Origin of the sequence: Serratia sp. NPDC078593 (genome assembly GCF_050268245.1) — a bacterium.
Classification (GTDB): Bacteria; Pseudomonadota; Gammaproteobacteria; order Enterobacterales; family Enterobacteriaceae; genus JBNNGK01.
Window position 1 is genome coordinate 1 of sequence record NZ_JBNNGK010000011.1, and the last position, 115,343, is coordinate 115,343.

99 protein-coding genes, 4 tRNA genes, 1 other RNA gene and 2 pseudogenes are annotated in these 115,343 nt (G+C 50.4%); 75 read left to right on the forward strand and 31 right to left on the reverse strand.

Features of this window, described 5'->3' with window-relative positions; translation table 11 throughout:
* The coding region (locus ACQKDS_RS13195) for a hypothetical protein (protein ID WP_399671590.1) at nt 1-71 on the forward strand (71 nt) is incomplete at its 5' end.
* Nucleotides 72-132: 61 nt separating this feature from the next.
* On the opposite strand, the pseudogene ACQKDS_RS13200 reads toward ACQKDS_RS13195, so the two are convergent.
* Both ACQKDS_RS13200 and ACQKDS_RS13205 read right to left on the reverse strand, forming a co-directional pair.
* A pseudogene (locus tag ACQKDS_RS13200) lies at nt 133-252 on the reverse strand (GDP-mannose pyrophosphatase NudK); the annotation flags it as partial.
* A gap of 997 nt (nt 253-1,249) precedes the next feature.
* Nucleotides 1,250-1,576: a putative quinol monooxygenase gene (locus ACQKDS_RS13205; protein WP_399671198.1), complete on the reverse strand. Its 327-nt coding sequence runs from the start codon at nt 1,574-1,576 to the stop codon at nt 1,250-1,252.
* A gap of 363 nt (nt 1,577-1,939) precedes the next feature.
* On the opposite strand from ACQKDS_RS13205, the gene epd reads away from it, so the two are divergent.
* From epd to ACQKDS_RS13235, 6 genes are all read left to right on the forward strand, one after another.
* Nucleotides 1,940-2,956 (forward strand): erythrose-4-phosphate dehydrogenase, encoded by a 1,017-nt coding sequence (gene epd / locus ACQKDS_RS13210; protein ID WP_399671200.1) that lies wholly within the window; start codon nt 1,940-1,942, stop codon nt 2,954-2,956.
* A gap of 74 nt (nt 2,957-3,030) precedes the next feature.
* Nucleotides 3,031-4,194 carry a phosphoglycerate kinase gene (gene pgk, locus ACQKDS_RS13215; protein WP_399671203.1) on the forward strand — a complete coding sequence of 388 codons (1,164 nt, stop codon included), beginning with the start codon at nt 3,031-3,033 and terminating at the stop codon, nt 4,192-4,194.
* Nucleotides 4,195-4,362: 168 nt separating this feature from the next.
* A complete protein-coding gene (gene fbaA / locus ACQKDS_RS13220; RefSeq protein ID WP_399671206.1) occupies nt 4,363-5,442 on the forward strand; it encodes a class II fructose-bisphosphate aldolase in 1,080 nt (359 codons plus the stop codon).
* 346 nt (nt 5,443-5,788) lie between these two features.
* Entirely contained in the window at nt 5,789-6,658 is an 870-nt protein-coding gene (gene mscS / locus ACQKDS_RS13225; RefSeq protein ID WP_399671208.1) for a small-conductance mechanosensitive channel MscS, read from the forward strand.
* Nucleotides 6,659-6,838: 180 nt separating this feature from the next.
* Nucleotides 6,839-7,456 (forward strand): arginine exporter ArgO, encoded by a 618-nt coding sequence (gene argO / locus ACQKDS_RS13230; protein ID WP_399671211.1) that lies wholly within the window; start codon nt 6,839-6,841, stop codon nt 7,454-7,456.
* Between the two features lie 117 nt (nt 7,457-7,573).
* Entirely contained in the window at nt 7,574-8,305 is a 732-nt protein-coding gene (locus ACQKDS_RS13235; RefSeq protein WP_399671214.1) for an oxidative stress defense protein, read from the forward strand.
* A gap of 51 nt (nt 8,306-8,356) precedes the next feature.
* Here ACQKDS_RS13235 and ACQKDS_RS13240 read toward each other — a convergent pair whose 3' ends face one another.
* The gene (locus tag ACQKDS_RS13240; protein ID WP_399671217.1) at nt 8,357-9,250 is read right to left on the reverse strand and encodes a LysR family transcriptional regulator ArgP; all 894 of its coding nucleotides are present in this window, start codon (nt 9,248-9,250) and stop codon (nt 8,357-8,359) included.
* Between the two features lie 127 nt (nt 9,251-9,377).
* Here ACQKDS_RS13240 and rpiA point away from each other — a divergent pair, with 127 nt between their 5' ends.
* Nucleotides 9,378-10,034 carry a ribose-5-phosphate isomerase RpiA gene (gene rpiA, locus ACQKDS_RS13245; RefSeq protein WP_399671220.1) on the forward strand — a complete coding sequence of 219 codons (657 nt, stop codon included), beginning with the start codon at nt 9,378-9,380 and terminating at the stop codon, nt 10,032-10,034.
* 345 nt (nt 10,035-10,379) lie between these two features.
* On the forward strand, nt 10,380-11,618 hold the full coding sequence (serA, locus tag ACQKDS_RS13250; RefSeq protein ID WP_399671223.1) for a phosphoglycerate dehydrogenase: 1,239 nt from the start codon (nt 10,380-10,382) through the stop codon (nt 11,616-11,618).
* Between the two features lie 199 nt (nt 11,619-11,817).
* Here the strand turns inward: serA and ACQKDS_RS13255 are convergent, their stop codons facing one another.
* From ACQKDS_RS13255 to zapA, 3 genes are all read right to left on the reverse strand, one after another.
* Entirely contained in the window at nt 11,818-12,426 is a 609-nt protein-coding gene (locus tag ACQKDS_RS13255) for a 5-formyltetrahydrofolate cyclo-ligase (RefSeq protein ID WP_399671592.1), read from the reverse strand.
* Nucleotides 12,427-12,473: 47 nt separating this feature from the next.
* Nucleotides 12,474-12,655, reverse strand: a non-coding RNA gene (gene ssrS, locus ACQKDS_RS13260) — 6S RNA.
* Nucleotides 12,656-12,696: 41 nt separating this feature from the next.
* Nucleotides 12,697-13,026 carry a cell division protein ZapA gene (gene zapA, locus ACQKDS_RS13265; protein ID WP_399671225.1) on the reverse strand — a complete coding sequence of 110 codons (330 nt, stop codon included), beginning with the start codon at nt 13,024-13,026 and terminating at the stop codon, nt 12,697-12,699.
* Nucleotides 13,027-13,333: 307 nt separating this feature from the next.
* Between zapA and ACQKDS_RS13270 the strand changes: the two genes are divergently transcribed.
* From ACQKDS_RS13270 to ACQKDS_RS13305, 8 genes and pseudogenes are all read left to right on the forward strand, one after another.
* Nucleotides 13,334-13,912 (forward strand): YecA family protein, encoded by a 579-nt coding sequence (locus tag ACQKDS_RS13270; protein WP_399671228.1) that lies wholly within the window; start codon nt 13,334-13,336, stop codon nt 13,910-13,912.
* Between the two features lie 67 nt (nt 13,913-13,979).
* Nucleotides 13,980-15,293, forward strand: a complete 1,314-nt coding sequence (gene pepP / locus ACQKDS_RS13275) for a Xaa-Pro aminopeptidase (protein ID WP_399671231.1) — start codon at nt 13,980-13,982, stop codon at nt 15,291-15,293.
* A gap of 1 nt (nt 15,294) precedes the next feature.
* The gene (gene ubiH, locus ACQKDS_RS13280; protein WP_399671234.1) at nt 15,295-16,473 is read left to right on the forward strand and encodes a 2-octaprenyl-6-methoxyphenyl hydroxylase; all 1,179 of its coding nucleotides are present in this window, start codon (nt 15,295-15,297) and stop codon (nt 16,471-16,473) included.
* Nucleotides 16,474-16,513: 40 nt separating this feature from the next.
* Nucleotides 16,514-17,716: an FAD-dependent 2-octaprenylphenol hydroxylase gene (ubiI, locus tag ACQKDS_RS13285; RefSeq protein WP_399671237.1), complete on the forward strand. Its 1,203-nt coding sequence runs from the start codon at nt 16,514-16,516 to the stop codon at nt 17,714-17,716.
* Nucleotides 17,717-18,220: 504 nt separating this feature from the next.
* Nucleotides 18,221-19,318, forward strand: coding sequence for a glycine cleavage system aminomethyltransferase GcvT (gene gcvT, locus ACQKDS_RS13290; RefSeq protein ID WP_399671240.1), 1,098 nt, complete (start codon nt 18,221-18,223; stop codon nt 19,316-19,318).
* 91 nt (nt 19,319-19,409) lie between these two features.
* Nucleotides 19,410-19,796, forward strand: coding sequence for a glycine cleavage system protein GcvH (gcvH, locus tag ACQKDS_RS13295; RefSeq protein ID WP_399671243.1), 387 nt, complete (start codon nt 19,410-19,412; stop codon nt 19,794-19,796).
* A gap of 93 nt (nt 19,797-19,889) precedes the next feature.
* Nucleotides 19,890-22,769: an aminomethyl-transferring glycine dehydrogenase gene (gcvP, locus tag ACQKDS_RS13300; protein ID WP_399671246.1), complete on the forward strand. Its 2,880-nt coding sequence runs from the start codon at nt 19,890-19,892 to the stop codon at nt 22,767-22,769.
* Between the two features lie 100 nt (nt 22,770-22,869).
* Nucleotides 22,870-23,007, forward strand: a pseudogene (locus ACQKDS_RS13305) (SDR family oxidoreductase); the annotation flags it as partial.
* A gap of 44 nt (nt 23,008-23,051) precedes the next feature.
* Here ACQKDS_RS13305 and ACQKDS_RS13310 read toward each other — a convergent pair.
* Entirely contained in the window at nt 23,052-23,660 is a 609-nt protein-coding gene (locus ACQKDS_RS13310; protein ID WP_399671248.1) for an HD family hydrolase, read from the reverse strand.
* Between the two features lie 196 nt (nt 23,661-23,856).
* On the opposite strand from ACQKDS_RS13310, the gene trhA reads away from it, so the two are divergent.
* Nucleotides 23,857-24,531, forward strand: coding sequence for a PAQR family membrane homeostasis protein TrhA (gene trhA / locus ACQKDS_RS13315; protein ID WP_399671251.1), 675 nt, complete (start codon nt 23,857-23,859; stop codon nt 24,529-24,531).
* A gap of 237 nt (nt 24,532-24,768) precedes the next feature.
* Here the strand turns inward: trhA and ygfZ are convergent, their stop codons facing one another.
* Nucleotides 24,769-25,761: a tRNA-modifying protein YgfZ gene (ygfZ, locus tag ACQKDS_RS13320; RefSeq protein WP_399671254.1), complete on the reverse strand. Its 993-nt coding sequence runs from the start codon at nt 25,759-25,761 to the stop codon at nt 24,769-24,771.
* Nucleotides 25,762-26,081: 320 nt separating this feature from the next.
* Here ygfZ and sdhE point away from each other — a divergent pair, with 320 nt between their 5' ends.
* Both sdhE and ACQKDS_RS13330 read left to right on the forward strand, forming a co-directional pair.
* A complete protein-coding gene (gene sdhE / locus ACQKDS_RS13325) occupies nt 26,082-26,348 on the forward strand; it encodes an FAD assembly factor SdhE (RefSeq protein WP_399671256.1) in 267 nt (88 codons plus the stop codon).
* Nucleotides 26,329-26,751 carry a protein YgfX gene (locus ACQKDS_RS13330; protein WP_399671259.1) on the forward strand — a complete coding sequence of 141 codons (423 nt, stop codon included), beginning with the start codon at nt 26,329-26,331 and terminating at the stop codon, nt 26,749-26,751. The genes sdhE and ACQKDS_RS13330 overlap by 20 nt, the downstream gene beginning before the upstream one ends.
* Before the next feature lie 98 nt (nt 26,752-26,849).
* On the opposite strand, the gene fldB is transcribed toward ACQKDS_RS13330, so the two are convergent.
* On the reverse strand, nt 26,850-27,368 hold the full coding sequence (gene fldB, locus ACQKDS_RS13335; RefSeq protein WP_399671262.1) for a flavodoxin FldB: 519 nt from the start codon (nt 27,366-27,368) through the stop codon (nt 26,850-26,852).
* Between the two features lie 106 nt (nt 27,369-27,474).
* Here fldB and xerD point away from each other — a divergent pair, with 106 nt between their 5' ends.
* The 29 genes from xerD to ACQKDS_RS13480 all read left to right on the forward strand — a co-directional run bounded on the left by xerD (nt 27,475) and on the right by ACQKDS_RS13480 (nt 59,363).
* Complete coding sequence (gene xerD / locus ACQKDS_RS13340) at nt 27,475-28,374, forward strand: site-specific tyrosine recombinase XerD (RefSeq protein WP_399671265.1); 900 nt, start codon at nt 27,475-27,477, stop codon at nt 28,372-28,374.
* 27 nt (nt 28,375-28,401) lie between these two features.
* Nucleotides 28,402-29,118 (forward strand): bifunctional protein-disulfide isomerase/oxidoreductase DsbC, encoded by a 717-nt coding sequence (dsbC, locus tag ACQKDS_RS13345; RefSeq protein WP_399671268.1) that lies wholly within the window; start codon nt 28,402-28,404, stop codon nt 29,116-29,118.
* A 6-nt stretch (nt 29,119-29,124) separates the two neighbouring features.
* A complete protein-coding gene (recJ, locus tag ACQKDS_RS13350) occupies nt 29,125-30,858 on the forward strand; it encodes a single-stranded-DNA-specific exonuclease RecJ (RefSeq protein WP_399671271.1) in 1,734 nt (577 codons plus the stop codon).
* Nucleotides 30,859-31,174: 316 nt separating this feature from the next.
* Nucleotides 31,175-32,273 (forward strand): peptide chain release factor 2 gene (prfB, locus tag ACQKDS_RS13355; RefSeq protein ID WP_399671274.1). Its coding sequence is split into 2 segments (ribosomal slippage): nt 31,175-31,249 and nt 31,251-32,273, totalling 1,098 coding nucleotides; the frame shifts between segments, so codons are not numbered across the junction.
* 9 nt (nt 32,274-32,282) lie between these two features.
* Entirely contained in the window at nt 32,283-33,800 is a 1,518-nt protein-coding gene (gene lysS / locus ACQKDS_RS13360) for a lysine--tRNA ligase (RefSeq protein WP_399671277.1), read from the forward strand.
* Between the two features lie 156 nt (nt 33,801-33,956).
* Nucleotides 33,957-34,030 (forward strand) — tRNA-Gly (locus tag ACQKDS_RS13365).
* A gap of 214 nt (nt 34,031-34,244) precedes the next feature.
* Nucleotides 34,245-35,003, forward strand: a complete 759-nt coding sequence (gene actS, locus ACQKDS_RS13370) for an amidase activator ActS (RefSeq protein WP_399671280.1) — start codon at nt 34,245-34,247, stop codon at nt 35,001-35,003.
* Between the two features lie 791 nt (nt 35,004-35,794).
* Nucleotides 35,795-35,992: a DUF4762 family protein gene (locus ACQKDS_RS13375; protein ID WP_399671283.1), complete on the forward strand. Its 198-nt coding sequence runs from the start codon at nt 35,795-35,797 to the stop codon at nt 35,990-35,992.
* Between the two features lie 203 nt (nt 35,993-36,195).
* Nucleotides 36,196-36,870: a DsbA family protein gene (locus tag ACQKDS_RS13380; protein ID WP_399671286.1), complete on the forward strand. Its 675-nt coding sequence runs from the start codon at nt 36,196-36,198 to the stop codon at nt 36,868-36,870.
* Nucleotides 36,870-37,817 carry an ABC transporter gene (locus ACQKDS_RS13385; RefSeq protein ID WP_399671288.1) on the forward strand — a complete coding sequence of 316 codons (948 nt, stop codon included), beginning with the start codon at nt 36,870-36,872 and terminating at the stop codon, nt 37,815-37,817. The genes ACQKDS_RS13380 and ACQKDS_RS13385 overlap by 1 nt, the downstream gene beginning before the upstream one ends.
* Nucleotides 37,818-37,840: 23 nt before the next feature.
* The gene (locus ACQKDS_RS13390; protein ID WP_399671291.1) at nt 37,841-39,991 is read left to right on the forward strand and encodes a peptidase domain-containing ABC transporter; all 2,151 of its coding nucleotides are present in this window, start codon (nt 37,841-37,843) and stop codon (nt 39,989-39,991) included.
* A gap of 10 nt (nt 39,992-40,001) precedes the next feature.
* On the forward strand, nt 40,002-41,165 hold the full coding sequence (locus tag ACQKDS_RS13395) for an efflux RND transporter periplasmic adaptor subunit (protein WP_399671293.1): 1,164 nt from the start codon (nt 40,002-40,004) through the stop codon (nt 41,163-41,165).
* A complete protein-coding gene (locus tag ACQKDS_RS13400; protein WP_399671296.1) occupies nt 41,158-43,113 on the forward strand; it encodes an ABC transporter permease in 1,956 nt (651 codons plus the stop codon). The genes ACQKDS_RS13395 and ACQKDS_RS13400 overlap by 8 nt, the downstream gene beginning before the upstream one ends.
* Entirely contained in the window at nt 43,110-44,510 is a 1,401-nt protein-coding gene (locus ACQKDS_RS13405) for an efflux transporter outer membrane subunit (RefSeq protein ID WP_399671299.1), read from the forward strand. Before ACQKDS_RS13400 ends, ACQKDS_RS13405 begins: the two co-directional genes overlap by 4 nt.
* Complete coding sequence (locus ACQKDS_RS13410; RefSeq protein WP_399671302.1) at nt 44,503-45,753, forward strand: beta-ketoacyl-[acyl-carrier-protein] synthase family protein; 1,251 nt, start codon at nt 44,503-44,505, stop codon at nt 45,751-45,753. Before ACQKDS_RS13405 ends, ACQKDS_RS13410 begins: the two co-directional genes overlap by 8 nt.
* 2 nt (nt 45,754-45,755) lie before the next feature.
* The gene (locus tag ACQKDS_RS13415; RefSeq protein ID WP_399671305.1) at nt 45,756-46,595 is read left to right on the forward strand and encodes a MaoC family dehydratase; all 840 of its coding nucleotides are present in this window, start codon (nt 45,756-45,758) and stop codon (nt 46,593-46,595) included.
* A 10-nt stretch (nt 46,596-46,605) separates the two neighbouring features.
* Complete coding sequence (locus ACQKDS_RS13420) at nt 46,606-46,851, forward strand: acyl carrier protein (RefSeq protein ID WP_399671308.1); 246 nt, start codon at nt 46,606-46,608, stop codon at nt 46,849-46,851.
* Nucleotides 46,852-46,857: 6 nt separating this feature from the next.
* Nucleotides 46,858-47,592, forward strand: a complete 735-nt coding sequence (locus ACQKDS_RS13425; RefSeq protein ID WP_399671311.1) for an SDR family oxidoreductase — start codon at nt 46,858-46,860, stop codon at nt 47,590-47,592.
* 625 nt (nt 47,593-48,217) lie between these two features.
* Nucleotides 48,218-48,766 (forward strand): tyrosine-type DNA invertase, encoded by a 549-nt coding sequence (locus tag ACQKDS_RS13430; protein ID WP_399671314.1) that lies wholly within the window; start codon nt 48,218-48,220, stop codon nt 48,764-48,766.
* 498 nt (nt 48,767-49,264) lie between these two features.
* Nucleotides 49,265-49,786, forward strand: coding sequence for a fimbrial protein (locus tag ACQKDS_RS13435; RefSeq protein WP_399671317.1), 522 nt, complete (start codon nt 49,265-49,267; stop codon nt 49,784-49,786).
* 103 nt (nt 49,787-49,889) lie between these two features.
* Nucleotides 49,890-50,564: a molecular chaperone gene (locus tag ACQKDS_RS13440; RefSeq protein WP_399671320.1), complete on the forward strand. Its 675-nt coding sequence runs from the start codon at nt 49,890-49,892 to the stop codon at nt 50,562-50,564.
* A 104-nt stretch (nt 50,565-50,668) separates the two neighbouring features.
* On the forward strand, nt 50,669-53,224 hold the full coding sequence (locus tag ACQKDS_RS13445; RefSeq protein ID WP_399671323.1) for a fimbria/pilus outer membrane usher protein: 2,556 nt from the start codon (nt 50,669-50,671) through the stop codon (nt 53,222-53,224).
* A gap of 10 nt (nt 53,225-53,234) precedes the next feature.
* Nucleotides 53,235-54,278 (forward strand): fimbrial protein, encoded by a 1,044-nt coding sequence (locus tag ACQKDS_RS13450; RefSeq protein ID WP_399671326.1) that lies wholly within the window; start codon nt 53,235-53,237, stop codon nt 54,276-54,278.
* A 63-nt stretch (nt 54,279-54,341) separates the two neighbouring features.
* Nucleotides 54,342-54,890: a fimbrial protein gene (locus tag ACQKDS_RS13455; protein ID WP_399671329.1), complete on the forward strand. Its 549-nt coding sequence runs from the start codon at nt 54,342-54,344 to the stop codon at nt 54,888-54,890.
* Nucleotides 54,891-55,279: 389 nt separating this feature from the next.
* The gene (locus tag ACQKDS_RS13460) at nt 55,280-55,984 is read left to right on the forward strand and encodes a LuxR C-terminal-related transcriptional regulator (RefSeq protein ID WP_399671332.1); all 705 of its coding nucleotides are present in this window, start codon (nt 55,280-55,282) and stop codon (nt 55,982-55,984) included.
* Between the two features lie 64 nt (nt 55,985-56,048).
* On the forward strand, nt 56,049-56,717 hold the full coding sequence (locus tag ACQKDS_RS13465; RefSeq protein WP_399671335.1) for a LuxR C-terminal-related transcriptional regulator: 669 nt from the start codon (nt 56,049-56,051) through the stop codon (nt 56,715-56,717).
* Between the two features lie 71 nt (nt 56,718-56,788).
* On the forward strand, nt 56,789-57,616 hold the full coding sequence (locus ACQKDS_RS13470) for a LuxR C-terminal-related transcriptional regulator (RefSeq protein ID WP_399671338.1): 828 nt from the start codon (nt 56,789-56,791) through the stop codon (nt 57,614-57,616).
* The gene (locus ACQKDS_RS13475; RefSeq protein ID WP_399671340.1) at nt 57,613-58,053 is read left to right on the forward strand and encodes a hypothetical protein; all 441 of its coding nucleotides are present in this window, start codon (nt 57,613-57,615) and stop codon (nt 58,051-58,053) included. The genes ACQKDS_RS13470 and ACQKDS_RS13475 overlap by 4 nt, the downstream gene beginning before the upstream one ends.
* On the forward strand, nt 58,050-59,363 hold the full coding sequence (locus tag ACQKDS_RS13480; protein WP_399671343.1) for an FKBP-type peptidyl-prolyl cis-trans isomerase N-terminal domain-containing protein: 1,314 nt from the start codon (nt 58,050-58,052) through the stop codon (nt 59,361-59,363). Before ACQKDS_RS13475 ends, ACQKDS_RS13480 begins: the two co-directional genes overlap by 4 nt.
* Nucleotides 59,364-59,427: 64 nt before the next feature.
* Here the strand turns inward: ACQKDS_RS13480 and ACQKDS_RS13485 are convergent, their stop codons facing one another.
* On the reverse strand, nt 59,428-59,979 hold the full coding sequence (locus tag ACQKDS_RS13485) for a tyrosine-type DNA invertase (RefSeq protein WP_399671346.1): 552 nt from the start codon (nt 59,977-59,979) through the stop codon (nt 59,428-59,430).
* A gap of 525 nt (nt 59,980-60,504) precedes the next feature.
* Here ACQKDS_RS13485 and ACQKDS_RS13490 point away from each other — a divergent pair.
* Nucleotides 60,505-62,157 carry a multidrug ABC transporter permease/ATP-binding protein gene (locus ACQKDS_RS13490; protein WP_399671349.1) on the forward strand — a complete coding sequence of 551 codons (1,653 nt, stop codon included), beginning with the start codon at nt 60,505-60,507 and terminating at the stop codon, nt 62,155-62,157.
* A gap of 359 nt (nt 62,158-62,516) precedes the next feature.
* Nucleotides 62,517-62,696, forward strand: a complete 180-nt coding sequence (locus ACQKDS_RS13495) for a hypothetical protein (protein ID WP_399671351.1) — start codon at nt 62,517-62,519, stop codon at nt 62,694-62,696.
* Here ACQKDS_RS13495 and ACQKDS_RS13500 read toward each other — a convergent pair.
* The 4 genes from ACQKDS_RS13500 to ACQKDS_RS13515 all read right to left on the reverse strand — a co-directional run bounded on the left by ACQKDS_RS13500 (nt 62,689) and on the right by ACQKDS_RS13515 (nt 67,855).
* Nucleotides 62,689-63,915, reverse strand: a complete 1,227-nt coding sequence (locus tag ACQKDS_RS13500; protein ID WP_399671353.1) for a CynX/NimT family MFS transporter — start codon at nt 63,913-63,915, stop codon at nt 62,689-62,691. The genes ACQKDS_RS13495 and ACQKDS_RS13500 overlap by 8 nt on opposite strands.
* A 372-nt stretch (nt 63,916-64,287) precedes the next feature.
* Complete coding sequence (locus ACQKDS_RS13505; protein WP_399671356.1) at nt 64,288-66,018, reverse strand: ABC transporter ATP-binding protein/permease; 1,731 nt, start codon at nt 66,016-66,018, stop codon at nt 64,288-64,290.
* 278 nt (nt 66,019-66,296) lie between these two features.
* The gene (locus ACQKDS_RS13510; RefSeq protein ID WP_399671359.1) at nt 66,297-66,947 is read right to left on the reverse strand and encodes a DsbA family protein; all 651 of its coding nucleotides are present in this window, start codon (nt 66,945-66,947) and stop codon (nt 66,297-66,299) included.
* Between the two features lie 23 nt (nt 66,948-66,970).
* A complete protein-coding gene (locus tag ACQKDS_RS13515; RefSeq protein ID WP_399671362.1) occupies nt 66,971-67,855 on the reverse strand; it encodes an MBL fold metallo-hydrolase in 885 nt (294 codons plus the stop codon).
* A gap of 107 nt (nt 67,856-67,962) precedes the next feature.
* Here ACQKDS_RS13515 and ACQKDS_RS13520 point away from each other — a divergent pair, with 107 nt between their 5' ends.
* On the forward strand, nt 67,963-68,880 hold the full coding sequence (locus ACQKDS_RS13520) for a LysR family transcriptional regulator (RefSeq protein WP_399671365.1): 918 nt from the start codon (nt 67,963-67,965) through the stop codon (nt 68,878-68,880).
* A 109-nt stretch (nt 68,881-68,989) separates the two neighbouring features.
* Here ACQKDS_RS13520 and ACQKDS_RS13525 read toward each other — a convergent pair whose 3' ends face one another.
* A complete protein-coding gene (locus tag ACQKDS_RS13525) occupies nt 68,990-69,940 on the reverse strand; it encodes a LysR family transcriptional regulator (protein ID WP_399671368.1) in 951 nt (316 codons plus the stop codon).
* Between the two features lie 132 nt (nt 69,941-70,072).
* Here ACQKDS_RS13525 and lysA point away from each other — a divergent pair, with 132 nt between their 5' ends.
* Nucleotides 70,073-71,329 (forward strand): diaminopimelate decarboxylase, encoded by a 1,257-nt coding sequence (gene lysA, locus ACQKDS_RS13530; protein ID WP_399671371.1) that lies wholly within the window; start codon nt 70,073-70,075, stop codon nt 71,327-71,329.
* Here lysA and ACQKDS_RS13535 read toward each other — a convergent pair.
* The gene (locus tag ACQKDS_RS13535; protein ID WP_399671374.1) at nt 71,326-72,342 is read right to left on the reverse strand and encodes a LacI family DNA-binding transcriptional regulator; all 1,017 of its coding nucleotides are present in this window, start codon (nt 72,340-72,342) and stop codon (nt 71,326-71,328) included. The two genes, lysA and ACQKDS_RS13535, sit on opposite strands and share 4 nt — an antisense overlap.
* Before the next feature lie 173 nt (nt 72,343-72,515).
* On the reverse strand, nt 72,516-73,535 hold the full coding sequence (gene galR / locus ACQKDS_RS13540) for an HTH-type transcriptional regulator GalR (RefSeq protein WP_399671377.1): 1,020 nt from the start codon (nt 73,533-73,535) through the stop codon (nt 72,516-72,518).
* A 527-nt stretch (nt 73,536-74,062) separates the two neighbouring features.
* On the opposite strand from galR, the gene aas reads away from it, so the two are divergent.
* Nucleotides 74,063-76,216 carry a bifunctional acyl-ACP--phospholipid O-acyltransferase/long-chain-fatty-acid--ACP ligase gene (gene aas / locus ACQKDS_RS13545; RefSeq protein WP_399671380.1) on the forward strand — a complete coding sequence of 718 codons (2,154 nt, stop codon included), beginning with the start codon at nt 74,063-74,065 and terminating at the stop codon, nt 76,214-76,216.
* Nucleotides 76,216-77,409, forward strand: coding sequence for a lysophospholipid transporter LplT (gene lplT, locus ACQKDS_RS13550; RefSeq protein ID WP_399671383.1), 1,194 nt, complete (start codon nt 76,216-76,218; stop codon nt 77,407-77,409). Before aas ends, lplT begins: the two co-directional genes overlap by 1 nt.
* 77 nt (nt 77,410-77,486) lie before the next feature.
* Here lplT and ACQKDS_RS13555 read toward each other — a convergent pair whose 3' ends face one another.
* The 5 genes from ACQKDS_RS13555 to mutH form a co-directional block, all read right to left on the reverse strand.
* Nucleotides 77,487-77,711, reverse strand: coding sequence for a hypothetical protein (locus tag ACQKDS_RS13555; RefSeq protein WP_399671385.1), 225 nt, complete (start codon nt 77,709-77,711; stop codon nt 77,487-77,489).
* Nucleotides 77,712-77,972: 261 nt separating this feature from the next.
* Entirely contained in the window at nt 77,973-79,013 is a 1,041-nt protein-coding gene (locus ACQKDS_RS13560) for an NADP(H)-dependent aldo-keto reductase (protein ID WP_399671388.1), read from the reverse strand.
* Between the two features lie 187 nt (nt 79,014-79,200).
* Complete coding sequence (locus tag ACQKDS_RS13565; protein ID WP_399671390.1) at nt 79,201-79,419, reverse strand: YgdI/YgdR family lipoprotein; 219 nt, start codon at nt 79,417-79,419, stop codon at nt 79,201-79,203.
* A 142-nt stretch (nt 79,420-79,561) separates the two neighbouring features.
* Entirely contained in the window at nt 79,562-80,278 is a 717-nt protein-coding gene (locus ACQKDS_RS13570; RefSeq protein WP_399671392.1) for a TerC family protein, read from the reverse strand.
* Nucleotides 80,279-80,371: 93 nt separating this feature from the next.
* Complete coding sequence (gene mutH / locus ACQKDS_RS13575; protein ID WP_399671393.1) at nt 80,372-81,058, reverse strand: DNA mismatch repair endonuclease MutH; 687 nt, start codon at nt 81,056-81,058, stop codon at nt 80,372-80,374.
* Between the two features lie 695 nt (nt 81,059-81,753).
* Between mutH and rppH the strand changes: the two genes are divergently transcribed.
* From rppH to recD, 12 genes are all read left to right on the forward strand, one after another.
* Entirely contained in the window at nt 81,754-82,281 is a 528-nt protein-coding gene (rppH, locus tag ACQKDS_RS13580) for an RNA pyrophosphohydrolase (protein ID WP_399671396.1), read from the forward strand.
* A 12-nt stretch (nt 82,282-82,293) separates the two neighbouring features.
* Nucleotides 82,294-84,540, forward strand: coding sequence for a phosphoenolpyruvate--protein phosphotransferase (gene ptsP, locus ACQKDS_RS13585; RefSeq protein WP_399671399.1), 2,247 nt, complete (start codon nt 82,294-82,296; stop codon nt 84,538-84,540).
* A 179-nt stretch (nt 84,541-84,719) separates the two neighbouring features.
* Nucleotides 84,720-85,592 (forward strand): prolipoprotein diacylglyceryl transferase, encoded by an 873-nt coding sequence (lgt, locus tag ACQKDS_RS13590; RefSeq protein ID WP_399671402.1) that lies wholly within the window; start codon nt 84,720-84,722, stop codon nt 85,590-85,592.
* Between the two features lie 6 nt (nt 85,593-85,598).
* Nucleotides 85,599-86,393, forward strand: coding sequence for a thymidylate synthase (thyA, locus tag ACQKDS_RS13595; RefSeq protein WP_399671404.1), 795 nt, complete (start codon nt 85,599-85,601; stop codon nt 86,391-86,393).
* A gap of 198 nt (nt 86,394-86,591) precedes the next feature.
* Nucleotides 86,592-87,092: a prepilin peptidase-dependent protein gene (locus ACQKDS_RS13600; protein ID WP_399671407.1), complete on the forward strand. Its 501-nt coding sequence runs from the start codon at nt 86,592-86,594 to the stop codon at nt 87,090-87,092.
* The gene (locus ACQKDS_RS13605; protein WP_399671410.1) at nt 87,086-87,661 is read left to right on the forward strand and encodes a prepilin peptidase-dependent protein; all 576 of its coding nucleotides are present in this window, start codon (nt 87,086-87,088) and stop codon (nt 87,659-87,661) included. Before ACQKDS_RS13600 ends, ACQKDS_RS13605 begins: the two co-directional genes overlap by 7 nt.
* Complete coding sequence (locus tag ACQKDS_RS13610; protein WP_399671413.1) at nt 87,658-88,104, forward strand: YgdB family protein; 447 nt, start codon at nt 87,658-87,660, stop codon at nt 88,102-88,104. Before ACQKDS_RS13605 ends, ACQKDS_RS13610 begins: the two co-directional genes overlap by 4 nt.
* Nucleotides 88,082-88,438 carry a prepilin-type N-terminal cleavage/methylation domain-containing protein gene (locus ACQKDS_RS13615; protein WP_399671416.1) on the forward strand — a complete coding sequence of 119 codons (357 nt, stop codon included), beginning with the start codon at nt 88,082-88,084 and terminating at the stop codon, nt 88,436-88,438. The genes ACQKDS_RS13610 and ACQKDS_RS13615 overlap by 23 nt, the downstream gene beginning before the upstream one ends.
* Nucleotides 88,439-88,587: 149 nt before the next feature.
* Nucleotides 88,588-91,959, forward strand: coding sequence for an exodeoxyribonuclease V subunit gamma (recC, locus tag ACQKDS_RS13620; RefSeq protein ID WP_399671419.1), 3,372 nt, complete (start codon nt 88,588-88,590; stop codon nt 91,957-91,959).
* Between the two features lie 202 nt (nt 91,960-92,161).
* Nucleotides 92,162-95,050, forward strand: a complete 2,889-nt coding sequence (ptrA, locus tag ACQKDS_RS13625; RefSeq protein ID WP_399671421.1) for a pitrilysin — start codon at nt 92,162-92,164, stop codon at nt 95,048-95,050.
* Entirely contained in the window at nt 95,047-98,598 is a 3,552-nt protein-coding gene (recB, locus tag ACQKDS_RS13630; protein WP_399671424.1) for an exodeoxyribonuclease V subunit beta, read from the forward strand. Before ptrA ends, recB begins: the two co-directional genes overlap by 4 nt.
* Entirely contained in the window at nt 98,595-100,457 is a 1,863-nt protein-coding gene (gene recD, locus ACQKDS_RS13635) for an exodeoxyribonuclease V subunit alpha (RefSeq protein ID WP_399671427.1), read from the forward strand. Before recB ends, recD begins: the two co-directional genes overlap by 4 nt.
* 25 nt (nt 100,458-100,482) lie before the next feature.
* Here recD and argA read toward each other — a convergent pair whose 3' ends face one another.
* Entirely contained in the window at nt 100,483-101,808 is a 1,326-nt protein-coding gene (argA, locus tag ACQKDS_RS13640) for an amino-acid N-acetyltransferase (protein ID WP_399671430.1), read from the reverse strand.
* A gap of 227 nt (nt 101,809-102,035) precedes the next feature.
* Between argA and amiC the strand changes: the two genes are divergently transcribed.
* Nucleotides 102,036-103,292 (forward strand): N-acetylmuramoyl-L-alanine amidase AmiC, encoded by a 1,257-nt coding sequence (gene amiC, locus ACQKDS_RS13645; protein WP_399671433.1) that lies wholly within the window; start codon nt 102,036-102,038, stop codon nt 103,290-103,292.
* A gap of 94 nt (nt 103,293-103,386) precedes the next feature.
* Here amiC and ACQKDS_RS13650 read toward each other — a convergent pair.
* From ACQKDS_RS13650 to ACQKDS_RS13660, 3 genes are all read right to left on the reverse strand, one after another.
* Nucleotides 103,387-103,463, reverse strand: a tRNA-Met gene (locus ACQKDS_RS13650).
* 52 nt (nt 103,464-103,515) lie between these two features.
* A tRNA-Met gene (locus ACQKDS_RS13655) sits at nt 103,516-103,592 on the reverse strand.
* Between the two features lie 62 nt (nt 103,593-103,654).
* Nucleotides 103,655-103,731, reverse strand: a tRNA-Met gene (locus tag ACQKDS_RS13660).
* 216 nt (nt 103,732-103,947) lie between these two features.
* Here ACQKDS_RS13660 and mltA point away from each other — a divergent pair.
* The gene (mltA, locus tag ACQKDS_RS13665) at nt 103,948-105,093 is read left to right on the forward strand and encodes a murein transglycosylase A (RefSeq protein ID WP_399671437.1); all 1,146 of its coding nucleotides are present in this window, start codon (nt 103,948-103,950) and stop codon (nt 105,091-105,093) included.
* A gap of 274 nt (nt 105,094-105,367) precedes the next feature.
* Nucleotides 105,368-106,177, forward strand: coding sequence for a tRNA cyclic N6-threonylcarbamoyladenosine(37) synthase TcdA (tcdA, locus tag ACQKDS_RS13670; RefSeq protein ID WP_399671440.1), 810 nt, complete (start codon nt 105,368-105,370; stop codon nt 106,175-106,177).
* On the opposite strand, the gene csdE is transcribed toward tcdA, so the two are convergent.
* Nucleotides 106,168-106,602 carry a cysteine desulfurase sulfur acceptor subunit CsdE gene (gene csdE / locus ACQKDS_RS13675; RefSeq protein WP_399671443.1) on the reverse strand — a complete coding sequence of 145 codons (435 nt, stop codon included), beginning with the start codon at nt 106,600-106,602 and terminating at the stop codon, nt 106,168-106,170. The genes tcdA and csdE overlap by 10 nt on opposite strands.
* Before the next feature lie 20 nt (nt 106,603-106,622).
* Nucleotides 106,623-107,831 (reverse strand): cysteine desulfurase CsdA, encoded by a 1,209-nt coding sequence (csdA, locus tag ACQKDS_RS13680; protein ID WP_399671446.1) that lies wholly within the window; start codon nt 107,829-107,831, stop codon nt 106,623-106,625.
* A 192-nt stretch (nt 107,832-108,023) separates the two neighbouring features.
* Between csdA and ACQKDS_RS13685 the strand changes: the two genes are divergently transcribed.
* From ACQKDS_RS13685 to rlmM, 4 genes are all read left to right on the forward strand, one after another.
* Entirely contained in the window at nt 108,024-108,248 is a 225-nt protein-coding gene (locus ACQKDS_RS13685) for a YgdI/YgdR family lipoprotein (RefSeq protein WP_399671449.1), read from the forward strand.
* Nucleotides 108,249-108,628: 380 nt separating this feature from the next.
* Nucleotides 108,629-109,543 carry a transcriptional regulator GcvA gene (locus ACQKDS_RS13690; protein ID WP_399671452.1) on the forward strand — a complete coding sequence of 305 codons (915 nt, stop codon included), beginning with the start codon at nt 108,629-108,631 and terminating at the stop codon, nt 109,541-109,543.
* A gap of 54 nt (nt 109,544-109,597) precedes the next feature.
* Nucleotides 109,598-109,993 carry a DUF423 domain-containing protein gene (locus ACQKDS_RS13695; protein WP_399671455.1) on the forward strand — a complete coding sequence of 132 codons (396 nt, stop codon included), beginning with the start codon at nt 109,598-109,600 and terminating at the stop codon, nt 109,991-109,993.
* Nucleotides 109,986-111,086: a 23S rRNA (cytidine(2498)-2'-O)-methyltransferase RlmM gene (gene rlmM, locus ACQKDS_RS13700; protein WP_399671459.1), complete on the forward strand. Its 1,101-nt coding sequence runs from the start codon at nt 109,986-109,988 to the stop codon at nt 111,084-111,086. The genes ACQKDS_RS13695 and rlmM overlap by 8 nt, the downstream gene beginning before the upstream one ends.
* Nucleotides 111,087-111,175: 89 nt before the next feature.
* On the opposite strand, the gene xni is transcribed toward rlmM, so the two are convergent.
* The 3 genes from xni to queF all read right to left on the reverse strand — a co-directional run bounded on the left by xni (nt 111,176) and on the right by queF (nt 114,415).
* On the reverse strand, nt 111,176-111,934 hold the full coding sequence (gene xni / locus ACQKDS_RS13705; RefSeq protein ID WP_399671462.1) for a flap endonuclease Xni: 759 nt from the start codon (nt 111,932-111,934) through the stop codon (nt 111,176-111,178).
* A gap of 51 nt (nt 111,935-111,985) precedes the next feature.
* Complete coding sequence (gene ppnN, locus ACQKDS_RS13710) at nt 111,986-113,350, reverse strand: nucleotide 5'-monophosphate nucleosidase PpnN (RefSeq protein WP_399671464.1); 1,365 nt, start codon at nt 113,348-113,350, stop codon at nt 111,986-111,988.
* A gap of 219 nt (nt 113,351-113,569) precedes the next feature.
* Nucleotides 113,570-114,415, reverse strand: a complete 846-nt coding sequence (gene queF / locus ACQKDS_RS13715; RefSeq protein ID WP_399671467.1) for an NADPH-dependent 7-cyano-7-deazaguanine reductase QueF — start codon at nt 114,413-114,415, stop codon at nt 113,570-113,572.
* A gap of 57 nt (nt 114,416-114,472) precedes the next feature.
* Here queF and syd point away from each other — a divergent pair, with 57 nt between their 5' ends.
* Complete coding sequence (syd, locus tag ACQKDS_RS13720) at nt 114,473-115,024, forward strand: SecY-interacting protein (RefSeq protein ID WP_399671470.1); 552 nt, start codon at nt 114,473-114,475, stop codon at nt 115,022-115,024.
* Nucleotides 115,025-115,343: the final 319 nt, after the last annotated feature.

Below are 115,343 nucleotides of genomic sequence, written 5' to 3' on the forward strand. Positions count from 1 at the left end.
AGCAGTTGTTCAGCGAGTTTGGCTTCACCGTCGACAACGTGGTGGCGAAAGCCAAAGCCCTGCTGAAATAAGGCGGGCAGCGCCGTAACTGGCGCGTTTATACCAGGGCCGAATACCGATTCGGCCCTGTTTTTACGGATGTAACTGCAAATACTGCAACAGCATGATGGTCTTGGCATCCTTGATGCGTCCATCGGCGATCATCGCTACCGCCTCGCTAAAGGGCAGCTCCACCAATTCAATATCTTCATTTTAAATATTCCACTCACTCTTTTTGCGCATCATGTCCAACCACGACAAACTTCGTAGTGGCGTGGTACGCCGCGCCTGTTTATATCGCTGGTGCTTAGTGGGGCGAACATGTTCGCCCCCTACGATGTGGCAAGGGGCTCAATTTGTTACCGCTCTGGCAACGTTCTCACCACTCAATTCGTAGTAGCGTGGTACGCCGCGCCTGTTTATATCGCTGGTGCTTAGTGGGGCGAACATGTTCGACCCCTACGCTGTGGCAAGATGCTCAATTTGTTACCGCTCTGGCAACGGTCTTACCGCTTAATTCGTAGTGGCGTGGCACGCCGCGCCCGTTCATGTCGCCGGTGTTTAGTGGGTCGAACATGTTCGACCCTGCGCGGTGGCAAGATGTTCAACTTGTCACCGTTCTGGCAACGGACTTAGCACTCAATTCGTAGTGGTGTGGCATGCCGCGCCCGTTCATATCGCCGGTGCTTATTGGGTCGAACATGTTCGACCCCTACGATGTGGCAAGATGTTCAACTTGTCACCGTTCTGGCAACGGACTTAGCACTCAATTCGTAGTGGTGTGGCATGCCGCGCTCGTTCATGTCGCCGGTGCTTAGTGGGTCGAACATGTTCGACCCTGCGCGGTGGCAAGATGTTCAACTTGTCACCGTTCTGGCAACGGACTTAGCACTCAATTCGTAGCGGCGTGGCATGCCGCGCTCGTTCATGTCGCAGGTGTTTAGTGGGTCGAACATGTTCGACCCTGCGCGGTGGCAAGATGTTCACTTGTCACCGTTCTGGCAACGGACTTAGCACTCAATTCGTAGCGGCGTGGCATGCCGCGCCTATAAATATCGGCGGGGGCGTTTACGACTCTGACAACTACCTAACGCAGAAGGAAAAGGAGTGCACGGCTGATTAAGGCAATAAGGGCAGGCTGGTATGACAAAATGACGCCCAATGTCGCTCAGGCTTAACTGAATAGCATTGGGCGAGATGACAAGAGGGCTTACTTGGATTTTTCTAATTGGGTCAGTTTTTGCACATTCAGACTTTCTAATTTCCCATCAAGCTCCTCGAGGAATCTATCGTGGTAATCCATCGCGACGTGCTTCTTCAGATCGTCTTCCGATGTCCAGCGCTCAATGAACATAAACGAAACTTTGCCGGGTTTTCCCAGCTCTTGGACGTTTATGGCTTGTGATTCATGAAAATCGTACTGAAGGCAACCCGGTTCTTGATGCGTCGGCGCGACCATGGCTCGGGCGGCTTTTCTCACCGCATCGATATGCTGAGGAAAAGGGGTCAGCGTGGCAACAATTTTAACTTCACTCATATTAGCTCCTTGTGTGGTACAGAGTGTGTACCAAAGATAGGGATCGGCGAACGGTGAAACGTGCGCTAGATCATGTTATTTCCGCAAAATACCGTCCAGTTAACAGCCTGACTGTCGGTACTATTCCTTTTCGAAAAACTTTGGTTTATGCTCGGCTGAAGCGTTTCAGTTAGCGTGTTGTTTAACTGAAATACCTGAGTGAGCGAGTGGTTGAAACCACAGAGTTGACGAATAATCTAACGCAGCGATTCACAGCAGGCAGTACGCTAAAGTACTCTATGCAGGTTAGCATGATAACCAGTCAGTGCCACCCCCCATCCGGTGAACAAATCCGGCAGGGACGGCCCTTTTTTAGGGAGTAGCATGACCATTCGCATAGCGATAAACGGCTTTGGCCGCATCGGCCGCAGCGTGTTGCGCGCACTGTATGAGTCGGGTAGACGAGCAGAAATTTCCGTCGTGGCGATCAACGAACTAGCGAATGCCGAAGGCATGGCGCACCTGTTGAAATACGATTCAAGCCACGGACGCTTTGCTTGGGATGTACGCCAAGAGAATGATGTGCTGAGCGTCGGTGACGATAAAATTCGGCTGCTGCATCAGCCGGTGCTGGAACAGTTGCCTTGGGGTGAACTGGGTGTCGATGTCCTGCTCGATTGCAGCGGCGTCTATGGCAGCCGGGAGGATGGCGAAGCGCATCGGGCAGCCGGGGCAAAGAAGGTGTTATTTGCTCACCCGGGCAGCAACGATTTGGATGCCACCATTGTGTTTGGTGTTAACGAGCATACATTACTGGCTGAGCATCGCATTGTGTCTAATGCTTCCTGCACCACCAACTGCATTATTCCGGTCATTAAATTGTTGGATGAAGCCTATAGTATCGAGTCAGGCACTGTCACGACCATTCACTCCTCAATGAACGATCAGCCGGTGATAGACGCCTATCACGCGGATTTACGCCGGACCCGCGCAGCGAGCCAGTCGATTATACCGGTCGACACCAAGCTGGCCGCAGGCATCACGCGTATATTTCCACAGTTTTGCGATCGTTTTGAAGCGATTTCCGTGCGTGTGCCGACCATCAACGTGACCGCCATTGATCTTAGCGTCAGTGTTAGCGCCCCGGTCAGGGTTGTAGAGGTCAACCAGTTGTTGCAAAAGGCCGCACAGGGTGCATTTCGTGGTATAGTTGACTATACGGAACTACCATTAGTCTCGATCGATTTTAACCATGACCCGCACAGTGCCATCGTCGACGGTACGCAGACGCGGGTTAGCGGACAACACCTGATTAAGACCTTGGTCTGGTGTGATAATGAATGGGGCTTTGCCAACAGGATGTTGGATACAACACGGGCAATGGCCGCATGCGGTTTCTAGCACGGCGGCATCACTGATGATGCGCCGCTCAGGCAACTTTATAGTTTATAAAGAATCAACTAAGAGGGTTCACCATGTCTGTAATTAAGATGTCCGATCTCGATCTGGCGGGAAAACGTGTTCTGATCCGTTCCGATCTGAACGTACCAGTGAAAGACGGTAAAGTGACTTCCGATGCGCGTATCCGTGCCTCCTTGCCGACTATCGAAGCTGCGCTGAAACAAGGCGCCCGCGTGATGGTAACGTCCCACTTAGGGCGTCCTACCGAAGGTGAGTATAACGAAGAGTTTTCTCTGCAACCGGTAGTAAATTATCTGAAAGATCATCTGAAAAATCCCGTGCGTCTGGCGAAAGATTACCTGGACGGTGTTGACGTTGCCGAAGGTGAACTGGTGGTGCTGGAGAACGTTCGCTTCAATAAAGGCGAGAAGAAAGACGACGAAACGTTATCCAAAAAATACGCGGCGCTGTGCGACGTGTATGTGATGGATGCCTTTGGTACTGCGCACCGTGCACAAGCGTCAACCCACGGCGTCGGCAAATTCGCCCCGGTTGCTTGCGCAGGTCCGTTGCTGTCTGGTGAGCTTGAAGCGCTTGGCAAAGCATTGAAAGAACCCGCCCGTCCGATGGTCGCTATCGTCGGTGGTTCAAAAGTTTCCACTAAACTGACCGTACTGGATTCCTTGTCCAAGATTGCCGATCAACTGATCGTTGGCGGTGGTATTGCTAATACCTTTGTTGCCGCACAAGGTAACAATGTGGGCCAGTCTCTGTACGAAGCCGATTTGATTCCAAACGCGCAAAAATTGCTGGAAACCTGCGATATCCCGGTTCCGACCGATGTACGTGTGGCAACCGAGTTCTCTGAAACCGCCACTGCGACGGTAAAACAGGCGAATGAAATCAAAGATAATGAGCAAATTCTGGATATGGGCGATGTCTCAGCCGAGCGTCTGGCCGTTATCCTGAAGAACGCCAAAACCATTCTGTGGAATGGCCCGGTTGGCGTATTCGAGTTCCCTAACTTCCGTAAGGGCACCGAAATTGTTGCGCGCGCCATTGCAGAAAGCGATGCTTTCTCTATCGCGGGCGGCGGCGACACCCTGGCAGCGATCGATATGTTCGGTATTGCTGACAAGATCTCCTACATTTCTACCGGCGGCGGTGCTTTCCTGGAGTTCGTTGAAGGGAAACAATTGCCAGCGGTTGTGATGCTGGAAGAGCGCGCTAAGCAGTAATTCAGACAACGGGAGACGCAAGTCGCCCGTTTGTTTTATTCCGCGCTGCTACGGTAGCGTGGGTAAAAACGATTCACATCCATCTATATCCGATAGATTTTACGTAGCGGCCATGCGGCAGCGTGAAAGATAAAGGGTATTACGGCAAACGAAACAGGACACCGTAACATGTCTAAAATTTTTGATTTCGTAAAACCGGGTGTCATCACTGGTGATGACGTTCAGAAAGTATTCGCAGTAGCGAAAGAGAACAACTTTGCGCTGCCCGCAGTAAACTGCGTGGGTACCGACTCCATCAATGCGGTGTTGGAAACAGCAGCGAAAGTGCGTTCACCTGTTATCGTTCAGTTCTCTAACGGCGGCGCTGCGTTTATCGCGGGCAAAGGCGTAAAAACTGATATTCCACAGGGTGCGGCGATTCTGGGCGCTATTTCCGGTGCACATCACGTTCACCAGATGGCTGAACATTACGGCGTGCCGGTTATTCTGCACACCGACCACTGCGCGAAAAAACTGCTGCCATGGATTGACGGCCTGCTGGACGCTGGCGAAAAACATTTCGCGGCAACCGGTAAACCGTTGTTCTCTTCGCACATGATCGATCTGTCTGAAGAGTCACTGGAAGAAAACATTGAAATCTGCGGCAAGTACCTGGCTCGCATGGCGAAAATGGGCATGACGCTGGAAATCGAACTGGGTTGCACCGGCGGTGAAGAAGATGGCGTAGACAACAGCCATATGGATGCTTCCGCGCTGTATACTCAGCCAGAAGATGTGGCGTACGCGTACGAAAAACTGAACGCGATCAGCCCACGTTTCACCATCGCAGCCTCTTTCGGTAACGTACACGGTGTGTACAAGCCAGGCAACGTGAAACTGACGCCGACTATCCTGCGCGACTCTCAGGACTACGTTTCTAAGAAATATAACCTGCCGCACAACAGCCTGAACTTCGTGTTCCACGGCGGTTCGGGTTCAAGCGATGCAGAGATCAAAGAATCCGTCAGCTACGGTGTGATCAAAATGAACATCGATACCGACACCCAGTGGGCAACATGGGAAGGTATTCTGAACTACTACAAAGAAAACGAAGGTTATCTGCAAAGCCAATTGGGCAACCCGAAAGGCGCAGATCAGCCGAACAAGAAATACTACGATCCACGTGTCTGGCTGCGTGCTGCGCAGACCAGCATGGTGACGCGTCTGGAGCAGGCATTTAAAGATCTGAACGCTATCGACGTGCTGTAATCTGGCTACCGGGTGCGGTTTACCACACCTGATGCTCGCTAATCAAAGGCTCCCGTTGTGGAGCCTTTGTTTTTGGGATAGGGATGTATTTCGCAAAGTTGTTTGTCAAAATTGGCATCACACTACATTGTTAGTTACCCTTAGCCGGGTTGTTTCCGCATTGGAGATATTCCCAAAATTATTCGGGCGGGTTCTAGGTAATAACTGAGCAAGTTTCCCAGGCATCGTTAACAATATGGCTGGGAGTCGATCGGGTTGCCAACAATGATCCCGCTCGGCGTATAAGGTGATATCCCAATGTATTTGCGATTTCTCCCGTAGGGAGTTTTTAAGGTAGGACGTTAGAATGGAAGAGCTCAACGTAGTAGAGGGCATCAATAGTGTTGGGAGTTGGTTGGAAAACAACCAAGACTTATTGATTCAATATGCGGTAAACATTGTTGCTGCTATCGTTATCTTTATTATTGGTTCGATCATTGCGCGTACGGTAGGCAATGCGCTGAATCGGGTAATGAAACTGCGTGGTATCGATGCCACCGTTGCCGATTTCCTTTCCGCAATGGCGCGTTACGGTATCCTGGCCTTCACCTTGATTGCGGTACTGGGCCGTATTGGGGTGCAAACTACGTCGGTGATTGCCGTATTGGGTGCGGCGGGTTTGGCCATTGGTCTGGCGTTGCAAGGTTCGTTGTCTAACTTTGCCGCTGGCGTGTTGTTGGTTGCTTTCCGTCCGATTCGTGCCGGTGAATATGTTGATCTGGGTGGGATTGCCGGTACCGTCGATCAGGTACAAATATTCTCTACCACGATGCGTACACCGGATAACAAGACCATTGTAGTGCCGAATGGCAAAATCATCGCAGGCAACATCATTAACTATTCGCGTGAGCCGAACCGCCGGGTCGATATTGTGGTGGGAGTGGCTTACGATGCAGATATCGATCTGGTGAAAAAGGTGCTGGGCGATGTGATTGCGGCAGATGAACGCATCATGCATGACAAGGGTGTGACGGTACGCCTGAATGAAATGGCGGCGTCTTCGCTCAACTTCGTGACCCGTTCCTGGACCACTAATGCACAATATTGGGACGTGTATTTCGATCTTATGGAAAACTTCAAGCGCCAACTGGACGCCAACGGTATTGGTATTCCGTATCCGCAGATGGATGTGCATCTGCGCCATGTTGGGAAAGCCTCGGCTACTCAGCCAGAATAACCCACCAGTCAGTAGCGGAAACAGGGGGCTTCGGCCCCCTGTTTCATTACCAGCGGTAGTAATAAAATTTACTAATACCCGATTAGAAATATCCATTTCCACTAATAATTCTTCCTTCGTATGATGCGCGTGTTGGGCTGGTCGTCTCGCCTTTAAGCACCCATTTTCCAAAGGAACGCCATGTTAGCCATATTTTTACAAGGGTTTGCCCTGAGCGCTGCGATGATCCTGCCGCTCGGGCCACAAAACGTATTTGTGATGAATCAGGGAATACGCCGACAATATCATTTGATGATCGCCTCGTTGTGCGCACTCAGTGATATCGCGTTAATTTGCGCCGGTATTTTTGGCGGAAGTGCACTGCTTAGCCGCTCATTATTATTGTTATCGCTGGTGACATGGGGCGGGGTTGCATTCCTGTTGTGGTACGGTTGGGGTGCATTTCGTACTGCATTCAGTCATTCGATAAAGTTAGCCAGCGTAGAAGAGATAAAACAAAGTCGTTGGCGAATCATGTTTACTATGTTGGCCGTGACTTGGCTTAATCCGCACGTGTATTTGGATACTTTTGTTGTACTCGGCAGTTTGGGAGGGCAATTGGCACCCGACGTGCGTTCGTGGTTCGCACTGGGCGCGGTTAGTGCTTCTTTGGTGTGGTTTTTTGCTTTGGCCCTGTTGGCTGGCTGGTTAGCTCCGTGGCTGAAAACCCAACTCGCTCAGCGCATCATTAACGGCTTAGTGGGCGGCGTAATGTGGTGTATTGCGATGCAACTGGCTTGGCAGGGCGTTAATTTATAAAATTACTACTAATCTGAATTTAAATAACTGTGGGATATGCTAGGTTTTATACCAAGAAACCGGCTGTTCTCGCAGGGAAGGCCGGTAATCAGAACAGCCTGTCATTAAGGAGACACTGTGAAGCTTAAAGCATTGGCTATGGCCGCAATGGTTGGATTAGGGACGCTACCTTTGGCGCTACATGCAGCGGAAGTACCAGAGGGGCCACACGTTGTTACGTCGGGGACTGCCAGCGTAGACGCCACGCCAGATATTGCAACGTTGGCGATTGAGGTCAGCGTGTCGTCCAAAGATGCCGCTCAGGCCAAAAAACAGGTTGATGAACGCGTCGCCCAGTATTTTGACTTCCTACAAAAAAGTGGCATTGAGAAAAAAGACATCAGTGCGGCTAATTTGCGCACTCAACCGGAATATGATTATCTGAAAACCGGTGAGTCGGTTCTGAAAGGTTACCGCGCGGTACGTCAGGTTCAGGTCACGCTGCGCCAGTTGGACAAATTGAACGGCTTGCTGGACGGTGCGTTAAAATCTGGCCTGAATGAGATTCGCGCTGTCGAGCTCGGCGTAGCGAATCCTGACGTTTACCGCCAGCAGGCGCGGCAGAAAGCCATCGAGAACGCCACCCAGCAGGCGGATTCATTGGCGCAAGGTTTCAAAGCTAAGCTAGGGCCGGTCTACAGTATTCGTTATCATGTTGCTAACTACCAGCCGATGCCAGTGGCACGCATGTACAAGGCGGCGAGTGCCGCACCAGAAAACGACGTTGCTCAAACTTACGAACAGCAAAGTATCCATTTTGACGATCAGGTGGATGTGGTGTTTGAATTGCAACGTAATACCGCGCAGTAATAGTACCAGATGCCTGACAAAAAGGTTCGCTACGGCGAACCTTTTCTGTTTTTAATCCTGCCGCAGAACTTGATGCCCATGGGCCAGCAGTGCATCGGTGACTTTGCGCATCATACGGCTTTCTGGCGCGAAGCGGTGCCAGAACAACATACGGCGTTGTAGCAGGCCAGGTGTCAGATCGACTAACTCGCCGGATGCCAATTCTTTCTCAATTTGCAGGTGGGGGATCATACAACAGGTTGTGCCTTGGCGTGCCAACTGCACGAAGGCTTCGGATGAGTTAACGATATGGCAGGGAACGCTGCCCGGCGATAAGTCGAAGTTTTGTTGCAGAAAGGCCTGATGCATATCGTCGAGATGATCGAACGCCACCGCAGGGGCTTTCAATAGTGCGGAACGTGTGACACCGCTTGGGAAATAACGCTCGGCAAAATCCGGCGAGGCGACGAACAGATAATCCAGTGCGCCCAATTGGTCCACTAGGCAGCTCGGCAACGGTTGCGGTTGAATACTTACTGCGCCAACAACCTCGCCACGGCGCAGGCGTTCTTGGGTGCGGGTTTCATCTTCTACCTGTAGATTTAGGCGGATCGGTGAATCGGCCAGCACCGGCTTGAGTGCTGGCAGTAACCATGTTGCCAGGCTATCGGCATTGACCGCCAACGAGAGCAGCAGCGGGGTATCAACGCCGGTATCATTACCTAGCCACTCTTCTTCCAGCAATTCGACCTGATGCAACAACGCCAGCAATCTCTGTCCTTGCTCAGTCGGGCGCGGCGGCACGGTACGTACCAATAACGGTTGGCCGAACAAGTTTTCCAACTGTTTGATGCGTTGAGATACCGCCGATTGTGTGATGCAGAGTTTTTGTGCCGCGCGCTCAAAGCCACGCTCACGGATCACCGCGTCCAGCGCTTGTAGCGTTCTATAGTCTGGGCGTTTCATCGGAGAGCTATCCCTTAAAGTCAGTTGATTTAGGCACTATGCCACAATTTGTGATCCTGCCAGAGTGCAAAACAGCGAATTACCTTATAATACGCACACGTTTTCGTACATAGGCAATGAAAATACCATGACGCAGGATGAACTGAAAAAAGCGGTAGGTTGGGCAGCGCTGGACTATGTTAAACCCGGCACTATTGTGGGGGTAGGAACCGGATCTACCGCCGCACACTTTATCGATGCGCTGGCTTCGATAAAAAATCAGATTGAAGGCGCAGTTTCCAGCTCCGATGCTTCTACCGCCAAGCTGAAAAGCTTGGGGATTCACGTGTTCGATAGCAACGAAGTTGATGAACTGGATATTTACGTTGATGGTGCCGATGAAATCAACGGTCAGATGCAGATGATCAAAGGCGGTGGCGCAGCACTGACCCGTGAGAAAGTGATCGCGGCTATTGCACGTAAGTTCATTTGTATAGCGGATGCCTCTAAGCAGGTCGATGTTCTGGGCAAATTCCCGCTACCGGTAGAGGTGATCCCAATGGCACGTTCTTACGTCGCTCGGGAGCTGGTGAAGCTGGGGGGTTTGCCGGAATACCGCCAGAATGTGGTTACGGACAATGGCAATGTCATCTTGGATGTGCATAACCTCACGATTATGGATGCCATCGCGCTAGAAAATAAGATTAACGCCATTGCTGGCGTGGTCACGGTTGGGTTGTTCGCTAACCGTGGTGCTGATGTGGCGTTGATCGGTACACCAAACGGCGTGAAGGTTGTCGAATAAATCAACCGCTATGATGCTTGGGCAGGATGCATATTTTTGCACTGGTGAGAGTCACACTGCCCATTCTTCAGACATATAATTTTTAGCAGAAAACATGTTTTATTTAATGCGCTAATTTTGGTGACATGTATCACACTTCGCTAGTTACGCCCCTTAAGCTTCTGTCAAATTCTTTCCCTTCGGTATTTTTCACCATAATCGACTCGCAACACTGAGGCTTGTGCTGGCGATCAGGCAATCGTTTGTATTGCCGCCCGCGTTATTTTTGTTATGTTGGTGAACGTGCTGTTCTATCACCTCGGATAACGCAGCCGCTTCTGAAGTCTGAACAATAGGGTCGGGTAAATGGCAAAAGTATCATTGGAGAAAGACAGGATTAAGTTCCTGTTAGTTGAAGGGGTTCATCAGAGCACGGTCGATAACCTGCGCGCTGCCGGTTATACCAACATTGAATACCATAAAGGTGCGTTAGACACCGAGTCACTGAAGGCGTCGATTCGCGATGCCCACTTCATCGGTATTCGCTCGCGCACACATTTGTCTGAGGACGTTTTCGCTGCGGCTGAAAAGCTGGTTGCGGTGGGATGTTTCTGTATCGGCACCAACCAAGTTGATTTAAAAGCGGCGACCAAACGCGGTATTCCGGTGTTTAACGCCCCATTCTCTAACACGCGATCCGTGGCCGAAATGGTGCTTGGCGAACTGTTGTTAATGCTACGCGGCATTCCTGCGGCTAATGCCAAAGCGCACCGCGGCGTGTGGAACAAGCTGGCGGTAGGTTCGTTTGAGGCGCGTGGTAAAAAGCTCGGTATTATCGGTTACGGCCATATCGGCACCCAACTGGGCATTCTGGCCGAAGGGCTCGGGATGAAAGTCTTCTTCTACGACATCGAAAACAAGCTGCCGCTAGGTAATGCGCAACAGGTGCGCCACTTGTCTGATTTGCTGAATATGAGCGATGTGGTGACGTTGCACGTGCCGGAAACGTTATCCACCAGAAATATGATGGGTAAAGAAGAGCTGGCGTTAATGAAACCAGGCTCGATTTTGATCAACGCCTCGCGCGGTACGGTCGTCGATATTCCGGCATTGTGTGACGCACTGGCCAGCGATCATTTGGCTGGCGCAGCGATTGACGTTTTCCCTGAAGAGCCTGCCACCAACAGCGATCCGTTTAATTCACCGCTGTGTGAATTTGATAACGTGATCTTGACGCCGCATATCGGCGGCTCGACGCAAGAAGCACAAGAAAATATCGGTGACGAAGTCGCAGGCAAGCTGGCGAAATATTCTGATAACGGTTCCACATTGTCTGCGGTTAACTTCCCGGAAGTGTCGTTGCCAGCACATGGCCCGAATTCAAGCCGTTTGTTGCACATTCACGAAAACCGCCCTGGCGTATTAACGCAGATTAACCAGATTTTCGCTGAAGAAGGCGTAAACATTGCCGCTCAGTATCTGCAAACGGGGCCGGAAATTGGTTATGTGGTGATCGACATCGAAGCGGAAACCGAGCGTGCCGACGCTGCACTGCAGCGAATGAAGGCCATTCAAGGCACCATTCGTGCACGTTTGTTGTTCTGAGATGAGGCCGAGAGTGAGCCAAAACGGCCGGGTTCTGGTGGCCTAGATGGCTGACAACATCGGCATCCGTTTGTTGTGTTGGGCGTAGCCTGCTGCGCCCGTCAATATAACCTTTCAGTTAACGGTTGGGCTGCACTGACGTATTCAGAAAAAATCACATCTGACTAGGCTTGCCAAACGGCGTTGGTTTAGCCTTTAACTATTCAGCTATCGGCCATGCCCAGACTTTAGACGGGGTGATGATTTCTGGCAGTGGAATATCCCACTGTTCTACCGGCAGTGTGTCAACCTGCTGACAATCATGCGCTAGCCCAATTGGATAAGTGCCACTGTGTCGCCAGTTTTGTAACGTGCGATCATAAAAACCGCCGCCCATACCGAGCCGCTGACCATGTTGGTCGAATGCCACCAACGGTGTCAATATCACGTCTAACTGATCGGGGGGCAAAACGTGACGCACGTCGAGTATTGGTTCACGAATATTGAACCGATTGTTCACCAGCAATGTGTCGGTAGCGTAACGTAGAAACAGCAAGTGACCGGCGCTAAACGGATGCAATACGGGGAGATAAACCTGTTTGTTCATCTGCCACAGACGTTCTATTAACGGTTGAGTATTGAGTTCACCGTCGAATGACAGGAATGCTGCCACACTGCTTGCCGCGTTAATCTTGGGGTGAGTGGCAATACGATCAGCAATCTGATTGGCAAAATCACGCTGTTGTTCAGCGGATAACGCGCGACGCTGTTGGCGGATTTGGTGACGAATGCGTTGCCGCTGTGCGGCAAACTGAGGCTGGAAAAGCATAGTTTGCATAGCGTGTTGAAATGGGTAACCCCATAAACCGCATGAAGGGAATCTCCGAGATGCCGTCGCAGGCTGTAACCCTTGAACCCATGGTTCAAGGTGAACGTGTTGTCACAATCTTTAGGCTTCTCGGCGAACGAGCATGCGCACCGATCGTGGATCATCACATTCTGTTGGTACTAAATATCGGCTCAGGGGACTGGCCCGCTGGCGAACATCTCAGAGAAATTTTTTACTCATTGCCGAAACCTGCGGTTTCAGCAACTTATGTTATTCGAATTGTGCATCCTGACGGTCAGCGATGCGACCTTGTTCAAGCAGTGCTTGTTCAATGGTCTGTTGCAGCATGCGAATACGTTGTTCCATATTGGCTGCATAATCACGAGTTTTCAAGCGTTCTTGAGCAAGTTCGTGACAAACATTCAACGCGGCGATGAAAACCAGCTGTTCTGTATTTGTGACTTTAGTGCGAACTTTTAGATCTTGCAACCGTTGATTAAGATCGTCTGCTGCCATGTTCAACGCATCTTGTTGCTCTGGCGGACAATTCACTCTTAATGAGCGGCCAAAAATTTGAATATCTACCGGTTGTGCAGACATGCCACCTTCCTGCCTCAATTTCGCGCCCGCTCCGGTCTGTCGAAGCGGGCGTCACTATATATACCCTAGTACCGAGATACAACCCCTTTTTCCAGTACCTGGTTGTAATCTACTGTGTGGCACGTTGCTCGTCAAAAAAGAGTGTTAAAACACGTACAAAACATCATGTTAAACTCAGACGGCGCGGTGTAAACCCACACACATACGGATTATAACTCGCCACTGCGGGGGCGTGCTTATCTGGTATAACCACGGACCTTGGTGGTAGCATAACACGAACTTATCCTGCCAACGATGACGAATACGCATGTCTATACAGAATACATTTCCAAGTTACCAATCTTTGACCGTGGCTCTCAATCAGCAAGCGGTGGCGTTAACCGCAGCTGAAATGCATGGGTTACTTAGCGGTTTGCTGTGTGGTGGCAACCGCGATGCCAGCTGGCAGACGCTGGTGCATGATCTGACCAACGAGGGCGTGGCATTCCCACAGGCGCTCAGCCAGCCGTTGCAGCAACTGTATGACATCACCCGTGAAACACTGGACGATGATGAGTTCATGTTCCAGTTGATGATGCCGGAAGGTGAAGCGGTAACGGTGTTTGAGCGTGCCGATGCGTTGGCCGGTTGGGTCAACCATTTCTTGCTTGGCCTAGGCATGATGCAACCGAAACTGGCGCAGGTGAAGGACGAAGTGGGCGAAGCGATTGACGATCTGCGCAACATTGCGCAACTGGGCTACGACGAAGACGAAGACCAGGAAGAACTGGAACAGTCGTTGGAAGAAGTGGTGGAGTACGTGCGTGTTGCTGCGATTTTATGCCACACAGAATTTAGCCGTCGTCAGCCAACCGCAGCAGAAAATAGCAAACCAACGTTACATTAAGCTAAGCCGCGAGATATCAGCGTATGGGTGGCCGTGAGCAACGGCGAACAGATTTCAGGAGAAGGACATGACTCAGCAGGAATACCACAATCGCCGTCAGGCATTGTTGGCTAAAATGGCGCCAGCTAGCGCGGCGATTATTTTCGCAGCGCCTGAAGCGACGCGCAGTGCAGATTCAGAATATCCTTACCGCCAGAACAGCGATTTTTGGTATCTGACGGGTTTTAACGAGCCGGAAGCGGTACTGATTCTGGTGAAAAGCGACGAAACGCATAACCACAGCGTCTTGTTCAACCGCGTACGCGATCTGACTGCGGAAATCTGGTTTGGTCGTCGCTTGGGGCAAGAGGCCGCGCCGGCCAAACTTGGTGTGGATCGTGCCTTACCGTTTGATGAGATCAACGACCAGTTGCATTTGTTGCTTAATGGACTGGACGTGGTGTACCACGCCCAAGGTGAATACGCTTACGCGGACGATATTTTCTTCGCGGCGTTGGACAGGTTGCGTAAAGGCTTCCGTCAAAACCTACAAGCGCCCACAACCGTCATCGATTGGCGTCCGTGGTTGCACGATATGCGTTTGTTCAAATCGCCAGAAGAAATTGCTGTTATGCGCCGCGCCGGTGAAATCAGCGCGCTGGCGCACACCCGCGCGATGGAAAAATGCCGTCCGGGCATGTTCGAATACCAGTTAGAAGCAGAAATTCATCACGAATTTGCTCGTTTAGGCGCACGGTATCCTTCCTATAACACCATCGTTGGCAGCGGCGAGAATGGTTGCATCCTGCATTACACGGAAAATGAAAGCGAAATGCGCGATGGCGATTTGGTATTGATCGATGCGGGTTGTGAGTATCGTGGTTATGCCGGGGATATTACCCGTACTTTCCCAGTCAATGGTAAGTTTAGTCAGCCGCAGCGTGCGGTATATGACATTGTTCTTGCCTCATTGAACAAAGCGCTGGAGATGTTCAAGCCGGGAATCAGCATTCGCGATGTGAATGAAGAAGTGGTGCGTATTATGGTTAATGGCTTGGTTGAGCTGGGCGTGATGACCGGTGAAGTAGAGCAATTAATTGCTGAACAGGCGCACCGCCAGTTCTTTATGCACGGCCTGAGCCATTGGTTAGGGCTGGATGTGCATGACGTTGGCCATTATGGTTCGCCAAGCCGCGATCGCGTGCTGGAGCCGGGGATGGTACTGACGGTTGAGCCGGGCTTGTATATCGCACCGGATGCCGACGTGCCGCCAGAATACCGCGGTATTGGTATTCGTATTGAAGACGATATTTTGATCACCGCTGACGGTAATGAAAACTTCACCGCCAGTGTGGTGAAAGACGCCGATGCGATCGAAGCGCTGATGGCGGCGGCAAGATAACATGAGCGTAATCATTGTCGGCGGAGGTATGGCTGGTGCGACGTTGGCGTTAGCTATTTCGTCGCTGACTCAAGGAAGGGTTAAGATCGATCTGGTTGAGGCAACTTGCCCGGTGGATCGTTCGCATCCGGGCTTTGACTCGCGGGCAATCGCCCTGGCACAGGGCACCTGTCAGCAATTGACGCGTATCGGCGTCTGGCCTGCGCTACGTGATTGCGCTACGGCAATCACGCATGTACATGTCAGCGACCGCGGTCACGCGGGTTTTGTCAATCTATATGCACAGGACTATCACGTCGAAGCGCTTGGTCAGGTGATTGAGTTACATGATGCTGGTCAGCGATTATTTGCTTTGTTGAACAAGGCGGCGGGCGTGACGGTGCATTGCCCCGCTAAAGTGGTCAACGTACAGCGGAGCGTTGAGCGTGCCGACGTGCAGTTGGATAATGGCCAGCGTCTAAGCGGCCAATTGCTGGTAGCGGCGGACGGTTCGCGTTCAGCGTTGGCACAGGCTTGCCAAGTACAATGGCAGCAGCAGGATTATTCTCAGTTTGCCACTATCGCCAATGTCACTACTGAGCGAGCGCCAGAAGGTCGTGCCTTTGAGCGATTTACCCAACACGGCCCGCTTGCGTTGTTACCCATGTCACAGGGCCGCAGTTCGCTGGTGTGGTGCCATGCGCGAGAAGATCGCGACAAAGTCGATAGCTGGTGCGACGCGCGTTTTCTCAGTGAGTTACAGCAGGCGTTTGGCTGGCGATTAGGCCGCATAGTGAAAGTAGGGCAACGTCATAGTTATCCGCTCAGTTTGTTGACCGCTAACCAGCATGTTACGCATCGGCTGGCGCTGGTGGGGAATGCGGCACAAACGCTGCACCCGATTGCCGGCCAAGGCTTTAATTTAGGCTTGCGCGATGTGATGTCGCTTGCGGAGCAACTTGCCGAAGCGGCGCTGAGCGGTGACGACTTGGGTGCTTATCCGTTACTGAGCCGTTACCAACAACGACGGCAGCAAGACCAACAGGCGACGATCCGTGTAACCGATGGTCTGATCAAACTGTTTGCCAACCGTTATGAACCACTGCTGGTGGGGCGTAATCTCGGTCTGATGGCAATGGAACAGTTGCCGCCGGTGCGTGATGCCTTTGCTAAACGTACGTTAGGATGGGTTGAGCGCTAACCGTAGTGATATTTAACGCGTTTTTAAGGAACTAAGCAGCATGCAATCATTTGATGTGGTTATTGCCGGTGGCGGGATGGTCGGATTGGCGCTAGCCTGCGGCTTGCAGGGCAGTGGTCTGCGTGTCGCGGTGCTCGAGCACCGCCAGCCAGAAATATTGCCACCGCCGCCACAGCCCGCGCTGCGCGTTTCAGCGATCAACACAGCCAGTGAACGTTTGCTACGGCATCTTGGCGTGTGGGATGACATTGTGCACCTGCGGGCGAGTGCCTACAACGCGATGGAAGTGTGGGATCGCGACAGCTTCGGCAAAATCGGTTTCCGTGGTGACGAATGTGGTTACAGCCATTTGGGGCATATCATTGAAAATGATGTGATCCAGCAGGCATTGTGGCAAAAAGCCGCTGGGTTGTCTGACATCACATTGATAACTCCTTCAGCGCTCAAACAGGTAGCTTGGGGAGAAAACGACGCCTTTATAACTCTTGATGATGGCCGAATGTTGAGCGCGCGTTTGGTGGTCGCGGCTGATGGGGCGAATTCGTGGCTGCGTCAGCATGCTGATATTCCGTTGACCTTCTGGGACTACCGCCATAGCGCACTGGTTGCCACTATTCGCACGGAAGAGCCACATTTGGCCACCGCGCGGCAGGTTTTTCATGGCGACGGTATTTTGGCGTTTCTTCCGTTTAGCGATCCGCACTTATGTTCGATTGTTTGGTCGGTCGCGCCGAATGAGGCGGAACGCCTGAAACAGCTCACGCCGGAACAGTTTAACCGTGAGCTAGGCATGACCTTTGATATGCGTCTTGGCGCGTGTTCATTAGAAAGTGAACGGCTAACGTTCCCGCTTATTGGCCGTTACGCGCGTAACTTTGCCGGGCATCGGCTGGCGTTGGTGGGCGATGCGGCACACACCGTGCATCCGTTAGCGGGGCAGGGGGTTAATCTGGGCTTTATGGACGCAGCTGAATTAATTGCTGAACTGAAGCGTTTGCAACGCCAAGGCAAAGATATCGGTCAGCATCTCTATTTGCGCCGCTATGAACGTCGACGTAAACACGGGGCTGCGGTGATGCTGGCCAGTATGCAGGGGTTCCGCGAGCTGTTTGATGGCAACAATCCGGCCAAGAAACTACTGCGTGACGTTGGCTTAAGGTTGGCAGACAGTTTGCCGGGTGTGAAACCAAAACTGGTACGGCAGGCCATGGGGCTGAACGATTTGCCGGCGTGGTTAGCGTAATCGCTGTTTTGATTTTCCCCTGTTGGCCTATTCGGCTCTTCATCCACGCTGCTGTGTTTTGATCCGCAAAACGCAGCAGTACCATCACTTTTCCTTATATTACCTTTCATTTGAAATAATCTAATTTCACGTCATTTTTTGCATTAGTTTTTCTAATTCGTGGTGCATTAGTCGAAAGTCATATTTCCGCCTGTCTGGGCGTATTTGTTATATAACATCGGTATTTTACCGTTTTAATTGTTAATTTTGTGCCTTGAGGCGCATTTTTTTAGTGAAAAACTCTGCACACTGACGCGGCATTTTTGCGCCCTTATATCGTTTCGCGCCTATTTTAACTTATGGTTAATCAGGCCGTTCGGTGGTAAGTTCGAGTGAAAGGTATCGTTTGCGTCGCGAGAGTTGTCAGCATTTTTCGGCACGTTCAGCGCGATGTTTAATACCCGAAGTTATTTGAGAGCCGCGACGGTGGCTTGAATGATTTCGGGGATATTGCGGAGAGATAAAATGGCAAAGCAAACCCCACTGTACGACCAGCACGTGGCGTGCGGCGCGCGCATGGTCGACTTTCATGGCTGGATGATGCCATTACACTATGGCTCCCAGATTGATGAACACCATGTAGTGCGTCAGGATGCGGGTATGTTCGATGTTTCTCACATGACTATCGTTGATCTCCATGGTGCCCGTACTCGTGAGTTTTTACGTTATCTATTGGCCAACGATGTTGCCAAACTGACTCAACCCGGCAAAGCGTTGTACACCGGCATGCTGAATGCCTCTGGTGGTGTGATTGACGATCTGATCGTGTATTTCCTCACAGAAGATTATTTCCGCTTGGTGGTGAACTCCGCTACCCGCGACAAAGATCTGGCATGGATCGAACAGCACGCCGCGCCGTACAGCGTTGAACAGGTGGTGCGTGACGATCTGGCTCTGATTGCCGTGCAAGGTCCGCAAGCTAAAGCGCGCGCTGCGACCGTGTTTAGCGCTGAGCAGAAACAAGCTGTTGAAGGTATGAAGCCATTTTTTGGCGTGCAAGCGGGTGAACTGTTTATTGCCACCACCGGGTATACCGGCGAGGCTGGCTATGAAATTGCGCTGCCGAAAGAGCAGGTTGCCGATATTTGGCAACAACTGCTGGCCGCGGGCGTTAAACCGGCCGGGTTGGGTGCGCGTGACACGCTGCGTTTGGAAGCTGGTATGAATTTATACGGGCAAGAGATGGATGAAGGCGTTTCGCCACTGGCGGCGAATATGGGCTGGACCATTGCCTGGGAACCGCAGGATCGTCAGTTTATTGGCCGTGACGCACTGGAACAGCAACGTGAACAGGGCACCGAACAACTGGTCGGCTTGATCATGACTGAAAAAGGCGTATTACGTAATGAGCTGCCGGTTCATTTTACGGACGCAGCCGGTCAGACGCACGAAGGGCACATCACCAGCGGTTCGTTTTCTCCAACGCTCGGTTTTAGCATTGCGTTAGCGCGCGTGCCGATGGGGATTGGTGAACGCGCCATCGTGCAGATCCGTAACCGTGAAATGCCGGTCAGCGTCACCAAGCCAGGCTTTGTAAGATCCGGTAAGTCACTAATTAATTAATATTATCGATTAAATTCCCAATGAATTTCGCGTTGCTGCCGACAACGCTGCGGAGTGAAAGACGGCGGGAAAATTTAAGGAGTAGCGGGCGATGAGCAATGTACCAACAGAGTTGAAATACGCAACCTCTCATGAATGGGTGCGCGATGAAGGTAATGGTGAATACGTGGTAGGGATCACCGAACATGCCCAGGAACTGTTGGGTGATATGGTATTTGTCGATTTGCCGGAAGTCGGCTCCATTGTCGGCGCGGGTGACGACTGCGCGGTCGCGGAGTCAGTGAAAGCCGCATCTGATATTTATGCGCCCATCAGCGGTGAAATTCTGGCGGTCAATGATGCATTGGATAGTTCACCGGAGTTGGTAAACAGTGAGCCATACGGCGAAGGCTGGCTGTTCCGTATAAAAGCCTCCGATGCGACTGAACTTGGCAAGCTACTGGATGCCGCCGGTTATCAGGCATCGATAGACGAGTAAGTACCTCCGCGCCTCAGACCTGTCGGCTGGGGCGTTTTTAGTGATAGATCGCGCTATATCCCGTACCACCTCAGCATTCAGGAATGTGTAGCAATGACTCAGACACTCAGCCAACTTGAACACAGCGAAGCGTTCATCGAACGCCACATCGGCTCTTCTGCGCAACAACAGCAGGCGATGCTGGAAGCGGTGGGCGCCAGCTCGCTCAGCGCGCTGATCCAACAGATTGTGCCTGCCGATATCCAACTGCCGGGGCCACCGCCGGTCGGTGACGCAGCCACTGAACATCAGGCATTAGCCGAATTGAAGGCGATTGCCGGTCAGAATCAACGTTACAAATCCTATATTGGCATGGGGTATAGCTCGGTACTGACACCGCCGGTGATCCTGCGCAATATGCTGGAAAACCCAGGTTGGTACACCGCTTATACGCCTTATCAGCCGGAGGTATCGCAAGGGCGTCTTGAAGCGTTACTCAACTTCCAAACCGTTACGCTGGATCTGACGGGGCTCGATCTGGCTTCCGCTTCGTTATTGGATGAAGCGACCGCCGCCGCTGAAGCGATGGCGCTGGCTAAGCGTGCCAGTAAATTAAAAGACGCTAATCGTTTCTTTGTGGCTGACGATGTACATCCGCAAACGCTGGACGTGGTGCGTACCCGTGCCGAAACCTTCAATTTTGAAGTGATTGTCGATAAGGCCGAGAAAGTCCTTGAGTTGGAAGGCGTGTTTGGCGTGCTGTTGCAACAGATTGGCACCACCGGCGAGCTGCATGATTACAGCCAACTGCTGGCTGAACTGAAATCACGCAAGATCATTACCAGTGTGGCTGCCGACATGATGGCATTGGTACTGCTAACGGCGCCGGGCAAACAGGGCGCTGACGTCGTGTTTGGTTCTGCGCAACGCTTTGGCGTGCCAATGGGCTACGGCGGCCCGCATGCGGCATTTTTTGCTTGTCGTGATGAATTTAAACGTTCCATGCCGGGGCGCATTATCGGCGTTTCCCGCGATGCGGCCGGTAACACCGCCCTGCGTATGGCGATGCAGACTCGCGAGCAACACATCCGCCGCGAAAAGGCCAATTCGAACATTTGTACCTCGCAGGTTCTGCTGGCTAACATCGCCAGCCTGTACGCGGTGTACCACGGGCCACAAGGTCTGCAACGTATTGCCGGGCGTATTCATCGTCTGACAGATATTCTGGCCGCAGGTTTGCAACAGGCGGGTTTATCGCTTCGTCATAGCACTTGGTTCGATACTTTGACCGTTGAAGTCAAAGATAAAGCGGCGGTACTGGATCGCGCCCTAAGTTTTGGCCTGAACCTGCGCACGGATATTCATGGCGCAGTGGGTATCACATTGGACGAAGCCACTTCGCGCGAAGATGTGCAAACGCTGTTTGCCGTATTGGCCGGTGACGATCACGGGTTGGACATTGACGCGTTGGACGCAATGGTGAACCAAGCGAGTGCGTCGATCCCTGCGGCAATGCTGCGCCAGGATCCGATTCTGACCCATCCGGTGTTTAACAGTTACCACAGTGAAACCGAAATGATGCGCTATATGCATCGTTTAGAGCGAAAGGATCTGGCGTTGAATCAGGCGATGATCCCGCTGGGTTCCTGTACCATGAAACTGAACGCGGCGGCAGAGATGATCCCGATCACCTGGCCTGAGTTCTCTGATATGCATCCGTTCTGCCCGGCGGAACAGGCTGCCGGCTATCAGCAAATGATCGGTCAGCTTTCACAATGGTTGGTGCAACTGACCGGGTACGATGCGGTGTGTATGCAGCCAAATTCAGGGGCGCAAGGCGAATACGCAGGTCTGTTGGCGATTCGTCGCTATCATGAAAGCCGTAATGAAGCAGGGCGCCACGTGTGTCTGATCCCAAGTTCGGCACACGGCACTAACCCGGCATCGGCTCAAATGGCGGGTATGAGTGTGGTGGTGGTGGCCTGCGATAAGAATGGCAACATCGATTTGCACGATCTTCGCGTAAAAGCAGAACAGGCTGGCGAAGAGCTGTCCTGCATTATGGTGACTTATCCGTCTACCCACGGCGTGTATGAAGAAACCATTCGTGAAGTGTGTCAGATCGTTCATCAATTCGGCGGTCAGGTTTACCTTGATGGCGCGAACATGAATGCGCAGGTCGGCATCACTACGCCGGGTTACATTGGCGCAGATGTGTCGCACCTTAATCTACATAAAACCTTCTGTATTCCGCACGGCGGCGGTGGCCCTGGCATGGGGCCTATCGGCGTGAAAGCGCATTTGGCGCCGTTTGTTCCTGGCCACAGCGTGGTGCAAATTGACGGCGTGACCACGCAGCAAGGCGCTGTTTCTGCGGCACCTTTTGGCAGTGCGTCGATTCTGCCAATCAGTTGGATGTATATCCGCATGATGGGTGCCGAAGGGCTGAAACAAGCCAGCCAAGTGGCGATTTTAAACGCTAACTACATCGCAACGCGCCTGAAAGATGCGTATCCCGTTTTGTATACCGGCCGCGATCATCGTGTGGCGCACGAATGTATTCTGGACATTCGTCCTCTGAAAGAGGAAACCGGTATTAGCGAAATGGATATTGCCAAGCGTTTGATTGATTATGGCTTCCATGCGCCAACCATGTCTTTCCCGGTCGCGGGTACGCTGATGGTGGAACCAACCGAATCGGAAAGCAAAGTAGAACTGGATCGTTTCATTGATGCGATGCTGGCGATCCGTGCGGAAATTGACCGTGTTAAACAGGGTGAATGGCCGCTAGACGATAACCCGCTGGTTAATGCGCCACACATACAGGCGGAGTTGGTCAGCGATTGGCAGCATGCGTATAGTCGTGAGCTGGCGGTATTCCCATCGGCGGCGGTACGTGAGAATAAATATTGGCCGACCGTGAAGCGTCTTGACGATGTTTACGGCGACCGTAATCTGTTCTGCTCCTGCGTACCGATGAGCGAATACCAATAACGCGTTCGGCACGGTAGGTTATCAAGGGACACTGCAACTGCCGTGTCCCTTTGTTATTTTTGACGTTGTATGCCAGATGAACGCGTGTTCTTCATGAGGAATGAATAGGGTAAAGAGTCAATTGCCGATGCAACGCGGTGGCCAGCCTGAAGAGGTCGCGCAGGCGATAGCTTGGTTGCTGTCTGAAGCGGCGTCTTACGTGACTGGCAGTATTATCGATGCTGCCGGTGGGCGTTAACGGCAGAGGGATCTTATCGCCGGGCAGGCAGCCCGGCATGCGCTTTACTTCAACCAGCCTTTACGCTGCGCTTCATGTAGGTGATGTGATAAATGTTGCCACAATTCGGGGTAGACCTCGGCAATCATCGCATTACGTGCCAGAACCTGTTGCAGAGTGATGTTGTTTTCTACCCAACTCTGACCTTCGTTATGCAGGTTCATCAGCATTGGCATTGTACGATCCAGAACCAAAGCAAAGCGGGCATCGGCACTTTCACCGTCTTCATACTCCTGCCATAGCGCGGCGAAATACTCACGCTGCGGTGCTGGCAACATGCCGAACAGACGGCGGGCAGCGACAACTTCTTGATCGTGGATAGCCGCACGCGCAGCCAGATCGTACACCAACACATCGCCAGCATCGATTTCGACAATGTCATGAAGCAAAGCCATTTGAATTACACGCTGAATATCAACGTCGTCACCAGCATAGGGCGCAAGGCTCATGGCGGCGATAGCGAAGTGCCAGCTGTGTTCGGCAGAGTTTTCTTGACGCTGGGTACCCAGCACTTTAGTACGGCGCTGGACGCTTTTAAGTTTATCGATTTCCATCAGGAACTGGATGACTTGGGTCATGGAGCCAAATTCTAACGCGGGTACGGCAGATGACATGATACAGCCTCGGTAGTCGTTGAGTTTAAAGCTCGTCGATTGTAGACCACCGAAAGGAAGATTTCGATGTTTGCGCATGTGTTACATGCTTTCACAGTTTTATTTTAGCGTACACGTGTACACTGGAATTATTCTCAGTTAAGCTGATTTGTGGAAGTTTCGAGCAAGTTAGCGTCGTTTTGAGGGTGTCAGCGTTATGGGAAATGCGGGTGAAGTAAAAACCGAGGCAGATAAACTTGCCAATACGGCTTATCCGTGGGCGGAAGAGATTGCCAATAGTATCAGCCACGGTATTGGATTGGTTTTCGGTATTGTTGGGTTGGTATTGCTGCTGCTCCAGGCAACAGACACTGGTGCTGGGGTGACCGCTATCACTAGCTATAGTTTGTATGGCGGCAGTATGATCCTGCTCTATTTGGCCTCAACGCTTTATCACGCCATTCCCCATCAGAAAGCGAAGCACTGGTTGAAAAAGATTGACCACTGTGCGATTTATCTTTTGATTGCGGGCACGTATACGCCGTTTTTGCTGGTGGGGTTGGATTCACCGTTGGCGCGCGGTTTGATGGTAGTGATTTGGGGATTAGCGCTGTTTGGGGTGATCTTCAAGTTGGCCTTTGCACATCGCTTTGAGGCGTTGTCGTTGGTGACCTATTTGACGATGGGTTGGCTGTCGTTGATCGTCATTTACCAACTGGCGACCCGTTTAGACATGAGGGGCGTCACGTTGCTGGCTGTTGGCGGCGTGGTGTACACCTTAGGGGTGATTTTCTACGCATCGAAACGCTTTCGTTTTGGCCACGCGATTTGGCACGGCTTTGTACTCGGCGGTAGCGTGTGTCACTTCATGGCGATTTACTTGTACGTCTAAGATCAATGCCGCGGTATTTTCGCGCTAGCGTATGGTTGATCGTAGCGCGAAATAAGCTGAGGACATCGGCGTCGCCCGGTGAGAGAAATATCGGCTAACCAGCCGTCATGGCGAATCATGACAGCGTGTTTGATCGCTCTAGTTGCCCAAGCAGAGCGCACCGAACAGCGTTTGGGTTGCTGACTCGGCACGCTCTCTCATTTCTGATCTGATTGGTAGCCTGTGTTCGGCTCCTTTTTACTTCTCTTCAACCAGTGAATACGGTAATGGCTTGATGGCCAGTTCGCTGGTGGTATCTTCACGCACGCGCAGGATGCTGTCAGCGGCCAGATCGTTATTCAACACGGCTTGTACCCATAACGTACCATCGGCTAATTGGCTCGCGGCTAGCACGGTGCCGGTACGCCGCCAGTTATCACCCAGCTTCAATTCTAGATCTTCTGCGGCAGCAGGGATGCGAGCACCTTTACCCACCAGCCAATATAAAGCGCGCTTATTGGCACCACGGAATTTGGCGCGAGCCACCATTTCCTGCCCGGCATAACAACCTTTGCTAAAACTGATGCCGTCTAACGCTTGCAGGTTGGTGGCCTGCGGGATCAACTGCGCACTGTTTGGGGTATCAATAATCGGATAACCGGCTTCGATGTCTAGTGTCAGCCATTGCTGGCTATCATTCAGCTCGGCTTGTTCTTGCAATGTGTTTGCCAGTTGTGCTGCAACCTTGGCGGTGGTCACCAGCAGGAAACGCTCAGCCGGTTGGCTGAAATGCAGCAGCGTGGTGTCACCATCATGTGTGACCGGGTGTTCTGCATCAGGAAGTTGAACAAATATGCCCGCCAATGCGGCGCGCGCTTGGAACCCGGCGACGCCCAGCAAGACTGCGTCATTATTGGCAGCGATGGTGACTTTCGAGAACACCGCATATTTTTTGATTTCTGCCAATTGGCTATCCAGCACACTGCGACGTTGCAGATAGGCAAACCCTTCACCTTGCTGGAATAACCGCAGGTTGCTCCACATCTTGCCTTTGGCATCGCAATGGCCACACAGCACGTGCTGATCGGCCGCCAGTTTTTCGATGTCCGCGGTCACTTGGCCTTGCAAGTATTTCACCGTATCCGCGCCATTTAGCGTGACCAATGCCCAGTCTTCCAGCGAAATCAGCGTTAATGGCAGGTGGGAAGCGGCAGAGGGATGACGAGGTGGAAAAGGAATGTTGAACGCCATGAGTTCGATCCTGATTAACGTTATTCTTACCAAAGAAGTTGGTCTTCCATGGTAAAAGAGGCAGCAGGCTTTGCAAGCAGTTATTCATCGACCGCACTTTTTTTGATATTTAGCGCTTAATTCTGCTTTCAACCGAGAACATTCTTTCCGACGAGTGTGTCAAATTGTTACTCTAGGCGCTGCCGAATGACGTTATGCTTACATGCTAATTGTTAATCAACGGAATTATATCGATCATGTGTTGCCATACATGTGAAGGTAATCCTTACGCAAGTATTGCCGCGCTAAAGCCACGTAGAACAGAGGTTAGTCATAACAACATGGATATTAATAATAAAGCACGTATTCACTGGGCTTGCCGCCGCGGGATGCGCGAGTTGGACATTTCGATCATGCCGTTTTTCGAGTACGAGTACGATTCGCTGAGTGATGAAGATAAAGCGTTGTTTATTCGCTTGCTTGAGTGTGATGATCCAGATTTATTCAACTGGTTAATGAATCATGGCGCTCCGCAGGACAGTGAATTGCAGAGAATGGTGACCTTGATCCAGACGCGAAATAAAGACCGTGGCCCAGTGGCGATGTAATGTACGTATCTCTTGGCGCACCCAGTTAATCTCGTTATTAGCCCATGGTGCGCTGATTCTGCTGATCTTGATTTCGCCTTGGCCGGAAGGTTACGGCCCCATTTGGTTGATACTGCTGACGCTGGTGGTGTTTGAATGCATTCGCAGCCAAAAACGTATTGCTTCGCATCAGGGTGAGTTGCATGTGCTTAGTGTGGCGCGGCACATTGTGTGGGAAGGTAAAGAATGGCGGATTATTGGCCGTCCGTGGATGCCACATTATGGCATTATGCTGAAATTACAGCCATTGGATAACCAAAAATCTCGTCGGATGTGGCTAGCCTCCGATTGCATGAGAAAAGCCGATTGGCGGCAATTACGCCAACACTTGTTGTTCCCATCGGCGGGTGATGAGGAGTCTTAATCAAACCATGTTTTGGCGGGCGGCGAATCGGGTGCGATGAATCTGAACGGTATAAACCGAATCCGTAAGGCGCGTGAGCCGCGCCTCGATTAGCGAGTTTACAGCAGCGGTTCCATTTCCAACAAAATTTGCTCACACCACTGTTGCAGACGATCATCGCTCATCTCATACTGATTCACTTCGTCTAGCGCCAGGCCGACAAAATGCGAGCCATCAGCGGTCAGTGGTTTTGGGCTGGTAAACTCAAACCCAGCGATCGGCCAGAAACCGATGAACTGTACGCCGAGCGGTTTGAGCTGATCATGCAACATGCCGAGTGCATCGAGAAACCATTCGCCATAGCCGAGTTGGTCGCCCATGCCGTACATAGCGACAATTTTGCCCTGTAAATCCAGTTCGCTGAGCTGTGGCCAGATGGCTTCCCAGTCTTCCTGTAGCTCACCGAAATCCCAAGTAGGAATACCGAGGATGAGCACGGAATAGTCTTCCATCCGTTTGGGGGAGACGTCTTTCAGATTGTGCAGGTCGACCAGATCTTCACCTAGAATCTCACGGATTTTTTCCGCAGCCATTTCGGTGTAGCAGGTGCTGGAGCCGTAAAATAGACCAATCTTCATGTTTAAACCGTTATGTACCGTTCGTGAAATGGCAACGAGTGTACCAGATTTACGCGGGCTTAAGGCATAATGACCTAAGGTGTAACCGTAACCAAGAGAGGGGGACGTGCAACAGCAAGACAATGCGCTGATTGAGCAATTTTTGGATGCGCTGTGGCTTGAACGTAACCTAGCGGAAAATACGTTGGCCTCTTACCGGCTGGATTTGCAAGCGCTGGTTAGCTGGCTGGCGCAGCAGAGCCGCAGTTTATTACAGGCCAACGCGCTGGATCTGCAAGCGTTTCTCGCCGAGCGGGTAGAGGGGGGCTACAAGGCGAGCAGTTCGGCGCGCCTGTTAAGTGCCATGCGTCGCCTGTATCAATATTTGAACCGCGAGAACATGCGAGCCGACGACCCGACCGCGTTACTCGCGTCGCCCAAACTGCCGCAACGGTTGCCGAAGGATTTGAGTGAAGCGCAAATCGAAGCGCTGCTGCAGGCACCGTGTGTCGAGCAACCGTTAGAGTTACGTGACAAAGCGATGCTGGAAGTCCTTTACGCCACCGGTTTGCGTGTTACCGAATTGGTGAGTCTCAGCATTAGCGATGTCAGCCTGCGTCAAGGCGTGGTACGCGTGATCGGTAAAGGCAACAAAGAGCGGTTGGTACCGCTAGGCGAAGAAGCGGTTTATTGGATCGAGAATTATTTGGAGCACGGGCGGCCATGGTTGGTGAACGGGCAGGCGCTTGACGTCATGTTTCCAAGCCAACGTTGCCAACAAATGACACGTCAGACGTTCTGGCATCGCATTAAACACTATGCGATCCTTGCCGGTATTGATAGTGAGCGCTTGTCTCCACACGTTTTACGACACGCATTCGCCACCCATTTGCTGAACCACGGTGCCGATCTTCGTGTCGTACAGATGTTACTGGGGCATAGCGACCTCTCAACTACGCAAATTTATACACATGTAGCAACTGAACGATTGAAACAGCTACATCAACAGCATCACCCGCGCGCCTGATGTGCCGGGTTTGAAAGGAATGGAAGAATGAAGAAAGGTTTAATGCTGCTCTCTTTGTTGGTAGCTTCAATGGCTAGCGCTGCGCACGCTGATGATGCGGTAATTAAAAAAGCGCTGGGTAGCTTGGGTATCCAGCAGTCAGAGGTACAACCCTCACCGGTCGCTGGTCTGAAAACCGTGTTGACCGAAAACGGTGTGTTGTATGTGTCGGAAGACGGAAAACACATCCTGCAAGGTCCATTGTATGATGTCAGCGGCAAGCAGCCTGTCAACGTGACCAACCAAATGTTAGTCACCAAACTGGCAGCGTTGAAAGATCAGATGATCGTTTACAAAGCCCCAAAAGAAAAGCACGTAATTACGGTGTTTACCGATATCACCTGTGGTTACTGCCATAAGCTGCATCAGCAGATGAAAGAATATAACGATCTTGGGATCACCGTGCGTTACTTGGCATTCCCTCGTCAGGGGCTGAGCTCGCAGGCAGAAAAAGACATGCAATCGATCTGGTGTACAGCCGATAAAGCCAAAGCATTTGACATGGCAATGAAAGGCGATGAGATTTCACCGGCGACGTGTAAGACTGACATCAGCAAACATTATGCGCTGGGTGTGCAGTTCGGTATTCAAGGTACTCCGGCGATAATCCTCGAAAATGGCATGTTGATCCCTGGTTATCAGGGGCCGAAAGAGATGGCGGCTATGCTGGATGCGCATCAGGCCGCGACAAAAGCCGGTGGTTAATCGCTGGTGAGTATTAAAACCCAATTACGCCGTCGTGAGACGGCGGATGAACGTCATCTGCCTGCGACTTTACATCCGTTGCTGCGCCGCTTGTACGCTCTACGTGGAGTGCAAGGGGAGCAGGAGCTGGAACGCAGTGTGAAAGGCATGCTGCCATGGCAGCAACTGGAGGGTATCGACACCGCCGTCGCTATTTTGCAGCAGGCGCTGGCCGATGGCCGTCGTATCATGGTGGTAGGGGATTTTGACGCCGACGGAGCTACCAGCACGGCGCTAACGGTACTGGCGCTGCGTAGTATGGGCGGTAGTGATGTGCATTATCTGGTGCCCAACCGTTTCGAGGACGGCTACGGCTTGAGTCCAGAGGTGGTTGAGCAGGCGGATGCGCGTGGTGCAGCGCTGATTGTCACCGTGGATAATGGCATTTCCTCTCATGCTGGTGTGGATGTGGCGCATGGTAAAGGCATGCAGGTGATTGTGACCGATCACCACCTACCGGGTGATGTGTTGCCAACCGCAGATGCGATCGTTAATCCGAATTTACGTGGCTGTGCGTTTCCTTCCAAATCGTTAGCGGGTGTTGGCGTCGCGTTTTATCTAATGTTGGCGTTACGGGCGCGTCTACGCGAGGCTGGCTGGTTTGAACTGCGGCAGTTGATCATGCCGAATTTAGCCGAATTGCTAGATTTAGTGGCGTTGGGAACGGTGGCAGATGTGGTGCCGCTTGACGCGAATAATCGTATTTTAGTGTACCAGGGCTTGAACCGCATTCGCGCTGGTAAGTGTCGCCCGGGCATCCGTGCATTACTCGAGGTGGCAAACCGAGACGCGCGAACATTGGCCGCTAATGATCTGGGGTTCGCACTTGGGCCACGGTTGAATGCTGCCGGTCGATTAGATGATATGTCGATAGGGGTCGCGTTACTGCTGAGTGATGACATTGCGCAGGCGCGCATGCTGGCCAACGATCTCGATGCGCTTAACCTAACGCGTCGCGAAATCGAGCAGGGTATGCAGGTAGAAGCGCTGCAATTGTGCGATCAACTCGAACGTACCCGTACGGCGCTGCCTTACGGTTTGGCGATGTATCACCCAGAGTGGCATCAGGGGGTGGTAGGGATTCTGGCTTCGCGTATTAAAGAACGCTTTCACCGCCCGGTAATTGCCTTTGCGCCTGCGGGTGACGGTATTCTGAAAGGATCGGGGCGTTCGATAGCCGGTCTACATATGCGAGACGCGCTGGAGCGTTTGGACTGCCTCAACCCCGGCTTGATGATAAAGTTTGGCGGCCATGCAATGGCGGCGGGGTTGTCGTTGGAAGAGGCTAAATTTGACGAGTTTCGCCAGCGGTTTGGTGATTTGGTTGGCGAATGGCTCGATCCGGCGATGCTGGAAGGGGTCATCTGGTCTGACGGTGAGTTGGCAATGCAGGAGTTGACGTTAGAAACGGCGGAGTTACTGCGCGAAGGTGGCCCGTGGGGGCAGGCGTTCCCAGAACCGACGTTTGACGGGAAATTCCGTATTTTGCAACAGCGGTTGGTGGGTGAAAAACACCTGAAACTGATGGTCGAACCGATCGGCGGAGGGCCATTACTTGACGGTATTGCTTTCAACGTAGACACCACGCTGTGGCCTGATAGTAGCGTTCGCGAAGTGGAGCTGGCCTATAAGCTCGACGTTAACGAATATCGCGGTAACCGTAATGTACAGTTATTGATTCAGCATCTTTGGCCATATTAAATCAATGCGGGTGCGCTCTTGGGCGCACCTTTGCATTTTATTGGTAAAGCACATCTGCGGTGTGGGCAGCGATAAATCATTTCACATGAAACTGCGCTCCCGGCGCGCGATAAGTTGCGTACTAACCTATCCCGAACCGATTTATCATCATCTATCTACATGTTTTTCTCTTAGTAATTGATGGTGATTTTTGCGGTTGCCGCTATGCCGTCACTCTAATTTTTTAGGGTATATAATCTGGAACCCAGATCCGCTAGAATTACCGGTTCCATGGCATCCCGCCATTGACAACATTCAACGTAAGAACGCGAAAATCATGTTTGAAATTAACCCGGTAAAAAACCGAATTCAGGACCTGTCCGAGCGGACAGCCGTTCTTAGGGGGTATCTTTGACTATGATGCCAAGAAAGAACGCCTAGAAGAAGTCAACGCCGAGCTGGAACAGCCGGACGTATGGAACGAACCTGAGCGCGCACAGGCGCTAGGTAAAGAGCGTTCCGCACTTGAAGCCATCGTTGAAACCATCGACAACCTGACTCAAGGTGAAGAAGATGTGAGCGGCCTGCTTGAACTGGCGGTTGAAGCCGACGATGAAGAAACCTTTAACGAAGCGGTGGTTGAGCTTGATCAACTGATCGTTAAGCTGGAACAATTAGAATTCCGTCGTATGTTCTCTGGTGAATACGACAGTGCTGACTGCTACTTAGACATTCAGGCGGGTTCTGGCGGCACGGAAGCACAGGATTGGGCCAGCATGCTGCTGCGTATGTATCTGCGCTGGGCTGAGGCCAAAGGTTTCAAGACAGAAGTGATTGAAGAGTCTGATGGTGATGTCGCGGGGTTGAAATCCGCCACCATTAAAATTATCGGCGACTATGCGTTTGGCTGGTTGCGTACTGAAACCGGCGTGCATCGCCTAGTACGTAAAAGCCCGTTCGATTCAGGCGGCCGTCGTCATACCTCATTCAGCTCTGTATTTGTCTACCCGGAAGTGGATGAAGATATCGATATCGACATCAACCCGGCGGATCTACGCATCGACGTTTACCGCGCTTCCGGTGCCGGTGGTCAGCACGTCAACAAAACCGAGTCAGCGGTACGTATTACCCACTTACCGACCAACATCGTGGTTCAGTGTCAGAACGATCGTTCACAGCATAAGAACAAGGATCAAGCATTCAAACAGCTAAGAGCCAAGCTGTATGAATATGAGATGCAAAAGAAAAATGCTGATAAACAGGCGCTGGAAGACAATAAGTCCGATATCGGCTGGGGTAGCCAAATCCGTTCTTATGTACTGGATGATTCCCGTATCAAGGATTTGCGCACCAACGTTGAAACGCGTAACACGCAGGCCGTACTGGATGGCGACCTAGATAAATTCATTGAGGCAAGTTTGAAAGCCGGGTTATGAGGAACAGAAATGTCTGAGCAACAATCACAGGGCGCCGATCAGGCGTTGGATCTCAACAACGAGCTGCAGTCACGCCGCGAAAAGCTGGCAGCGCTGCGCGAGAACGGCATTGCGTTCCCGAATGATTTCCGTCGTGACACCACGTCCGATAAGCTGCACGCCGAATACGACAGCAAAGAAAACGAAGAGTTGGAAGCGCTGGGTGTAGAAGTCACTGTCGCTGGCCGTATGATGACGCGCCGCATTATGGGCAAAGCGTCATTTGTGACGCTGCAAGACGTGGGTGGCCGCATTCAGTTGTACGTGGCGCGTGACGATCTGGCGGAAGGTGTCTACAACGAGCAGTTCAAAAAGTGGGATTTGGGCGATATCCTTGGCGCGCGCGGCAAGCTGTTCAAAACCAAGACCGGCGAATTGTCGATCCATTGCACCGAACTGCGTCTGTTGACCAAAGCCCTGCGTCCGTTGCCGGATAAGTTCCATGGCCTGGCCGATCAGGAAACCCGTTATCGTCAGCGCTATCTGGATTTGATCGCCAACGAAGAATCACGCAATACCTTTAAAGTGCGTTCGCAGATTATGTCGGGCATTCGTAATTTTATGGTTGGCCGTGGCTTCATGGAAGTTGAAACCCCAATGATGCAGGTGATCCCAGGCGGCGCGTCGGCACGTCCGTTCATCACGCATCATAATGCGCTCGACATTGATATGTACCTGCGTATTGCACCTGAGCTGTATTTAAAGCGGCTGGTGGTGGGGGGCTTCGAACGCGTATTCGAAATCAACCGTAACTTCCGTAATGAAGGCGTTTCTCCGCGTCATAACCCAGAGTTCACGATGATGGAACTCTATATGGCTTACGCGGATTATAAAGATCTGATCGAATTGACCGAATCGCTGTTCCGTACACTGGCGCAAGATGTGTTGGGTAACACGGCAGTACAGTATGGCGATGAAGTGTTTGATTTCGGGAAGCCTTTTGAAAAGCTGACGATGCGTGAAGCGATCAAAAAATACCGTCCAGAAACAGAAATGGCCGATTTGGATGATTTTGATAAAGCTAAAGCGATCGCCGAGTCTATTGGTATTAAAGTCGAGAAGAGCTGGGGTCTGGGTCGTGTTGTGACTGAAATTTTTGAGGAAACAGCCGAAAGCCATCTGATTCAGCCAACATTCATTACTGAATACCCAGCAGAAGTGTCACCACTGGCACGTCGTAACGATGAGAACCCGGAAATCACCGATCGCTTTGAATTCTTCATCGGTGGCCGCGAAATCGGTAATGGTTTCTCCGAGTTAAACGATGCTGAAGATCAGGCACAGCGTTTTGCTGATCAGGTAGCGGCGAAAGATGCGGGTGATGACGAAGCCATGTTCTACGACGAAGATTATGTGACGTCTTTGGAGCACGGTTTACCGCCAACGGCTGGCTTGGGTATCGGTATCGACCGTATGGTGATGCTGTTCACTAACAGCCATACTATTCGTGACGTGATCCTGTTCCCTGCGATGCGTCCGACTAAGTAAGCGTTGTTCATGACAAAGCCGGTGTGGGCGACTACACCGGCTTTTTATGTGCGTTAAGCGAGTAAGACGAACTAACCGCTTAAAACAGCAGCAATTTTGCGTTAACTCCACTTGCCCAGCGGCGATAACCGGTTATAATGCCAATCGCACACCATAGCGGGTGTAGTTCAATGGTAGAACGGCAGCTTCCCAAGCTGCATACGAGGGTTCGATTCCCTTCACCCGCTCCAAAATCTTTTCCTAACGTCTTGCATATCCTCACCAGATACTTAAACATTTCGCATCAAAACCCCAATCTTAATATATAGTTAACCTTATATCGGCCACGGCTATCATCCTGAAAATCTCCTTGTTTTTGACTGACCCTTCGCAAGTGGTAGTATAGGCGCTCTTCACGCGCTTCTAGCGTAATAGCGTACCGATATAGCAGATTGAGGTCAGGTTGTGAGCAGAGGAAGCAATACAAAGTGGTGGCATCGTGTGGCGGTGTGTTTGACGCTCAGCCTGCTGCTAGCGGGATGCTCCGGGAAAAACACCTACAATCGCGATTACGATAAACTGCCGAAAGGCAGCTACAACGGAAAAACCTATACGGTCAAAGGCGGTGATACGCTGTATTACATTGCATGGATCACTGACAATGAAGTCAGTGAGTTGGCGCGGATGAATAAGATTCGTCCCCCTTATCGATTGGCTGTCGGCCAAAAACTCAAAGTAGCATCGAGTGCGCCATCGAAACAGACTACGGGTAACCGCAAGTCGAGTGGTGGTGCTACAGGCAATGTATTGGCTAAATCTCCACCGCCAGGCATATCACGTTGTTGGCATTGGCCGACCAGCGGTAAACTTATCGTCAAATTCTCAACCGCAGACGGTGGGAACAAAGGGATCGATCTCGCAGGGAGCCGTGGTCAGCCCGTCTACGCATCGGCGAATGGTAAAGTCGTTTACGTCGGCAACCAACTGCGTGGTTATGGAAATTTGATCATGATTAAGCATGGGCAAGATTTCATCACTGCGTATGCCCATAACGACAGTACATTGGTACGTAATGGCCAAACGGTGAAAGCCGGGCAGAAAATAGCCACCATGGGCAGCAGCGGTACTAACTCGGTGCGATTGCATTTCCAAATTCGTTATCGCGCCACGGCGTTGGATCCATTACGTTATCTGCCGCCTCAGGGGCATTCGCCCTCTTGTTAACACGATAGCGGGCAAGGCATCGTCACCCTTCAGACTGCTGTCAAAGCCTCTAATTAGAGAAAGCGTGCAAAATGGGGTGTAGCGGCTTGCCGCTGGAGTGCCTCTCGGTGCGCTAGACATGAGAATTTCCGGACGTTGTAATCAACCTAAAACCACTTCTAAGCAGGTGGTTTTTTACTTTTTATCTAGCAATACAGACAGATGCTCAGGATGAAATGCATTCATTCAGCTAATGTATTCGTCCATTTAATAAAGCGTAAACCGGGTGGCTGGAGAAAATTGCTGATAACTTAATGAGAAGCGATTCAACGTTCTTTTTTTGCTTCGTGTTTGTGTCTTGCGCTAAGTGTGCTGAGTCTGTATCCAACTTTTAGCATTGTTTTAGTGAAGAGTAGAAAAACCCAGAAGTGGTCGGATCAGTATAATTTCTCATTTTTACTTGTAATTTTAAAGGTGTTTTCTTGTGTTGCGTGTTTTGTTTTTTATCTTTGTTTTTAATGTGTAATGTTTTTTCTTATTTTAATTATTAAGAATTAATAAGATTAATCCAAGTAGATCGCTTTAATCGATATGGTTATGAGTAGTCTTGTTATTGAAAATAGTATTGATCTGTCGTGACGTGCTCGTTATCCTTGCCGCAATTCGATTAGGTGAACACTCAGTTCAAATAATTCGCCCGATATTAATTAGGGCATGTTTCGCTATGCATGTACCTATATTGAATTGTTACATCATGAATGATGGGCAATAAGTAGTGCAGTAATACATAATGTAAATATAAGGATGTTAAAATGAAAAAGATTACGATGTCTGTAGCAAACACCATCGTTGGTGGCCATTGCAAAACAACCTGCTCTGATTCTTTTGAGTGGCTTACTGTTGGTGGAAACGATGTTTGTAATTTAGTGACCACCTGTGTGGATAAACACGGTGTAGCAACTCAAACTTACCAACAGGCTGATGACAGCAACTGTAAACCTGCGGGCTAAATTAAAGCTTGGTAAAAGCTTTAAACAGGTCTGGTAGGCCTACTTTAGGTGCGATAATATATCGCACCTAATTTTATGTTGTATTGTTTTCTTCTTTGGCTGGTGTGATGCTGTTACGATCCAGTTCATCAGTATCATGACGTATTTTCCTGCCTTAGCAGATGCCCCTGACGGAACGCCTCACTTTTCAGGATGAGCTCTCTATGTTCAAGAAACCCCTGTACCTAATTCTCTATACGCTGTTGGTGATTGTTATTTCCTCGGTGATTACTACAGGTTACATCCATTATTTTGTCCTTAATTCTGGCGGCGCTCCGGCGGAAGTCGCAATTAAAGCCGTTAGTGATGAACAGGTCAGTAATAGTCCAATCAAACAAGACAATGTGATTGTCGAAATTTTTTCATACGGCTGCCATTATTGTGCACTGAATGAAAATAATGTCGCTAAGCTCGAAGCGCGTATGCCAGCAGGCAGTAAATTACAACGTGTTCATGTAGCCAACCCACAAAATAGCGGTCTGGCCAGCTTTGCTCCACTGTTTGCCACCCTCACGGTGATGGGTATTGAGCCACAGCACCGTGAAAGCGCCTATAAAGCGGTGATCAAAGACCGTATCAATCTCGCGGATACGGCACAACTTAACCAATGGTTGCAACAAGAAGGTATTGATATTTCGCAATACAAACAAGTTAGCCAATCGGAAGAGGTTAAAGAATTGATGAGCTATATGACAGCCGTCAGTAGCCACTACAAGATTAATGCGACCCCAACATTCATCGTCGGTAAAAAATGGCAAGCGATTCAGGACAGCGACTTCCCTGAATTTTCCGACAAACTGTTGTCCTTATTACAGCATGATAAATTGCTGGAGAAATAATGCGTTTCTTCGCCGTTTGGGTTTATTTGACATGGCGTAATAGCATTAATAAGGCTGCCCACGCGTTATATGGCGTGCGGCGGCTGCAAAGCAGATTTGCCTGTTTCTTATTGCAATATGTCAATTATCGCTGGATTTTAGCGCTGGTATACGCTGGCGGGATTTTACCTTTTAGCTGGCGTGGCTTGAAAAGACGGGGGAAGGTGGCGGCGGCCAATAAGCAGAGTTTGATAGGGGCAGGTAAAAGGTTGGATTACACCCGGTTAATTCAACGTCGTCACGTGTTGGAACTGGCTGCCACGTATGGGAAAAATCCTCAGGTATTGGCTCAGTTAGAATGCTGTCGCCAGCAGTTGAATGCAGTGGTCGAACCGCTTCATCAGGCAGGTTCACCCGTGATACTTGCACCTTTGCATATGGTTTCCGACGTATTGGCTGGCATTGTTGGTGGCGGGGTTTTTCCCGGGCAGGCAACGGTGATTGTCTCTTCCAGTGCGGAAATTTATCAGGAGCAAGCACGAAAGCAGGGCGGTGTAAACTTGTCCTATTGCTCGATACACGATGATAATCGTGCGATTGCGGGTAACCTGACCTCGGCGATCATGGAAGCGGCAGAGCATAAGCGGAATATAATTATCTTCCCAGATATTACGCCTGATTATACGGTGGGTACCAACAAAGCGGGGTCGGCAAAATTAAGCTGTCGGTTATTTGACCGCTCGGCGCATGTACACAGCGGGGTTATTCGCCTTGCCAAGGCGTTATCGGCACAGGTCGTGTTTTACAACCTCTATTACGATAAAGAAATTAAGATTCATATCTATCCGACCATGGCAGCGAAAGAGCTAAAAACGCAACTGCCGGAAATGGTTGAACAAGCGATAAAACAGTATCCGCAAGACTGGCTGTTATGGCATGCACATTCGTTATTTTTCATCAATGAATAACCTGGATATTTAAGAAAGAGATCATGGAAAAGATAATCCCGACGCAGGTGTTTCAGGGCGAAACCAACGAATGTGGCTTAGCCTGTATTTCTATGTTGGCTGAAACACAAGGTATTGATGCACCATTGGAAAGTCTGCGTGAGCGCTATCCAGCGTCACAGCATGGCACGTCGTTAGCGACCCTGTGCGATATTTTGTCTGAGCTGGCGATACCCGCTTATCCCGTTGCTTTTGAACATCAGGAGCTGACTGCACTGCCGTTGCCTGCGATCCTACACTATGGCGCGAGCCATTATGTGTTGTTGGCGTACCGTAAGGGTAATTACGTCTGTGTCATGAACCCTGCAATAGGGCAACAGTTACTGCCAATCGATGCATTAAAGTTGGACATTAGCGGCTATGCGTTAGTTTTGGATCCCGAAACGCCCGCTGATGCCGAGGCGGTTAAAAACGTGCAGCGCAGTAAACGTCTGCGTGCGCTGGAATGCATGAGCCTGAAAGAAACCGCCGGCATCAAGGGTATCTACCGCTTGATGGTACTGGCGTTTTTAATCTCATTGACGCTTTTTATCATGCCGACGATGGTCAGCAGTGCCATTAATAAGGTGTATTCCACACCAGGTGAAACGGACTTCCCGTATTTTTACTTCCTGTTGGCCTTTGTGGTGTCGACTACCTTGGCTTTCGGTGTTCGGGTGATAACCGAAAGGTTCATCAAACGCTTTGTGGTGCTAAATAGCGTTGCGGGTTTCTCGCGTTTGCTAAGTAACACACTAAATTTTTTTGATAAGCGCGCTCCCGGTGAAATATTCAGCCGCTTTGCTAACTGGCAGATGGCCTCTGGCCAAAAAATAGAGCTGGATAACGGCCTGCGTACCGACTGGATTATCGGTGCCATCGCGCTCGCGGTAATGTGCTACATGAGCCCGATTTTGGCGATGGTCTCAGGCATCGGCGTGACCATGATGGGGCTGGTTAGTGTGTGGGCGATTTATCGCGATCGTTACTATACCCAGCAATTACAAGTGAAAAGTGCTGAGCAAAGTGACTTTATTCTGGAAACGATCCAAGGTTTTTCAACGATTAAATCCGCTGGGTTGGATAGCCAACGCAAGGGGATTTTCGCGCAATATGCACTTTCATACTTTACCTGTCGGCAAAAGCAAAGGGTGTATGAGCAGGTAAAAAGTAGCCTGTATCAGATGATTGGCAGTCTGGAAATGGTGTTCTTCATGTTTTTGGCATTACCGTTGCTGAAAAACGGTGTGCTTAGCTTGGGCGAATTTTTTGCCTATAGTTTTGTGCGTGAGATTTTCACCTCATATATCACCAAAATTTTCTTTGCTGTGTTGCAGAAAAACCAGTTGCACGTCATTGACACTCGAGCGCGTGATTTATTTCCACCGGCGCCGGAAGGGAATGAAAACCATGAGCATCAAGGGATACCCCCAGCGTTACCGCCTTTCAAACGGCAGTTGGCGTATCAGGATATCTCATTTGCCTACGACGCTAGTCAACCGGTGTTGCGCAACTTGTCATTCTCATTGGCTCGTGGCCAAAGTATTGCCATTGTTGGTGAGTCTGGTGCCGGTAAAAGTACGCTGCTGAAAGTGATGGCGGGGCTAATGGCGCCGCAGCAGGGGGCTGTGCTGGTCGACGGTGAGCCGATTGATTATCGGCAGGCGCATGGTTTGTTCTTCCTGCAAAGCCAGGAGGATATTTTATTCAACGCTTCGGTACTGCATAACATTACGTTGTTCGATAGCAAGTTCGACGATCGCAAGCAAGCACGTGTCGATAGTTCACTACGGGGCTTGAACCTGATGCCGGTAGTGGAGAAATTGCCCGGCGGTCAGAGTGCGTTGATTCGCGAAAGCCATGCGGCGCTGTCGTTGGGGCAACGCCAACGTTTGTTACTTGCTCGAGCCATGTACAGTGATTGCCCGATTTTGGTGCTCGACGAACCTACCGCGAACTTGGATGAAGAAACCGCGCATCAGGTCATGGCGACGGTACTAACGCATTGCCGTGAGTATAACAAAACACTGATCACTGTGACTCACAGTGAAAGCGTATTAACCATGTTTGATCGGGTGTACCGCATGTCTAGCGGCCGCGTTGAACGTGTGCAGTCAATTCAGGAACAGCCGGTATTAACCACGGCGACTTGCTAAGGAAGCCTCTATGTCGGTTTGGAAACAACGAAAAGTCCGTATCTTCCTTTGGCTGCTGCTATTACTGGTGGCGATCGGCGTAGGGATTGCTGGGTACACTGCGTCATCGGCAGAGCAAGCGCCATTGATTACAGAGGCCGTCAGCCGTGGCAACATTGAAAAATCGGTGTTGGCGACGGGCATCCTCAAACCGGCGTTACAGGTTAATGTTGGTGCGCAGGTTAACGGTCAGTTAAAGAAACTGTATGTGAAACAGGGCGATCGCGTAAAGCGAGGTCAGTTATTGGCAGAAATTGACCCAACATTGCAAAATAACGAATTGCGTAAATCAGAAGCGCAATTGCAAAGTGCAGTCGCACAAAAACAAGCCTCCGAATCGATGCTGAAACAGTACCGACAGGAGTTAAAACGCCAGCGTCAGTTAGATCGCGATCGCTCTGGCACCAAGAGTGAATTAGAAAAGGTGCAGGCGCAATACGACACCCAGGTTGCGCAAGTCCGCATGAACGAAGCGCAGATTGTGCAAATGGAAATGGCGCTGGAAACCGCACGCGCTAACTTGGGCTATACGCGCATTTTAGCGCCGATTGACGGCGAGGTCCTTGGCATCGTGACGAAAGAAGGGCAGACCGTTGTGTCCTCGCAGACTGCACCGACCATTCTGGTATTGGCTAACGTTGACACCATGACTGTACATACGCGTATTTCTGAAACGGATATTTTGAAAGTTCGCGTCGGTCAGCCTTTATGGTTCTACGTTGTGGCCGATCCCAAGCGTCGCTATGACAGCGTAATGGGCACCATTCAGGAAGCGCCGAGCGAGGCACTTAAAGAAGATAGCCCTACTGCATCATCTAATCAGCAGGCATCGGCAGTGTATTACAATGGCGTCTTCGCCATTGCTAACAGCCAGCGTCTATTGCGTACTTCGATGACTGCGCAGGTATTTATTATTACCGATCAAGCGAAAAGCGTGCTGCGGATCCCGGTCAGCGCGTTGGGTGAACAACAGGGTAAAGATCGTTACCGCGTGCAGGTGAAGCGTGGAAATACCGTGGAGTCACGTTGGGTAAAAACGGGCATTAACGATCGTCAATTCGTGGAGGTAAAAGAAGGTGTTAAAGAAGGTGAGCTGATCGTGTTGGCGCAAAACTTCGGGAGTGGCAATGCCTAATAACGCTATGCCACTGATCTCGCTAAAGGATATTTCGCGCCATTTCACCTCCGGCCCGCAAACGGTGACGGTACTGAAAAACGTGTCGCTGTCGATACACCGTGGCGAGATGGTAGCCATTGTTGGCGCTTCTGGCTCCGGTAAATCGACACTGATGAACATCATCGGTTGTCTGGATAAACCATCTGCGGGTGAAATGCGGATTAAAAACGTTTCAACCCAGTTGGCGAATAGTGAACAGTTGGCTCAGTTACGCAGCCAATACATCGGGTTTATCTTCCAGCGCTATCATCTAATGCCGTATCTGACGGCGACTGAAAACGTTGCTATTCCGGCGTTGTATACTGCAATGCCCGCAGCGGAGCGCCAGACGCGAGCAGAATACTTGCTAAGCCGCCTTGGCTTGGAAAAGCGTATGGGATATAAGCCATCCCAGCTTTCCGGTGGCCAGCAACAGCGAGTGAGCATCGCCCGTGCACTAATGAATGGTGCGGAAATCATTCTGGCGGATGAGCCAACCGGAGCGTTAGACCGAACCAGCGGTCAGGAACTGATGGGAATTTTGCATTCACTGCATCAGTCTGGGCACACCATTATCATCGTCACCCACGATCGTGATATCGCGAATCAAGCGCAACGGATCATTGAGATCAGTGATGGTGAGATCATTGCGGACAACGTGAACGACAGCATCGCGCCGCTTGCCGGTAAACAGGCGTTACCCCCCCCTGTCGCGACTGGCCGATCGCCGCTGTGGCAGAGTGTGAAAGAAGCGGTGAAGATGGCTTGGCGTTCGCTACTTGGCCATCGGGTTCGGGCATTTTTATCAATGCTCGGCATTATCATCGGTATTTCATCAGTGGTGTCTTCCATGGCCGTCGGAGAAGGCGCTCGGCAAAGTATTTTGGCTGAAATCAGCCAACTTGGCACGAGCACGTTGGAGATCCGGTCTGGCCTGAGCTGGGATAAGCCACGCCCTGATTTTGAACGTTCACTAAAGCTAGATGATGTCGAAATGCTGGCACGTCAGCCGTATGTGGATAGCATCTCGCCGGTTGTCAGAAAAATGGTGACGGCGATACGGGGAGGTAAGCAGGTTTCTGTATCTATCTCCGGTGTTAGCAACGGATTTTTTCGCGTTCAAGGTCTGAATTTTATATCGGGTAACGGTTTTATCCAGAACGATTTGGATGAGCGTGAACCGGTGGTGATTATCGATCCTGAGCTGCGTAAAACGCTGTTTGAGGCGAATGAACAACCGGAAGGGCAAATTATTCAACTGGGCAATGTGCCGTACCGGGTCATTGGTATCGCCGAAAAGAAAGGCCCGAATTACAGTGGCGGCCTACTCGGTGCCTGGATGCCTTTTACCTCCTTGATCCAGAGGATGTCTGGCGATCTGCCGCTGGACTCAATCACTTTACGGGTGCGTGACGGTTACTCGCTGCAGCTGGCACAAGCTGATGTAGAGCAGCGCCTAGAGCAGTTTCACGGTCGCCGAGACTTTTTCACGCTGACCAACGATCAAATGACGCAAACCATCCAGAAAGCATCGGCCTCAATGCGGTTGCTGATCACCGCCATTGCGGGGATTTCGCTCTTAGTCGGCGGTGTGGGGGTGATGAACATTATGTTGGTATCAGTGACCGAGCGAACCCATGAGATTGGGATCCGCTTGTCTGTAGGGGCACGGCCCGGCGACATTATGCGGCAGTTTTTGATAGAAGCGATCGTGATCTGCACGCTCGGCGGGTTGATCGGCATCGTCGGTTCGGCACTGGCGGGAGTGGTATTTTCGTGGGTTACCGATGAATTTACGATGGTATTTACCTGGCCGCCAATAGTGATAGCTTGCGGGTTTTCAGCGCTGATTGGGCTGGGATTTGGCTTTTTCCCTGCGCGCAATGCAGCGCGTCTGCATCCAACGGAGGCGCTGGCGCGCGAATGAAGAAAATAACTCTGGCTGTATTTGGCAGCCTTTTGCTGTCCGGCTGTGGCTCACTGGTAAAAAGTGACTATCAGCAACCGATGGTTTCCATTCCGCCACAGTGGCGGGTTCAGGATAGTGGAACTGCTTATCTGAAAAATACGCAGCATTGGTGGGATAATTTCGATGATCCCCAACTATCGAGAGTCATCAGCAGTATGCTGCTCAGCAATAACGATCTGGCGAAAGCAGGGTTGCAGCTGCAACGGGCACGTTTGGAGGCCGGGCTGACTAATACCAACCTGACTCCGAATGTCACGGTCACTGGCGGGGCGAGTAATAACAAGAACCTGAAGCATGAAACGCAATCGAGCGAAAATTATACCTCGGGTGTGAGCCTGAGCTACGAACTGGATCTGTGGGGCAAACTGGCACGCTCGCGTGAGCAGGCAGAGTGGTTGGTGCGCGCAACGGAACAAGATCGGCAAAATACCGCGCTGACCTTGATCGGCAGCACTGCCGAATATTACTGGCAGATAGCCAAACTGAATCAGCAAGTGAAAACCCAACAGAGCATGCTCGACAACGGTAAAAGCACGCTGGATCTGGTGCGTTCACGCTTTGCTGCTGGCAGTGCCGGGCAGATTGAGCTGTTGCAGGCGCAGCAAACGCTGCTCGATAGGCAAAATCAGTACCGTAACTTACAACAACAACGTGAAACAGCACGCAACGCATTAGCGATCTTATTTAATCGTTCGCCGTACGATCGTCAACCTGAGCTCAGTGAGTTAAACATCAAGCAGGATGTGCCGATTGCGCCGAGCATACCGCTGGACGTTATTCGCCATCGTCCGGATGTTCAAGGCGCAGAGTGGCGATTGCGTGCTGCATTAGCAGGTACAGACGTCGCAAGGTTGAATTTTTATCCGTCGTTGTCGCTGAGTGCGTCATTGAGTGCAGGCAGTGCCGTTTTCCAGCAGTGGTTTAGCAATCCAGCCAGAGCGTTGGGCGCCAACATCGCGTTACCGTTTATTCAGTGGAATACGGTGCAACTGACCATCGAAAAATCCAAGCTTGATGTGAAACAGGCCGCAATTGAGTTTCGTAGCACGGTCTACAACGCACTGTCTGATATCGATAACGCGATGTCGCAACGCTTGAGTTATCAGCAACAGAAACAGAGTTTGCTGCAAAACTTACAGCTCAGCCAACAGCGGTTAGCGTTGGCAACCAGTCAATATCGCGCCGGTGCGATTTCTTTCCAGGCGCTGTTGGATGCTCAGGATGCACTGTTGAACAGTGAAAATAGTTTGGTTGAGATGCAATACAACTATCTCAACGCCACCATGAAATTGTGGCTCGCGCTGGGGGGATCCCCGGGTAATGACAATGACATTAAAGGAATAAATCATGAATAATACCTATGCGCCGCGTCGGGTGGTGGTTACTGGCTATGGTGCGGTTACACCGATGGGGATGAACGCAGAGCAAAGCTGGGCGGCAATGATGGATTATCAGCTTGGCTACCGCTACGTCGATAAATCGGATACCGGTATTAAATCACGCTTTTTTGGTCTGATTGACGATGAACCGAATTTGAAGTCAGTGCCAGCCGCGATTCGCCGTCGGCTACCGCATTTTGCTCGTCTGGTATTGGCTGCGGCGCAGGAAGCGATGGGAATGGCCTTTCAGTCTGAATCGCCAGCAGCGCATTACGATCTATTGGATTGTGGCGCCATTATTGGCAGCGGTTGGGCGGGGCAAGACGAAACCCATCGTAATCATGAAGATCATTTAAATACCGGGTTGGGATCGCCATTTGGTTGTTTCATGTCGATGCCAAATGTCGCCACTGCGGCCTGTAGCCTATATTGGGGGCTACGTGGATATCAAAATACGCCAATCGCTGCCTGTGCTACCGGTACTATGGCTATCGGCGATGCATTTGAAGTAATTCGCAGTGGGCGAGCATCGATGATGTTGGCTGGTGCGGGTGAATCGCTGCGCACTGACTCGGCGATATGGAATATTGATGTACTACGTGCTTTAACTAGCGAGCAAGATGATATTACCAAGGCGTGTTGCCCTTTCAGCTTAGATCGCAACGGTTTTGTGCTTTCAGAAGGTGCCGCAGTGCTTTGTTTGGAAGAGCGCGACGCCGCGTTGGCACGTGGTGCGACCATTCTGGGCGAAATTAAAGGCTATGGTAATTGCTCTGATGCATTCGACTTCACTGCGCCCGCCGAAGATAAGGCCGCACGCATAGAAACGATCCGGCGCGCGCTTGCGCAGGCCGGAGTCAGTGCCGACCAGGTCGATTACATTAATGCGCATGGTACTTCAACGCAGCTCAATGATTTGAATGAAACCGAAGCGATCAAATTGGCAATGGGGAATGCGGCGTATAGCACGCCGATTTCGAGCACTAAATCTTATTCAGGGCATTTGATCGCCGCCGCAGGCAGTTTTGAATCGATCGTATGTTTACAAGCGTTGAAGCATCAATTGATGCCAGCGACTTGTCACTTACATCATCCGGATCCGGCTTGCGATCTTGATTACATTAGCGAAGGGCATCGCGCTGCTCGGCTTCACAATACGTTGAATTTGAGTTTCGGATTCGGAGGTGCGAATGCGGCGCTGGTTATAGGACGGGATTAAGCATGTTACTGAATTACAGTTTGCAGGACGCTGAACGTTGGGCAGCGTTTTCCGGTGACTATAATCCGATCCATTTTGATCTGCAGCAAGCGCGTAAGTTGGGGGGGGAGCGACTGACGGTGCATGGCATGAGAGCGATGCTGGATATGAAGCGACGGCTGAGCGAGATTTTACTTGCTGACTTACCAGCCGCAGACTACTTCAGTTTTAGTGCCCGATTACGTCAACCCGTGCAGTGCGGTGTTGGCTATCAACTGTCGGTAAAAAGTGAAGCGCAACGCGTCAGCGGTAAATTATTTGCCACTGCTGATGGCGAAAATTGTTTCACTGCTAAATTGGCTGCGGCAAAGCCGTTAAATTTGGCGGATGGCGTTACGAGTCAACTGATGAGCCGTAATGTAATCAATGAATTGATGGAAAAGTTCCCCGGTTCGCCCAGTGATAACACACAGCAATGGAGCTTTTTTGACGCTTTGCTGTTTCAACGTATTGTGACGGCGCCAGAAACGCTGGAGACGGTGAGGCAAATCGTACCGGAAATCCAAGCAAAAACATTAATTGAAGTCTTTGCACAAATTCCGGTGGTGCAGACCCATCATGATGTGCATTTCAGTTCACGTTTGCTCTTAGACAGCGCGTGGTTGCACAATGATGAACCGCTGTATTACGCTATTTTACCCACCTTGACGGTTGGCAACAAAGAAACTGGTTTAGTGGTGCGTACGGAATTGCAATGTTGGACGGCGCGACAGCCGCTGATTGCCACCGCTGTGACACTAAAAACTTTGCCGCTGTTGTCGGCGGCGGTAATGGATAACGACGAGAAAAACTCGGATAAATAAGGATATGACCATGGAAAAGTATCAACAAGTTTATGACACCGTTTGTGAAATGATCTGTGATGCCAAAGATTTGGAACAATCAGACCTGTCGCCGGAGATGCCATTATATCAATTAAAGCTGGACAGCCTGGATTACGTTGAATTGATGGTATTGGCTAAACGAGAATTCGGTGCGACGTTAAATGCCGAGATGTTTATGGAAAACCCAAATATGACACTGAGCGATTTGTGTCGTCTGCTGGCAGAACAGAAGTAAGCAAAAATGAACAAGCAATGGGTATTAGTAACGGGCGGTAGTCGAGGTATTGGACGCGCGCTGGTGGAAGAGTTAGCACAGTGCTGGAATGTGGTATTTACTTGGCGCAGCGGTGAGCAGGCCAGTGCCGAGACGATTGCCGCTTGTGCCAATTTAGCAGGGTGGGTAGAAAGTTACCCGTGTGACGGTAGCGATCAGGCTGCGGTTGAACGTTTGGCACCTGAGTTGTTGGCGCGGCATGGTGCGCCTGTTGCGGTGATACACAATGCTGGCGTCACGCTTGATGGCTTACATATTTCGCAAACCGGTGATTACTGGCGGCAGGTGATGGATACTAATCTCAATGCCGTGTTTTATTGGAACAAACAGTTATTACCAGCGATGATGGCGCAAGGGGAAGGCTCACTGTTACTGATGTCCTCCGTAAGCGGTATTAAGGGCAATATTGGCCAAACCGCTTATGGTGCGAGCAAAGCGGCGATGATTGGGTTGAGTCGCTCATTGGCACAAGAGTTGGGGCGTTTTGGCTTGCGGGTGAACTGTTTACTGCCGGGAATTATCGAAAGTGATATGACGCGAGCGATGCCAGCAGAGGCGCTGAAAGCACTGCGTAAGCAAATTCCGTTGCGGCGTGTGGGGCAGGCACAAGAAGTGGCTAAGGCTGCTGCATTTATGATCGGTGAAAATAGCCGGTATATGACAGGGCAAACATTGGTGCTCGATGGCGGGCTGACAGCCTGACGCAATACAACGTCGTTTTACTCACTATTTAAAGGGCATGCTATTCATGCCTTTTTTTATCTGTTTTTTCCGCAGTTGATTTTACACCATTCAGCATAAAGTATGCTTTTGTTGTCATCCCATTAAGAGTTCCAACTAATTAGTGTTAACGTCGATAATGATATCTATGGAGATATCCCTTTCAGTTGAAAGCGAGAATTATTCACCTAAAATCTATAGTGGCATTCTTGATTGAGTAAATATCGTGAGTAATTGACTGCCGCTATGAATGCTTTAATAAATACAATTATTATATATTTTACCTGAGAGGTTTTCTTTATTCTTATGCTGTAATAACTAACGTTAATTATTATGGTGGGCTATTTGAATGTTATGGCAATTAAAAAAAATCATTCAGATAATTGTAATTAGTGTGCTAGTTTTTTGATGCCAATATTATAACCAACAATTAACATTATAGTAGGCATATTTTTCATATGGCTGTTACCTCAAAATAAATCAGCTATACTCTTCGAAGGATTCAGGAACCTATCCTTAAGGTGGAGTTGATACTCCAGCACTAACTGTGGAGATGAAGAGGGAATAAGAAATCCACATTTTTCTATGTGAGAAATAATGAGGCACTATGACAAATCGCAAACACCTAACCCCTTCTGAAGTGGAAAAATTGCTTGAGGCAACGCTGCGAGGAAAGAACCCTGAACGAGATTACTGTTTGATTTGGATGTGTTTTATACATGGTTGCCGCGTCAGTGAGATTAACAGTTGGCGTCTGTCTGATATCGATCTGGAAGGGGGGAATATTTATATTCATAGGCTGAAAAATGGCTTTTCAACCATTCATCCCCTGTACGGTCGTGAAAGAAAGTGTTTGCAGCGCTGGATGGTAAAACGGAAATCTTACCGTGGTTCTGACAGTGAATGGTTATTTTTGTCTAATCGTGGCTCTCGGTTATCACGGCAAAGAATTTATTGGTTAATTCGGAATTATAGTCAGCAGGCCAAGTTGGAAGTTAATGCACACCCACATATGTTGCGGCATGGTTGCGGTTTTGCATTAGCCGATCGTGGAATTGATACACGTTTGATTCAAGATTATCTTGGACACCGTAACATCCAAAATACAGTCCTTTATACCGCTAGTAATGCACGAAGATTTAAAGAAGTTTGGTAACTGAAAAACGTAATTAAATATGTCTAATGAGTCACTTTGAACTAAATTGCAACATACTTTAAATTCGCCCCAGATTAATGTCAACACTCATAAGACGAGAATTGAAGGGCTTAAAAAAAATCCTTTATTAACAATGATGTGGGTATTTTTTTTCTTATTTTTTTTCCACCCAAACCCCTAGGCGTTTTCTTAGAAAGCTCATTTGGCTGCTATCAACACCATTCACCCAATATATTTATTGGTTTTTATATCTGTAAAATTTAATTTTACAAAATAAAAAACCACAATACAGCTCAAAAATAAACCAAATTAGATTAAAAATCTAAAGGAGTCACTTTAGTTCAAAATGAATCGTTTGTTTGGAAAGGTTAGCTCTGCTCAATACCTATTCGAGAGGGTGGTTCCGCGGTCACTGAACTAAATAAAAAGGAATGGCGTAACGTTATGCCAGAAACAATCAAATGCACAATTGTGCATTAATTTTTAAAGGATAGAAGTATGAAAAAGAATCTGATTGCTGTAGCTGTATTGGCTGCTTCTGCATTTACTGCCTCTGCATTCGCAGCTGATGGCGCTGTTAACTTCACCGGTTCTATTACTGATGAAGCATGTACCGTTGATACCGATTCTTTAAACCAAACTGTTGATCTGGGCAAAGTAGCTCAGTCTGCGTTTAATGGTGCAGGTGATACTGCTGGCGCTAAAAAATTCAGCCTGTTGCTGAAAGACTGCCCAGCTACAGTAACCGGTGCTACCGTTCGTTTTGACGGTAACCAAATCCCGGGTAACAACTCTGTGTTGGCGCTGACCGAAGGTGCGGATACTGCTCAGAACGTAGGTATTCAGATCACTGACAACAACAACAACGTGATCAACCTGTATCAAGATTCTGTTGTATACCCACTGGTTAGCACTGGTGTGAATACTCTGGACTTCGCAGCTCGTTATTATGCAACTGCTGATGCTGTTTCTGTAGGTACTGCTAACGCTGTATCTAACTTCACCATCGTTTACCAGTAAGTTTTTTCTGCCTGCTATTCAACAGGCAGTGTAAGGCCGAGCCAGGGTGGGCGAGTGCCGCCCTGGTTCTTTTATCACTGGATTTAACCAGGCAGGGAAGATAATGAAAGTTTGGCGCAGTACGCTGGTTGCAGCGTTATTGATGACGATGGGTGCGCAGGTTCAGGCTGGCGTAGTGGTCGGTGGAACCCGTTTGGTGTATGACGGCGGTAAAAAAGAATCATCACTTACTATTAGCAACCCCGATAAAACCCCTTATCTCATTCAATCCTGGGTTGATACTCAAGACGGCGATAAATCAAAAGCACCGTTTATTATTACTCCGCCACTATTCCGTCTGGATGGTGGGCAAAACAATATCTTACGTGTGGTTCGTGCAGGCGGTAATTTGCCTACGGATCAAGAATCACTGTATTGGATGAACATCAAATCCATTCCATCAGCAGAGAAAAAAGACAATACGCTGCAAATTGCGGTGAAGACGCGTATTAAGCTTATTTATCGACCGCGTGGCTTACCGGGTAACGTGACTGAATCCGGCAAAATGGTGAAATGGCAGCGCAGCGGAAATACGCTTCAGGTGACTAACCCATCGCCTTATTACCTCACGTTCTTTAACGTCAAGGTAAACGGCACCGCAGTGAAAAATGCCACCATGGTTGCACCAAAATCAAGTGCCAGTTTCCCGCTGTCTGCTGGGGTGAGTGGCGGTACGTTGAGTTGGCAAATTATTAACGACTACGGCGGGACCAGCCCGATTTTTAATGCCAATTTATAAAACATCTTGTCAGTTTATAAATACGGAACCCCTGCACAGGTAGTGCTGGGAAGGATGCGGCTATCCGGTTTCTACCGGTAGTGCTGAGAAATGGAGTTAACAGGATGAATAACCCGAAGCGAATACGCTCTCGCGGCTTTAATCGCACCCCTCTGGCTTGGTTAATTTCTTGCCAGGTTGCCATGTTGATGGGGTTTTCTGGCGCGGCTCATGCGCGTGACTACTTTAACCCAGCGCTGCTGGAAATTGATAATCCTTCGCAGCGCGGTGCCGACTTGTCGGCTTTCGAAGATGGTGAACAGGCTCCTGGTACTTATCGGGTTGATGTCTATCTGAATAGAGAAATGGTGGACACCAAAGAAATCGACTTTCAAATGCAACCAGGTCCCGAGGGTAAAAACACCCTGCAACCTTGCTTGAGTGCAGAGATGCTGGAAGCATTTGGTGTGCGCGTTGAATCATTCCCAGCTCTGAAAGTCAGTGGGCCATGCGTGAATTTAGCGCAGATTATTCCGCAATCCTCTTCAACTTTCCGTTTTAACCAACAGCGCTTAGAGCTGAGTATTCCGCAGGCTGCTTTGAACATGCAGGCTCGTGACTATGTTTCGCCTGAAAAGTGGGATTCGGGTATCCCGGCATTATTGGTCAACTATAACTTCAGCGGGGCAAATACCCAAGAGCGCAAAAACGATCGCCATGATAGCAACACGTATTATCTGAACCTGCGTTCCGGGTTGAACCTTGGCGCATGGCGTTTGCGTAATTATTCCACGTGGAACCGTTCTAGCGATGGCCAGTCCCGTTGGGACTCAATCAATACTTATTTACAGCGCGATATTGTCGCGCTGAAAAGCCAGTTAACTTTGGGGGACAGTACGACCCCCAGTGACGTATTTGAAAGCGTATCGTTCCGTGGCGGCCAGTTAGCGTCTGATGAAGATATGCTGCCGCAAAGTATGCGCGGTTACTCGCCGGTGGTGCGTGGTATCGCTAAGAGCAATGCGCAGGTCACTATTCGTCAGAACGGTTACGTAATTTACCAAAGTTATGTGCCGCCAGGTGCCTTTGAAATTAAAGATTTGTACCCCACTTCGGGCAGTGGCGACTTGAACGTTACCATTAAAGAAGCCGACGGCAGCGAACAGAATCTTGTGGTGCCGTTTGCTTCGGTACCGGTGTTACAACGCGAAGGGCGCTTCAAGTACAGCCTCACCAGCGGGCAGTATCGTTCTTATAACGATAGTGTTGATAAGCGTCCGTTTACCCAGGCAACCGGTATTTATGGTTTACCATGGGGTGCGACGGTTTACGGCGGTATGCAGGCAGCCAGTAAGTATCAATCCTTGGCGTTGGGTTGGGGTCAGAATATGGGGATGATTGGCGCACTGTCTGCTGACGTCACTCAGGCTTGGACCAAACCTGAATTCAAAGAAAAAGAGAGTGGCCAGTCTTGGCGGGTACGTTACGGTAAGAGTTTTGTCGAAACCGGCACCAACTTCAGTTTGGCGAGTTACCGTTACTCGACGAAAGGTTTCTATACCTTACAAGAAGCGTTAGAAACCTATACTAATGGCCGTTCTACCAACTACCAAGATCACAAGAAAAGTCGTGCAGAGTTGACGCTGAGCCAAAACTTATGGAGCGGCGCAGGGGCGTTGTCGCTGAGCCTGTTACGTGAAGAGTACTGGAATGATAACCGACGTAGTGAGTCGGCCAGCGTGGGTTATAACAACAGCTGGGAAGGCATCAGCTATGGCATGAACTACACCTACAGTAAAAATGGTAGCGACAGTAACGGCAACCGTACTAACTCGGACGACCATATTTTTGCCTTTAACGTCAGTGTGCCATTAAGTAAATGGTTGCCGGGCAGCTATGCCACTTACAACCTGAATACCAGCCGCAATGGTAAGACGAGTAATAACGTCGGCTTGAACGGCACTGCGTTAGAGAATGGTAACCTCAGCTATAGCCTGAGCCAGGGCTATACCAGCCAAGGGCAAGGTGCCAATGGTAGCGCCAGCGCTAACTACCGCGGTGGTTTAGGTGAGGTCAACGTCGGTTATGGTTATAACCACGATCAGCATCGCGTCAACTATGGCCTGCAAGGCGGTGTATTGGTGCATGAAAACGGTATAACGCTGTCGCAACCGTTGGGGCAGACCATTGCCTTGGTAAAAGCGCCGGGTGCGAAAAACGTCCGCGTGATGAACCAAACCGGTGTTACCACCGACTGGCGTGGCTATGCGGTAGTGCCGTATCTGACCAACTATCGCCGCAACGTCATTGGTCTGGATACTACTACCCTGCCGGATGATGTTGATATGACGATGAGTAGCCAGACGGTGATCCCAACGCGGGGTGCGGTAGTCCGTGCGGAGTACAAACCGAATATCGGCCAACGTGTGTTAATGACCCTACTGATGCAGGGCGGTGCGCCGGTGCCATTCGGTGCCACAGTAACCGATCTCAGCAACGACGGCAGCAATGCCAGTATCGTTGGCGACGGTGGTCAGGTGTTTATGACCGGCCTGGCGGACAGCGGCAAGCTGAAGGTCAAGTGGGGCAATGCGGCAACTCAACAATGTCAGGTTAATTACAGCTTGACGAAGCAGGCAAATAGCACCGGCATCCGCATGGTGAATGGTCAGTGTTTATAAGGCTTTGAATATGAATATTAAATCGCTAACTCGTTTATCTGTGCTGGCTGTTACTGTAGCTGCTGGTCTGGGGATGTCGCAGCCGCTGTTAGCGGCGCCGGGGCAGTGTACTAATGATGAGGGTGTTACAGATTATCCTTTTGTTTTTACCTCCGTCATGACCGATCCGGCGCAGAACATTCAGGGTAAAATTATCGAGAATGCTGAAAATGGGGAATGGAATTTACCCCGTGTATATAAAGCAACCTGTGAATGTACAACAATGAACGCAGCTTATGTCATGGCTAAGTCATTACTTACAAACGAAGTTTACAATGATGGTCGCATACGTTTTTTTGAGTTGAATAAGTATCTTGCCGTAGGAAGTGAAGTAAAAATCGGTGGCGTGGCCGATCGTTTTGAACCTGTACCATTTGATTATACAAGTAATCAAAATGATGCTTGGGATAGCGGATGTGAATCTCAAAGATATAAGAGTGGTTCAGAAGGTCACATACATCTGTATTTCATTCGCCCCTTTGTCGGGCAAACGGTTATCCCATCAACCAAGTTGGTGGAGGTATATCTTGCTTCATCTCCAGGGGTCAGCAGTACGACGCCAGTCTCTACCGTGACGATGTCCGGGACGGTAACCGTGCCGCAGAACTGCGAAATTAACCCGCAGCCGATAGTGATAGATTTTGGCGATATTATGTCGAGTGATTTCACCACTAAAGGGGCAATGCCGAGAAACTTTACGCCAGAACGAAAAGAGATAACTGTCGGGTGCCGTAATATTTCTGACGGAGTAAAAGTCAGTTTGAGTTTCCAGGCAGAAGCTGATCCTTCGGATCCGACATTATTAAAAACGACCAATGGTGATATTGCAGTTAAACTCCAAGGGGGCGATGGTAACGCCATTTCCCCTAGCAATGGAACCTTAGCGGTAGATTTTGATTATCCATCTCAAAAGGGTAATGCAGAAATTGTTGCGTACCCGGTAAATACCTCCGGAAAAACGCCAGAGGTAGGGGACTTTAATGCAACGGCCACGATCAAAGCGGAAATAGAATAACGCCAATGTTCGTGGGTGTTGATAGCAGTGCATTGTGACATGGTTTTATTAAAGGAAATTATTATGAAGGATCTAAAATTGAATTTATTTAAGAGCACGCTGCTGTTGGTTGCCGCAGCCAGTATGGGTGTTAGCCAATTTTCTTTGGCTGATACGCAACTGAATATTAAAGGCACCATTAAAGCTTCACCTTGTACTGTGGACACCCCATCAAGTAGTGGCATAACCGTCGATTTAGGGGACAACATTCAGGCATCAACGTTGGCAACGCCTAAATCAGGTAGCGAATGGGTACCGGTGCCGATACGTTTGAAAGACTGCCCGCCGACGACGTCGGCAGTAATGGCCACCTTTGCTGGTACGCCAGCAACGGAAGAAACCGATTTGTATGCCAATACCACAGCAGCTGGTGCCGCGACGCTTGTACAGATTGAGTTGGCTGATAGCGCAAATGAAGCGCGCATGGGGAACGGCAAATCAATGGCGCAACCTGTCAGCAGCGCAACCAATGATGCAACGTTTAACCTGAAGGCGCGCGCTTACAGTTCTGCCGGTGGCGCAACGCCAGGCGATATTGTCGGTACTGTGCAGGTGAGCTTTACTTACGAGTAAATCTGGCTAGTAATAGTGATTTAAATGCGCCCCCAGCTTGTCCGTGTTTGGGGGCCTTTTTGCCAAATAAAGAATAGCGAAGATAACTATAGGATGTTTTTATCTCGCCTCTCTTTATTTCGACGAAATTTAGCATGGTTTTTATATACCTTAAATAATTTATGTTGCATCACGGCAGAAAATAAACGGATCCTATGGCTATTATACCTGTAAGTAAGCTAGGCATATAGGCGCAGCCAATAACGATGCAGATTTAAGTATAACGGATATAAACGTCTTTATGGCGTATAAGTCATTGACTAGACCGACAATGTCTCAGCGGAAATAGCTTTTTCGTCTATGAACTAGAATCGTCACAGCATATCCCACAAGGAATAGGGAGAATATTTATGACAGCGGCTCATACTTACCAGCGGATCACTGCACACACGCCGAACGGCAGTGGACAGAAAGGCCAAGGGGTGATCATTATGGAGGCTTGCCCGATGACGACGCTCGGCATGCGCAATGTGCTGGCGCAGTCATGTGGGCTGTCGGAGAATATTATGCAGGTTAATAACCTAGCGGCCATTCCTGGTCTAATGCGTAACCATTTGCCGCAACTGTTAATTATGGAGCTGTGTGGTGAAGCAGAATCGGTTTTAGATGGTCTGCGGCTTATTTCCCTGTGTATTGAACATTGGCCGGCAACGCCTATTATCGTCTGTACGGCTTTGGACGATCCGCGTGTTTTACAGCTGTTAACGGCCTCAGGCATAAAAGGCTTATTGTTGAAACAAGAGCCTTCGGTCGCATTGGCGCAATGTGTTCAGCAGGTGTTGGCAGGGCGCCGTAGCTACAGCCATAAGGTTCGGCAGTTACTGGCAAATCATTCTATCGGCGGCAAGGCATTGACCGCGCGTGAATTAGACGTCTTGGCCTACTTATTCTCTGGTAAGAGCGTTACCACTGCCGCATTGATGATGCATCGTGATGTGCGTACGGTCAGTACGCATAAACGCAATGCTATGTTGAAACTGGGTTTTCAAAACGACGGCGAGCTATTTTTGCAAGGTAAATGGATGGCTAAGACAGGCCCTGTTTTTAGTCGCTGATTTACCGATTTTTTTGCATTATTCCTCTCAATAGGTGGAAGTCATATTTAGACAGGAGTCCCGTATGCATTCTTTAGCGCAAGAATCTATCAGCATTGCATTAATGGATCGTTGTCCATTAACGTTGAGTGGTTTATCGAGTTTTATTGGTTCACTCAATACACCAAGTAATATTACTGTGCAAGAAACCCGTATGGATGCGGTTTCAGAAGCTTTATTGTACCAACCTGCCGATATTTTGATTACTGAGCTGAACGGCTTGAATGAAACTTCGGCTGAAGGGCGGAAAACGCTATTAAACTTATGTGCGCAGATACCAACCCTGCGGGTTATTGTTTATACCCGTTGTCAAAGCGGTGAAGAACTGCGTGCTTTGCTCGAAGTGACGAACATCAGCGTAATCTCCCGTGATGATAGCTTGGCGCAGGTCGGGGAGTTTTTTATGCGAGTATTTAACGGTGAGCGCGTATTGAGTCCACTCATCGGCGCTTGTCTGGCTCGCAATGATAATGAAGAGGCATCAAGCCTGCATCATTTGACACGTTGTGAGAACGATGTACTGACATTTTTATTTAATGGTATGAGCCTGCGCCAAATTGCTGAGTTGCAACGTCGTAGTATCAAAACGATTAGCGCTCATAAATGTAATGCCATGCGTAAGTTACAAGTGAAAAATGACAGCGAGTTATTCTCACTGAAAAAAAATATCACCCAACAGTTCGCAATCGAATGATATCGCGAAATAAGGGTAGTCAGGGTCCCAAGGATGTGGTTGACCCAGCGTTAAAATAAAAGGGAATAGGTATGACAATTCACAACCGTTCGGCGTCGCGTATTGCTCTACTTATTCCCTGTCAGTTTACTGCCTATGGCATTGAGCGGTTATTGATCAATGATCGGCAGGAACGGCGTACAGTTACACGGATAAATAGTGTAGCTGAGGTACGGCAGATAGTGTTCACTCAGCGTATAAATATGCTGGTTATTGCATTTAGTATGCAGCAGTATGATTGGCATTCCAGAGTATTATTAATTCGTACATTACGCGACCAGCAGCCAAAATTAAAAATTGTGGCGGTGGTTGATGTTCAGATTCCATTTTTGCTGCAGCAGATTTCTGATTTGCACATTGATAGCATATTGAGCCAGCATGATACGCTAAATGAAATAGTTGAGTCACTCGCGAAAATTTGCCAAGGGAACGGTTGTTACAGCGAGCATATCAAGCGAATATTATCATGCAAAAATGGTACTACATGGCTAGCTGAACCATTGAGCTCCTCAGAACTTAATGTACTGCACTATTTAATGAACGGACATTCAGTACAGCAAACGGCTGAGCTGATAAGTCGTAGTAAAAAAACCGTAGTAGCAATAAAAAATAAAGCGATGCGTAAGTTAGGTATTAGGCATTGTGCTGAGTTGGTAGCAATTCGGGATATGTTAGAAAACCAATACCGTGAAGTAACGTTATCCTCATTACCAAATCTTGAGGATAATACGCCGGAGGTGCGGTACTCAACTACCGGTAATAGTTTTAAAATGGCAAAGGTCTGGTTGCCAGCGGTAAAAATTATAAATACTTTGTCAGCAACGGCAAGTTCTTATTCAGTAATAAGGAATAAACAGTGAAACAATTTCAAAAAGCCGGCAGTTATTCACAGCAATTGGTTGGTATTATTATGGTAGGGTGCTTATTGATGGCCGGCTGCGCGCCAAAATCCTCTGGCAGTAAAATTAAATCTCAGCAGGCAGTAACGCCAGCACCGATGCCCGCCCCGGCTCAAAAACCTGCGCCCGAACCTAAAAAAGAAAACCGTATTGGCTTGTGTCAAAGTGAGTTGGCTTCCTTAAAAAAAGTGAATGCTAAAGCTTATGCCGCGCGTAAAGCCTATTTTGACAGCTTAGTTAGCAATGCGTCTGTTTACAGCGCGGTACGTGGCGAAGTTAACACACAAACTAAAGATACATTGGACGCATTGTATAAATACAAAACTAACCAGGTGTGTGCGCAAATTGAGCGTGATGTGCTGGATGCGTTGATTCGTAGAGGGGAGAGCGTGAAGTGAAAAAGGGTATCAAGTATGGCTTCCTACTCACATTAATGATGCCACTGGGTGGCGTTTATGCGGTGGAGAAAGCCAGTGATGAACTGACCTTGCAGTCGCTGGATGCCATCACCAGCAAGGTGGATGATGCGCCGGCGTTGCTTTTATTAACGCCTTCTCAATTGGAGGCTATCAGTCCGCCAGAAGAAAAAGCGGTGGGTAAATCCCAAAAAAATCAGCTCGCTAAACATAAAGAAAAAGCGCCAGCGGCACCACTTCGCGAGTTGAAAGCACAGCAGGCGAAAATTAATCAGCTCAATGCTACGCTGGCCAAGCAAAATACTGAGCTAAAACAGTTGAGGCAAACCGCTAAAGCTGATGCCGATGCCCGTACTGAAATTGAGCAATTGAAAAAATCGCTGCAAGATAATCTGCAAAATACTGAAAAAATGCAGCAGCAATTGGTTGCTATGACCACAGCGCAAAGTACGAAAAAACAGGAAGATAACAAACTGCGACAAGCTCTGGAAAAGAGCCAGCAGCAAAGTTCGGCCTTGCAAAAGCAGATTGATACTCTGACCACATCGCAGAATGAACGAGCGAAACAAAATCAGGAGCTGCAACAAGAATTAGCTGTGCTGAAGAAACAACAGGCCGAAAAACAGCAGGCCGCGACGGTGGTACCGAAAAGCGCGACGGAGATCCGTGACTATGCTATTGGTAGTTCGTTAGGCAAAGACATGTTAGCGCTGTTACAGGAAAAAGCTGCACAGGGCGTCGAAGTCAACGATCGTATGGCGTTTGCTGGGGTACAGGATACCTTAAACGGTAAGCCGCAGTTACCACAGGATAAAATTGCTAAAGCGTTGTTTGAAACCGAAGTTGCATTGAAAGAGAAAGAAGAACAGCTGAAGACGCAAACTGAATCTAAGGGCGCGCATTATATCGCGCAATTTAAGAAACAGAAGCGGTCAAAGCAGGATCCATCAGGTTTCTATTATCGTGTTGACTATTTAGGCGATGGTAAAATTTCGCCTACGGATACCGTTGCGGTTGTGGTGAAAGAAAGTCTGATTGACGGCAAAGTCATTAAAGATATGGACGTGGCTGGAACATCGATTTCGCAACCACTCAATAGTTATCCTCCAATGTTCAAGGCGGCTATTAGTCAGTTGCAAAACCACGGAAGTATGACCATGGTCGTTCCGCCGGAGTTAGCCTACGGCGACAAAGGTTTACCTCCGGATATTCCTCCAGGTTCAACCATGGTCTATAACGTAAGAGTACTTGAGGTCTTACCTTCTTCAGAGAAAGCACCGGTTACCAAATAACGTCGGTGTCTAAACGGTTTACACCCGGGTATGTTGAGTGTCGAAGATAGTTAGATGGCACACGCTAAATATGAATAACTCTAAAGCGCTCAACATTACTCGCGGTGTAAATGACCGTATTTTGAATATTCCTATGCCCTAAATAATCTTGAATCAGTCGTGTATCGACACCTTTATCCGCCAGTGCAAATCCGCATGAGTGCCGCAGCATATGTGGATGAACTTGAACACTGATACCCGCCAATTCACCATAGGTTTTTATTAAACGATAAAGTTGTTGGCGTGAAATCTGGCCACCGTGCCGTGATAAGAATAACCATGGGCTGTCTGCTTCAAGATAGCGTGAACGCTGCCCTAACCATTTCATTATTGCAATACGTTCGCGGGTTTGAATTGGGTGCTGAACTGAAAACCCATTTTTTAAGCGTGCGACATGTATACGGTTAGTGGTGAGATCAATATCTTCCAGGCGAAGCCCCCGCAGTTCACTGACACGCAATCCATGGATAAAACACATAAGTAGCATACAGCGATCGCGAATTCCATTTGGGCTATCAGGAACGGCCGCGATCATCTGCTCAATTTCAATATGACTGAGGTATTTGCGTTTTTTCATTTCTCTTCCTTGACAAATCTCGAATAGCCTTCATTTATCAGGCTGTTCGAGATTAAAGCATCGATAACTTATTACGGCAAACAAATTAAGAATCTTAATAAATAAGAAAAATCTGTAAGAAATGTTGGCGTAGACGGGTGTTGTGGGTGCTTTTAGCGATATAGTGTGAGAAAAAATAGCGTATCAGGCGTTATTTTGAACAGTTGGTTTCCTTGGTGATAGACTTATTGTAGGGGGAAAATCAATAAAAACAAAATGATTAACCTGTTAAGAGTCACGCGATCACCCATTACACGGCATTATTTTTCAGACTCTATTATCCCGGTCAGGATTATTCGTTTTTCTATTTTGATTGGCGAAATCATGATTGCGGTAGATAGACTATCGTCAATTTTTATCGCGACATGTTCAGTCTGCTTTGAGGCGATAGAGGCGCGGTATGCTGTTAAAAATGAGAATTATTTTTGATATCACCTGCGTGCTGACTACAATGCCTGCCATTGCATTTTTCATTAGGGGTGACTTATGGCGTTGCTACGGGTGGTTTATCACCAGTATCGCTGGCCGTTTTTGGCGGTAATGGCATTGACCATGGCCAGCGCTGCATTAGGTATTGGCATTATTGCTTTTATCAATGTGAATTTGATGGCAGTGGCGGGTAATCCGTTTGCTATCTTACCTAAGTTTCTCGGCTTACTTATGCTGCTAATGGTGGTGACGCTGGGATCGCAATTGGCGTTGACGACCTTAGGCCATTATTTTGTCTACCGGCTGCGTGGCCAACTGATCAAACGTATTCTTGATACGGATATTGAGCGTATCGAACAACTGGGTAGTGCTTCATTACTGGCCAGCTTGTCGAGTGATATTCGCAATATTACTGTGGCGTTCGTGCGTTTGCCGGAACTGATACAAGGCGTGATATTAACACTCGGCTGTGCAGGCTATCTGGCCTGGCTGTCACCGCAGATGTTATTGGTAACGGCTATGTGGGTTGTTGTTACGATTGTTGTCAGTTGGTTGTTGGTGTCACGAGTTTACCGTCACCTGAGCAATGTGCGTGAAGCAGAAGAACGTTTATATCAGGATTATCAATCGGCGATTGATGGGCGCAAAGAACTTGCGTTGAATCGTGACCGTGCCAAGGCATTATTCCAAAATGCCTATCAGCCGAATGCGCAAGACTATCGCCATCACATCATTCGTGCGGATACTTTCCACCTTAGTGCGGTGAATTGGTCAAATATTATGATGCTTGGCGCTATTGGTTTGGTCTTTTTCATGGCTAACACGCTAGGCTGGGCTAATACCACGGTTGCGGCGACCTATTCGTTAACACTGTTGTTTTTACGTACCCCGTTGTTGCAAGCAGTCGGGGCGTTTCCCACGTTGTTAAGCGCGGAAGTGGCATTCAATAAAGTAAAATCTCTCAAGTTAGCTGATTACCAACCAACATTCCCGGCAACGATCGGGATGCCTTGGCAAACCCTTGAGTTGCGCGACATAGTATTCCATTACGGTGCCAGTGAGCAGCAGCAAGGTTTTGCCGTTGGCCCACTAAACCTTATGCTGCGTCGCGGGGAATTGATCTTCGTGATTGGCGGAAACGGTAGCGGAAAATCAACATTGGCGATGTTGCTGACAGGATTATATCAGCCGGTCAGTGGGCAAATTTTGTTGGATGGTGTGGAAATGCAGGCACACCAAATTCACCACTATCGTCGCTTATTTTCGGCTATTTTTACTGATTTTCACCTCTTTCACCATCTTCAAGGTGAGGATGGAAAGCAACCGAATGAAGGGTTAGTAGAATGTTGGCTTGAAAAGTTAAATATAAAAAATAAGCTTAAGTTTGAGGGAAACAGGGTAACTAATCCGCAACTTTCACAAGGGCAGCGTAAACGCTTGGCTCTGTTACTGGCCGTGGCAGAACAACGTGACATTTTGCTACTCGACGAGTGGGCAGCCGATCAAGATCCGCAATTCCGACGTATTTTCTACCGGGAAATATTGCCTGAATTACGCGCGATGGGTAAGACGGTATTTGCCATTAGCCACGATGATCACTATTTTGAACATGCCGACCGATTGTTAGAAATGCGTACAGGGCAACTCCGTGAACTGACCGGGGTTGAGCGAGAACAGGCCAGCCGCGATTCCGTCACGCAAATTGGATAATCCCACCCGTCAGTCAGGCTATGCCACAATAGCCTGACGCTTCAGCTTTCCCTTGCCCAGGGGATGCTTGATTTCTGATGTTAAAAAATAGGAGCCTGTTAAGGCTAGGTTTACTTTTGTCTATATGTTACGTGGCAGACTATTTCTGACTTTTTTTGTTGATTGAAGAAAATAATAACTAAATGTTTTATAAAGTTTATTTTCATCCCTGTCGTGAAATACCCCTTTCAAGGTAATCGCTAGTGCGCATATAAGAAATTACCATAGGGGAAACACACCCGCCGGTTTTGTGTAATGGATTAATGGCGGGATGACAGTGGGCGTTATCGGTAACCGCTTTTGCCACTTAGGGAAGAAATATGATGGAAAAAAAATTGTTTATAAAGCACGAGAAGGAAGCGAATCCCTCTTACAATAAGGCGAAAATCCCTGCATCGTGGCAACTGAATGAAGCGCAGCAGGCCTTTATTGAGGATCTATGGCAGGACGACGCACCAGAGATAGAGCGTTGCGTTCTGCCCGAAACTGACGTTAACTAATAACCCGGTTTCGGCCAGCTAGGATACCAAACAGCATTTGCATCACCGTTAGCCCCAGCAGAATGCCGAGCGGTACTGCCCAACTTTGCGTCAGATCGTGCAGTAGACCAAAAAGGGTAGGACCAACGGCGGCGAGCAGATAGCCGACCGACTGCGCCATGCCGGATAAGAGTGCGGCTTGATGGTGATGTTGGCTCCGTAAGCCAAAGAACGATAAAGCCAGCACCAACGAACTGCCTGCACCAAGCCCCGCAAATACCAGCCAGACTAACGAACTGTCTGGTAACCACAACAACCCTGCGATACCGATTAAAATCAACAACGAACTGAACAGTGCGATCATTCTTTGATCGCGGGCGCGCGGTAAGATGATGACCATAAAAAAATTAGCGACTATCGCCACAACTTGATAAATAAACAGCTCAAATCCAGCCTGCTGCGGCGAAGTGCCGTGGCTGACGGCGAAGGCGCTGAACCATCCGATAATGGTGTAAAACGTGACCGATTGAAGCCCCATAAATAAGGCAACCTGCCAACCTAGAGCGCTTCCCCACGGGGAGCGAATACGCGATGGCAACGCACCTGCCGATGCTGTTGGCGTTGGCAGAGGTTTAGGATGGCGTAGCTGTGGCAACCAAACGATGAGTGCCAGTATGGCCAACGCGCCCCAGCACAATAAGGAAAAACGCCAGCCATTGCCGTTCAGCGTCGCGAGCGGCACGGCGATGCCTGACGCTGTGGCGGCAACTAACGACATCACGGCGGCGTATGCGCTGATCATGGCTGCCGCGCGTTGCGGGAAGTCGCGTTTCACTAATGTGGGAAGTAGCACGTTGGCAAAGGCAATTGCCGCACCTATCAGCCCGCTACCGAGCCATAACAGACTTTGTGGTTGCTGCGAGCGTAACCCAATCCCCAAGACTAACAACAGCAGCGCCAGGCCGAGCGTGCGCTCGATACCAATGCGCTTTGCCAGCGCTGGCGTTACCGGTGAGAGAACGGCGAACAAAATCAATGGTAAGGAGTTAAGCAAACCCGCGGCAGTCGCCGACAATGTAAGTTGCTGCTGGATTTGTTCCAACAGCGGACCCACGCTGGTCAGCGCGGCGCGCAGATTTGCCGCTATCAGCATGATACCGATGATTAATAATACCGGATGGCGTAAGTGGCGGCGTGGTTTGGCGGTGGTTATATTTGTGGATGAAATAGATTGGGGCATGAGATCCTCGCATCTGGCATGCAGCCAATCGATTTTGTATGGCGTGATGCGTTGGTTGATGTTAACGCACGGGTTAGCGCCCCGTATCCGCGCGAAAGTGTAGGTAACAAAACGCTTTCTGACAAGCGAAGCGGTGACGAATTAAACAGAGCCGGCCTAACGGGTTTATAGACAAGCCAATGATTAGAGAACGCGTGGCAGTGGGGCGTCGTGGCGTAAGGCGCCGGAGCGCACCGCGTTATGTCAGGCTAAGGTAGCTCGGATCATTAGACGAGGTTGCCACCAGCCTCGGTTAAACTGTTGGCACCGTCATCACGCTACACTCCATCCTATTTTCGCACTCTCCCTATCGTTTCATTGCGCTCGCGAGCTTTAACGCATTGGCAGCGGGCTCAGCGCCATTTTTGCTGACCGATCTGGCTGGCGACTGAAACGCCAACAGCTGTGGTGATACTTTGCCACGCTGTTTCGGTGGGCGACACTCACCAATGTGACATTGGGTAAATCATCCACCAACAGGCAATACATCAGTTGTTCGGTTTCATCATCCAGCGCGCTGGTTGCCTCATCCAAAAACAATATATCTGGCCGAATGAGAATGGCGCGGGCGAATGCCAACCGCTGCTGTTCGCCTGGTGACAAGCGTTGGCTCCAATTTGCAGAGGTGTCTAGCCAGTTTTTGAGATGCTGAAGCTGGCATTTTTCCAGTACTTTTAATAACGCAGCGTCGCTATATTCAGTCGCTAATTGTGGATAGATAAGCGCTGCACGCAACGTGCCAATTGGAATATAGCTACGCTGTGGCAGAAACAATGACGTCAGGTTTGCATCCCGTTCGAGGGTTCCGCTGCCATACGGCCAGATTCCGGCTATCGCACGCAGTAGCGTCGATTTACCGCAGCCGGACGGGCCGACGAGCAACACACGATCGCCACGTTTGAGTGCCATGTTGCTATCTTTTAGCAACGGTTGGCCGTCCGGTAAGTGTAGGCTGAGATGATTGAGTCTCAGTGGCTGCGTACACTGCCATTGCAGCGTGATGCCGCGGGGTTGATGATGTACCTGCTCCATCGCCGCATTGAAACCGGCTAATCGGTTGACGCAGGCTTTCCAGGTCGCAAGCGTATTAAAGGCATCAATAAACCATGACAGCGCGCCCTGAACTTGACCAAATGCGGAGGCAATTTGCATCATGCCCCCCATTTGGATCGCACCGGAAAAATAACGGGGTGCAGCCACTAATAGCGGAAATACGATGGCGAACTGACCATAAAAATTACTGGCAATGTTAAGCCGACGCGTGACGCGCATGATTGACCACCAATTGCGACGAATAGATGCGAAGCGGCTCCCTAACTGTTTTGCCTCATGAGGTTCACCGTGGTACAACGCGATGGCATCGCTATTCTCGCGGATGCGTATCAGCCCAAAACGGAAATTGGCTTCATAGTGCTCCTGATTAAAACCCAGCATGACCAAGGGCTTACCCACCCACCAAATCAGTAGTGAGCCGATGGCGGCGTACAGTAAGGCAAACCACACCATATAGCCATGAAGCGTGATGCTGTGGCCATTCACGGCAAACGTCAGTGGCCCGCTGACATGCCAGAGAATGGTAACGAAAGAAACGAGCGTCACTACGCTGGAAAGTAAACCAAGTGACAGTGAAAGCGTATATTGCGTTAGCACGTTGAGGTCTTCGGCGATTCGCTGGTCAGGGTTATCAACGCGTTGCTGCTGCTCGGTATGGTAATAGGCCTGATGAGCCAGCCATTTATCCATGTACTTTTCCGTCATCCAACGGCGCCAGTGCATTTGCAACCCTTGCGTTAGATAAACTTTATAGACCGCCAGCACGATGAATATCAGCGCCAGATAGGTGAAACGCCCTAATTGTTGCTTGAATACCGGGTAGTTTTTATTCTGTAACGCGTCGTAAAATACTTGATTCCATTGATTGATTTGCACGCTAATGTAAACCAAGCCTAACGACAGACCAATGATGGCAATTAGCATTGTCCAGGCACGCCATTTTTCTTCAGAGACCCAAAAGGGTTTTATCAGTTGCCAGACGGCATGCTTTTGCGTAAGTGGACTGTTCATACGGCTCCAGAATAAAAATGTTATTGGCAGCATGCGTTACTGGTTAGTAACAAACAAACCGGGCTTGTAAGCAGATTTATCCGCGCTAACCGTTTGAAATAACACTTTGAATCTGGATGACTACAGCGATCCGTCACCCGTTTTTACGCTATCAGCAAAAAGGGGATGGCAGGTAGGGAAGGGATTTGACGTCAGCGGGGCGCGCTAAAGAGACGAGTAACAACGTGTGTTATGTGTAGGATAGCGCGGGGCTAATACCGTCAGCCCCGCTATTCAGATTAAGCCCAAGTTACCGCGCCGCTCAGCGCTTCTTTCCAGCTCTCGATATTGTCCAGATAATTGCCAGCCGGTAACAAAGACAAATGGCCTGTGGAATCTTGTAGGGCGAACGTAGGGAAGCCTTGACCGCGCACCTTAGCCAGAAAAGCACGACTTTCGGCAACGTGTTGAGCGGTCTGAGTACCACTGTTAAAACGCATTTCCGCGATAAACGCAGCCGAGGGCAGCCCCAACTCATGGGCCAATGCTTCGAGCACCGGTGTATCAGCGATACGTCGACCTTCTTGATAATGCGCCTGCTGAATGCGGTGCAACATATCCAGGCCGCGCCCTGCTAACTGTTGAGCCGCAAGGATAGCGCTAATCGGCGGTGTGGAGTCCAATACCGCCGTGGTATCGCGTAACAAGCCATTGAAGTAGGCTTCACCGAACGTCTGGCCGGTCAACTCCGCGATCCGTTTGTCTTGCGGTATCACGTAGTTACGCCATTCTTCCGTGATTTGACGACGGTGACTGCCTGTCATCATGCCGCCCGCATGCAACACGATTCTTAGCCCGGGCAGGCTTTGAGCTGCTTTCACCAACGGTGCTGCGCCATAACACCAGCCGCAAAGTGGATCGAAAACGTAATGCAGGGTTGCCGAATTCATACTTAACCTCGTTAATCAGTGGCTTATTGCGGCCATTTCATTTCGCCTTTCAGCACTTTTGCGCTCAGCTCTAGGCTCGACTCGTCTTTCAGCGTTGGATAATGCGTCTTCATGGCCTCAACCAATGCTACGGAATCTTTTGCTTTCGGCAGTGCTGTTTCCAGCGTGGTCAGATAATGTTGGGTAAACGTCACTGAGGCTAAGGTCTGCGCTGCGCCTGGCAGAAAATGTCCTGGTACGACGATCTGTGGTTTCAGCGCCTGAATACTGGCCAGCGTTTGCTGCCAGTGCGCGCGCGATGCGACGGTCTGATTGTCGGCGATCCACGGATGAATATTATCACCGGCGACAGCAACGCCGCCCACGACGGCTTTTAGCGATGGGATCCAAACATAAGTACGATCCGGTGTCGGGCCGTTTAGGCCTTTTACTTCAATTTTTTGTCCATCAATGGTGAAGCTGTCACCGTGTAGCGGTTGCGGCACGATCACACTTTTCGGCGCATTTTGTTTCAGAATCGGCCCCCAGTAGGCCAGTTTACCGTCTTTGGTCGCATTGATTTCTTTAATGGTCCCCGGCGTCGCAATGATATTTGCCTGAGGGAATGCGGCTTTAATCACGTCCAGCCCGAAATAAAAATCAGGATCGGAATGGCTGATGTAGACGGTCGTTAATTTTTTACCGGTGGCTTGGATCTTTTTTACCAACTGCTCGGCGTCGTTACGCTGGAACTGTGCGTCGATCAATGCCACTTCGTTTTTACCGCTAATGATTTCGGAAGAAACTGGGAACACGCTGTTTTCTCCGGGGTTATAGACTTCCAGGGTCAGCGCATCGGCAGCGGTGGCGTAGGTGCTAATGACAGCGAAGCCAGAAAACGCTAAGGCGATAAAGGTTTTTTTTAACATGTGCAGGTGTCCTATCGGTATTGAGAAGTTACTTAGATGTTAGATTGCATAATGCGAAAGAAAAACCGGATAATAAGCAACTATTAATTGCATAAATCGGACGAATCATGGATCGCATTACTGCCGCTGAGGTTTTTGTTGCCATTGTTGAACGGGGCAGCATGATTGCTGCGGCTGAAACGTTGGGGATGTCCCGGGCGATGGTGACGCGTTATTTGTCACAGATGGAACAGTGGGCAGGCACACGTTTATTGCATCGCACCACACGTAAACTCAGCCTGACGGATGCTGGAGAACGCACATTGGAACGTTGTCGGCAGATGCTGCTCGTCGCCGGGGAAATCGACTTTACGGAGGGTGAGCCGAGCGATGAGCTACGTGGGCTACTGCGTATTACCTGTTCGCAATCGCTGGGGCAAAGCGTACTGGTCGGTGCGGTAGCGCAGTATTTAACGCGCCATCCACAGGTGGCAGTCGATCTGCAAATGAATAATCGCGCAGTGAATTTGGTGGAGGAACGGATCGATTTGGCACTGCGCATCACCAATGAGTTGGATCCCAACTTGATTGCCCGACCGCTGTCCACCTGCACCTCGGTGGTATGCGCCTCACCGGCCTATCTGGCTGCGCACGGCATACCGCACCAGCCGCAGGATTTGGCTTTACATAACTGCCTGACCTACTCCTATTTCGGCAAAAGCCTGTGGCATTTCGAGCATCAAGGCATTAAATCAGCAGTGGCAGTCAGCGGAAATCTCAGTGCTAATGAGTCGGTGGTATTAATGGCGGGGACGTTACAAGGGGCGGGGATTTCGTTGCAACCGTATTACTCGGCAGCACCGTTATTGGCACGCGGCGAATTGATCGCGTTGTTACCGGATTACCAGCCACAATCGATGGGGATTTACGGTATCTACACGTCACGCCGCCAGATGCCCGCAACGCTGCGCACCATGTTGGATTTTTTAGTCGAGTGGTTTGCCACTGATGAACAGTGGTTAGCCACGTTGCAGATGAAGAGATAAGACGGTGTCATATTTGTTCACAGTTTCACCACGATAAGTTTTTAAAGGAATAAAGCCACAGCCTTATGCGTAGTAATGGAAACGTCATTGGCAAGTTGAATAGAGAGCTTTACTCGATCACCTTGGATTGTTTTAGTGAACGTGAAATAACGGTCGCCAGACGGGCAGAAAAATGCTCTGTCTGCTGTTGCAGGTGCGTGATAAACGCGCTAACCAGCGCAGAAGATGGGCGATGTAATGGCCGAATCAGACTGACAGTGAACGGCACGTCGACGCTGAACGGCCGCAGATGTACGCCGCTATCGGCGTAATCCAACGCGGTGAGTGGATTGACGATAGATAGCCCTACGCCCGCTTTCACCATCGCGCACACTGACGCTGCGCTGTGGGTTTCCATTACCATGCGCCGATCAATGCTGTGTTCGCTGAACAATAAATCGAGCAGTTGGCGGTAGCTATCGGTATTCGACAGGCTGATAAAGTTCTCTTCGGCAAAGTCTTGCGGTGTCAGTAAAGGCTTCGCCAACAGGGGGTGACCGGCTGGCAATACGCAAACTTCGTTCAATGTCATTAGCGTTAAACGTTCGGTTCCCGCTGGCGTTTGGATATTTTCCGTTAATCCCAAATCGTGACGTTGCGCCGATAACCACTCTTCCAGCAGCGGCGACTCTTGCGGAATGACGCTAAAACTCACCTCAGGATGGCGATCGAGAAAAGGCTTACACACTGCAGGTAACAGCGATTGGGAAAATACGGGCAGGCAGGCAATGGATAGTTGCGCATGCTGGAACTGACGAATGCCAACGGCCGCCGTTTTGATGCGCTCCAGGCCATAGTAGGAACGCTGAACCTCTTCAAACAGTCTCAGCCCTTGTACCGTCGGGGTTAAGCGGCCGCGTACTCGATCAAACAGGTGCAACTGTATCAATTTTTCAAACCGCGCGAGTTCACGGCTGACTGTGGGCTGTGACGTTTTCAATAAGGCGGCTGCCTCGGTGAGGTTGCCGGTGGTCATTACCGCGTGAAAAATCTCAATCTGGCGCAGAGTAATGGCGTGCATTGGGGTTCTCCAGCAACGGGATAGCAAAGTACAGGGTATATCATAAATGAATAGACTGTACCTAAATGGATATTTTTAACACCTATAAAGCTGCGGCATGATGATAAAAATAGTTATTTAGAGAATCTAACCATGCCACGCACTTTAAACGATAACTCCACCGCGTTAAACGCGGCTAACCTGCTGGCGCTACCGTCACGCTTTGGCTGCCCGGTTTGGGCCTACGACGCGGCGATTATCAGCGAGCGTATCGGCCAGTTACGTCACTTTGACGTCATTCGTTTTGCTCAGAAAGCCTGCTCAAACATTCATATTCTGCGCCTGATGCGTACGCAAGGGGTAAAAGTGGATTCGGTATCGCTTGGTGAGGTAGAGCGTGCGTTGCAGGCCGGTTTTCAGCCGGGTACAGGAGACATCGTATTCACGGCTGATGTGTTGGATCACGCGACGTTAGCGCGGGTTAGCGAACTTAACATACCGGTTAATGCCGGTTCCATCGACATGCTGGAGCAGCTCGGCCGTCAATCCGCCGGGCATCCGGTGTGGTTACGCATCAATCCTGGGTTTGGTCACGGACATAGCCAAAAAACCAATACCGGTGGCGAAAACAGTAAACACGGAATTTGGTATGCCGATTTGCCGCAGGCGGTAGAAAAAATTCAGCAGTATGGGCTAAAGCTATTGGGTATCCATATGCATATTGGTTCAGGCGTGGATTATCAGCATCTGGAGCGGGTATGTGATGCCATGGTGCAGCAGGTTATTGACCTAGGGCAGGATATCAGCGCGATCTCCGCCGGTGGCGGCCTGTCGATTCCTTATCAGCAGGGTGAGGAAGCGATTAATACCGAACACTATTTTGGCCTGTGGAACCGGGCGCGTGAACGTATTGCGGCACATCTGGGGCATCCGATAACGCTTGAGATAGAGCCGGGGCGTTTCCTGATGGCGGAGGCTGGTGTACTGGTGGCGGAAGTGCGTGCAGTGAAGAATATGGGGCGACGCCATTTTGCACTGGTTGATGCGGGTTTCAACGATCTGATGCGTCCGGCGATGTACGGCAGCTATCACCATATTTCGCTGTTGCCAGCCGATGGGCGTGAGACGAGTGGGCAAGCGTTGCGCGATACGGTCATTGCCGGGCCACTGTGCGAGTCAGGGGATGTCTTTACCCAGCAAGCGGGCGGAGGCGTGGAGACACGTCAACTGCCTGCGGTACAAGTGGGGGATTATTTGGTGTTCCACGATACGGGCGCGTACGGCGCATCCATGTCATCCAACTACAATAGCCGTCCGCTGCTGCCGGAAGTGCTGTTTGAAAATGGCGAACCTCGGTTGATTCGCCGCCGTCAAACAATCGAGGAGTTGATCGCATTGGAGCAAGTCTAAACGGTTTGGGCGAATGGCCCGGGGAGCACCGACTCACGCAGCCTCAATTCACCGGTAAACGGCGTGAGGGGCTGCAACGGCTCCCCGTTAATCAGCCGCAGAGCTTGACCGATTGCAGCTTCAATCATGGCGTCGATCGGTAAATAGACGGTGGACAGGGCCGGTTGCAGGTAAGCAGCGCTGGGTTCATCGTCGAAACCGAACAGCGAAACATCATGTGGCAGACGTTTGCCTGCTTGATTGAGCGCCTTCATTGCGCCGATTGCCATATCGTCATTGCTGGCGAACAGCGCACTGAAGCCGGTGCCGCAGCTTAGTAAGCTGTGGCAGCAACGATAACCTCCGGACACGCTGCTATCGCCGTATGCGACGCGCGCGTCGTTAAAGATAATGTGATGATGCGCTAACGCTTGACGATAACCCGCCAAGCGTGCTTGTGCGGTCGGTGTGGCTATCGGGCCTGTAATACAGGCAATCTCACGATGCCCTTGTTGAATCAGATAATCCACCGCGTTGAACGCCGCCTGTTGTTGTTCGAAGAACACGCAGCGTTCTCGTGCCTGAGGTAAGTCACGGTTAATCACCATTACCGGCACCGGAAGGGTGTCGATCAGCGCCATCAATGCGCTTTCATCCATAAAACGCGTATAAAGAATGATTGCGTCGCAGCGCCGATCGGCGAGCAACTGTACCGCCTGGAGTTCATCTTCTGGCGTGTCGTGTCCGTCGGTGACAATCAGATGTTTGCCGCTGGCCTCAATCAGTTTGGCCGCTTGGCGCAGTAACCGGCCAAAGTAAGGCCCATCGAAGTTGGATACGACCAGCCCAATACTGTTGGAACTTTTATTGGCCAGTGACTGCGCTAAGAAGTTTGGCCGATAGCCCAACTCATCCATGGCTTTGAACACCGCATCGCGGGTGCTCTGTTTCACCTGGCCGGTGCCATTTAAAACGCGGGATACGGTGGCTTTTGACACGCCCGCGCGAATGGAAACATCCAACATGGTGATCATCTATCGCTAACCTCTTCTGTAAACATCCATGGTGGCAAATAGCGGCAGTTTAGCATAGGCCAAGCCGAAGCTATGCTTACCTTGCCAGCGCTACTGCCGCCGCAGACGAGACGCTGTTTAAATGGGGGCACCTTGGTGTAGCTCTGTCCGTTGTCGTTGGCAGTGCGCAGTGGTTAGTCTTGCTCGGACGCCTTGTTGATGCTGGCAACCGAATGGCGTCGCACCAAGGTTGGGCTAAACATATTAGTGATCTCTGGCAACGGTTGATTGTTCGCTAAGGCCAGAGCTAACTCCGCGGCCTGCGTTGCCATCGCCACGACCGGGTAACGAATAGTGGTTAAACGCGGACGCAAATAGCGAGAAATCAGCACATCATCAAAGCCGATCAGTGACATCTTGCCCGGCACATCAATGCTGTTATCACTGAGCACCGACAGCGCGCCAGCCGCGACCGGATCGTTGTAGCAGGTCACCGCCGTAAAATTTTTACCCCGACCCAATAGCTCGGTCATCGCCAGTTCACCGCCAATCTCATCCGGTTCACCATAGGCAATCAACTTCTCCTCAACGGCAATCCCGTGTTCTTGTAACGCATCCAGATAACCTTGCAGGCGGTCGGTGGCGTCAGAAATTTGATGGGTGGAGCAAATAATAGCGATACGCTGGTGGCCTTGTTGAATCAGGTGGCGCGTTGCTAACCAGGCACCATAACGGTCGTCCAATGCGACACAGCGGTGCTCATAGCCCGGCAGCGTTCTGTTGATCAGAACCATTCCGGGAATTTGCTGCATCCAAACGCTTAATTCCATATCGCTGAGTTTTTTGGCATGCACCACCAGCGCGGCGCAGCGATGACGTACCAATTGTTCTATTGCCTGACGCTCTTTTTCAGCTTGGTGGTAACCGTTACCAATCAGCAAGAAATTATGTGTTGCGTAAGCCACGTGCTCGACCGCTTTGACCATCGCGCCGAAGAACGGATCGGAAACGTCAGAAACAACCAACCCGAGCGTTTCGGTGGATTGTTGCGCCAGTGCACGGGCGTTAGCATTGGGGTGATATTGCAATTGTTCCATTGCGGCCAGCACCGCATTGCGCGAAGCTTCGCTGGCTTTCGGCGAGTTATTGATCACGCGAGATACCGTGGCGACGGAAACATCCGCCAGCTTGGCAACATCCTTTATCGTAGCCATATAGACTTCAACTTATCCTAGGGTAATCGCTTACACAGTCCAGTTTTGCGGAAAAATGCTGAGGCTGCAAGTACTCGCTGTGTATCTGTGGCCGTGTTGGCATCTTCTCTCCCTGTTTGCCGGGATTCTGAACCAGTGTGACAGCCTTCTGTACACCGTATTGAATCAGTAAATTTGGCACTTTTCGCCTATTTTTCGCGAAAGATGATCGAAATTTTATGGAGTTATTACGGATGGATGAAGGAAATTTACAGCTGGTTGCACTTAGAGCAAAAGTCTTTCGATTCAGCGGTAGTTTCTTTAAAAGCAGATCTCTAAAGTAGGCAGTCCCAGAGGTATTGATTGGTGAGAAATCAACATACTCTGTATGTTGAAGCCATTTTCAATTGCACCAACCTACGCGGATGCGTAGGTTTTTTTTTGCCTGCCTTATAGTATCCTTGCCTAGCAACTTATTAAAACACTTGGATTTTCAAGCAATACTTGAAGCCTACTGGGTAAATATGCTGAATCATAAGGAGAGTGGCATGATTATGTCTGCGTTGCGTACGCTGTTTCGTCTGCTTTATCGCGTAAGCGTCGAAGGCGACGTTCGTCATTTTCAGCAGCAAAAGTTACTGATTACCCCTAATCACGTATCTTTCATGGATGGTGTGCTGCTGGCGTTATTTTTGCCGATTAAACCGGTTTTTGCCGTCTATTCCAGCGTTTCTGAGCGTTGGTTTATGCGTTGGTTAAAGCCGTATATTGACGTTGTTTTTCTCGATCCGACTAAGCCGATGGCGATCAAGCATTTGGTGCGCGAAGTGCAAAAAGGGCGGCCAATTGTGGTGTTCCCAGAAGGCCGTATCACGGTAACCGGTTCACTGATGAAGATTTATGACGGTGCTGCGTTCATCGCCGCTAAATCTGGCGCGACAGTGTTGCCGATACGCATTGACGGCCCTGAATATAGCCCGTTTAGCCGGATGAAAGGGGTATTCAAGATCCGCGCCTTCCCGCAGGTCACTATCAGCATTCTCCCGCCAACGCACTTGCCAATGCCTGAGGCGCCACGCGCCCGTGAACGCCGCATGTTGGCCGGCGACCGCTTGCATCAAATCATGATGAAAGCACGTATGGAGACCCGTAAACCACAAACGTTGTTCAGCGCGTTATTGGCGGCGGCTGAACGCTACGGTATGACTAAACCCTGTATTGAAGATGTTAACTTCAAAGAAGACAGTTATCGTACCTTGATCAAGAAGTCGCTGGGCGTGAGCCGCATTTTGCAACGCTTTACGGCGGAAGGTGAGCACGTTGGTATGTTATTGCCCAACGCCACGATTACCGTTGCGGCTATTTTTGGTGCGTCATTGCGTAACCGTATTCCGGCGATGCTCAATTATACCGCCGGCTCGAATGGGTTGAAGAGTGCGATGGTGGCGGCGACGATCAAAACCATTGTGACATCACGTCAATTCTTGGAAAAAGGCAAACTGACTCATTTGCCGGAGCAAGTGCCGGAAGCTAACTGGGTATATTTGGAAGACTTAAAAGATACCGTCACGCTCACTGATAAGCTGTGGATCCTGCGCCATTTGCTGCAGCCGCAACGGGCGATGTTACCGCAGCAGCCTGATGATGCGGCGTTAGTTTTGTTTACTTCCGGTTCGGAGGGGAATCCCAAAGGCGTGGTGCATTCACATAGCAGTCTGTTAGCAAATGTGGAGCAAATTCGTACCATTGCTGATTTTACTCCACGCGATCGCTTCATGTCGTCTTTGCCACTGTTCCATTCCTTTGGCTTGACCGTTGGGTTAATCACCCCGCTGATGACCGGCAGTCGTATTTTCCTTTATCCAAGCCCGTTGCATTACCGTGTGGTGCCGGAGTTGGTGTATGACTGTAATTGCACCGTGCTGTTTGGTACTGCCACCTTCCTTAATAACTATGCCCGCTTCGCTCATCCTTATGATTTTGCTCGCTTGCGTTATGTGGTGGCCGGGGCAGAAAAATTGGCTGACAGTACTAAACAGATTTATCAGGATAAATATGGCATCCGTATTCTGGAGGGATATGGAGTAACCGAATGCGCGCCGGTGGTTTCGATTAATGTACCGCTGGCCGCCAAGGTGGGCACCGTCGGCCGCATCATGCCAGAAATGCAGGCGCGTCTGATCCCTGTGCCGGGCATCGAGCAGGGGGGGCGTTTGCAACTGCGCGGGCCAAACATCATGAAAGGTTATTTACGCGTTGAGCGCCCCGGCGAGCTAGAGCCACCTGTGGCTGAGGATGAAAACGGTACTCTGCAAGCGGGCTGGTACGATACCGGTGATATTGTCACATTGGATGAACAGGGATATTGCACTATTCGAGGGCGCGTGAAGCGTTTTGCAAAACTGGCCGGTGAAATGATTTCACTGGAAAGTGTGGAGCAGCTGGCGCTACGCGTGTCGCCAGACGAGCAGCATGGCGCTACGGTGAAAAGTGACAGCAGCAAAGGTGAGGCATTAGTGCTGTACACCACCGATAGCAACATGACCCGCGAAGTATTGCTGCGAGCTGCGCGCGAACAAGGCAGCCCTGAGTTGGCCGTGCCTCGTGATATTCGTCTGATTAAAACGTTGCCGGTGCTGGGCAGTGGTAAACCCGATTATGTGACTTTACGTAAAATGGCTGAACAGCCGGAGAATATCTGATGAATCAGCCGTTGACTGATAATACGCCGTTGTTGTCACGTGGCATGATCGCTGTCATCTGTGCTCAGTTTTTTTCTGCGTTTGGTGACAATGCGTTGCTGTTTGCCACTTTGGCATTGATCAAGCAACAACTTTACCCAGATTGGAGTCAGCCAATATTACAAATGGCGTTTGTCGCGACGTATATTATTTTGGCTCCCTTTGTTGGCCAAATCGCCGACAGTTTTGCCAAGGGACGAGTGATGATGTTCGCCAATGGCTTGAAACTGGCGGGGGCATTGGCGATCTGTTTTGGTTTGAACCCGTTTATCGGTTACAGCCTGGTTGGTATTGGCGCAGCGTCCTATTCGCCAGCGAAATACGGCATTCTCGGTGAAATAACCAGCGGTGAAAAACTGGTTAAAGCAAACGGCTTGATGGAGGCCTCTACGATTGCCGCAATCCTGATCGGTTCGGTGGCTGGAGGCGTACTGGCTGATTGGCATATCGTTGCTGCGCTGACGGTTTGTGCGCTGGCGTATGCCGTCGCGGTGGCGGCTAACCTGTATATACCGTACTTAGTGGCGGCACGGTCCGGTGCTTCTTGGGCGCCGCGCGCGATGACTCGTCGCTTTTTTGAGGCTTGCGTGGTGCTGTGGCGGGACGAGCAAACGCGTTTTTCTCTGATCGGCACGAGCCTATTCTGGGGCGCTGGCGTGACATTGCGCTTTTTATTGGTGCTGTGGGTGCCGGTAGCACTCGGTATTGCTGATAATGCGACACCGACCTTACTCAACGCAATGGTCGCGGTGGGGATCGTGATGGGGGCGGGCATTGCAGCCCGTTTTGTGACACTGAAAACGGTGAGACGGTGCATGCCTGCAGGCATCTTGATCGGTGTCGTTGTTGCGTTATTTGCCATGCAGACCACGATGATCAGTGCCTATGCTCTGTTACTGCTGATTGGCGTATTAGGCGGCTTTTTTGTGGTACCGCTAAACGCCTTGCTACAGGAGCGCGGTAAGCGCTCAGTGGGCGCGGGGAACGCAATTGCGGTGCAAAACCTGGGTGAAAATACGGCTATGTTATTGATGTTAGGCCTTTATTCGCTGGTGGTAAAAATGGGCGTGCCGGTGGTGGGAGTTGGAATCGGCTTTGGTGTCGTGTTTGCGTTGGCCATTACGGCATTATGGTTGGCAACAAAACGAAATTGATAACGCGGTTATTATAAATAATTTGGCGGCTATGCCAATATAAAAACATAGCCGCCAATTATTAATTAATTTGACTATTACTTACGGCCAAACCAATTTTTGAAGAAACCACTCAGCATATCCAGACCGGATTCGACAACGTTACCAATAGCGTTACCCAAGTTTGCACCGGCTTCTGTTGCGCCTTTTTTACCTGTTAGCTCAACAATAGCACCAATACTTTCACCCAGCAGTTTTACTGCATCAGCAAAAGCACCAGCACCGCTAACTTGTTCTAATTCTGTAGTAGATAAAGTTCTCATAATTAATTTCCTTATATTTATTTATATAGATTGCTAATACCGTTTAGGCAGGGTCGATTATACGATTGATTAAATTGTTGTCTAGCGAAATTTTTTAATAAAGGAACATTCTAATACTGCTTATTGTTTATTTTTTCATTTTTCATCTGACATGTATATATTTAATATGATTTGCATTTATTTTATATATTTTATTATTAATATAATATGACAAGTCATTTTTTGATAATTAAAGCCACCTGTAATACAGGTGGCAAATGCTTATGGTGCGGGAATAGTAAAGCGAGTATGAATATCTTCCAATTCTTTCATGATTTCGTCATTTAATGTCAGTTCAAAACTGTCGATATTGGTTTTCAACTGTTGTAATGTGGTCGCGCCCAGCAGGGTGCTGGCAACAAACGGTTGCTGTCGTACGAACGCCAGCGCCATTTGCGCCGGGTCCAGATTATGTTTCTTGGCTAACGTGACGTATTCGGCAATCGCTAATTGTGTATGCGGCGCTGAATAGCGAGTAAAGCGGCTGAATAACGTATTTCGAGCGCCCGCAGGTTTGGCCCCGTTAAGGTATTTACCGGTTAACGTACCAAATGCCAAGCTAGAATAGGCCAACAATTCAACGCCTTCATGTTGGCTGATTTCCGCCAGGCCAATCTCAACGCTTCGGTTTAGCAGGCTGTAAGGATTTTGAATGGTGACAATGCGTGGTAACTCATGTTTTTCTGCTAAATGTAGATAACGCATCACGCCATAAGGGGTTTCATTTGATACGCCGATATAACGAATTTTACCGGCACGTACTTGCTCGTTAAGCGCTTCCAGCGTTTCCAACAGCGTTACCGTTGCCATTTCATCGGTATATTGATAATTGAGCTTGCCGAAGCAGTTCGTGGCGCGTTGTGGCCAGTGCAACTGGTAAAGATCGAGATAATCGGTATTCAACCGCTGTAGGCTGGCATCCAGCGCTGCGCGAATATTTCTGCGGTCGAGCGCCTGTTGCGGGCGGATGCTATGGTCAGAACCTCGCACTGGCCCCGAGACCTTACTGGCCAGCACGATTTTTTCACGATTGCCGCGTGCTTTGATCCAACTGCCAATGTAGCGCTCAGTTAACCCTTGCGTTTCAGGCTTAGGCGGAACGGGATACATTTCTGCGGTATCGATCAGATTGATACCGGCAGCGACGGCATAATCCAGTTGGGCATGAGCGTCGGCTTCACTGTTTTGTTCGCCAAAGGTCATGGTACCCAGTCCTAGCATGCTGACTTCTAAAGAGCTATGGGGAATACGATGGTATTGCATTAACGGCCTTCCTTTCTTGTTAGCGCTACGGGTAGCGATGCCCGGCAAAACAGCTGCTTATGGTCAGGTTTATCGTCTGTAAGGCGGTAAACGCCTTATCGGACTATAACTAAGCTGTACGGATGGGGAAAGGGGAGGAGAGAGAAAGGCTACCGCGAGCAAGGCCAGCGATAACCAATAATGCACGTTATCGCTTGATCATGTGGGAAACTTGGTCGCCGTTAATTTGGCGGTTGTTGCCCGTTTCATCTTGATAACTGATCAGGCCGGTGTCCTTGTCAATTTCGGGTTTTCCCTGCGTCAGGATCATATTACCGTCTTTAGTTGCCATAACGTAATCACTGGAACAGCCAGCTAATCCAACGGCCATTACCAGGGCGGAAATTACGAATACCCACTTTTTCATCCTGCGGATCCTCAGTTTTACAGAAAGGGACGTGCCTATAAGATTAGCAAACTACGGATAGCGTTATCTCAGAAAGTTCTTTATTTGTATCCGTAAAACCCAAAGTAATCGAATGGGGCGCCAGATAGCGCCCGCCGTTGCGTTACTCCGTTGCGTTTGTCTTTTTGCCGCGAATCAAATTAAGCGCTTCCACTGACATAGAAAAGAACATGGCGAAGTAGATATAGCCTTTTGGCACATGTATTTGGAAACTTTCTAACATCAGGGTGAAACCGACCAAAATTAAGAATGACAACGCCAGCATTTTCACCGATGGGTGGCGATTGACGAACTCGCCGATCGGGCGAGCGGCAAACATCATCACACCAACGGCAATGACCACGGCGGCCATCATAATAAACAGATGGTCTGACAGACCGACGGCGGTAATGACGGAATCCAGACTAAAGATGATGTCTAACAACATGATTTGCACAATGGCGCCAAAGAAACTGTGCACCTTAGTATTGTGTTCTTCTTCCGAACCTTCGATGGTTTCATGGATCTCTTTACTGGCCTTCCAAATCAAGAATAGGCCGCCCAATAGCAGAATTAAATCCCTGGCCGAGACGCTTTGCCCCATTAGGGTGAATAGCGGATGTGTCAGGCGAATAACCCAAGCGATAGAGGCCAACAGCGCCAGACGCATCAGCATCGCCGCGGCTAAACCAAGGCGTCTTGCCTTGTTCTGCTGTGCTTTCGGCAGCTTTGCGACGACCAGAGACAGGAATATGATGTTATCAATACCCAACACGATCTCAAGGATGGTCAACGTACCTAGCGCTAACCAAGCATTGGGATCCACAATCCATTCAAACATTGCCCTGTACACCTTAAAAATTCAAAGCCGTAATTATACGCGTTTATTGAAATGACAACACCATTGGCTAAACGCAATCTAAACAAAGGGCGTTTAGATTAAAAAGTGCCGTGCCAACAAAGCGTGGGTAAAACATTTTTTCAAATAAAAGCCGCGCGGCAGCGTCATGATCGGTTGACCCAGCTCGCCAATCGCTTCGGTTAGCGCTTTGCTGTTGGCCGCCTTGGGCCGCAGTTGTAGCACTTCGCCGTGGCGTGCGGTGATACGCTCAACATGGCCAAGTACAATCAAATCCATCAGTTCTTCCCAATCATGCTTTAGCTGTTCTTCTTCTTCTGCATTGGGGCTCCATAACAGGGGTGAGCCGATACGCCGCTGTGCCAGTGGGATTTGGCGTTCCCCCTCTACGGGAATCCACAGCACCCGCGCGAGCTTGTGGCGAACATGGCTGCTTTCCCAGGTTACACCGCTATTGCCTGTGAGCGGTGCCACGCAGACGAAGGTGGTTTCTAACGGTTTACCCGCGGCGTCAATTGGGATGGTTTTCAGCTCAATGCCCAGCTCGGGGAAGTCCTGCTCCGGTTTGCTGCCCGCCATTGCCCCTAAATACAGTTCCAACAACATACCAACCCAGCCTTTATCGCGTTTCAGATCGTTGGGAATAGCGATTTGCGCCTGTGCGGCCAGTTCTCCGAAACGACAGCCAGCAAGTTGTTGTGCCCGTTCTAAAAGCTGTTGTTCACTTTTCGGCGGGGGCGGTAGCGGGGATAAAAATGCCATAAATCAAGCTCGTATTTTGTGGTTAAAAAACAATCGGCATTTGTGTGTAAGGTTCAGCATAAATTTTGGATTGGGGAAAAGAGTAATACTAGCATGATTTTCCATGGTTTTTTTTACCGTAGCCGAATGGAAACCTGATTCCATTTACGCTTGTGCACCTGTAGCCACCGACAATGAACAGGATCTTACACCTATTTATCCACAGATTTATGGGATAACCCAACTTTTTACCAATCACTGGTTCGATTTACAGCCTTGACGTCCGGTGTTTTTTGCGAATTTGTCCGATTTGTGCGTAACTCAAGCGAATAATCTGTGGATAAAAACGAGGTTGGTGGATCTTTCACCAGTGTAAGATCTTAACCGTGCATAGATCACATTTTTACCCTGTACATAACTGGTGAAAACGATTTATTATGTTGTTTTTAAAGAATTAAAATAAAATAAGAAGCTGGGCGGTATTTGTGCTTAATTTAGTTGTACCGGTTTATCCCTTGAGTTCTTCACACACCTATCCACAGAAAAAGTGAATAAAACCCGCCGAAACTTCGCCTCTATGTTTATAACTTTGGCATTATCTGTGAGTTATCCCAATGTTATCCGGCACACAGCACCGTAAAGCAGTGGTTTACCGCCTGTAGCTTGTGTGAAACAATCAGGACATATCTACGAATTTAGCTTATTGAGGTAGTCCGGTGATCGATGATGATGGCTACCGCCCGAATGTTGGTATCGTAATCTGTAACCGTCAGGGGCAGGTCCTTTGGGCTCGTCGTTACGGTCAGCACTCCTGGCAGTTTCCCCAAGGTGGGATTAACCCTGGCGAAACCGCAGAACAAGCCATGTACCGTGAGCTGTTCGAAGAAGTGGGGTTGAGTAAAAAGGATGTGCGTATCCTGGCTTCAACCCGTAACTGGTTGCGCTATAAATTGCCGAAACGTTTGGTGCGTTGGGACACAAAGCCGGTTTGTATCGGCCAAAAGCAGAAATGGTTTTTGTTGCAGTTAATGTGCAACGACGCGGATATCAATATGCAACGCAGCAGCACGCCGGAATTTGACGGTTGGCGTTGGGTGAGCTTCTGGTATCCGGTACGTCAGGTGGTATCGTTTAAACGTGACGTTTACCGCCGGGTAATGAAAGAATTCGCCCCCACCGTGATGCCGATGCAAGAGCAAACACCATCGCGGCAGGCTTTCGCTTATCGCCGAAAAAGAGGGTAAGTTAAGCAGACTATGCTCACGCGCTTGCGAGAAATTGTTGAGAAGGTCGCTGCGGCAGCCAGTTTGACAGATGCGCTGGATCTTTTGGTCAATGAAACCTGTCTGGCGATGGATACAGAAGTTTGTTCCATTTATCTGGCAGATAACGACCGCCGCTGTTATTACCTTATGGCGACGCGTGGGTTGAAAAAGCCGCGTGGTCGTACTATCGCATTGGCGTTTGACGAAGGCGTGGTTGGGCTAGTCGGCCGTAAGGCAGAGCCGATCAACCTGGCGGATGCGCAAAGCCACCCTAGCTTCAAATATGTGCCTCAGGTTAAAGAAGATCGTTTTCGATCGTTTCTAGGGGTGCCGATCATTCATCGTCGGCAACTGCTTGGTGTGCTGGTGGTGCAGCAACGTGAGTTACGCCAGTTCGATGAAAGCGAAGAGTCTTTCATGGTCACACTGGCCACGCAAATGGCGGGAATTCTCTCGCAATCTCAACTCAACGCCATTTTTGGTCAATACCGGCAAACGCGTATTCGCGCGCTGGCGGCTTCGCCGGGTGTAGCGGTGGCTGAGGGCTGGCAAGACAGTTGCCAACCTTCGCTTGACCAGGTCTTTAGAGCCTCTACGCTCGATACTATCAGCGAGCGTGAGCGTTTGACGCAGGCGTTGGAGGAGGCGGGCGCCGAATTCCGCCGCTTCAGCAAACGTTTCTCTGCCAGCTCGCAGAAAGAAAGTGCGGCAATTTTCGATCTCTATTCGCATCTGCTAAACGACGCCCGTCTGAAACGCGAACTGTTTGCGGAAATTGACGCGGGCTCGGTGGCGGAGTGGGCGGTCAAACAAGTGATAGAGGCGTTTGCCGCGCAATTTGCCAATCTGCAAGATACCTACATGCGCGAGCGGGGCAGCGATCTGCGTGCGCTCGGCCAACGGTTATTATTTCACCTCGATGATACCACCCAAGGTGCCACTCAGTGGCCCGCGCGTTTTGTCTTGGTGGCGGATGAACTGACGGCAACCTTGCTGGCAGAAGTGCCGCCGGAGCGTTTAGCCGGGGTGGTGGTGCGAGACGGCGCCGCTAACTCGCATGCGGCAATACTGGTACGCGCGATGGGTGTACCAACGGTGATGGGGGCTGATATTCAGCCATCGTTGCTCAACCAACGTATGTTGATAGTCGATGGCTATCGTGGCGAACTGTTAGTCGATCCTGAACCGGTATTGGTGCAGGAATATCAGCGATTAATCAACGAAGAACTCGAATTAAGTAAACTGGCGGAAGATGACGTTGAACAACCTGCGCAGCTCAAAAGTGGTGAACGGGTTCAGGTGTTGCTCAATGCAGGTTTAAGCCCTGAGCATGAACAACTGTTGGGGGGGCGAGTCGACGGCGTTGGTCTGTACCGCACCGAAATCCCCTTTATGCTGCAAAGCGGTTTTCCGTCAGAAGAAGAGCAGGTCGCGCAATATCAAGGCATGTTGCAATTGTACCCGACCAAGCCGGTGGCGTTGCGTACCTTGGATATCGGCGCGGATAAACAGTTGCCATACATGCCGATCAGTGAGGAAAACCCTTGCCTGGGATGGCGTGGTATTCGCGTAACGCTCGATCAACCAGAAATATTTTTGATTCAGGTGCGTGCCATGCTGCGTGCCAATGCGGGCACCGGCAATTTGGGTATTTTGCTACCGATGATCACCAGCCTGGATGAGGTCGATGAAGCGAAACGGCTGATAGATCGTGCAGGGCTGGAGGTGGAAGAGGTGTTGGGCTATGCGATCCCGAAACCTAGGATCGGCATCATGCTTGAAGTGCCGTCGATGATCTTTTTGATCCCACTCTTGGCCAGTCGCGTCGATTTTATTTCGGTGGGCACCAACGATCTCACTCAGTACCTATTAGCCGTCGATCGTAATAACACCCGCGTAGCCGCATTGTACGACAGCCTCCATCCTTCGATGCTACGGGTATTGAAAATGATTGTAGAGCAAGGCGAAGCGGCGGGCGTGCAGGTCAGCTTGTGCGGGGAGTTGGCGGGCGATCCGATGGGGGCACTGCTGTTGGTCGGCATGGGCTATCGCCACCTCAGCATGAATGGACGCAGCGTCGCGCGGATTAAATATCTGTTGCGGCATATCGATCTTGAGGACGCTCAGGCGCTGGCGAAGCGTGTGCTCAATGCTCAAATGACCACCGAAGTGCGTCATCAGGTGGCAGCATTTATGGAGCGGCGCGGCATGGGTGGTTTGATTCGCGGCGGGCGTTAAGCCGGGTTTAGAATGAATTTTTTACAGAACTTTTCCCTATGGGTCAGGCAGGGCAGAGCGAAGCCTATGTTATGATGCGCATCCTTAACTGCGATGCTGTTAATAACATTGACTGGCCGCGTACGTTTGGCTGCCGCCGCCCCCGATGGGGAAGAATAATTGACATATTATGGTGATAGATGAGCACTAGCTATCTGGCGTTTCCTAAATTTGATCCGGTAATTTTTTCTATCGGCCCGGTGTCCTTGCATTGGTATGGTTTGATGTACCTGGTCGGCTTTGTTTTTGCCATGTGGTTGGCGATTCGCCGCGCTAACAAACCGGGCAGCGGCTGGACCAAAGATGAAGTTGAAAACCTGCTGTATGCCGGTTTTCTTGGGGTGTTTGTCGGTGGGCGCGTAGGATACGTGCTGTTCTACAATCTGCCGCTATTCCTCGATAATCCACTGTATTTATTCAAAGTATGGGATGGCGGCATGTCATTCCACGGTGGCCTGATGGGGGTGATTCTGGTGATGCTTTGGTTCGCGCGCCGTACCAAACGCAACTTCTTCCAGGTTTCAGATTTTATTGCGCCGTTGATTCCCTTTGGTCTGGGCGCTGGGCGCCTTGGTAATTTTATTAACGGAGAGCTGTGGGGGCGCGTAACCACCGATGTGCCTTGGGCCATGCTGTTTCCCGGTTCGCGCGGTGAAGACATCGCCATCGCGGCTGCCGACTCAACCTGGCTACCGTTGCTGAACCAGTACGGCGTGTTGCCGCGTCACCCTTCTCAACTGTATGAATTGCTGCTTGAAGGCGTGGTGCTGTTTATCATTCTGAATCTGTTTATTCGTAAATCGCGTCCGATGGGGGCCGTTTCTGGTCTGTTCCTGATTGGATATGGCGCATTTCGTATCATCGTTGAAGCGTTCCGCCAGCCGGATGCGCAGCTTGGCTTGTTCGACGGTGTCATCAGTATGGGGCAGATTCTATCGATTCCGATGGTGTTGGCCGGTATCATTATGATGATTTGGGCGTACCGTCGTCGCCCACAGCAACAAACTTCGTGAGGAAAAATGAAACAGTATCTGGATTTAATGAAAAAAGTGCTCGCAGAGGGCACTCCTAAGGCCGATCGTACCGGCACTGGCACGTTGTCGATTTTCGGCCACCAGATGCGTTTCAATTTACAGGAAGGTTTCCCGTTGGTGACTACCAAAAAGTGTCACTTACGTTCCATTATTCATGAGCTGCTATGGTTCTTGAACGGTGATACCAATACGGCTTATCTGAACGAGAATAAGGTCACGATCTGGGACGAATGGGCGGATGAAAACGGTGATCTAGGACCGGTTTACGGCAAACAGTGGCGAGCGTGGGGCTCGGCAGATGGGCGCCAGATTGATCAATTGAGCAACGTTATTCAACAGTTGAAGCAGGATCCTGACTCTCGCCGTATCATCGTATCCGCTTGGAACGTTGGCGAATTGGATCAAATGGCACTGGCACCTTGCCATGCTTTCTTCCAGTTTTACGTTGCAGACGGCAAGTTGTCCTGCCAGCTCTATCAACGTTCGTGCGATGTGTTCCTTGGTTTGCCATTCAATATTGCCAGCTATGCACTGTTGGTGCATATGATGGCTCAACAGTGCGATCTGGAAGTGGGGGATTTTGTCTGGACCGGTGGTGATACCCATTTGTACAGCAACCACATGGAACAAACCGCGTTGCAATTAACCCGCGAGCCACGCCCACTGCCGAAGTTGATTATTAAACGCAAACCGGCATCGCTATTTGATTACCGTTTCGACGATTTTGAACTTGACGGCTACGACCCGCACCCGGCCATTAAGGCACCGGTTGCCATTTAAACTGGCGAAACAGACTCACTTAGGGCGCAATGAGCGCCCTTTTTTTCGCATCTAGAAGGGGGGTATCGCTGCCAAATTTGCGAAGTTCACCGCACTTCATCGAAACTTTTCATTCGTTACCACAGCATATTGCGTAACGCTTTCCCACTCGGTAATAGCAGGCTTTTCACCATTCCTCGTTTGGTTACACTCGACTCTATGGAAAATCAAAACCTCAAAAAAGCGCTGGCTCAGCGGGGGATGACGCTGATCGAATTGCTGGTGGTGATCGTATTGGCCAGCATGTTGACCGGCTGGGGCGTTAACCAGTGGCGGCAACATCAGCAGGCTTTGCAGTTGGAGCAAACGGCGCAACAACTTCTGGCCTTCCTGACACGCCTACAGGCTGATGCCAATTGGCGTAATCGTGCGGCGCTGTTGTGGTTCAAAACGGGCGAACGTTGGTGCATCGGCGGGGGGCATGAACCGACAAGTTGCACAACGGCAGCAGGCTGGTTTTTTGTTGCGCCGTTTAGTGATGTATTACTTCACGATTTCACCGGTAAGGAGATGGGCTTTTATGGATTACGCAACAATGCGCAGGGCGGACACATTGAATTAGGTAACAGTGCAGGCCGTATCCGGGTGGTGTTATCGGCGAAAGGGCGACTGCGGTTGTGTAGTGTCGGTGAGGCGATTCGCGGGATGAGAATATGTTAATTGAAATGCAAGGGTTTACCTTGCCTGAGGTACTGTTAGCCATGAGCGTAGGCAGCATGATCGCGCTAGCAGCGGCAAAAGCGTATCCCGTGCTGCGTCAGCAAAGCGTTACGCTGAACCACTATTATCGCTTGGAGTCCACCTTACGGCAGTTAGCCTTTGGCATAGAGAAAGATATACGTCGTGCTGGATTTTGTGCTGGAGCGTGTAAGGGAAAATCATTAGTGATCGGCCACAGCAAGGGGGAGGCGCATGCGAGCTGTGTTATTTCCACCTACGATTTGAATCGCAACGGCCGCTGGGAAGAGACAGGCAGTGAGGCAGAGCGATTTGCTTACCGGCTGCGGCAGGGGGCATTAGAGAGCCAGCGTGGCGTCAGCCATTGTAACGGCAGCGGCTGGGAGCGGTTGCTCGACCATCAGGAAATCCAAATCGATACGTTCAGGCTTGATCTACAACCCGGCCGCCATCACACCCGTTTGGTTACGTTGTCGCTCGCTGGGCATTCAACGTTGCGGCCGGATATTACGCGCGCATTGAGCTGGTCTATTCGTGTGGAAACGCCATGAATCACACTAACCAGTACGGTGGCAGCACACTGGCCGCGGTCATGTTGTTATTGGTGATGGGATTAATGTTATTGACCGCTCAACAGCGACAGCTCGATAACACGTTATTGTTGGCTGTCGATCAGCAACATTATTTGCAGGCATACAATCAGGCCGCGTCAGCGCTGAGTTGGGGAATGATACAATCGTGGCCGACGTTGAGCGGGAATATATGGCAATGCCAGCAGCACCTTGCAAATTTGCAGGTCTGTGCAAAGTTGTCTGCGCGTGCCGGGATTGTACTGGTGCGGGGGCGTGGGGGCGTTAGCCGCGGCAGAGCATTTTGGTTATATCAATTAGCGGCGGTGAGTGATGGCGGTAAATTAGTGGCAGAGAAGGGCGGCTGGTTGGATTTTTGTCCAGAAAAGAATGAGGCAGATTGTGCAGACTCACGTCTCCCCTGATAATTTAACGCCACAGCAGGGTTTCAGCTTGCCGGAGGTATTAATTGCGGCGTTATTACTCGCCGTGTCGCTACTCGGCTTATTACAGTATCATCAGGTATTATTGCAGGGTTTTCAGCGTCAATGGCAGTATCGGCAGGCTTGGGCGTTGGCACATCACCAGCTTGAACAACATGCTGCGGGTTTTGGCAGCTGCCAGAATATGGCTACGGGTTGGTATTGTGAAGCGCAGCGCAGCCACATTGATATTGGTTGCGAACGGTTGACTATCACCATACACACCCCGCAACGGCAACGTGCCCAGCTTAGCCGCTGGTATTGTAGTCGCGATTAATCCATGGTTACGTGACTATCGTTCTATCTCATTCGAGTTGCACAATGGCAGCAAACGCACGCATCCCGATAATCTGACATGAGTGATTTGGGGCGAGACGGCGGCTAACACACTGGCAGCTTGAGGCATGACGAGTTTAAAGGAGCCTCATGTTCACGGTTTATCATTCTAATCAGTTAGATTTGCTGAAAACCTTAACTAGCGCACTGATCGCCAGAGAACCATTAGCCGATCCCTTTCAACAAGAAGTGGTTTTGGTACAAAGCCCAGGGATGGCGCAATGGCTTCAAATGCAATTGGCGGAACAATTTGGTATCGCCGCTAATATTGCGTTCCCACTACCAGCAACCTTTATCTGGGACATGTTTACGCGTGTGCTTCCGGGCATTCCGAAAGAAAGCGCGTTCAGTAAAGATGCGATGACCTGGAAGTTGATGTGGTTGTTGCCGGAGATGCTCAGCGAACCGGCGTTTTCACCGCTACAGCATTATCTGTCTGATGATGGGGATAAACGCAAAATTCATCAGCTTGCCGGGCGGGTTGCCGACCTGTTTGACCAATATTTGGTGTATCGCCCCCAGTGGTTGGAAAGTTGGCAGCGCGGTGAGCTGATTGAGGGCTTGGCAGAGGCGCAGCAATGGCAAGCGCCTCTGTGGGCTCGTTTGGTAGAATATACCCAGCAGCTTGGGCAGCCAGAATGGCATCGTGCTAATCTTTACCGCCGTTTTATCAGCACGCTGGAACAGACGAATGAATGCCCGGCAGGCTTGCCTCCTCGGGTGTTTATCTGCGGAATTTCAGCATTGCCACCGGTCTACCTTGATGCGTTACAGGCGCTGGGTAAACATATCGATATTCATCTGATGTTTACCAACCCCTGTCGTTATTATTGGGGTGATATTCAGGATTACGCCTTTCTTGCACGGCTGCAAAGTCGCAAGCGTCGCCATCATCATCAGGCGATTGAGCAAGGGCTATTTCGCCAGCCGGAGCAGGCAGCGCAATTGTTTGACGCGGATGGTGAACAGCAACTGAGCAATCCACTGTTGGCCTCTTGGGGTAAGCTTGGGCGTGACCACCTTTATCTGCTTGCCCAGATGGATGCGTTGCAGGAGGTTGATGCTTTTGTGGATATTGCGCCAAACAATTTGCTGCATGCCATTCAGCACGACATGTTGGAGTTGGAAGATCACGCGATAATCGGTACGACGCCCGAGACGTTAGAACGCAGTGACAACAAGCGTACGCTCGATCTTGCCGATCGATCCATCAGTTTACATGCCTGTCATAGCCCACAACGCGAAGTGGAAATCCTCCATGATCGGCTGTTGGCTATGTTGGCGGAAGACCCCCAGATGACACCGCGCGATATTATTGTGATGGTGGCCGACATCGATAGCTATACGCCGTATATTCAGGCGGTGTTCGGCAATGCGCCGGCCGAGCGTTACCTCCCATTTGCCATTTCTGACCGTAAAGCACGGCAGGCGCACCCGGCGCTGCAAGCCTTTATTTCGCTGTTGGATTTACCACAAAGTCGCTTTACGGCGGAGCAGGTGCTGGCGCTGTTGGAAGTGCCTGCGTTGGCAGCGCGTTTTGCCATTCAGGAAGAAGGATTACGTCTGTTACGCCATTGGGTGGCAGAATCCGGTGTGCGATGGGGGTTGGATGACGATAACGTGCGCGAGCTTGAATTACCGGCTACCGGGCAACATACCTGGCAATTCGGCATTACCCGTATGTTGCTTGGTTATGCGATGGACAGCAGCGTCGGTGATTGGCAAGGGGTGTTGCCTTATGATGAATCAAGTGGGCTAGTTGCAGAGTTAGCAGGGCAATTGGCTGAGTTACTGTCGCAACTTACCCATTGGCGACAGCAACTGAGTGACGTGCGTACGCTGGCTGAGTGGTTACCGCTGTGCCGCCAGTTGTTGAATAGCTTTTTTGAATCCGATGCTGAGACTGAAGTGGTGCTGGCGCTTATCGAACAGCAGTGGCAGCAAGTGATCGGATATGGGCAAGGCGCCCGTTATCCGGACGCCGTCCCGTTGGCGTTGTTACGCGATGAATTGGCTGCGCGTCTCGATCAAGAGCGTATCAGCCAGCGTTTTTTAGCCGGGCAAATCAATTTTTGCACCCTGATGCCGATGCGTTCTATTCCTTTCAAGGTGGTTTGCCTGCTGGGGATGAACGATGGCGTTTACCCGCGCACGTTACCGCCGTTGGGGTTTGATCTGATGTCTCAGCAGGTGAAACGAGGGGATCGTAGCCGACGTGACGATGACCGTTATTTATTCCTTGAAGCGATTTTGTCGGCACAACAACGGTTATACATTAGCTTTATTGGGCGCTCAATTCAGGACAATAGCGAGCGTTATCCGTCCGTATTGGTAACGGAATTACTTGAGTATTTACAGCAAAGTTATTGTCTGCCTGGCGATGAATACCTTGATACTGATAGCAGTGCTCGCAGGGTCGGTGAGCATTTACTTTGCCAGCATGCTCGCGTGCCATTTGCAGCGGAAAACTTTTTGCCGAGCACCGAGGAACAAAGCTATGCCGCCGAATGGTTACCCGCAGCGAATGGACAAGGCGAGGCGCACCCGCAATTCAATCAGCCATTGTTACCCGAACCGCAACAACAACTCTCTCTGGATGATTTACTGCGATTTTATCGTCACCCTATCCGCGCATTTTTCCAACTGCGTTTGGGGGTCAATTTCATTTTGGAGGAAACGGAGTTACCCGATGAAGAGCCGTTCACCTTGGATAACCTCAGTCGTTATCAATTTAACAACCAACTGCTGAATGCGTTAATAGAAGGCGAGGATGCGAAGCGTCTGTATCAGCGGGTGCGCGCGTCCGGTGGTCTGCCATACGGAGCGTTTGGCGAAATCTATTGGCAAAAACAGCAGGAAGAAATGGCGGAATTGGCCGCACGGGTACGTGAAGAACAGCAAGAAAGCAGCAGTCTGGAACTGGATCTTGATGTGGCTGGCGTGCGTGTTGGCGGTTGGTTGCATCAGGTACAAACTGATGGTTTGTTACGTTGGCGCCCCGCGACGTTGTCTGCGGTCGATGGTATTTTATTGTGGCTGGAACATCTGGTGTACTGCTGTGCGGGGGGAGAGGGCGAAAGCCGTATGTTCGGGCGTAAGAATTCAACTTGGCGCTTTGCTGCGCTGCCGTCCGACGCGGCGCGAACACAACTGACTGAGTTGGTTGCAGGTTATCAGCGCGGATTATGCGCGCCGTTGATGTTATTGAATAAAAGTGGCTGGTCATGGCTAAACCAGTGTTATCTGCAAGAAACGCAACAGATTGATTGGAGTGAAGAGGCGCAAATTAAAGCGCGGGCCAAGCTGTTGCAGACTTGGCAGGGGGATCAACGTGTGCCCGGTGAAGGTGACGATCCCTATATTCAGCGCGTGTTCCGCCAATTGGATAATGATGTATTGGCGCAATTGTTGAATGAAACGGAACGCTATCTGCTCCCCGTTGCGCAACATAACATTGGGTAACGGTGCCCCCCATTTTATCCGTTGCCGAAAGGGAACAAAAATAATGGGCGCTGTCTTAAACAATGAAGAGTGAATATATTTAACCATTAACGTTTTCGCTGGTCTTACATAAGATATTGGCATAAAGCTTGGTTGTTTTTTGATGAGTGCGGTTACGTCAGGGATTGGGCGTACAGCGCCAGAATAGGGGTTTATTTTGGATATGCGCAGACGATTGGCCCAGCTAAGTGGGTTGATGTTAGTAGTATTATTTTGGACACCGCTGAGTTGGGCTGCCCAAGGATGGCAACCGCTGGCGGAGAAAATTCACAAAAGTGAGTCCGATCCGCGACAATACCAGGCGATTAAACTGAATAATGGCATGACAGTGCTGTTGGTTTCAGATCCACAAGCGCCGAAATCATTAGCCGCGCTGGCGTTGCCGGTGGGGTCATTGGAGGATCCTAACAGCCAGCTTGGCTTGGCGCACTATTTGGAACATATGGTACTGATGGGATCTAAGCGTTACCCTGAGCCGGAAAATTTATCTGAATTTCTTAAAAAACATGGCGGTAGCCACAATGCGAGTACGGCGTCATACCGCACCGCTTACTATCTGGAAGTGGAGAATGATGCGCTTGAACCCGCGGTTGATCGCATGGCGGATGCTATCGCGGAACCGTTACTCGATCCCGATAACGCTGACAAAGAGCGTAATGCGGTGAATGCTGAATTAACCATGGCGCGTTCGCGTGATGGTATGCGCATGGCTCAGGTTGGGGCTGAAACACTCAATCCGAAACACCCAAGTGCACGTTTTTCCGGTGGCAACCTAGAGACGTTAAAAGATAAACCGGGTAGCAAGTTGCATGATGAACTGACCGCATTCTACCAGCGTTACTACTCGGCCAATCTAATGATGGGCGTGTTGTACAGCAATCAGCCATTGCCGCAATTGGCCGCGCTGGCAGTGAAAACCTTCGGCCGTGTGCCAAACCGTCAGGCCACGGTACCGTCGATTACCGTTCCCTCTGCGACTCAAGACCAAAAAGGGATCATCATTCATTACGTACCGGTTCAGCCGCGTAAACAGCTAAAAGTTGAGTTTCGCATTGATAACAACAGTGCCGCGTTTCGCAGTAAAACGGATACCTACATCAGTTATTTGATCGGTAATCGCAGCGAAAATACCTTATCTGACTGGTTACAACAACAAGGGTTGGCAGATGCCATCAATGCGGGTGCCGATCCGATGGTCGATCGTAATGGGGGTGTGTTCTCCATCAGCGTCTCGCTCACCGATAAAGGGTTGGCAAAGCGTGATGAAGTGATCGCCGCAATTTTTAGCTATCTGAAAATGTTGCGTAGTGAAGGCATCAAAAAAAGTTATTTTGATGAAATTTCTCACGTATTAAATCTGGATTTCCGTTATCCCTCGATCACCCGCGATATGGGCTATATCGAATGGCTGGTGGATATGATGCTGCGGGTACCGGTTGAGCACACGTTGGATGCGCCCTACTTAGCAGATCGTTATGATCCTAAAGCTATTGGGCAGCGTCTGGATGAGATGACACCGCAAAATGCACGAATTTGGTTTGTTAGCCCGAATGAGCCGCACAATAAAACAGCCTACTTTGTTGATGCGCCCTATCAGGTCAACAAAATCGCGGCGCAGCGTTTTGAGCAATGGCAGCAACTGGAGCAAAGCATTACGCTGTCGCTGCCCGCACTGAACCCGTATATCCCGAATGATTTAGCCTTGCATAAGCCATCCCATGACTTGATTAAACCTAAAATGGTGGTGGATCAGCCGGGGCTGCGGGTGTTGTATATGCCGAGCCGCTATTTTGCCGATGAGCCCAAAGCTAGCGTTAGCGTGGCATTCCGCAATGCCAAAACCCTAGATTCGGCACGTAATCAGGTACTGTTCTCGCTGACTGACTATCTGGCGGGTATTGCCTTGGATCAACTGAGTTATCAAGCCTCTGTCGGCGGCTTAGGATTCTCCACTTCTGCAGATAACGGGCTGTTGTTTAATGCCAATGGTTTCACTCAGCGTATGCCACAGTTACTGACTTCGTTGATTGAGGGATATGCCAATTTTACGCCTACCGATACCCAGTTGGCGCAGGCTAAATCGTGGTACCTGCAACAACTGGATGCCGCTGAGAAAAGCAAAGCGTATGAATTGGCTATCCAGCCTATTCAGATGGTGTCCCGTGTTCCTTACAGCGAGCGTAGCGAACGTCGGGAAGTGTTAAAAACGCTGACGCTAAAAGACGTACTGGCTTACCGTGATAGTTTGATGAAAGACGCGACGCCGGAGTTGTTGGTGGTCGGTAATATGAGTGAGCGGCAAGTAAACGCACTGGCATCAACGTTAAAACAGCGGCTGCAATGCACCGGTGTGGAATGGTGGCACGGTGAGGATGTGCAAATTGCTAAGCAGCAGTTGGCTAATCTGCAACGTCCTGGTAGCAGCACCGATTCGGCGCTTGCCGCGGTATACATTCCAGTTGGTTATGACGAAGTGACCAGCATGGCTCACAGTGCATTGCTGGGGCAGATTATACAGCCTTGGTTCTATAGCCAACTGCGTACGCAGGAACAACTGGGTTATGCGGTGTTCGCTTTTCCAATGTCTGTTGGGCGCCAGTGGGGGGTTGGTTTCTTGTTGCAAAGCAACAGTAAGCAACCTGCTTATCTTTACCAACGTTATCAGGATTTCTATCCAAAGGCTGAAAAGCGACTGCGTGAAATGAGCGAGGCAGACTTTGCCCAATACCAAAAAGCGCTGATTAATGAGTTGAAGCAACGCCCGCAAACGTTGAACGAAGAGGCGGGGCGCTTTAGCAACGATTTCGACCGGGGTAATTTTGCGTTCGATAGCCGAGAGAAACTGATCGCGCAGATTGAGCAACTTACCCCCACAAAGTTAGCTGACTTCTTCCATCAGGCCGTCATTCAGCCAAGCGGGTTGGCGGTATTGTCACAAGTGAGTGGCAGCAGCCAAAATAAAGCCGATTATGCAAACCCACCAAGTTGGGTGGATTTCCCGAACGCTTCCACGCTGCAACAAACGCTACCGCGTAAGGTTACAACGCCATGACAGACCACTCCCCGCAGACACTTAATCCGCTAACGCTGCCGCTGTTTGGTGAACGGCTGATAGAAGCATCGGCGGGGACCGGTAAAACTTTTACCATTGGTGCATTGTATCTGCGCTTGTTGTTGGGGTTAGGTAAAGAGGTGGCGTTTCCCCGGTCGTTGACGGTCGAGGAAATCTTGGTGGTAACGTTTACCGAGGCTGCTACGGAAGAGTTACGCGGGCGTATTCGTAGCAATATCCACGGATTACGCATTGCCTGCGTGCGGGGCCAGAGTAAAGACCCGCTGTTTTCATCCTTGTTGGTGGAGATCAACGACCGCTCTGATGCGGCTGCACAGTTGCTGGCCGCAGAACGACAGATGGATGAAGCGGCGATTTACACCATCCACGGTTTTTGCCAGCGGATGCTCACACAAAATGCGTTTGAATCCGGTATTTTATTTGAACAAACGCTGGTGCAGGATGAATTACCGCTGCGCCGTCAGGCCTGCGCCGATTTTTGGCGGCGACACTGTTACCCATTACCGTTAGGGGTTGCTCGTGCGGTCAGTCAAGAGTGGAGTGGACCGGAGGCACTGCTGGCAGATTTAGCGGGTTATTTGCACGGTGAAGCGCCAGCCTTACGACAACCGCCAAAAGACGATGAAACAGTATTGATGCGCCATGAGCAAATCGTAGCGCGTATTGATGCAATCAAAGAACAATGGTTGGCAGCCGCGGGCGATCTTGAGGCGTTAATCGCTGGCTCAGGCGTCGATAAGCGCAGTTACAGTAGTAAACACTTGCCGAATTGGTTGAGTAAAGTGGGTGAGTGGTGCGCATTAGAAACGCAGGATTACCAATTGCCGAAAGAGTTGGATAAATTCCGGCAGTCAACGTTGTTAGAGAAAACCAAAAAGGGTGAACCCCCGCGCCATTCATTATTTGTGGCGATTGACCAACTGTTCAACGAACCGTTGACGCTACGCGATTTGATTATGGCGCGGGCTTTGAGCGAGATCCGTACCTCAATCCAACAGGAAAAACGCCAGCGTGCTGAGCTGGGGTTTGACGATCTGCTGAGCCGATTAGATAGCGCTCTGCAAAGTGCTGGCGGTGACCAATTAGCGGAGGCTATTCGCCAGCGTTACCCTGTGGCAATGATTGACGAGTTTCAGGATACCGACCCGCAGCAATATCGAATATTTCAAAAACTCTACGTCGGGCAGCCGCAATGTGGTTTGTTGTTAATCGGCGATCCCAAACAGGCCATTTACGCGTTTCGCGGCGCAGACATTTTTACCTATATGCGTGCGCGCTCCGAGGTGAGTGCCCACTATACGCTCGAAACCAACTGGCGCTCGTCTCCCTCCATGGTGAATAGCGTTAATCAGCTATTTTCTCAGGTCGAAAAGCCATTTTTGTTCGGTCAGATTCCGTTTATCAATGTGGCTGCTGCTAGCAAAAATAGTGGATTAGCGTTTGAATTACATGCCCAATCGCAACCGGCGATGCATTTTTGGTTGCAGCAAGGAGAGGGCGTAGGAGTAAGTGATTACCAACAGCTGATGGCGCGGCAGTGCGCCGTGCAGATCCGCGACTGGTTAAGCGCCGGACAACGTGGCGAAGCCTGGTTAATGGATGGGGAACAGCGGCGTTCTGTCCAAGCGTCGGATATTACTATTTTGGTGCGCAGCCGTGCAGAAGCGGCGTTGGTACGTGACGCATTGAGTCAACTGGCGATCCCCTCCGTTTATCTGTCAAACCGCGATAGCGTCTTTGATACGCCAGAAGCCAAGGATGTGTTGTGGTTGTTACAGGCGGTATTGGCACCGGAACAAGAGCGAACGCTGCGTAGCGCGATGGCCACCGGGTTGCTAGGGTTGGATGCGTCAATGCTTGATGCGTTAAACCGTGATGAACGCGCCTGGGATGCGTTGGTCGATGAGTTCGATGGCTATCGTAGCCACTGGCAACGCCGTGGCGTATTACCGATGCTGCGGCAGGTAATGACGCAACGAGGTCTGGGGGAAAATCTGTTGGTCAGCCCCGGCGGGGAACGCCGCCTGACGGACGTGATGCACTTGGGTGAGCTATTACAAGAAACATCGGCTCAACTCGACAGCGAACATGCGTTAGTGCGTTGGTTAGCGCAACAGATAGCGCAACCGAATCGTCAGTCGGATAACCAACAGCTACGCTTGGAAAGCGATCGCCATCTGGTGCAGGTTATCACCATCCATAAATCCAAAGGGTTGGAATATCCACTGGTTTGGTTGCCTTTTGTGGGTAACTTCCGCCAGCAGCGGCAGGTGCTTTATCACGATCGTCATAGTTTCAAAGCATTACTTGATCTGAATGCCAATGAAGAAAGTATTGCCTGGGCAGAGGAAGAGCGTTTGGCGGAAGACTTACGCCTATTGTATGTAGCCCTGACGCGCTCGGTTTATCATTGCAGCATTGGCATCGCGCCATTGATCCAGGGAACGCGAAAAAAACAGGGGGAAACCGACCTCCATCGCGGTGCGTTGGGTTATCTGGTTCAGGCAGGCCATGCGGGCGATGCGGCATATTTGCATCAGCGATTGCAACAACTGGTAGGGGAAGGTATTGCCCTCTCTTTGGTCGAAGAGCTCGATGAGCAGCCTTGGCAGCCTCAAGATGAGATAACGGCCAGTTTGGCGGCTAAACGCTTTACCCGCTCAGTGCAGGATTTTTGGCGCGTGACCAGTTATACCGGCTTGCAGCAGCACGGTGCTGGCATGATGCAGGATCTGTTGCCGCGGCTGGATGTTGATGCCGCCGGAGAACAGGCTTCTGATAGTGAGCCGGAACTGACTCCGCATACTTTTCCGCGCGGTGCCGGGCCGGGTACGTTCCTCCATAGCCTGTTCGAGACGTTAGACTTTACACAAGCGTTAGACGGCGAGTGGTTGCTGGAACAACTGCGATTGCAGGGATACGCCGATCACTGGCAACCGATGCTACTGCAATGGATGCAGGTGTTACTGAACACGCCGCTCAATGAAAGCGGTGTAGCACTGGCGATGTTACCCTCACAGGCTAAGCAGGCCGAGCTGCAATTTTACCTACCGATCGGCGAATTATTACAGGCCAACCAACTGGACGCGTTGGTAAAACGTTACGATCCGCTGTCTGGTCAGTGCCCAGCGCTGGATTTCCAGCAGGTGCAGGGCATGCTGAAAGGTTTTATCGATCTGGTATTTTGCTGGCAGGGTAAATATTACCTACTGGATTATAAATCCAATTGGCTGGGGCCAGACAGTCGCGCCTACACTCAACCGGCGATGGCGCAAGCAATGGCCGAGCATCGTTACGATTTGCAGTATCAACTTTATACCTTGGCATTGCATCGTTATCTACGGCACCGCTTGGCCGATTATGACTATCAACGTCATTTCGGCGGCGTTATTTATCTGTTTTTACGCGGCGTGGATGCCGAGCAACCCGGCAATGGCATTTTTGCTTGTCGGCCTGACGCCGCACTCGTGGAAGGGATGGATCGGTTGTTCAGTGGCGAAGCGAGTACCACGGGAGCTGAGCAATGATCGATTTATTACAGCAGGCCGTAACGCTAGGTGCATTACGCCCATTGGATATGCAGTTTGCGCGGGTCGTTGCCGAGCCACATCGGCCAGATATCTTGCTGGCTGCCGCGTGCCTCAGCGCAGAATCCGGTGCCGGGCATGTTTGTTTGCTATTGGATCAGCTATTGCCGGCGAAGTTATTTGGCGGGCGGCAGCCCGAGTTAGCACAGGCGGTATGGCAAGCCGCCGGGCAGCCAGATGTGGAAGGGTGGCGGCAACGGTTGCTGACTGCGGCGGCGGTGAGCGACGGTAGCCAGCCAACGCCGTTGGTGTTGCAACAGCAGCGGCTTTATTTACAGCGTATGTGGCAAAGTGAAGGCGAGGTTGCGGCGTTTATCAGCAGCGATAGCGTGCCGGAGGCGATCGATATCGCGCGTCTTCGTACCATTCTTGACCAGTTATTTGGCCCAGGGACGGCTTCGCCAGACTGGCAAAAAATAGCCGCAGCGGTTGCTGCGACGCGCCGTATCGCGGTGATATCCGGCGGGCCGGGGACGGGTAAAACCACGACCGTGGCTAAATTACTGGCCGCCTTGGTACAATTGGCCGAGGGTACGCGGTTGCGCATTCAACTTGCCGCACCTACCGGTAAAGCTGCGGCGCGCCTGACCGAGTCGTTGGGGAGCGCCAGCCAACACCTGGCATTAACGCCTGAGCAACGCGCATTATTTCCTAGTGAAGCGGCAACATTGCACCGTTTGTTAGGGGCGCAACCGAACAGCCAGCGTATGCGTTATCATCGTGGTAACCCATTACACCTTGATGTGCTGGTGGTTGATGAGGCATCGATGGTGGATTTACCCATGATGGCGCGTTTGATTGCGGCATTGCCTCAACATGCCAGAGTTATTTTCCTGGGGGACCGTGATCAATTGGCCTCTGTGGAGGCCGGAGCGGTGTTGGGGGATATTTGTCGTTTTGCTGAGCAGGGCTATAGCGATACGCGCGCCGCTCAACTGAGCCAGCTCACTGGCTGTGCTTTGTTAGGGCAAGTTGCGGAGGCAGACGCGGCAGTACGTGATAGCTTGTGTCTGCTGCGTAAAAGTTATCGTTTTGACGCAAAGTCCGGCATCGGCCAATTAGCGCTTGCGGTTAACGCTGGCGAGGGTAAGCGAGCGTTGTTGGCGCTTGATGGTCATTTTAGCGATGTTGCTGGTTTTCCGTTGGCGAACACAGAAGATTACCAGGCGCTATTGGATAACTGTGTGAATGGCTATCGTGATTATCTCAAGTTAGTGAAGATGGGGGCTGATGCGCAGCAGATATTAGCGGCGTTTGGCCATTTCCAAGTGCTGTGTGCCCTTCGCGAGGGGCCATTCGGTGTCGCTGGTCTCAATGAACGCATTGAAACGGGGCTTCAACGTGCGGGTTTGATTCGGCGTAACGCAGGCGCTGCGGGAAAATGGTATCTGGGACGGCCGGTGATGATTGGTCGTAATGACAGTGCGTTAGGGCTGTTTAACGGGGACATTGGCATCGCGCTGCCAGACGAACAGGGGGAGTTGCGTGTGCACTTCCAGTTGCCGGACGGCAATATCAAATCGGTACAGCCAAGCCGATTACCCGCGCATGAAACCGCCTACGCCATGACGGTGCATAAATCGCAAGGTTCGGAGTTTGACCATACGGTGTTGGTGTTACCTAACCATTATCTACCGGTGTTAACGCGGGAGTTGGTCTATACCGCGATCACGCGAGCCCGGCGACAATTGTCGTTATACGCCAGCGAGAAAGTGCTCATGAGTGCCATTCGTACGCCTACTCAGCGGCGTAGTGGGTTGGCAGAACGCTTGGTTGTTGCCGCGCAATCCGAGCAATAGGGCACCGCGACAGTGCCCCGATAGTTTATATATTGGCCAGCAGGATCTTGGAGCGGCGTTGATAGTTATACAACGCCTGTTTCTGAATCGGTAATACGGCGACATCCGCAGGGGTGAAACCCCGCTCTTGGAACCAATGGATGCTGCGTGTGGTGAGGACGAACAGTTTGTTTAACCCCATCTGGCGCGCTTGGTTTTCCACCCGCTGTAGCAGCATTTCCCCCCGCGATGAGCTGCGATAATCAGGATGCACGGCAACGCAAGCCATCTCACCGATTTTCTCTTCTGGGAATGGGTAAAGTGCAGCGCAGGCGATAGTCAGATTATCGCGCTCAATGATGGTGAACTTATCGATCTCCATTTCTAATTGCTCACGCGAGCGGCGCACCAGAATACCCTGTTGCTCCAATGGCCGGATCAGCTCCAGGATACCGCCAATGTCATTGATGGTCGCACGGCGTACCTGTTCGGCGCTCTCCATCACAATCTGCGTACCGATACCATCACGGGAGAACAGCTCCTGCACTAATGCGCCATCCTCCTGATAGCTGATCAGGTGGCTACGGCGTATACCGCTACGGCAGGCTTTCACTGCGCCGCGCAGGAAGCGCACAGTACCGGAGTGGTAATCGCCGTTTTCTTCTAATTCTTCAATGCGTTTTTGCCCATCATTGGGGAACAGTTCGGAAAGGATATTCCCCTCAGCGTCGGTAACGCCTTGTGATGAACAAAAGCCAATCATTTTCTCCGCCTTCAGTTTAATCGCAAGTTGGGTCGCGACTTCTTCCGACGTCAGGTTGAAGCTTTCACCGGTGACAGAAACGGCTACCGGGCCGATCAGCACGATGGCATTACTGTCGAGTTGACGATGGATGGCATCTTCGTCGATGCGACGTATACGCCCGCTGTGGCAATAATCAATGCCGTCGTCAATACCGAGCGGTTGGGCGATAATAAAGTTGCCGCTGACCACGTTGATATGGGCACCTTGCAGTGGCGTATTGTTGAGGCTCATGGATAGCCGCGCTGTGATGTCGAGTTGCAACAAACCGGCAGCCTGCTTGACCAGCTCCAGCGTTGACGCATCAGTAACGCGGGTATGCTTGTGATAAATAGGCTCAAGGTTATGCAATGCCAGGTTGGCATCAATTTGTGGCCTCGCACCGTACACCACCACCAGACGAATACCCAGGCTATGCAGCAGCCCGATGTCATTAACAATGTTGGAAAAATTGGCGTGTTCAATGGCTTCGCCACCTAACATGACGACAAATGTCTTGCCACGGTGAGCATTTATGTAAGGGACTGAGTGACGGAATCCTTGAACCAGTTCTGTACTACGCTCCTTCACGGCACACCTCTTTTGCATATTTATACGTAATTTGTGTATTTTTATTCTTTTATTGTGCGGATGGCAAGTAGGGATTTATCTGGTTTCTTTTGCTAACACCGCTAAATCGTTAATAAATTGACAAAACATAACAAGATTTTCTGATGACAGCGCCGAGCGGATTCGTTAAAGTTTTTGACATTATTACTTTTCTGATGTTTTTTTGAGCTAATTCTTGCTGGAGTCGCATGTCAAACGCTAATCACGATCCGGGTCGCCGTCGTCTGTTGCAGGGGGTCACCGCAACCTGGTTACTGAGTGTCAGTTGCGTCGGTATGGCTGCCTCAACGCAAATGATTGCCGTGCGGGTTTGGCCTTCCTCAACCTATACTCGTGTGACGCTCGAATCCAATGTAGAACTGAAATATAAACAGTTTGCGTTGACTAATCCCGATCGCATCGTGGTAGATATTGAAGGGGTGCATCTCAATAGCGTACTGAAGGGAATCGCTGGACAGGTACAAAGTGTCGATCCATATCTAAAACAGGCACGCGTTGGTCAATTTGATAAAAACACCGTGCGAATAGTGCTGGAATTGAAGCAAAGCGTTAGCCCACATATGTTTACCCTGTCGCCGGTGGCGGAGTACCGTAACCGGTTAGTACTTGATTTGTACCCTGCCAAAGCATCCTCTGGCGAAGAATATGATCCGCTATTGGCATTACTGGAAGATTACAACAAAGGGAATTTAGAACGAACATTGCCTGCGCCGACGCAAGCGCCGCAAACCGGTAAGGCGGGGCGTGATAGACCGATCGTCATCATGCTGGATCCTGGGCATGGCGGTGAGGATCCTGGCGCGATCGGTAAATATAAAACGCGCGAGAAAGACATTGTACTGCAAATCGCCCGTCGTTTGAGTGCGATGATTAAGCGTGAACCCAATATGAAAGTTTTTATGACACGCAATGAAGATGTGTTTATTCCGCTAAAAGTACGGGTGGCAAAAGCGCGTAAACAGCGTGCCGATCTGTTTGTGTCAATTCATGCGGATGCTTTTACCAGTCGTGCGGCGCGTGGCTCGTCAGTGTTTGCACTGTCGACGAAAGGGGCCACCAGTACCGCAGCAAAGTTCTTGGCACAAACGCAAAACGAATCGGATCAGATTGGCGGCGTCAGCAAAAGTGGTGACCGTTATCTCGATCACACCATGTTCGATCTGCTGCAGACGGCGACGATCAATGACAGCCTGAAGTTTGGTAAGGAAGTGCTGAACCGAATGGGAAAAATTAACCGTTTGCATAAGAATCGGGTCGATCAGGCAGGCTTTGCGGTACTTAAAGCGCCAGATATCCCATCGATTTTGGTTGAAACGGCGTTTATCAGTAATGTCGAAGAAGAACGAAAATTGCGTACCAGCCACTTCCAACAGCAGATTGCTCAATCTATTCTTGCGGGGATTAAAGCCTACTTCGCCAATGGGGGCGCATTGGCAAAACGCTAAGCGATTGCGCCGGGCTGAGGCTCGGCATCGCGATGTTTGCAGATTTCAGATACAAAAAAACACCCGTTAAGGTGCTTGATTATCAACATAATGTTGGTTGCGGGGGCCGGATTTGAACCGACGACCTTCGGGTTATGAGCCCGACGAGCTACCAGGCTGCTCCACCCCGCGTCCGTCTTACTGCTTACTTTTCATTTTTTTGATGCCGTACTGCGGCATCGATTGGTTGCGGGGGCCGGATTTGAACCGACGACCTTCGGGTTATGAGCCCGACGAGCTACCAGGCTGCTCCACCCCGCGTCCGTCTTACTACTTACTTATCGATGCCAACCCTTTTATGATACCGTTGATACAGTATCGGTTGGTTGCGGGGGCCGGATTTGAACCGACGACCTTCGGGTTATGAGCCCGACGAGCTACCAGGCTGCTCCACCCCGCGTCCGATGGATGCGCACTATACTCCCCATGATTTATGATGCAACCCCTTTTTGCAGATAATTGAATGAAAGCCATTTTGTTGATGAATTTCTCCCCAGATTGTTTCTTTTTTATCACGTTGTGCGCGGTTGGATTTTTTGTTGGCAGAGATTCCTTTATCTATAGCTGTTTGTTATCGTTCAGCCGGAAGATTCATATCTGTATAAGAGAGCGCGCGATGAAAGGACGTTGGGGCAAATACCTGCTGGGCGGGTTAGTGGTGGCATTGCTGGCGGGGTGTTCGTCTAAGCCGACCGACCGTGGTCAGCAGTATAAAGACGGGCGATTGAAACATTCACTGGAGTTCGTTAATCAGCCGAATGCCCGCGGTGTGCCGATCAACGCGAAAGACTACGCCGATCAACTAATGGAGATTCAATACGCTTCGCCCTCTTTATTTAACCGTAATAACGGCACTTATCAGGCGGTACAACGTTGGATGGCATCCGGCGCAGACACTCGCCAGCTCAGCCAATTTGGGCTAAACGCCTATCAGATGGAAGGCGTGGATAATTACGGCAACGTACAATTTACCGGTTATTACACCCCAGTGTTGCAGGCGCGCTACATTAAACAGGGCGAATTCCGTTACCCGCTTTATCGCATGCCACCTAAAGGGCGCGGCCGTTTGCCTGAACGCGCAGGCATTTATAATGGTGCGCTCAGTGACCGCTACATCATTGCCTATACCAATTCACTCATGGATAACTTCATGATGGAAGTTCAGGGCAGCGGTTATGTTGATTTTGGCAATGGTCAGCCATTAGTGTTCTTCGGCTATGCCGGTAAGAATGGTCATGCTTATCGCAGTATTGGTAAAGTGTTGATCGATCGTGGTGAAGTCGCCAAAGCGGATATGTCGATGCAGGCGATTCGCCGCTGGGCTGATACCCACAATGAGGCGGAAGTGCGCGAGCTATTGGAACAGAACCCATCGTTTGTCTTCTTCCATCCTGAGTCTTTCGCCCCGGTGAAAGGCGCCAGTGCGGTGCCATTGATTGCCAAAGCGTCGGTGGCTTCCGACCGCTCATTGATTCCTGCGGGTACCACGTTACTGGCGGAAGTGCCTTTGCTGGACAATCAGGGTAAATTCACAGGAAAATATGAGATGCGGCTGATGGTGGCGCTGGATGTGGGCGGGGCGATTAAAGGTCAGCACTTTGACATCTACCAAGGCATCGGTCCTGAAGCCGGCCATTCGGCTGGATACTACAACCATTATGGCCGAGTATGGGTGTTAAAAGGAGGGAATAGCGGCGCGCCGTTGTTCAACGCTTATCAGCCGAAGACCAACCAAAGTGGCTCTTTGTTAGTAAACCGTTAATTCTACCCTGACAGCATTGCCAGACCCGCAAGGGCCGGATTTTCCGGTCCTTATTATTTTCATATATTGATCGTTGACTCCAATAGCGCTATTGGCGCCAGCAGTTTGGATACCCGCAGTGCGCAAGTGCCGTTGCGTGAAAGCCGTTAGTGACAATGAGCGCCTTATCGGCATCATTTAGACGGTGAAAAGCAACGCCGTTGTTCGCATTGCGCCCAAGACCAAAATGCCTGGTGAATAGCCGAATGAGTCATTCTAAGGTAAAGAAAGCGTTATGAGCACCACACCTTATTCAGAAGCCTATCTGCAACGTTTTGGCGGTACGGCCCGATTGTACGGTCAGCAAGCGCTGGCGCTGTTTGCCCAGGCGCACGTTTGTGTCATAGGTATTGGCGGCGTGGGCTCATGGGCTGCAGAAGCGCTGGCGCGTACCGGTATCGGTGCGATTACGCTGATCGATATGGATGATGTTTGTGTCACAAATACCAACCGTCAGATTCATGCATTGCGTCAACACGTAGGCCAATCTAAAACCGAGGTGATGGCAGAGCGTATTTTGGCGATTAATCCTGAATGCAGCGTGACGTGCGTCGATGACTTCATTACGCCGGACAATGTTGCTGAGCTGCTGGATAATAATTTCAGCTATGTGATTGATGCCATTGACAGCGTGCGGCCTAAAGCGGCGCTGTTAGCTTATTGTCGCCGCTTTAAGATCCCGGTGGTGACGACCGGGGGAGCCGGTGGGCAGATCGATCCGACACGTATTGAGGTGGTGGATCTGGCAAAAACCATTCAAGATCCGCTGGCGGCTAAACTGCGTGAAAGACTGAAAAATGATTTCAATGTGGTGAAGAACAGCAAAGGCAAATTGGCGATCGATTGTGTCTTTTCCAGTGAGCCGCTGGTTTATCCGCAGCCTGACGGATCGGTTTGTGCGTCACGCAGCACGGCTGAAGGGCCGAAGCGTATGGATTGCAGCGCCGGTTTTGGCGCGGCAACCATGGTCACCGCCACTTTTGGTTTTGTCGCGGTTTCTCATGCGTTGAAGAAGATGGTAGCTAAGGCGATGCGTCAGGCATAGCGCATTGCAATGCACTTCACTCCCGCGGCCAAGGCTTCCAGGCCGCTGGCGCGAGTCGCACTGAGTTGGGCGAGCAGCCCCAGCCGGGTGAACAGTGCGAGCGGATCGACCGATAATAGTTGCTCTGGGGTTTTGCCTTCTACTGCGGTCAACACGATCGCCAACAGGCCGCGCACGATGCGGCCTTCGCTGTCACCATAAAAGTGCAGCGTGCCGTCCGCGAGCAATTGGTGGCCCAACCATACCCGATTCTCACAGCCGCTCAATTCTGCTTCTTGGTTGCGTAGATCCTCTGGCAGTGGCGGCAACTGTTTTGCCAGCATCACCAATTGACGATAGCGGTCTTCCCATTGTTTGAGCGTGCTGAATTTTTCAAGCAACGCCTGTTCGGTAATAGTATGGCCAAAGGGATGAGGGGCGAGCATAGCGTCTCCGTGGTTCATGGTTATTCATCTGCCAGCAAATCGACGGCGTTGATCAGCGCATTAACCAGTGCATCCACATCGTCATGGGTGTTGTACGGTGCAAAGGAAGCGCGTAACGTGCCTGTCACGCCGAGCGCAGCCATGAGCGGTTGTGCGCAGTGCTGGCCAGCACGTAGCGCGATATTTTGTTCTGCTAGCAGAGTGACAATATCACTGTGGTGAATGTTGGCAATATCAAATGCCAACAGGCTGGCATTGGAACAGCGGAAACTACGAAAGCCGGGTAACTGCGCCAAGCGGCGTTCGGCGCTTTCCGCCAGTTCGCAACTGTAGGCCTCTGCCATCACCCTATTTTGCCCCTCAAGCCAGTTAAATGCCGCAGCCAGGCCTAATACCCCTGCGATATTGGGCGTTCCCGCTTCGAAACAGTGGGGCGGCTTTTGCGGTGTAAAACCCGCAAAGGAGGCGTGCGTCAGCATTTTACCGCCACCTTGCCACGGTATCATCTGTGCTAACAGTTCACTTTTGCCATACAGGATGCCGATGCCCGTAGGGCCATAGAGTTTGTGGCCGGAGAAAGCATAAAAATCGATGTCTAAGTGCTGAACATCGGCAGGGCAATGAACGATACCTTGTGCGCCATCAATCATGACTTTAGCCCCGGCATCGTGTGCCAGTTTAATTGCTAGGGCTAAATTCGGACAACCGCCCGTAACATTCGACATTTGCCCCAAAGCCAGCAAGCGTGTTTTCTCATTAAGCAAATTGGGAAGCTGCGTCAGGTCAGGTAAATAGTCAGTACCTAGCGGGAGTTTGACCACTCGCGCGCCGGTCTGCTCTGCTACCATCAGCCAAGGGATCAGGTTGGCGTGGTGCTCAGCTTCGCTAACGATGATCTCATCACCCGCTTGTAAGCGTGGCCGTACATAGCTTTGTGCGACCAGATTAATTGCTTCGGTCGTTCCGCGTGTCCAGATGATGTCATCTGCCGTCGGTGCGTTGATTAACCTTGCAGCCAGTTGCCGTGCTTGTTCGAATCGGGCGGTCAGATCTTGAGCCGCGCGATGTTGGCTACGATGCACGGTTGCGGCGTCATTGCTGTAGAATTGCTGTATAGCGGCAATTACTGGCTGAGGCTTTAGCGCAGTGGCGGCGCTGTCCAGATAAATACCAGGTTGGGCAAGCGCGGGGAATTGGCTACGAAAAAATGAGGGGTTAAACGGTGTCATAGAAGCAATCACAGGTTGAGATAAGAGGCGATCCTGTCCTATTTTTCCTAAAGTGACAAGTTATGACGATCAATTTGCGTACTCGCCTGGCATTATTCAGTGAGTTTGTTATGCTGTTAATTAAGGTGTTTAACCTTGCATTCAATCATAAAAAACTTATTCAGCAGCATTTTTAACTACAAGGAGTCCATAATGAAGAAAACAGCCGCAGCTATCTCTGCCCTGATGCTGACATTCACTCTGGCAGCATGCTCCAGTAATTACGTAATGCATACCAATGATGGACGAACCATTGTGGCTGATGGCAAACCGCAAGTTGATAATGATACCGGTATGATCAGCTATAAAGATGCCAACGGCGTTGAACAGCAGATTAACCGTGCCGATGTGAAGGAACTGAGTAAGAGCGAGCACTAAGCGTCAGGTAAAAAAAAGCACCGCAAAGTTTGCGGTGCTGCATAAATCACTATGGACAGACAGGGTAAATGTACAGGAAGTGAAAAAACAGTAGCTTAGCTACCATGTCCGGATTGCCGGACAAATTGCAAACACAACATCACAACCACAAGCCAAAAGTTCATCGGCGTCCTCGACACCCAATCCCTTTTCGTTCCGGCCCGGGAAGTGCCGCCACTATAGGTATTTGCTGGCGCATGCTCAACGGACAAATTATAATGCCTCGGATTAAAAAAACTAATGATACATGTACTCTGAAAAGAGCCCGTAACGTGTCATTCAAGGCAGCCTGATTTCTAAGCTGGGTCATTTGGAAATTGTTACACAAAAGTAGCTAATTCATGTCGAAACGTTTACCTCCCCTCAATGCGCTGCGAGTGTTCGATGCGGCGGCACGCCATCTGAGTTTTACCAAAGCGGCTGAGGAGTTGTTTGTCACTCAGGCCGCTGTAAGCCACCAGATCAAGTCGCTGGAAGATTTCCTTGGTTTGAAATTGTTTCGTCGGCGCAACCGTTCGTTACTGCTCACGGAAGAAGGGCAGAGTTATTATTTAGATATTAAGGAGATTTTTTCCTCGATCAATGAAGCGACGCGTAAGTTACAAGCACGTAGCGCTAAAGGTGCTCTGACCGTCAGTTTGCCGCCGAGTTTTGCTATTCAATGGCTAGTGCCGCGTCTTTCTGGTTTTAACTCAGCTTATCCGGGCATCGACGTGCGTATCCAGGCTGTTGATCGTGAAGAAGATAAGCTGGCGGATGATGTGGATGTGGCGATTTTCTATGGACGCGGCAATTGGCCGGGGCTACGCGCAGAGCGTTTATATGCAGAATATTTGTTGCCGGTTTGCTCGCCGAGTCTGTTGGCAGGCGAACATGCATTAAAATCACCGAGCGATCTGGCTTATCATACACTCCTGCATGATACTTCACGCCGTGACTGGTTGGCTTACACCCGCCAATTGGGCTTGCAGCACATCAATGTGCAACAAGGGCCGATCTTTAGCCATAGTGCGATGGTGGTGCAGGCGGCGGTGCACGGGCAAGGGATTGCGTTAGTCAATAACGTCATGGCACAATCTGAAATTGAAGCCGGGCGGTTGGTGTGTCCGTTTAATGATGTGCTGGTCAGCAAAAATGCTTTTTATCTGGTATGTCATGACAGCCAGGCAGAACTGGGTAAAATAGCCGCCTTCCGCCAATGGATACTGGCACGAGCAGCCAGCGAGCAGGAAAAGTTCCGCTTTCGCTATGAATAATCAACTGGGTTGCAGCCAAGCGGCAGCCGAATTTTCTTTCAAAGGTACATAACGATGATGAGTCGTTCAATGCTGGTTTTCGCCGCAATCAGCGGTTTTGTATTTGTCGCCTTAGGGGCGTTTGGTGCACATGTGCTGAATGGGGCGCTCGGCGCTAATGAAATGGCTTGGATCCACACTGGGCTGGATTACCAAGGTTTTCATACCTTGGCTATCTTAGCGTTGGCGGTTGCAATGCAACGCCGTGTGAGTCTGTGGTTTTATTGGAGCGGGGCGCTGTTGGCGCTTGGCACCGTGTTGTTCAGCGGCAGCCTTTACTGTCTGGCGCTGTCACACCTCAAAATCTGGGTGTATGTTACGCCGATAGGCGGCATGTGCTTCCTGATCGGTTGGGTATTGATGTTGATTGGCGCTTTGCGTCTGAGGAAAAAGGCCGAGCGCCATGAATAAGATTGCGTTGTATTGCCGTCCCGGCTTTGAAAAAGAGTGTGCGGCGGAAATTACGGATAAAGCGTCCCAGCTTGATGTGTTTGGTTTTGCGCGAGTCAAAGAAAACAGCGGTTATGTTTTATTTGAATGCTATCAACCGGATGATGCAGACCGTTTGGCGAAAGAGCTTCCTTTTCGCGAGTTGATTTTTGCCCGCCAAATACTGGTGGTGGGGGAATTGCTGCGTGATTTGCCGCCAGAAGATCGCGTTTCACCGATTGTCGGCATGCTGATGGGCGTTGTCGATCGCGGTGGCGAACTGCGAGTCGAGGTAGCCGATACCAACGAAAGTAAAGAGTTGATGAAGTTTTGCCGTAAGCTAACGGTACCGCTGCGGGCGGCGATGCGAGAGCAAAAAGTCCTGATGGCGCGTGAAAATCTATCGCGGCCAGTCGTGCACGTCTTCTTTATTGCGCCGGGCTGTTGCTATGTGGGGTATTCCTATAGCAATAACAATTCGCCGTTCTATATGGGCATCCCGCGATTGAAATTCCCGTCCGATGCACCAAGCCGTTCAACGCTGAAGTTGGAAGAGGCTTTCCACGTATTTATTCCTGCCGACGAGTGGGAAGAGCGCCTTGCCAGTGGTATGCATGCGGTCGATCTCGGCGCTTGCCCGGGCGGCTGGACCTATCAACTGGTGAAACGCAGTATGATGGTGCATGCCGTTGATAATGGCCCGATGGCGCCTAGCCTGATGGACACCGGACAAGTGACGCACCACCAAGCCGATGGTTTCAGGTTCGAACCGGCTAGCAGTAAGATCTATTGGTTGGTTTGCGACATGGTGGAAAAACCGGCCAAGGTCACCAGTCTGATGATCCAATGGCTGGTAAAAGGCTGGTGTCGTGAGGCAATCTTCAACCTGAAGTTACCGATGAAGAAGCGTTACGAAGAAGTTTCACAGAACTTACAAGCGATACGCGAGGCGCTAGCCGCAGCGGGAATTAGCGCTGAGGTACACGCTAAGCAGTTGTATCACGATCGTGAAGAAGTCACTGTGCATGTTCGCCGCATGTGGTCGGCTATTCCTGGCCGTCGCGACGAGCGTTAATATTCTTACCCCCAGTGGCTAATGAGTATTGGTTTCTGGGGGCTGCTATTCGTCAACGCAGGGCGTTTCATGGCCCGTGTCAAACTGGGTTAGCGGGAAGGTAGGCGTAATTGTTGTAGATTACCATCGAGCTGAAGATCGGTGCGTAATGTGGCGATTTGCTTGCAGATATAGGCCATGTCGCGGTACAGCTCCAGCTTGCTGCGCCATTTCTCGGGCACTTCCGCCAGATGTTGATACAAATTATCCAAGTTTATTGCCTGTTGCAGTAACAGCACCGCCGTTTTGGGACCAATACCGGCAACGCCAGGGATCTTGCTGCTACTGATACCCGCCAACCCCCAATAATCTGCCAACTGTTGGGGTAACACGCCAAATTCTTGCTGCACAAAGGGCATATCTAGCCAGCGTTTCTGAAAGTAATCGCGAATCTGTACATTCGGAGCCAATAACTGACAATAACCTTTGTCGGTAGACACAATGGTCACCTGATAGCCGTTGCCAGCCACTTTCACCGCCAGCGTCGCGGCCAGATCGTCCGCTTCATTACCCGACGAATGCCAGCAGGCAACGCCTAATGATTCAAACGCCTGCCGAAGCTGCGGCATTTCCTGCTGTAAGTTTTCCGGCATTGGGGAGCGCCCGGCTTTATAGTCTGGTAATAATTGATGTCGCCAGCTATCGCTGCGGTCATCTTTATCAAACACCGCTACCGCATGTGTAGGGCAACTATGTTGAATCAACTGTTGCAAAGCATGGCGACATGCGTCTACGCAGGGGGAGCCCTGTACCGCATGAATACGGCGGATAAGGTTTAAAGCGTCGACAATTAACAAATGTATGGGCATGGCATTTACGCTAATAAAAAAGAGGGCGGCTTAGCGCCACCCGATGAATGATTAAGCAATAATTTCGTAGCAAGGTACATAGGCGGTACCCGGCAGCTTCATGCGGTGCTGGGCGACAAAACCTTGTAGGAGACTATCCATCTGCTTCATCATTTGCGGATCGCCGTGCAACTTGTAAGGGCCAAATTGTTCGATCGCGTGAATGCCGTTTTCTTTCACGTTACCAGCGACGATACCGGAAAACGCACGACGCAGTGCGGCGGCCAATTCTTCCGGCGGCTGCTCTGGAGAGAGATTGAGATTAGCCATATTTTCATGGGTTGGCTCAAACGGCAGTTGTAGATCCGGTGCAATGCGCATTGACCAGTTGAAGCTGTAAGCATCGCCCGTGTTACGCCGATTTTCTTTGACTAACGGCATGGCCAGTTTCATTTGACGAGCGACTTCGGCGGGATCGTCAATGATGATGGTATAGTGACGGCGCGCTGCATCGCCGAGCGTATTCATGATGAACTCATCGAGAACACGGAAATAGTCGGCGCTTTCTTTTGGCCCCGTCAGAATCAATGGCAGCACCTGCTCGCTGTTCTCCGGGTTCATTAAGATACCCAGCAGATACAGCAATTCTTCGGCAGTGCCGACGCCGCCCGGGAAGATGATAATACCGTGAGCGATACGCACAAAAGCTTCCAGGCGTTTTTCGATGTCAGGCATGATCACCAGTTCGTTGACTAGCGGATTGGGTGGTTCTGCAGCAATAATGGAGGGCTCCGTCATACCGATGAAACGGCTATTGCGGTAGCGTTGCTGTGCGTGACCCACCGCCGCGCCCTTCATTGGTGCTTCCATTGCGCCAGGGCCGCAGCCGGTGCAGATATTCAGTTCACGCAGGCCGAGCTCACTGCCGACTTTGCGCGCATACAGATATTCGGTTGCGTTAATCGAGTGACCGCCCCAACACACGACCATGTTGGGATCTTCATCCAGATGCAGTGTGCGTGCGTTGCGCAAGATGGAGAACACCAAGTTAGTAATGTGCGCGGAATTTTCCAGATTCAAATGTTGAAAGCGGCCTGCGATAACCAACTGCCCGTGGACGAACAGAATATCGCGCAGTACCGCGAACAGATTGGCTTGCAGCGAACGAATGATACGGCCGTCAACAAATGCCTCTTCTGGTGGATTAACCAATTCCAGTTTGACCCCACGCTCGCGGCGTAACACATTGATATCAAAACTTTCATAACGCGATAGCAACTGTTTACTGTTGTCCGTCTGACTACCTGAATTCAATACGGCAAGGGAACAATTGCGGAACAAACGGTACAGGTCGCTGCTGGCGGTGCGCTTCAGCATGTCTACTTCCAACTGCGACAACAAATCCATAGCGCCAAGTGGGCTGATATGTGTAATCAAGGTAACTCCTTTGCACCCATACTGGGGCGGTAGTAATCCATACAGCAACAGAACAGCTTAGGGTTATTGTTAATTGGCGCTTCGCCTAGCGATAAGATTATCGATTTGCTCGCCAGGGCGCGCTTTTGCTGCGAGTACCCTGAATTAACCTTACCGTTGTCCCTTGGCTTTTACCAATGTAAACCTGCCGTTAGCTTAGTTGTTGAGCAACGCTTCACATTATTGACGTACCAAGCGGCCATGAGACGGTACAAATTCTGTGTTGCTGCGCCACGGGTTGATGTCCAATCCGCCGCGGCGGGTATAGCGTGCATACACTGACAACCGTTGTGGCTGGCAAAAACGCATAATGTCGTTGAAGATGCGCTCAACGCATTGCTCATGAAATTCATTATGATGCCGAAACGACACTAAATAGCGCAGCAACGCTTCACGATTTATTTGCTGCCCACTGTAGGTGATTTGAACCGAACCCCAGTCAGGTTGGTTGGTGATCAGGCAGTTTGATTTTAGCAGGTGGCTCACCAAGGTCTCTTCTACGTGACGTCCGCCCGCAGCGTCTTGCAAATAATCGGCATTGAATTGGTAGCTATTAATGGTGATGTCTTGTTTATCAATACATTCGCCGCTAAACCGGGCGATGGGTTGCCCTTCGACTTCATCGAGGCTGAATAACATAACGCTGACATTGCCTTGCGCACAGGCGGCAAGATCGCGTTGCAGCGTCTGTCTAACCGTTTCCCTGTCGGAAAATTGCGTTTGGTTAAAGCTATTGAGATACAGCTTAAAGCTTTTGGATTCGATCAGGTTTTCACTAAACGCATCAAGGCTGATTTCACCTACCGCAACTTGCGGTAACCCTTTCTCGTTTAGCCAAGATAGTTCATACAGTGTCCAAATATCGGCACCGTGGAAGGGCAAAGTGTCTGGATATAGGCCCAACGGTTCGCGGTTCATGCTGCGTGGCACGGGTTGCAGTAGCGCAGCGTCGTACTGGTCATGATAGGCGGTTGGCTTGCCCAATGTCAGATTCGACAATGCCTGATGATCTTTATAGGAGGACATCTGCGGTCACCTTAATGATATACAATGAAGGCCAGTTTACCGTATGCGAGAGAAAATATGGACTATGAAGTAACGGATGCCCTGCGTGATTTTACCCAGCGCTATGTCGCGCTTTGGCAGCAAGAGTGCGGCCACGCTCCCGCCAGTGGTGACCTGTATGGTGTGGCCTCCCCGTGTATTGTAGCAACGCGTGATGATGACGTGTTGTGGCTACCGCAGCCGTTTACTCCCTCAGCGACGCTGGAAAAGGTTGAGAATGCGCTGGAGCTTCGTCTACAACCGGATATTCATGCGTTTTATACCCAACAGTATGCTGGTGATATGTGCGCGCAGTTTGGCGAACATGACCTTAGTTTGTTACAGGTGTGGAGCGAAGATGATTTTATTCGCCTACAGGAAAATTTGATCGGTCATTTGGTGACGCAAAAACGTCTGAAACTGTCGCCGACGCTATTTTTGGCGACGACACCTTCAGAAATGCTCATGGTATCGCTGTGCAATGTTAGCGGCAACGTCGTGCTCGAGCAGTTTGGTAGCGATAAGCGCACCATGCTGGCATCAAGCTTGGGGCATTTTTTGGATGCTTTACGTCCTAAAATGCCGGACTGAGGTTAAATACCTCGATTTCATGTGCGAGATCTCTTACATGAGTTGTGCGAGATCGCTTTTATTTTTTTATCACTTAAGTGGGTAATTTGATTTATTAGCAAATGTATCAGTTAGTTAAGCTTTGCTTAAGAGAACTCTTAGATCAATTTTACGCTTTTCAGGCTTACAATCCCTTGTGATAAAAAGGGAATTAAGCGATCTTATGTTCACCGGAAGGATGCCGGATGGAGCAGGAAAGCGTCAGGATGATGCAGGCTTCAGGATGAAGAAGTGGATGCACTCAGTGAAGAGTGGAAGGGATTGGCGTCAGGATGATGCT

Excerpts from the sequence above, each read along its gene's own strand:
- ACQKDS_RS13505 (WP_399671356.1), bottom strand. The coding sequence starts at position 66,018 with ATGAACAGTCCACTTACGCAAAAGCATGCCGTCTGGCAACTGATAAAA.
- ACQKDS_RS13455 (WP_399671329.1), top strand. The coding sequence starts at position 54,342 with ATGAAGGATCTAAAATTGAATTTATTTAAGAGCACGCTGCTGTTGGTT.
- ACQKDS_RS13610 (WP_399671413.1), top strand. The coding sequence starts at position 87,658 with ATGAATCACACTAACCAGTACGGTGGCAGCACACTGGCCGCGGTCATG.
- ACQKDS_RS13600 (WP_399671407.1), top strand. The coding sequence starts at position 86,592 with ATGGAAAATCAAAACCTCAAAAAAGCGCTGGCTCAGCGGGGGATGACG.
- trhA (WP_399671251.1), top strand. The coding sequence starts at position 23,857 with ATGGGAAATGCGGGTGAAGTAAAAACCGAGGCAGATAAACTTGCCAAT.
- amiC (WP_399671433.1), top strand. The coding sequence starts at position 102,036 with ATGTCAAACGCTAATCACGATCCGGGTCGCCGTCGTCTGTTGCAGGGG.
- xni (WP_399671462.1), bottom strand. The coding sequence starts at position 111,934 with ATGCCCATACATTTGTTAATTGTCGACGCTTTAAACCTTATCCGCCGT.
- lysS (WP_399671277.1), top strand. The coding sequence starts at position 32,283 with ATGTCTGAGCAACAATCACAGGGCGCCGATCAGGCGTTGGATCTCAAC.
- ACQKDS_RS13470 (WP_399671338.1), top strand. The coding sequence starts at position 56,789 with ATGACAATTCACAACCGTTCGGCGTCGCGTATTGCTCTACTTATTCCC.
- ACQKDS_RS13495 (WP_399671351.1), top strand. The coding sequence starts at position 62,517 with ATGATGGAAAAAAAATTGTTTATAAAGCACGAGAAGGAAGCGAATCCC.
- recC (WP_399671419.1), top strand. The coding sequence starts at position 88,588 with ATGTTCACGGTTTATCATTCTAATCAGTTAGATTTGCTGAAAACCTTA.
- ACQKDS_RS13450 (WP_399671326.1), top strand. The coding sequence starts at position 53,235 with ATGAATATTAAATCGCTAACTCGTTTATCTGTGCTGGCTGTTACTGTA.
- ACQKDS_RS13465 (WP_399671335.1), top strand. The coding sequence starts at position 56,049 with ATGCATTCTTTAGCGCAAGAATCTATCAGCATTGCATTAATGGATCGT.
- ACQKDS_RS13440 (WP_399671320.1), top strand. The coding sequence starts at position 49,890 with ATGAAAGTTTGGCGCAGTACGCTGGTTGCAGCGTTATTGATGACGATG.
- ACQKDS_RS13255 (WP_399671592.1), bottom strand. The coding sequence starts at position 12,426 with ATGCTTTTCCAGCCTCAGTTTGCCGCACAGCGGCAACGCATTCGTCAC.
- ACQKDS_RS13555 (WP_399671385.1), bottom strand. The coding sequence starts at position 77,711 with ATGAGAACTTTATCTACTACAGAATTAGAACAAGTTAGCGGTGCTGGT.
- gcvH (WP_399671243.1), top strand. The coding sequence starts at position 19,410 with ATGAGCAATGTACCAACAGAGTTGAAATACGCAACCTCTCATGAATGG.
- aas (WP_399671380.1), top strand. The coding sequence starts at position 74,063 with ATGATTATGTCTGCGTTGCGTACGCTGTTTCGTCTGCTTTATCGCGTA.
- epd (WP_399671200.1), top strand. The coding sequence starts at position 1,940 with ATGACCATTCGCATAGCGATAAACGGCTTTGGCCGCATCGGCCGCAGC.
- ACQKDS_RS13515 (WP_399671362.1), bottom strand. The coding sequence starts at position 67,855 with ATGTTAAAAAAAACCTTTATCGCCTTAGCGTTTTCTGGCTTCGCTGTC.
- argO (WP_399671211.1), top strand. The coding sequence starts at position 6,839 with ATGTTAGCCATATTTTTACAAGGGTTTGCCCTGAGCGCTGCGATGATC.
- ACQKDS_RS13390 (WP_399671291.1), top strand. The coding sequence starts at position 37,841 with ATGGAAAAGATAATCCCGACGCAGGTGTTTCAGGGCGAAACCAACGAA.
- ACQKDS_RS13445 (WP_399671323.1), top strand. The coding sequence starts at position 50,669 with ATGAATAACCCGAAGCGAATACGCTCTCGCGGCTTTAATCGCACCCCT.
- lplT (WP_399671383.1), top strand. The coding sequence starts at position 76,216 with ATGAATCAGCCGTTGACTGATAATACGCCGTTGTTGTCACGTGGCATG.
- ACQKDS_RS13410 (WP_399671302.1), top strand. The coding sequence starts at position 44,503 with ATGAATAATACCTATGCGCCGCGTCGGGTGGTGGTTACTGGCTATGGT.
- lysA (WP_399671371.1), top strand. The coding sequence starts at position 70,073 with ATGCCACGCACTTTAAACGATAACTCCACCGCGTTAAACGCGGCTAAC.
- queF (WP_399671467.1), bottom strand. The coding sequence starts at position 114,415 with ATGTCCTCCTATAAAGATCATCAGGCATTGTCGAATCTGACATTGGGC.
- ACQKDS_RS13270 (WP_399671228.1), top strand. The coding sequence starts at position 13,334 with ATGTCTATACAGAATACATTTCCAAGTTACCAATCTTTGACCGTGGCT.
- pepP (WP_399671231.1), top strand. The coding sequence starts at position 13,980 with ATGACTCAGCAGGAATACCACAATCGCCGTCAGGCATTGTTGGCTAAA.
- ACQKDS_RS13310 (WP_399671248.1), bottom strand. The coding sequence starts at position 23,660 with ATGTCATCTGCCGTACCCGCGTTAGAATTTGGCTCCATGACCCAAGTC.
- rpiA (WP_399671220.1), top strand. The coding sequence starts at position 9,378 with ATGACGCAGGATGAACTGAAAAAAGCGGTAGGTTGGGCAGCGCTGGAC.
- ACQKDS_RS13435 (WP_399671317.1), top strand. The coding sequence starts at position 49,265 with ATGAAAAAGAATCTGATTGCTGTAGCTGTATTGGCTGCTTCTGCATTT.
- fbaA (WP_399671206.1), top strand. The coding sequence starts at position 4,363 with ATGTCTAAAATTTTTGATTTCGTAAAACCGGGTGTCATCACTGGTGAT.
- ACQKDS_RS13380 (WP_399671286.1), top strand. The coding sequence starts at position 36,196 with ATGTTCAAGAAACCCCTGTACCTAATTCTCTATACGCTGTTGGTGATT.
- ACQKDS_RS13240 (WP_399671217.1), bottom strand. The coding sequence starts at position 9,250 with ATGAAACGCCCAGACTATAGAACGCTACAAGCGCTGGACGCGGTGATC.
- thyA (WP_399671404.1), top strand. The coding sequence starts at position 85,599 with ATGAAACAGTATCTGGATTTAATGAAAAAAGTGCTCGCAGAGGGCACT.
- fldB (WP_399671262.1), bottom strand. The coding sequence starts at position 27,368 with ATGAAGATTGGTCTATTTTACGGCTCCAGCACCTGCTACACCGAAATG.
- ptrA (WP_399671421.1), top strand. The coding sequence starts at position 92,162 with ATGCGCAGACGATTGGCCCAGCTAAGTGGGTTGATGTTAGTAGTATTA.
- ACQKDS_RS13685 (WP_399671449.1), top strand. The coding sequence starts at position 108,024 with ATGAAGAAAACAGCCGCAGCTATCTCTGCCCTGATGCTGACATTCACT.
- ACQKDS_RS13485 (WP_399671346.1), bottom strand. The coding sequence starts at position 59,979 with ATGAAAAAACGCAAATACCTCAGTCATATTGAAATTGAGCAGATGATC.
- ACQKDS_RS13425 (WP_399671311.1), top strand. The coding sequence starts at position 46,858 with ATGAACAAGCAATGGGTATTAGTAACGGGCGGTAGTCGAGGTATTGGA.
- ACQKDS_RS13490 (WP_399671349.1), top strand. The coding sequence starts at position 60,505 with ATGGCGTTGCTACGGGTGGTTTATCACCAGTATCGCTGGCCGTTTTTG.
- ACQKDS_RS13565 (WP_399671390.1), bottom strand. The coding sequence starts at position 79,419 with ATGAAAAAGTGGGTATTCGTAATTTCCGCCCTGGTAATGGCCGTTGGA.
- ACQKDS_RS13535 (WP_399671374.1), bottom strand. The coding sequence starts at position 72,342 with ATGATCACCATGTTGGATGTTTCCATTCGCGCGGGCGTGTCAAAAGCC.
- ACQKDS_RS13690 (WP_399671452.1), top strand. The coding sequence starts at position 108,629 with ATGTCGAAACGTTTACCTCCCCTCAATGCGCTGCGAGTGTTCGATGCG.
- rlmM (WP_399671459.1), top strand. The coding sequence starts at position 109,986 with ATGAATAAGATTGCGTTGTATTGCCGTCCCGGCTTTGAAAAAGAGTGT.
- ACQKDS_RS13570 (WP_399671392.1), bottom strand. The coding sequence starts at position 80,278 with ATGTTTGAATGGATTGTGGATCCCAATGCTTGGTTAGCGCTAGGTACG.
- csdA (WP_399671446.1), bottom strand. The coding sequence starts at position 107,831 with ATGACACCGTTTAACCCCTCATTTTTTCGTAGCCAATTCCCCGCGCTT.
- csdE (WP_399671443.1), bottom strand. The coding sequence starts at position 106,602 with ATGCTCGCCCCTCATCCCTTTGGCCATACTATTACCGAACAGGCGTTG.
- ACQKDS_RS13695 (WP_399671455.1), top strand. The coding sequence starts at position 109,598 with ATGATGAGTCGTTCAATGCTGGTTTTCGCCGCAATCAGCGGTTTTGTA.
- mscS (WP_399671208.1), top strand. The coding sequence starts at position 5,789 with ATGGAAGAGCTCAACGTAGTAGAGGGCATCAATAGTGTTGGGAGTTGG.
- ACQKDS_RS13205 (WP_399671198.1), bottom strand. The coding sequence starts at position 1,576 with ATGAGTGAAGTTAAAATTGTTGCCACGCTGACCCCTTTTCCTCAGCAT.
- ACQKDS_RS13510 (WP_399671359.1), bottom strand. The coding sequence starts at position 66,947 with ATGAATTCGGCAACCCTGCATTACGTTTTCGATCCACTTTGCGGCTGG.
- recB (WP_399671424.1), top strand. The coding sequence starts at position 95,047 with ATGACAGACCACTCCCCGCAGACACTTAATCCGCTAACGCTGCCGCTG.
- gcvT (WP_399671240.1), top strand. The coding sequence starts at position 18,221 with ATGGCAAAGCAAACCCCACTGTACGACCAGCACGTGGCGTGCGGCGCG.
- galR (WP_399671377.1), bottom strand. The coding sequence starts at position 73,535 with ATGGCTACGATAAAGGATGTTGCCAAGCTGGCGGATGTTTCCGTCGCC.
- zapA (WP_399671225.1), bottom strand. The coding sequence starts at position 13,026 with ATGTCTGCACAACCGGTAGATATTCAAATTTTTGGCCGCTCATTAAGA.
- tcdA (WP_399671440.1), top strand. The coding sequence starts at position 105,368 with ATGAGCACCACACCTTATTCAGAAGCCTATCTGCAACGTTTTGGCGGT.
- gcvP (WP_399671246.1), top strand. The coding sequence starts at position 19,890 with ATGACTCAGACACTCAGCCAACTTGAACACAGCGAAGCGTTCATCGAA.
- ACQKDS_RS13520 (WP_399671365.1), top strand. The coding sequence starts at position 67,963 with ATGGATCGCATTACTGCCGCTGAGGTTTTTGTTGCCATTGTTGAACGG.
- ACQKDS_RS13560 (WP_399671388.1), bottom strand. The coding sequence starts at position 79,013 with ATGCAATACCATCGTATTCCCCATAGCTCTTTAGAAGTCAGCATGCTA.
- ACQKDS_RS13420 (WP_399671308.1), top strand. The coding sequence starts at position 46,606 with ATGGAAAAGTATCAACAAGTTTATGACACCGTTTGTGAAATGATCTGT.
- ACQKDS_RS13375 (WP_399671283.1), top strand. The coding sequence starts at position 35,795 with ATGAAAAAGATTACGATGTCTGTAGCAAACACCATCGTTGGTGGCCAT.
- recD (WP_399671427.1), top strand. The coding sequence starts at position 98,595 with ATGATCGATTTATTACAGCAGGCCGTAACGCTAGGTGCATTACGCCCA.
- ygfZ (WP_399671254.1), bottom strand. The coding sequence starts at position 25,761 with ATGGCGTTCAACATTCCTTTTCCACCTCGTCATCCCTCTGCCGCTTCC.
- ACQKDS_RS13395 (WP_399671293.1), top strand. The coding sequence starts at position 40,002 with ATGTCGGTTTGGAAACAACGAAAAGTCCGTATCTTCCTTTGGCTGCTG.
- lgt (WP_399671402.1), top strand. The coding sequence starts at position 84,720 with ATGAGCACTAGCTATCTGGCGTTTCCTAAATTTGATCCGGTAATTTTT.
- mutH (WP_399671393.1), bottom strand. The coding sequence starts at position 81,058 with ATGGCATTTTTATCCCCGCTACCGCCCCCGCCGAAAAGTGAACAACAG.
- ACQKDS_RS13525 (WP_399671368.1), bottom strand. The coding sequence starts at position 69,940 with ATGCACGCCATTACTCTGCGCCAGATTGAGATTTTTCACGCGGTAATG.
- ubiH (WP_399671234.1), top strand. The coding sequence starts at position 15,295 with ATGAGCGTAATCATTGTCGGCGGAGGTATGGCTGGTGCGACGTTGGCG.
- ACQKDS_RS13500 (WP_399671353.1), bottom strand. The coding sequence starts at position 63,915 with ATGCCCCAATCTATTTCATCCACAAATATAACCACCGCCAAACCACGC.
- syd (WP_399671470.1), top strand. The coding sequence starts at position 114,473 with ATGGACTATGAAGTAACGGATGCCCTGCGTGATTTTACCCAGCGCTAT.
- ACQKDS_RS13405 (WP_399671299.1), top strand. The coding sequence starts at position 43,110 with ATGAAGAAAATAACTCTGGCTGTATTTGGCAGCCTTTTGCTGTCCGGC.
- ubiI (WP_399671237.1), top strand. The coding sequence starts at position 16,514 with ATGCAATCATTTGATGTGGTTATTGCCGGTGGCGGGATGGTCGGATTG.
- sdhE (WP_399671256.1), top strand. The coding sequence starts at position 26,082 with ATGGATATTAATAATAAAGCACGTATTCACTGGGCTTGCCGCCGCGGG.
- ACQKDS_RS13460 (WP_399671332.1), top strand. The coding sequence starts at position 55,280 with ATGACAGCGGCTCATACTTACCAGCGGATCACTGCACACACGCCGAAC.
- mltA (WP_399671437.1), top strand. The coding sequence starts at position 103,948 with ATGAAAGGACGTTGGGGCAAATACCTGCTGGGCGGGTTAGTGGTGGCA.
- ACQKDS_RS13400 (WP_399671296.1), top strand. The coding sequence starts at position 41,158 with ATGCCTAATAACGCTATGCCACTGATCTCGCTAAAGGATATTTCGCGC.
- ACQKDS_RS13605 (WP_399671410.1), top strand. The coding sequence starts at position 87,086 with ATGTTAATTGAAATGCAAGGGTTTACCTTGCCTGAGGTACTGTTAGCC.
- pgk (WP_399671203.1), top strand. The coding sequence starts at position 3,031 with ATGTCTGTAATTAAGATGTCCGATCTCGATCTGGCGGGAAAACGTGTT.
- ACQKDS_RS13415 (WP_399671305.1), top strand. The coding sequence starts at position 45,756 with ATGTTACTGAATTACAGTTTGCAGGACGCTGAACGTTGGGCAGCGTTT.
- dsbC (WP_399671268.1), top strand. The coding sequence starts at position 28,402 with ATGAAGAAAGGTTTAATGCTGCTCTCTTTGTTGGTAGCTTCAATGGCT.
- ptsP (WP_399671399.1), top strand. The coding sequence starts at position 82,294 with ATGCTCACGCGCTTGCGAGAAATTGTTGAGAAGGTCGCTGCGGCAGCC.
- serA (WP_399671223.1), top strand. The coding sequence starts at position 10,380 with ATGGCAAAAGTATCATTGGAGAAAGACAGGATTAAGTTCCTGTTAGTT.
- ACQKDS_RS13430 (WP_399671314.1), top strand. The coding sequence starts at position 48,218 with ATGACAAATCGCAAACACCTAACCCCTTCTGAAGTGGAAAAATTGCTT.
- ACQKDS_RS13385 (WP_399671288.1), top strand. The coding sequence starts at position 36,870 with ATGCGTTTCTTCGCCGTTTGGGTTTATTTGACATGGCGTAATAGCATT.